110 protein-coding genes, 1 tRNA gene, 1 other RNA gene and 1 riboswitch (1 of these 113 only partly in view) are annotated in these 110,309 nt (G+C 67.4%); of the genes, 59 read left to right on the top strand and 53 right to left on the bottom strand.

The features are described from left to right. Nucleotides 1-63: 63 nt before the first annotated feature. The gene (locus CFB47_RS14680; RefSeq protein ID WP_010090898.1) at nucleotides 64-258 is read right to left on the bottom strand and encodes a Trm112 family protein; all 195 of its coding nucleotides are present in this window, start codon (nucleotides 256-258) and stop codon (nucleotides 64-66) included. Next, complete coding sequence (lpxK, locus tag CFB47_RS14675) at nucleotides 239-1,267, bottom strand: tetraacyldisaccharide 4'-kinase (protein ID WP_089456804.1); 1,029 nt, start codon at nucleotides 1,265-1,267, stop codon at nucleotides 239-241. Before lpxK ends, CFB47_RS14680 begins: the two co-directional genes overlap by 20 nt. A 450-nt stretch (nucleotides 1,268-1,717) precedes the next feature. Between lpxK and xseA the strand changes: the two genes are divergently transcribed. Both xseA and sodB read left to right on the top strand, forming a co-directional pair. Further along, nucleotides 1,718-3,100, top strand: coding sequence for an exodeoxyribonuclease VII large subunit (xseA, locus tag CFB47_RS14670; protein WP_089461541.1), 1,383 nt, complete (start codon nucleotides 1,718-1,720; stop codon nucleotides 3,098-3,100). A gap of 227 nt (nucleotides 3,101-3,327) precedes the next feature. Continuing rightward, nucleotides 3,328-3,906, top strand: coding sequence for a superoxide dismutase [Fe] (sodB, locus tag CFB47_RS14665; RefSeq protein ID WP_089440866.1), 579 nt, complete (start codon nucleotides 3,328-3,330; stop codon nucleotides 3,904-3,906). 104 nt (nucleotides 3,907-4,010) lie between these two features. Here the strand turns inward: sodB and chrA are convergent, their stop codons facing one another. Together chrA and CFB47_RS14655 are read right to left on the bottom strand one after the other, a co-directional pair. After that, complete coding sequence (gene chrA, locus CFB47_RS14660) at nucleotides 4,011-5,222, bottom strand: chromate efflux transporter (RefSeq protein ID WP_089461540.1); 1,212 nt, start codon at nucleotides 5,220-5,222, stop codon at nucleotides 4,011-4,013. 86 nt (nucleotides 5,223-5,308) lie between these two features. After that, nucleotides 5,309-6,016, bottom strand: a complete 708-nt coding sequence (locus CFB47_RS14655; protein WP_089461539.1) for a Crp/Fnr family transcriptional regulator — start codon at nucleotides 6,014-6,016, stop codon at nucleotides 5,309-5,311. A gap of 81 nt (nucleotides 6,017-6,097) precedes the next feature. Between CFB47_RS14655 and CFB47_RS14650 the strand changes: the two genes are divergently transcribed. From CFB47_RS14650 to CFB47_RS14640, 3 genes are all read left to right on the top strand, one after another. After that, nucleotides 6,098-6,622 carry a DUF962 domain-containing protein gene (locus CFB47_RS14650; RefSeq protein WP_089456801.1) on the top strand — a complete coding sequence of 175 codons (525 nt, stop codon included), beginning with the start codon at nucleotides 6,098-6,100 and terminating at the stop codon, nucleotides 6,620-6,622. Continuing rightward, on the top strand, nucleotides 6,615-7,661 hold the full coding sequence (locus CFB47_RS14645) for a 2-dehydropantoate 2-reductase (protein ID WP_089461538.1): 1,047 nt from the start codon (nucleotides 6,615-6,617) through the stop codon (nucleotides 7,659-7,661). The genes CFB47_RS14650 and CFB47_RS14645 overlap by 8 nt, the downstream gene beginning before the upstream one ends. A gap of 101 nt (nucleotides 7,662-7,762) precedes the next feature. After that, complete coding sequence (locus CFB47_RS14640) at nucleotides 7,763-8,368, top strand: class I SAM-dependent methyltransferase (RefSeq protein WP_089461537.1); 606 nt, start codon at nucleotides 7,763-7,765, stop codon at nucleotides 8,366-8,368. A gap of 18 nt (nucleotides 8,369-8,386) precedes the next feature. Here the strand turns inward: CFB47_RS14640 and CFB47_RS14635 are convergent, their stop codons facing one another. Then, nucleotides 8,387-9,661 carry an EAL domain-containing protein gene (locus CFB47_RS14635; protein ID WP_089461536.1) on the bottom strand — a complete coding sequence of 425 codons (1,275 nt, stop codon included), beginning with the start codon at nucleotides 9,659-9,661 and terminating at the stop codon, nucleotides 8,387-8,389. Nucleotides 9,662-9,853: 192 nt separating this feature from the next. Then, the gene (mdtD, locus tag CFB47_RS14630; RefSeq protein ID WP_089461535.1) at nucleotides 9,854-11,290 is read right to left on the bottom strand and encodes a multidrug transporter subunit MdtD; all 1,437 of its coding nucleotides are present in this window, start codon (nucleotides 11,288-11,290) and stop codon (nucleotides 9,854-9,856) included. Nucleotides 11,291-11,510: 220 nt separating this feature from the next. Here mdtD and CFB47_RS14625 point away from each other — a divergent pair, with 220 nt between their 5' ends. After that, nucleotides 11,511-11,834 carry a DUF2917 domain-containing protein gene (locus CFB47_RS14625; RefSeq protein ID WP_089456796.1) on the top strand — a complete coding sequence of 108 codons (324 nt, stop codon included), beginning with the start codon at nucleotides 11,511-11,513 and terminating at the stop codon, nucleotides 11,832-11,834. Nucleotides 11,835-12,291: 457 nt separating this feature from the next. Continuing rightward, nucleotides 12,292-13,683, top strand: a complete 1,392-nt coding sequence (locus tag CFB47_RS14620; protein WP_089461534.1) for a CoA transferase — start codon at nucleotides 12,292-12,294, stop codon at nucleotides 13,681-13,683. A 28-nt stretch (nucleotides 13,684-13,711) separates the two neighbouring features. On the opposite strand, the gene CFB47_RS14615 is transcribed toward CFB47_RS14620, so the two are convergent. After that, complete coding sequence (locus CFB47_RS14615) at nucleotides 13,712-14,458, bottom strand: GntR family transcriptional regulator (protein ID WP_089440857.1); 747 nt, start codon at nucleotides 14,456-14,458, stop codon at nucleotides 13,712-13,714. A gap of 166 nt (nucleotides 14,459-14,624) precedes the next feature. Here CFB47_RS14615 and CFB47_RS14610 point away from each other — a divergent pair, with 166 nt between their 5' ends. Beyond that, nucleotides 14,625-15,470, top strand: a complete 846-nt coding sequence (locus CFB47_RS14610) for an aldo/keto reductase (protein ID WP_089461533.1) — start codon at nucleotides 14,625-14,627, stop codon at nucleotides 15,468-15,470. A 60-nt stretch (nucleotides 15,471-15,530) separates the two neighbouring features. After that, nucleotides 15,531-16,874, top strand: coding sequence for a hypothetical protein (locus CFB47_RS42125; protein ID WP_179258951.1), 1,344 nt, complete (start codon nucleotides 15,531-15,533; stop codon nucleotides 16,872-16,874). A 478-nt stretch (nucleotides 16,875-17,352) separates the two neighbouring features. Here the strand turns inward: CFB47_RS42125 and CFB47_RS14590 are convergent, their stop codons facing one another. From CFB47_RS14590 to CFB47_RS14570, 5 genes are all read right to left on the bottom strand, one after another. Then, nucleotides 17,353-18,363 carry a HoxN/HupN/NixA family nickel/cobalt transporter gene (locus tag CFB47_RS14590; protein ID WP_179250035.1) on the bottom strand — a complete coding sequence of 337 codons (1,011 nt, stop codon included), beginning with the start codon at nucleotides 18,361-18,363 and terminating at the stop codon, nucleotides 17,353-17,355. Between the two features lie 161 nt (nucleotides 18,364-18,524). After that, on the bottom strand, nucleotides 18,525-20,636 hold the full coding sequence (fusA, locus tag CFB47_RS14585; RefSeq protein WP_089440853.1) for an elongation factor G: 2,112 nt from the start codon (nucleotides 20,634-20,636) through the stop codon (nucleotides 18,525-18,527). Between the two features lie 217 nt (nucleotides 20,637-20,853). After that, entirely contained in the window at nucleotides 20,854-21,354 is a 501-nt protein-coding gene (locus CFB47_RS14580) for a DUF192 domain-containing protein (protein WP_089456792.1), read from the bottom strand. Between the two features lie 163 nt (nucleotides 21,355-21,517). Continuing rightward, complete coding sequence (locus CFB47_RS14575; RefSeq protein ID WP_011352970.1) at nucleotides 21,518-21,733, bottom strand: hypothetical protein; 216 nt, start codon at nucleotides 21,731-21,733, stop codon at nucleotides 21,518-21,520. A gap of 281 nt (nucleotides 21,734-22,014) precedes the next feature. Beyond that, nucleotides 22,015-22,593: a pseudouridine synthase gene (locus CFB47_RS14570; protein ID WP_046544582.1), complete on the bottom strand. Its 579-nt coding sequence runs from the start codon at nucleotides 22,591-22,593 to the stop codon at nucleotides 22,015-22,017. A gap of 277 nt (nucleotides 22,594-22,870) precedes the next feature. Here CFB47_RS14570 and icd point away from each other — a divergent pair, with 277 nt between their 5' ends. Beyond that, on the top strand, nucleotides 22,871-24,127 hold the full coding sequence (gene icd, locus CFB47_RS14560; RefSeq protein ID WP_006478026.1) for an NADP-dependent isocitrate dehydrogenase: 1,257 nt from the start codon (nucleotides 22,871-22,873) through the stop codon (nucleotides 24,125-24,127). A gap of 282 nt (nucleotides 24,128-24,409) precedes the next feature. Next, nucleotides 24,410-26,638, top strand: a complete 2,229-nt coding sequence (locus CFB47_RS14555; protein WP_089461531.1) for an NADP-dependent isocitrate dehydrogenase — start codon at nucleotides 24,410-24,412, stop codon at nucleotides 26,636-26,638. Between the two features lie 123 nt (nucleotides 26,639-26,761). Here CFB47_RS14555 and CFB47_RS14550 read toward each other — a convergent pair whose 3' ends face one another. Next, nucleotides 26,762-26,986 carry a hypothetical protein gene (locus tag CFB47_RS14550; protein ID WP_006490888.1) on the bottom strand — a complete coding sequence of 75 codons (225 nt, stop codon included), beginning with the start codon at nucleotides 26,984-26,986 and terminating at the stop codon, nucleotides 26,762-26,764. 671 nt (nucleotides 26,987-27,657) lie between these two features. On the opposite strand from CFB47_RS14550, the gene CFB47_RS14545 reads away from it, so the two are divergent. After that, nucleotides 27,658-29,265, top strand: coding sequence for a multicopper oxidase family protein (locus CFB47_RS14545; protein ID WP_089461817.1), 1,608 nt, complete (start codon nucleotides 27,658-27,660; stop codon nucleotides 29,263-29,265). Nucleotides 29,266-29,449: 184 nt separating this feature from the next. On the opposite strand, the gene CFB47_RS14540 is transcribed toward CFB47_RS14545, so the two are convergent. Continuing rightward, the gene (locus CFB47_RS14540; protein WP_006478030.1) at nucleotides 29,450-29,653 is read right to left on the bottom strand and encodes a cold-shock protein; all 204 of its coding nucleotides are present in this window, start codon (nucleotides 29,651-29,653) and stop codon (nucleotides 29,450-29,452) included. A 545-nt stretch (nucleotides 29,654-30,198) separates the two neighbouring features. Here CFB47_RS14540 and clpS point away from each other — a divergent pair. From clpS to CFB47_RS14515, 4 genes are all read left to right on the top strand, one after another. Further along, on the top strand, nucleotides 30,199-30,513 hold the full coding sequence (gene clpS / locus CFB47_RS14530) for an ATP-dependent Clp protease adapter ClpS (protein ID WP_006398529.1): 315 nt from the start codon (nucleotides 30,199-30,201) through the stop codon (nucleotides 30,511-30,513). Beyond that, nucleotides 30,510-32,810: an ATP-dependent Clp protease ATP-binding subunit ClpA gene (gene clpA, locus CFB47_RS14525; protein ID WP_089440849.1), complete on the top strand. Its 2,301-nt coding sequence runs from the start codon at nucleotides 30,510-30,512 to the stop codon at nucleotides 32,808-32,810. The genes clpS and clpA overlap by 4 nt, the downstream gene beginning before the upstream one ends. Nucleotides 32,811-32,914: 104 nt before the next feature. Continuing rightward, nucleotides 32,915-34,294, top strand: a complete 1,380-nt coding sequence (locus tag CFB47_RS14520) for an amino acid permease (protein ID WP_089461816.1) — start codon at nucleotides 32,915-32,917, stop codon at nucleotides 34,292-34,294. Nucleotides 34,295-34,431: 137 nt separating this feature from the next. Next, nucleotides 34,432-35,202 (top strand): hypothetical protein, encoded by a 771-nt coding sequence (locus CFB47_RS14515; RefSeq protein ID WP_089440848.1) that lies wholly within the window; start codon nucleotides 34,432-34,434, stop codon nucleotides 35,200-35,202. 52 nt (nucleotides 35,203-35,254) lie between these two features. Here the strand turns inward: CFB47_RS14515 and dut are convergent, their stop codons facing one another. From dut to CFB47_RS14490, 5 genes are all read right to left on the bottom strand, one after another. Then, nucleotides 35,255-35,701, bottom strand: a complete 447-nt coding sequence (gene dut / locus CFB47_RS14510) for a dUTP diphosphatase (protein ID WP_089461530.1) — start codon at nucleotides 35,699-35,701, stop codon at nucleotides 35,255-35,257. 55 nt (nucleotides 35,702-35,756) lie between these two features. Then, entirely contained in the window at nucleotides 35,757-36,968 is a 1,212-nt protein-coding gene (gene coaBC, locus CFB47_RS14505) for a bifunctional phosphopantothenoylcysteine decarboxylase/phosphopantothenate--cysteine ligase CoaBC (protein ID WP_089461529.1), read from the bottom strand. A 67-nt stretch (nucleotides 36,969-37,035) separates the two neighbouring features. Next, the gene (lspA, locus tag CFB47_RS14500) at nucleotides 37,036-37,536 is read right to left on the bottom strand and encodes a signal peptidase II (protein WP_039368190.1); all 501 of its coding nucleotides are present in this window, start codon (nucleotides 37,534-37,536) and stop codon (nucleotides 37,036-37,038) included. A 2-nt stretch (nucleotides 37,537-37,538) separates the two neighbouring features. Continuing rightward, on the bottom strand, nucleotides 37,539-40,376 hold the full coding sequence (ileS, locus tag CFB47_RS14495) for an isoleucine--tRNA ligase (protein ID WP_089456788.1): 2,838 nt from the start codon (nucleotides 40,374-40,376) through the stop codon (nucleotides 37,539-37,541). Nucleotides 40,377-40,480: 104 nt separating this feature from the next. Next, a complete protein-coding gene (locus CFB47_RS14490; protein WP_089440845.1) occupies nucleotides 40,481-41,473 on the bottom strand; it encodes a bifunctional riboflavin kinase/FAD synthetase in 993 nt (330 codons plus the stop codon). Between the two features lie 122 nt (nucleotides 41,474-41,595). Between CFB47_RS14490 and purN the strand changes: the two genes are divergently transcribed. The 6 genes from purN (at nucleotide 41,596) to nadC (ending at nucleotide 48,675) form a co-directional block, all read left to right on the top strand. After that, a complete protein-coding gene (gene purN, locus CFB47_RS14485) occupies nucleotides 41,596-42,258 on the top strand; it encodes a phosphoribosylglycinamide formyltransferase (RefSeq protein WP_089456787.1) in 663 nt (220 codons plus the stop codon). Next, complete coding sequence (locus tag CFB47_RS14480; protein WP_089461528.1) at nucleotides 42,255-43,520, top strand: RsmB/NOP family class I SAM-dependent RNA methyltransferase; 1,266 nt, start codon at nucleotides 42,255-42,257, stop codon at nucleotides 43,518-43,520. Before purN ends, CFB47_RS14480 begins: the two co-directional genes overlap by 4 nt. Before the next feature lie 18 nt (nucleotides 43,521-43,538). Continuing rightward, complete coding sequence (locus CFB47_RS14475; protein ID WP_089461527.1) at nucleotides 43,539-44,903, top strand: mechanosensitive ion channel family protein; 1,365 nt, start codon at nucleotides 43,539-43,541, stop codon at nucleotides 44,901-44,903. 221 nt (nucleotides 44,904-45,124) lie between these two features. Continuing rightward, nucleotides 45,125-46,318, top strand: coding sequence for an acyl-CoA desaturase (locus tag CFB47_RS14470; RefSeq protein ID WP_089426146.1), 1,194 nt, complete (start codon nucleotides 45,125-45,127; stop codon nucleotides 46,316-46,318). 255 nt (nucleotides 46,319-46,573) lie between these two features. Further along, a complete protein-coding gene (gene nadA, locus CFB47_RS14465; protein WP_071334971.1) occupies nucleotides 46,574-47,710 on the top strand; it encodes a quinolinate synthase NadA in 1,137 nt (378 codons plus the stop codon). Beyond that, nucleotides 47,710-48,675: a carboxylating nicotinate-nucleotide diphosphorylase gene (nadC, locus tag CFB47_RS14460; protein WP_256946693.1), complete on the top strand. Its 966-nt coding sequence runs from the start codon at nucleotides 47,710-47,712 to the stop codon at nucleotides 48,673-48,675. The genes nadA and nadC overlap by 1 nt, the downstream gene beginning before the upstream one ends. Before the next feature lie 91 nt (nucleotides 48,676-48,766). On the opposite strand, the gene nadB is transcribed toward nadC, so the two are convergent. From nadB to radC, 4 genes are all read right to left on the bottom strand, one after another. Further along, the gene (gene nadB, locus CFB47_RS14455) at nucleotides 48,767-50,353 is read right to left on the bottom strand and encodes an L-aspartate oxidase (RefSeq protein ID WP_089461526.1); all 1,587 of its coding nucleotides are present in this window, start codon (nucleotides 50,351-50,353) and stop codon (nucleotides 48,767-48,769) included. A 160-nt stretch (nucleotides 50,354-50,513) separates the two neighbouring features. Further along, complete coding sequence (rpmG, locus tag CFB47_RS14450; protein ID WP_006478046.1) at nucleotides 50,514-50,681, bottom strand: 50S ribosomal protein L33; 168 nt, start codon at nucleotides 50,679-50,681, stop codon at nucleotides 50,514-50,516. A gap of 17 nt (nucleotides 50,682-50,698) precedes the next feature. Next, complete coding sequence (rpmB, locus tag CFB47_RS14445; protein WP_004186391.1) at nucleotides 50,699-50,932, bottom strand: 50S ribosomal protein L28; 234 nt, start codon at nucleotides 50,930-50,932, stop codon at nucleotides 50,699-50,701. Nucleotides 50,933-51,169: 237 nt separating this feature from the next. Beyond that, nucleotides 51,170-51,943 (bottom strand): DNA repair protein RadC, encoded by a 774-nt coding sequence (gene radC / locus CFB47_RS14440; protein WP_089461525.1) that lies wholly within the window; start codon nucleotides 51,941-51,943, stop codon nucleotides 51,170-51,172. A 136-nt stretch (nucleotides 51,944-52,079) separates the two neighbouring features. On the opposite strand from radC, the gene CFB47_RS14435 reads away from it, so the two are divergent. The 8 genes from CFB47_RS14435 to CFB47_RS14400 all read left to right on the top strand — a co-directional run bounded on the left by CFB47_RS14435 (nucleotide 52,080) and on the right by CFB47_RS14400 (nucleotide 59,278). After that, nucleotides 52,080-52,535: a peptidylprolyl isomerase gene (locus CFB47_RS14435; protein WP_046544593.1), complete on the top strand. Its 456-nt coding sequence runs from the start codon at nucleotides 52,080-52,082 to the stop codon at nucleotides 52,533-52,535. Nucleotides 52,536-52,537: 2 nt separating this feature from the next. Continuing rightward, nucleotides 52,538-53,518, top strand: coding sequence for a 4-hydroxy-3-methylbut-2-enyl diphosphate reductase (ispH, locus tag CFB47_RS14430; protein WP_006488968.1), 981 nt, complete (start codon nucleotides 52,538-52,540; stop codon nucleotides 53,516-53,518). A 269-nt stretch (nucleotides 53,519-53,787) separates the two neighbouring features. Further along, complete coding sequence (locus CFB47_RS14425; protein ID WP_089461524.1) at nucleotides 53,788-54,465, top strand: amino acid-binding protein; 678 nt, start codon at nucleotides 53,788-53,790, stop codon at nucleotides 54,463-54,465. Between the two features lie 211 nt (nucleotides 54,466-54,676). Then, nucleotides 54,677-55,627 carry a branched-chain amino acid ABC transporter permease gene (locus CFB47_RS14420; RefSeq protein ID WP_006488946.1) on the top strand — a complete coding sequence of 317 codons (951 nt, stop codon included), beginning with the start codon at nucleotides 54,677-54,679 and terminating at the stop codon, nucleotides 55,625-55,627. A gap of 18 nt (nucleotides 55,628-55,645) precedes the next feature. Continuing rightward, on the top strand, nucleotides 55,646-56,815 hold the full coding sequence (locus tag CFB47_RS14415) for an ABC transporter ATP-binding protein (RefSeq protein WP_089440838.1): 1,170 nt from the start codon (nucleotides 55,646-55,648) through the stop codon (nucleotides 56,813-56,815). Between the two features lie 24 nt (nucleotides 56,816-56,839). After that, entirely contained in the window at nucleotides 56,840-57,616 is a 777-nt protein-coding gene (locus tag CFB47_RS14410; RefSeq protein WP_021160760.1) for an ABC transporter ATP-binding protein, read from the top strand. Then, complete coding sequence (locus CFB47_RS14405; protein WP_089426143.1) at nucleotides 57,616-58,332, top strand: ABC transporter ATP-binding protein; 717 nt, start codon at nucleotides 57,616-57,618, stop codon at nucleotides 58,330-58,332. Before CFB47_RS14410 ends, CFB47_RS14405 begins: the two co-directional genes overlap by 1 nt. A 274-nt stretch (nucleotides 58,333-58,606) precedes the next feature. Next, nucleotides 58,607-59,278: a DUF2278 family protein gene (locus tag CFB47_RS14400; RefSeq protein ID WP_089461523.1), complete on the top strand. Its 672-nt coding sequence runs from the start codon at nucleotides 58,607-58,609 to the stop codon at nucleotides 59,276-59,278. 24 nt (nucleotides 59,279-59,302) lie between these two features. Here the strand turns inward: CFB47_RS14400 and CFB47_RS14395 are convergent, their stop codons facing one another. The 3 genes from CFB47_RS14395 to CFB47_RS14380 all read right to left on the bottom strand — a co-directional run bounded on the left by CFB47_RS14395 (nucleotide 59,303) and on the right by CFB47_RS14380 (nucleotide 62,282). Further along, nucleotides 59,303-59,758 (bottom strand): GNAT family acetyltransferase, encoded by a 456-nt coding sequence (locus CFB47_RS14395; RefSeq protein ID WP_089461522.1) that lies wholly within the window; start codon nucleotides 59,756-59,758, stop codon nucleotides 59,303-59,305. A gap of 13 nt (nucleotides 59,759-59,771) precedes the next feature. Continuing rightward, on the bottom strand, nucleotides 59,772-60,956 hold the full coding sequence (locus CFB47_RS14390; protein ID WP_069248649.1) for an acetylornithine transaminase: 1,185 nt from the start codon (nucleotides 60,954-60,956) through the stop codon (nucleotides 59,772-59,774). A gap of 294 nt (nucleotides 60,957-61,250) precedes the next feature. After that, complete coding sequence (locus CFB47_RS14380) at nucleotides 61,251-62,282, bottom strand: CDP-6-deoxy-delta-3,4-glucoseen reductase (protein ID WP_089456780.1); 1,032 nt, start codon at nucleotides 62,280-62,282, stop codon at nucleotides 61,251-61,253. A gap of 107 nt (nucleotides 62,283-62,389) precedes the next feature. Here CFB47_RS14380 and CFB47_RS14375 point away from each other — a divergent pair, with 107 nt between their 5' ends. Beyond that, on the top strand, nucleotides 62,390-63,427 hold the full coding sequence (locus CFB47_RS14375) for an NAD-dependent epimerase/dehydratase family protein (protein ID WP_089461520.1): 1,038 nt from the start codon (nucleotides 62,390-62,392) through the stop codon (nucleotides 63,425-63,427). Here CFB47_RS14375 and CFB47_RS14370 read toward each other — a convergent pair. Both CFB47_RS14370 and CFB47_RS14365 read right to left on the bottom strand, forming a co-directional pair. Continuing rightward, on the bottom strand, nucleotides 63,410-63,595 hold the full coding sequence (locus tag CFB47_RS14370; RefSeq protein ID WP_011352938.1) for a hypothetical protein: 186 nt from the start codon (nucleotides 63,593-63,595) through the stop codon (nucleotides 63,410-63,412). The genes CFB47_RS14375 and CFB47_RS14370 overlap by 18 nt on opposite strands. Before the next feature lie 105 nt (nucleotides 63,596-63,700). Then, nucleotides 63,701-64,417, bottom strand: a complete 717-nt coding sequence (locus tag CFB47_RS14365) for a pseudouridine synthase (protein ID WP_089456778.1) — start codon at nucleotides 64,415-64,417, stop codon at nucleotides 63,701-63,703. Nucleotides 64,418-64,531: 114 nt separating this feature from the next. Here CFB47_RS14365 and copC point away from each other — a divergent pair, with 114 nt between their 5' ends. The 4 genes from copC (at nucleotide 64,532) to CFB47_RS14345 (ending at nucleotide 67,526) form a co-directional block, all read left to right on the top strand. Further along, nucleotides 64,532-64,906 carry a copper homeostasis periplasmic binding protein CopC gene (copC, locus tag CFB47_RS14360; protein ID WP_089461519.1) on the top strand — a complete coding sequence of 125 codons (375 nt, stop codon included), beginning with the start codon at nucleotides 64,532-64,534 and terminating at the stop codon, nucleotides 64,904-64,906. Nucleotides 64,907-64,969: 63 nt separating this feature from the next. Further along, complete coding sequence (locus tag CFB47_RS14355) at nucleotides 64,970-65,470, top strand: DinB family protein (protein WP_089440832.1); 501 nt, start codon at nucleotides 64,970-64,972, stop codon at nucleotides 65,468-65,470. Between the two features lie 186 nt (nucleotides 65,471-65,656). Continuing rightward, nucleotides 65,657-66,430, top strand: a complete 774-nt coding sequence (locus CFB47_RS14350; protein WP_039368119.1) for an SDR family oxidoreductase — start codon at nucleotides 65,657-65,659, stop codon at nucleotides 66,428-66,430. Between the two features lie 166 nt (nucleotides 66,431-66,596). After that, nucleotides 66,597-67,526: a LysR family transcriptional regulator gene (locus CFB47_RS14345; protein ID WP_089461518.1), complete on the top strand. Its 930-nt coding sequence runs from the start codon at nucleotides 66,597-66,599 to the stop codon at nucleotides 67,524-67,526. Nucleotides 67,527-67,565: 39 nt separating this feature from the next. Here the strand turns inward: CFB47_RS14345 and CFB47_RS14340 are convergent, their stop codons facing one another. Further along, nucleotides 67,566-68,462, bottom strand: coding sequence for a LysR family transcriptional regulator (locus CFB47_RS14340; protein WP_089461517.1), 897 nt, complete (start codon nucleotides 68,460-68,462; stop codon nucleotides 67,566-67,568). 106 nt (nucleotides 68,463-68,568) lie between these two features. On the opposite strand from CFB47_RS14340, the gene CFB47_RS14335 reads away from it, so the two are divergent. Then, nucleotides 68,569-69,474, top strand: a complete 906-nt coding sequence (locus CFB47_RS14335) for an alpha/beta fold hydrolase (RefSeq protein WP_089461516.1) — start codon at nucleotides 68,569-68,571, stop codon at nucleotides 69,472-69,474. 15 nt (nucleotides 69,475-69,489) lie between these two features. Here the strand turns inward: CFB47_RS14335 and CFB47_RS42120 are convergent, their stop codons facing one another. Then, nucleotides 69,490-69,735, bottom strand: a complete 246-nt coding sequence (locus tag CFB47_RS42120; protein ID WP_089461515.1) for a hypothetical protein — start codon at nucleotides 69,733-69,735, stop codon at nucleotides 69,490-69,492. 40 nt (nucleotides 69,736-69,775) lie between these two features. Beyond that, nucleotides 69,776-70,513, bottom strand: a complete 738-nt coding sequence (locus tag CFB47_RS14325; protein ID WP_089461514.1) for an SDR family oxidoreductase — start codon at nucleotides 70,511-70,513, stop codon at nucleotides 69,776-69,778. A gap of 117 nt (nucleotides 70,514-70,630) precedes the next feature. Here CFB47_RS14325 and CFB47_RS14320 point away from each other — a divergent pair, with 117 nt between their 5' ends. After that, the gene (locus CFB47_RS14320; RefSeq protein ID WP_089461513.1) at nucleotides 70,631-71,533 is read left to right on the top strand and encodes a LysR family transcriptional regulator; all 903 of its coding nucleotides are present in this window, start codon (nucleotides 70,631-70,633) and stop codon (nucleotides 71,531-71,533) included. 44 nt (nucleotides 71,534-71,577) lie between these two features. Here CFB47_RS14320 and CFB47_RS41180 read toward each other — a convergent pair whose 3' ends face one another. The 4 genes from CFB47_RS41180 to CFB47_RS14305 form a co-directional block, all read right to left on the bottom strand. Then, nucleotides 71,578-71,745: a hypothetical protein gene (locus tag CFB47_RS41180; protein WP_179243653.1), complete on the bottom strand. Its 168-nt coding sequence runs from the start codon at nucleotides 71,743-71,745 to the stop codon at nucleotides 71,578-71,580. Nucleotides 71,746-71,891: 146 nt separating this feature from the next. After that, nucleotides 71,892-71,976, bottom strand: a tRNA-Leu gene (locus CFB47_RS14315). Between the two features lie 96 nt (nucleotides 71,977-72,072). Continuing rightward, nucleotides 72,073-73,230 (bottom strand): ABC transporter substrate-binding protein, encoded by a 1,158-nt coding sequence (locus CFB47_RS14310; RefSeq protein ID WP_089456772.1) that lies wholly within the window; start codon nucleotides 73,228-73,230, stop codon nucleotides 72,073-72,075. Between the two features lie 64 nt (nucleotides 73,231-73,294). Then, nucleotides 73,295-74,236 carry a CysB family HTH-type transcriptional regulator gene (locus CFB47_RS14305; protein ID WP_027785173.1) on the bottom strand — a complete coding sequence of 314 codons (942 nt, stop codon included), beginning with the start codon at nucleotides 74,234-74,236 and terminating at the stop codon, nucleotides 73,295-73,297. A 216-nt stretch (nucleotides 74,237-74,452) separates the two neighbouring features. Between CFB47_RS14305 and CFB47_RS14300 the strand changes: the two genes are divergently transcribed. The 6 genes from CFB47_RS14300 to cobA all read left to right on the top strand — a co-directional run bounded on the left by CFB47_RS14300 (nucleotide 74,453) and on the right by cobA (nucleotide 80,647). Next, a complete protein-coding gene (locus CFB47_RS14300; protein ID WP_089461512.1) occupies nucleotides 74,453-76,132 on the top strand; it encodes a nitrite/sulfite reductase in 1,680 nt (559 codons plus the stop codon). A 25-nt stretch (nucleotides 76,133-76,157) separates the two neighbouring features. Then, nucleotides 76,158-76,700 (top strand): DUF934 domain-containing protein, encoded by a 543-nt coding sequence (locus tag CFB47_RS14295; protein ID WP_089461511.1) that lies wholly within the window; start codon nucleotides 76,158-76,160, stop codon nucleotides 76,698-76,700. After that, a complete protein-coding gene (locus CFB47_RS14290; protein WP_089456769.1) occupies nucleotides 76,697-77,449 on the top strand; it encodes a phosphoadenylyl-sulfate reductase in 753 nt (250 codons plus the stop codon). The genes CFB47_RS14295 and CFB47_RS14290 overlap by 4 nt, the downstream gene beginning before the upstream one ends. 76 nt (nucleotides 77,450-77,525) lie before the next feature. Then, a complete protein-coding gene (gene cysD / locus CFB47_RS14285) occupies nucleotides 77,526-78,488 on the top strand; it encodes a sulfate adenylyltransferase subunit CysD (protein WP_006478076.1) in 963 nt (320 codons plus the stop codon). Nucleotides 78,489-78,510: 22 nt separating this feature from the next. After that, the gene (locus CFB47_RS14280; protein WP_089440822.1) at nucleotides 78,511-79,827 is read left to right on the top strand and encodes a sulfate adenylyltransferase subunit 1; all 1,317 of its coding nucleotides are present in this window, start codon (nucleotides 78,511-78,513) and stop codon (nucleotides 79,825-79,827) included. Nucleotides 79,828-79,897: 70 nt separating this feature from the next. Continuing rightward, entirely contained in the window at nucleotides 79,898-80,647 is a 750-nt protein-coding gene (gene cobA / locus CFB47_RS14275) for a uroporphyrinogen-III C-methyltransferase (RefSeq protein WP_089440821.1), read from the top strand. An 81-nt stretch (nucleotides 80,648-80,728) separates the two neighbouring features. Here cobA and CFB47_RS14270 read toward each other — a convergent pair whose 3' ends face one another. From CFB47_RS14270 to lptF, 3 genes are read right to left on the bottom strand one after another with little or no spacing between them, the layout of a single operon-like run. Next, a complete protein-coding gene (locus CFB47_RS14270) occupies nucleotides 80,729-81,112 on the bottom strand; it encodes a sirohydrochlorin chelatase (RefSeq protein WP_089440820.1) in 384 nt (127 codons plus the stop codon). A gap of 27 nt (nucleotides 81,113-81,139) precedes the next feature. After that, nucleotides 81,140-82,288, bottom strand: a complete 1,149-nt coding sequence (gene lptG, locus CFB47_RS14265) for an LPS export ABC transporter permease LptG (protein ID WP_089440819.1) — start codon at nucleotides 82,286-82,288, stop codon at nucleotides 81,140-81,142. A 3-nt stretch (nucleotides 82,289-82,291) separates the two neighbouring features. Next, nucleotides 82,292-83,383, bottom strand: a complete 1,092-nt coding sequence (lptF, locus tag CFB47_RS14260) for an LPS export ABC transporter permease LptF (protein ID WP_089426121.1) — start codon at nucleotides 83,381-83,383, stop codon at nucleotides 82,292-82,294. Between the two features lie 122 nt (nucleotides 83,384-83,505). On the opposite strand from lptF, the gene CFB47_RS14255 reads away from it, so the two are divergent. The 3 genes from CFB47_RS14255 to CFB47_RS14245 are packed head-to-tail and all read left to right on the top strand — an operon-like array spanning nucleotide 83,506 to nucleotide 86,258. Next, complete coding sequence (locus CFB47_RS14255) at nucleotides 83,506-85,017, top strand: leucyl aminopeptidase (protein ID WP_089440818.1); 1,512 nt, start codon at nucleotides 83,506-83,508, stop codon at nucleotides 85,015-85,017. Nucleotides 85,018-85,051: 34 nt separating this feature from the next. Continuing rightward, the gene (locus tag CFB47_RS14250; protein WP_043189863.1) at nucleotides 85,052-85,468 is read left to right on the top strand and encodes a DNA polymerase III subunit chi; all 417 of its coding nucleotides are present in this window, start codon (nucleotides 85,052-85,054) and stop codon (nucleotides 85,466-85,468) included. 25 nt (nucleotides 85,469-85,493) lie between these two features. Then, on the top strand, nucleotides 85,494-86,258 hold the full coding sequence (locus CFB47_RS14245) for a DUF2486 family protein (protein WP_089461510.1): 765 nt from the start codon (nucleotides 85,494-85,496) through the stop codon (nucleotides 86,256-86,258). Between the two features lie 142 nt (nucleotides 86,259-86,400). Here the strand turns inward: CFB47_RS14245 and CFB47_RS14240 are convergent, their stop codons facing one another. Together CFB47_RS14240 and ilvD are read right to left on the bottom strand one after the other, a co-directional pair. Continuing rightward, a complete protein-coding gene (locus CFB47_RS14240) occupies nucleotides 86,401-86,727 on the bottom strand; it encodes a c-type cytochrome (protein WP_089426118.1) in 327 nt (108 codons plus the stop codon). Between the two features lie 127 nt (nucleotides 86,728-86,854). Continuing rightward, the gene (ilvD, locus tag CFB47_RS14235; protein ID WP_089461509.1) at nucleotides 86,855-88,528 is read right to left on the bottom strand and encodes a dihydroxy-acid dehydratase; all 1,674 of its coding nucleotides are present in this window, start codon (nucleotides 88,526-88,528) and stop codon (nucleotides 86,855-86,857) included. Between the two features lie 135 nt (nucleotides 88,529-88,663). Here ilvD and CFB47_RS14230 point away from each other — a divergent pair, with 135 nt between their 5' ends. Together CFB47_RS14230 and lgt are read left to right on the top strand one after the other, a co-directional pair. Continuing rightward, nucleotides 88,664-89,578 (top strand): LysR substrate-binding domain-containing protein, encoded by a 915-nt coding sequence (locus tag CFB47_RS14230; RefSeq protein ID WP_089461508.1) that lies wholly within the window; start codon nucleotides 88,664-88,666, stop codon nucleotides 89,576-89,578. Nucleotides 89,579-89,667: 89 nt separating this feature from the next. Next, nucleotides 89,668-90,558: a prolipoprotein diacylglyceryl transferase gene (lgt, locus tag CFB47_RS14225; RefSeq protein WP_089440814.1), complete on the top strand. Its 891-nt coding sequence runs from the start codon at nucleotides 89,668-89,670 to the stop codon at nucleotides 90,556-90,558. Nucleotides 90,559-90,669: 111 nt separating this feature from the next. Here the strand turns inward: lgt and CFB47_RS14220 are convergent, their stop codons facing one another. From CFB47_RS14220 to CFB47_RS14200, 5 genes are all read right to left on the bottom strand, one after another. After that, the gene (locus tag CFB47_RS14220; RefSeq protein WP_089426114.1) at nucleotides 90,670-91,410 is read right to left on the bottom strand and encodes an SIMPL domain-containing protein; all 741 of its coding nucleotides are present in this window, start codon (nucleotides 91,408-91,410) and stop codon (nucleotides 90,670-90,672) included. A gap of 181 nt (nucleotides 91,411-91,591) precedes the next feature. After that, the gene (locus tag CFB47_RS14215) at nucleotides 91,592-92,053 is read right to left on the bottom strand and encodes an EVE domain-containing protein (protein WP_006478090.1); all 462 of its coding nucleotides are present in this window, start codon (nucleotides 92,051-92,053) and stop codon (nucleotides 91,592-91,594) included. Nucleotides 92,054-92,124: 71 nt separating this feature from the next. Next, a non-coding RNA gene (gene ssrS, locus CFB47_RS14210) (6S RNA) lies at nucleotides 92,125-92,306 on the bottom strand. Between the two features lie 81 nt (nucleotides 92,307-92,387). After that, nucleotides 92,388-92,702 (bottom strand): cell division protein ZapA, encoded by a 315-nt coding sequence (locus CFB47_RS14205; RefSeq protein ID WP_011352906.1) that lies wholly within the window; start codon nucleotides 92,700-92,702, stop codon nucleotides 92,388-92,390. Continuing rightward, a complete protein-coding gene (locus CFB47_RS14200; protein WP_089440812.1) occupies nucleotides 92,699-93,049 on the bottom strand; it encodes an ATPase in 351 nt (116 codons plus the stop codon). The genes CFB47_RS14205 and CFB47_RS14200 overlap by 4 nt, the downstream gene beginning before the upstream one ends. Before the next feature lie 154 nt (nucleotides 93,050-93,203). Continuing rightward, a riboswitch (cobalamin riboswitch) is annotated at nucleotides 93,204-93,455 on the top strand. A 41-nt stretch (nucleotides 93,456-93,496) separates the two neighbouring features. Between CFB47_RS14200 and CFB47_RS14195 the strand changes: the two genes are divergently transcribed. Genes CFB47_RS14195 through cobC form a run of 5 tightly spaced genes read left to right on the top strand, consistent with a single transcriptional unit; the run spans nucleotide 93,497 to nucleotide 97,867 of the window. Continuing rightward, nucleotides 93,497-94,612, top strand: a complete 1,116-nt coding sequence (locus tag CFB47_RS14195) for an iron ABC transporter permease (RefSeq protein WP_089456763.1) — start codon at nucleotides 93,497-93,499, stop codon at nucleotides 94,610-94,612. Next, nucleotides 94,609-95,424: an ABC transporter ATP-binding protein gene (locus CFB47_RS14190; protein ID WP_089461507.1), complete on the top strand. Its 816-nt coding sequence runs from the start codon at nucleotides 94,609-94,611 to the stop codon at nucleotides 95,422-95,424. The genes CFB47_RS14195 and CFB47_RS14190 overlap by 4 nt, the downstream gene beginning before the upstream one ends. Before the next feature lie 52 nt (nucleotides 95,425-95,476). After that, nucleotides 95,477-96,532: a nicotinate-nucleotide--dimethylbenzimidazole phosphoribosyltransferase gene (gene cobT / locus CFB47_RS14185; RefSeq protein WP_089461814.1), complete on the top strand. Its 1,056-nt coding sequence runs from the start codon at nucleotides 95,477-95,479 to the stop codon at nucleotides 96,530-96,532. After that, a complete protein-coding gene (locus CFB47_RS14180) occupies nucleotides 96,522-97,298 on the top strand; it encodes an adenosylcobinamide-GDP ribazoletransferase (RefSeq protein WP_089461506.1) in 777 nt (258 codons plus the stop codon). The genes cobT and CFB47_RS14180 overlap by 11 nt, the downstream gene beginning before the upstream one ends. Beyond that, nucleotides 97,283-97,867, top strand: a complete 585-nt coding sequence (gene cobC / locus CFB47_RS14175; RefSeq protein WP_089461505.1) for an alpha-ribazole phosphatase — start codon at nucleotides 97,283-97,285, stop codon at nucleotides 97,865-97,867. Before CFB47_RS14180 ends, cobC begins: the two co-directional genes overlap by 16 nt. Nucleotides 97,868-97,956: 89 nt before the next feature. Here the strand turns inward: cobC and CFB47_RS14170 are convergent, their stop codons facing one another. From CFB47_RS14170 to cobU, 4 genes are read right to left on the bottom strand one after another with little or no spacing between them, the layout of a single operon-like run. After that, nucleotides 97,957-98,874: a cobalamin-binding protein gene (locus CFB47_RS14170; protein ID WP_089461504.1), complete on the bottom strand. Its 918-nt coding sequence runs from the start codon at nucleotides 98,872-98,874 to the stop codon at nucleotides 97,957-97,959. After that, nucleotides 98,871-99,890 (bottom strand): threonine-phosphate decarboxylase CobD, encoded by a 1,020-nt coding sequence (cobD, locus tag CFB47_RS14165; protein ID WP_089461503.1) that lies wholly within the window; start codon nucleotides 99,888-99,890, stop codon nucleotides 98,871-98,873. The genes CFB47_RS14170 and cobD overlap by 4 nt, the downstream gene beginning before the upstream one ends. Beyond that, nucleotides 99,883-100,827 carry an adenosylcobinamide-phosphate synthase CbiB gene (cbiB, locus tag CFB47_RS14160; RefSeq protein WP_089440804.1) on the bottom strand — a complete coding sequence of 315 codons (945 nt, stop codon included), beginning with the start codon at nucleotides 100,825-100,827 and terminating at the stop codon, nucleotides 99,883-99,885. Before cbiB ends, cobD begins: the two co-directional genes overlap by 8 nt. After that, the gene (gene cobU / locus CFB47_RS14155) at nucleotides 100,821-101,375 is read right to left on the bottom strand and encodes a bifunctional adenosylcobinamide kinase/adenosylcobinamide-phosphate guanylyltransferase (protein WP_089461502.1); all 555 of its coding nucleotides are present in this window, start codon (nucleotides 101,373-101,375) and stop codon (nucleotides 100,821-100,823) included. The genes cbiB and cobU overlap by 7 nt, the downstream gene beginning before the upstream one ends. A 74-nt stretch (nucleotides 101,376-101,449) precedes the next feature. Between cobU and CFB47_RS14150 the strand changes: the two genes are divergently transcribed. The 4 genes from CFB47_RS14150 to CFB47_RS14140 all read left to right on the top strand — a co-directional run bounded on the left by CFB47_RS14150 (nucleotide 101,450) and on the right by CFB47_RS14140 (nucleotide 104,550). After that, a complete protein-coding gene (locus CFB47_RS14150; protein ID WP_089461501.1) occupies nucleotides 101,450-102,958 on the top strand; it encodes a cobyric acid synthase in 1,509 nt (502 codons plus the stop codon). An 82-nt stretch (nucleotides 102,959-103,040) separates the two neighbouring features. Next, nucleotides 103,041-103,181: a hypothetical protein gene (locus CFB47_RS41175; RefSeq protein WP_179250032.1), complete on the top strand. Its 141-nt coding sequence runs from the start codon at nucleotides 103,041-103,043 to the stop codon at nucleotides 103,179-103,181. Between the two features lie 150 nt (nucleotides 103,182-103,331). After that, nucleotides 103,332-103,745, top strand: a complete 414-nt coding sequence (locus CFB47_RS14145) for a DoxX family protein (protein WP_089440801.1) — start codon at nucleotides 103,332-103,334, stop codon at nucleotides 103,743-103,745. Nucleotides 103,746-103,881: 136 nt separating this feature from the next. Beyond that, nucleotides 103,882-104,550 (top strand): ParA family protein, encoded by a 669-nt coding sequence (locus CFB47_RS14140; protein ID WP_089440800.1) that lies wholly within the window; start codon nucleotides 103,882-103,884, stop codon nucleotides 104,548-104,550. Between the two features lie 126 nt (nucleotides 104,551-104,676). Here CFB47_RS14140 and panD read toward each other — a convergent pair whose 3' ends face one another. The 4 genes from panD to CFB47_RS14120 form a co-directional block, all read right to left on the bottom strand. Then, nucleotides 104,677-105,063 (bottom strand): aspartate 1-decarboxylase, encoded by a 387-nt coding sequence (panD, locus tag CFB47_RS14135; protein ID WP_011352892.1) that lies wholly within the window; start codon nucleotides 105,061-105,063, stop codon nucleotides 104,677-104,679. Between the two features lie 42 nt (nucleotides 105,064-105,105). Continuing rightward, nucleotides 105,106-105,945, bottom strand: a complete 840-nt coding sequence (gene panC / locus CFB47_RS14130) for a pantoate--beta-alanine ligase (protein ID WP_089461500.1) — start codon at nucleotides 105,943-105,945, stop codon at nucleotides 105,106-105,108. Between the two features lie 265 nt (nucleotides 105,946-106,210). Then, on the bottom strand, nucleotides 106,211-107,083 hold the full coding sequence (locus CFB47_RS14125; RefSeq protein WP_021164248.1) for a ScpA family protein: 873 nt from the start codon (nucleotides 107,081-107,083) through the stop codon (nucleotides 106,211-106,213). A gap of 4 nt (nucleotides 107,084-107,087) precedes the next feature. Further along, a complete protein-coding gene (locus tag CFB47_RS14120) occupies nucleotides 107,088-107,276 on the bottom strand; it encodes a DUF3460 family protein (protein WP_089426099.1) in 189 nt (62 codons plus the stop codon). A 248-nt stretch (nucleotides 107,277-107,524) separates the two neighbouring features. On the opposite strand from CFB47_RS14120, the gene CFB47_RS14115 reads away from it, so the two are divergent. After that, nucleotides 107,525-109,339, top strand: a complete 1,815-nt coding sequence (locus CFB47_RS14115; RefSeq protein WP_089461499.1) for an autotransporter assembly complex family protein — start codon at nucleotides 107,525-107,527, stop codon at nucleotides 109,337-109,339. Nucleotides 109,340-109,367: 28 nt separating this feature from the next. Beyond that, nucleotides 109,368-110,309, top strand: partial view of a translocation/assembly module TamB domain-containing protein gene (locus tag CFB47_RS14110; RefSeq protein ID WP_089461498.1) — the beginning only. The gene runs 3,132 nt beyond the window's last position; 942 of the gene's 4,074 nt are visible here — the first part of the coding sequence; its start codon is at nucleotides 109,368-109,370; its stop codon lies beyond the right edge, outside the window.

Raw genomic sequence — 110,309 nt, 5'->3', positions numbered from 1 at the left:
CGCCCGGCGGGTTCTCGGCGCCCTTGCCGCGGACACGCCGCGGCAAGGGCCGGGTCGGGCGGCTTAGCGGCCGGCCGGGTCGACCGGCGTGCCTTCGACGGTCTGGCGCGCTTCGTCGACCAGCATCACGGGGATGCCGTCGCGGATCGGGTAGGCGAGCTTGTCCGCGTTGCAGATCAGCTCCTGCGCGGCACGGTCATAGTGGAGCGGGCCTTTGCAGATAGGGCACACAAGGATTTCAAGCAGGCGAGCGTCCACGGAGTTTCTCCACAACGAGGGCAATGAGGCGAGGGTCGAGCGCGGCTTCGACGGGGACCACCCACAGTCGGGCGTCGCGCCAGGAAGCGCCCAATTTTACTGCATCCTTCTCGGTGATCAGGATCGCATCGACGGCGTCGTCGACGAACGGATTGTCGGCGAACGCGTAGTGGTCGGGCAGCGCGCGCGTCGCGGGCGCGAGACCGGCCGCGCGCAGCGTCGCGAAGAAGCGTTCCGGCGCGCCGATGCCGGCCGCGGCGAGCACGCGCTCGTTCGCGAATTGCGACAGCGGGCGGCGCAGCGCGGGCTGGTCGAGGTGCCACGCGGCGCCCGGCGTGAGCGCGAGCGAATAGGTGTCGGGCCACGGCGGCAGCGCGCCGCTGTACGGATCGTTGACGAGCGTGGCGTCGCGGTGCCGCGACAGCGGCTCGCGCAACGGCCCGGCCGGCAGCAGGAAGCCGTTGCCGCCGAGCCGGTGGTCGAACACGACGAGCTCGACCGTGCGTGCGAGGCGGTAGTGCTGCAGGCCGTCGTCGCTGACGATCACGTCGACGTCCGGATGCGCGGCGCGCAGCGCCTGTGCGGCCGCGACGCGATCCGGGCAGACCCAGACGGGCGCACCGGTGCGGCGGGCGATCAGGAGCGGTTCGTCGCCGCCCACGCTGGCGCGCGACGCGGGCGTGACGGCGGTCGGCGCCTTCACGTTCGCGCCGTAGCCGCGCGACACGATGCCGGGCGTGAAGCCGGCCGCGCGCAACGCGTCGACGAGTGCGATCACGGTCGGCGTCTTGCCGGTGCCGCCGACGGTCACGTTGCCGACCACGACGACGGGCACGCCGACGTCGACCGGCTTCTTCCAGCCTTGCGCGTAGGCGGTGCGCCGCAATGCCGCGCACAGGCCGAACACGCACGCGAACGGCGTGAGCGCCCACGCGAGCGCGCCGCGGCGCTGCCATTCGCGCGTCAGGCGGGCTTCGAGCCGGGCGAGCGGGCCGTCCGGCGCGCTCATCGGGCCGGGCGCGGCAGGTCGTGCGCCGCGGCGTGGGACGGATTCGTCAAGGCGGATTCTCCGTTGGGCGGCGCATGCCGCGGGGTCTGCGGAAGGCGGCACTCTAGCGCGCCGCGCCCGGGCGCGGCAAGCGCGACCGGCCGCCGCGGCCTGCGGGGCCGGATCGCGGCGGCTTGTGGATAACTCTGTGAAGAACTCCCTGCTCGATGGCGTCAAACGCCCGCCGGGTGGGCTTCGAATCGGATGAGAATCATTCAGAAAGATTTAAAAATATATAAATATCAATGGGTTAGGGGGAATCGTCTGGATTTTTCAGCGGTTTTCGCGCGTTTCAGGCCGATGATTGCCAAAGTGTGGACACCTTCCGAACGTCACGGCGCATGCGCCCGGCGCTGGACGTCGCGTGCGTGTCGGACTATCGTGTCGCCGCCAGCATTCATTCGACCGTCCATGCCTTCCGACTCTCCATTTGCCGCACCGGGCGCGACCCGCGGCGGCGACGAAGTGATTCCCGTTTCGGCGCTCAATCGCGCGATTTCGACGATGCTCGAGCGCTCGTTTCCGCTGCTGTGGATTTCGGGCGAAGTGTCGAATTTCACGCGCGCCGCGAGCGGCCACTGGTATTTCTCGATCAAGGACCAGCAGGCGCAGATGCGCTGCGTGATGTTCCGCGGTCGCGCGCAGTACGCGGAGTTCACGCCGCGCGAAGGTGACCGGATCGAGGTGCGCGCGGTCGTCACGATGTACGAGCCGCGCGGCGAAGTGCAGCTCAACGTCGAGGCGGTGCGGCGCACCGGGCAGGGGCGCCTGTACGAGGCGTTCCTGCGGCTGAAGGCGCAGCTCGAGAGCGAGGGACTGTTCGCGCCCGAGCGCAAGCGGCCGCTGCCGGCCCATCCGCGCGCGATCGGTATCGTCACGTCGCTGCAGGCGGCAGCGCTGCGCGACGTGCTGACCACGCTCGCGCGCCGTGCGCCGCACGTTCCGGTGATCGTCTATCCGGCACCCGTGCAGGGCGCCGGGTCCGCCGAAAAGCTCGTCGCGGCCGTCGAGACCGCGAATGCGCGCCGCGAGGTCGACGTGCTGCTGGTCTGTCGCGGCGGCGGCTCGATCGAGGATCTGTGGTCGTTCAACGACGAGGCGCTGGCGCGTGCGATCGCGGCGAGCGAACTGCCGGTCGTCAGCGGCGTCGGGCACGAAACCGATTTCACGATCGCGGACTTCGCGGCCGACGTGCGCGCGCCGACGCCGACTGGCGCGGCCGAACTCGCGAGCCCGCAGCGCGCGCTGCTGCTGCGCGAGGTCGGCGAGCGCCAGCGCGCGCTCGCGCGCGGCATGGAGCGCCGGCTGGAGCAGCGCGCGCAGCAGCTCGACTGGCTCGCGCGCCGGCTGGTGAGCCCGGCGGAGCGGCTGCAGCGGCAGCGCACGCACGTCGAGCAGCTCGCGGTGCGGCTCGCGTCGGCGGCGTCGCGGCCGGTGCGCGACGCGCGCGCGCGGTTCGCGCTCGCGCAGCTGCGCTGGCAGCGCGCACGGCCTGATCCGTCGCAGGCGCGCCAGGCGCTCGCGGGGCTGTCGCAGCGTCTTGCGCTGGCCTTGCAGCGCCGTCACGAACGCGACACGGCTCGCGTGTCAGCCTGTGCGGCACGGCTCGAGGTGCTGAGCCCGCAGCGCACGCTCGAGCGCGGCTATGCAGCGCTGATCGATGCGCAGACGGGCCGTGCGGTGCGCACGCCGAACGCGCTGAAGCCGCAGCGCCGCCTGACCGTGCATCTCGCGGAAGGCTCGGCCGACGTGTCGATCGCCGACGTGCAGCCGCGGCTGACCGATACGATCTGACGTAACGGGGGCAAGCGGCGCGAAGGTTGTTGCAACGGACGCATCGTGCACGGGAACGGATGCTGCTCATCGTCGGGTTCGTCCTGCCGGACGTTGCGCAAACATCGCTTTTCCGCATACCGCGGATAAATGGCCCGTGAGTTTGCGGGGTTATTCGTCCTCGCCTACAATCGGACGCTCGGCAGCATCCAACACAGCCTCCCTACATACTCAACGAAGGAATCGCCATGGCTCATACGCTCCCGCCGCTCCCGTACGCTGAAGACGCACTCGCGCCGACCATCTCGAAAGAGACGATCGAGTACCACTACGGCAAGCACCATCAGGCTTATGTGACGAACCTGAACAATCTGATCCCGGGCACGGAATTCGAAAACCTGTCGCTGGAAGAGATCGTGAAGAAGTCGTCGGGCGGCATCTTCAACAACGCCGCGCAAATCTGGAACCACACGTTCTTCTGGAACAGCCTGTCGCCGAACGGCGGCGGCGCACCGACGGGCGCGCTGGGCGACGCGATCAACGCCAAGTGGGGTTCGTACGACGCATTCAAGGAAGCGTTCACGAAGGCCGCAGTCGGCACGTTCGGCTCGGGCTGGGCATGGCTCGTGAAGAAGGCTGACGGTTCGCTCGACATCGTGTCGACGAGCAACGCAGCAACGCCGCTGACGACCGCCGACAAGGCACTGCTGACGATCGACGTGTGGGAACACGCGTACTACATCGACTACCGCAACGCACGTCCGAAGTTCGTCGAAGCGTTCTGGAACATCGTGAACTGGGACTTCGCAGCGAAGAACTTCGCGTAAGGTCCGGCACCTGCGCGCCGCTACGGCGCGCGGCATCCAGCAAAAAGCCCTCGAAACGAGGGCTTTTTGTTTTTGACGCGGTGGAACGTGCCGCGCGTACCGGGTCAGGCCAGAAGGCCGAGCCCCCAGCCGAGCGCGGCGCTCGCGATCACGACGGCCCACGGCGGTACACGCCAGAACACCAGTGCGACGAATGCGACGAGCGCGGCGGCCAGATCGCGCGGCGCCACGATCGTGTCGGTCCAGACCGGGTGATAGAGCGCGGCGACCAGCAGCCCGACGACGGCTGCGTTCACGCCCGCGAGCGCGGCCTGCATGCGCGTGCTGCGGCGCAGGCGTTCCCAGAACGGCGCGGTGCCGGCCACTAGCAGGAACGACGGCGCGAAGATCGACACCAGCGCGATCGTGCCGCCGAGCCAGCCGTTCGGCGCGTTGTGCAGCGACGCGCCGAGGAATGCCGAGAACGTGAACAGCGGCCCCGGCACGGCCTGCGCGACGCCATATCCGGCCAGGAACGCCGCATCGCCGACCCAGCCGGGCGCGACCACGGCCGCCTGCAGCAGCGGCAGCACCACGTGCCCGCCGCCGAACACGAGCGCGCCCGTGCGGAAGAACGCATCGACGACGGCAAGCGTATCGGAGCGCAGCGTACGGGCCGCGAACGGCAGGGCGACGAGAAGCACCGCGAACAGCGCGAGCCACAGCACGCCTGCGCGAGGCGACACGTGCAGCGGCAGTGGATCATGCGCGCCACGCGACGGTTGCGGCAGCAGCACGAGGCCGGCCAACCCGGCCGCGACGATCACCGCAACCTGGGTCCACGCGGCCGGTGCGAGCAACGCGACGCAGGCGGCCGCGGCCATCAGCGTGACGCGGCGGGCATCCGGGCACAGCGTGCGCGCCATGCCCCACACGGCTTGCGCGATCACGGCGACCGACACGATGCGCAGCCCGTGCAGCGCGCCGGCTTCGATCGGCGCGCCTGTTGCATGCACGCCGAGCGCGAACAGCATCATCAGCAGCGCCGATGGCAGCGTGAAGCCGAGCCACGCGGCGAACATGCCCGCGTAGCCGGCGCGCGCGAGGCCGATCGCCATCCCGACCTGGCTGCTCGCGGGCCCCGGCAGGAACTGGCACAGCCCGACGAGATCCGCATACGTGCGCTCGGTGAGCCAGCCGCGCCGCGTGACGAATTCGGTGCGGAAGTAGCCGAGATGCGCGACCGGGCCGCCGAACGACGTGAGGCCGAGCCGCAGGAACGCGATGAACACAGGCCACGGATGGCGGGAGGGAGCGGAGACGGTTGACGTGCTCAAGGCGGTGCGGGCGGATGAACGGACGAGCCGCCACGATAGCGCAACGCGGTGACGGCGGGGAGGTCGCGTGGCGGCGGTGCCGAACCTCAGCGCAGGCCGTCGGGCAACCCGCTCGCGCGCCGCAGCGCATCGACGTCGACGAGCTCGATCTCGCCGACGTGCAGCCGCACGACGCCGTCGGCCTGCAGCGCCTTCAGCAACTGGTTGGTGGTCTGCCGCGTCAGCGACAGCATCGCCGCGAGCTTTTCCTGCGACAGCCGGATGCGGGTGCGGCCGGCGCTGATCCCGCCGTAGCCGTCGGCGATCATCAGCAGCCGGGCGGCGAGCCGCTGCGCGGCCGGCATCACGCTCATCGATTCGACGGTCAGGAAGCTCAGGCGCAGTTTCTGCGCCATCAGCAGCGCGAAGTGCCGCCAGTATTGCGGCGTCGTATCTAGGATCGCGAGCAGCGCGGCCTGCGGGACGTGCAGCAGCAGCGCGTCGTCGAGCGCGATCGCGTCGTGCGTGCGCGGCTGGCCGTCGAACAGCGCGATTTCGCCGAACCAGGTGACGGGCTCGGCCACCGTCAGCAGCGCTTCCTTGCCCTGCGGGTCGACCGCACCTATCGTGAGTGAACCGGCCAGTACCGCGTACAGCCCGCACGGCGGGTCGCCGCGCCGGAACAGCGCATGGCCGGCCGGCAGCCGGCGCAGCGCCGCGCGGGCGAGCAGGTCCGCGCGCAACGCGGGCGGCAGCGCGGCGAACCACGGGTTCGCTTCGATCTGCGGCAGGTACGGGGCGAGCGAAGAGGGCATGGGCACGCGATGTCGGGTAGCTGACAGAGGTTCTCGGGCGTGACGCGCATCATAGCGGTCAACCATGGACCAGGAGACGCGATGAAGACACTCGAAGACCATCTTGCCCAGTATGCGGCCTACCACCGCGACGCGCGCAACATCGCGACGCATCTGGTCGGCATTCCGATGATCGTGTTCGCGGTCGAGGTGCTGCTGTCGCGGCCGGCGCTCGGGATGCTGGCCGGCATCGCGCTGTCGCCGGCGCTGCTGCTGGCCGTCGCGTTCGCGGTGTTCTACCTGCGTCTCGACCTGCGGTTCGGGATCGTGATGACCGCGCTGTTCGCGCTCGGCCTGTGGGCCGCACAGGCCCTCGCGTTGCTGCCGACCGCGCAATGGCTCGCGATCGGCATCGGTGCGTTCGTCGTCGGCTGGATCGTGCAGTTCGTCGGACACTGGTTCGAGGGGCGCAAGCCCGCATTCGTCGACGATCTGGTCGGCCTGATGGTCGGGCCGCTGTTCGTCGTTGCCGAGGTCGCGTTCTTCGCGGGGCTGCGCGGCGACGTGCGCCGCGAAGTCGAGCGGCGGGCCGGCCCCGTGCACGGCGGCGCGCATTCGCATGTCTGACGCACCGGCGTGCGTGGTCGGCGCGGGCGCTGTCGGTTGCTATCTCGGTGGACGGCTGGCGGCGGCCGGCGCGAACGTGACGCTCGTCGGCCGCGCGCGGATCGGTGACGCGATTCATCGGCACGGGCTGACGCTGACCGACCGGCGTGGCTACCGCGCGACGCTCGCGCCGGCCGATGTCGTGTTCGAGACCGATCCGGCGGCTGCGGCCGCCGCGCGGCTCGTGCTCGTGGCGGTGAAAGCGGCCGCGACGCGCGAGGCCGCGGCGCAGCTTGCCGGCGTGCTGCGGCCCGGCACGGTCGTGATCAGTTTCCAGAACGGCCTGCACAACGCCGACGTGCTGCGCGAAGCGCTACCGCAAGCCACCGTGCTGGCCGGCATGGTGCCGTTCAACGTGATCGAGCGCACGCCCGGTGCGTTTCACCAGGGTTCGGCCGGCGCGCTGGCGGCCGAAGCCTCCCCCACGCTGACGCCGTTCGCCGATGCATTCGCGCGTGCCGGGCTGCCGCTCGCGCTGCACCGCGACATGCGGGCCGTGCAATGGGCAAAGCTGCTGCTCAACCTGAACAACGCGGTCAACGCGCTCGCGAACCTGCCGCTGCGCGACGAACTCGCGCAACGCGCGTACCGGCGCTGTGTTGCGCTTGCGCAGCGCGAAGCACTGCACTGGCTGGCGCGGGCCGCGATCCGGCCCGCGCGGCTGACACCGTTGCCGGCCGGGTGGCTCCCGGCCGTGCTCGACTTGCCCGATCCGGCGTTTCGCGTGCTTGGCGGCCGGATGCTCGCGATCGACCCGCTCGCGCGTTCGTCGATGTCCGACGATCTCGCGGCGGGGCGGGCGACCGAAGTCGAGTGGATCAACGGCGAGGTCGTGCGGCTGGCCGCGCACTTCGGCGGGCAGGCGCCCGTCAATGCGCGACTGTGCGCGCTCGTGCACGACGCGGAACGCGCGGCGGCGCGCCCGGCCTGGCGCGGCGATGCGCTGTGGACCGAGCTGACCGTGCAAGCGCCGCGCGCGGGCGACGTGCGAGCTGCGTAGGGGTTGCACGACTCGCCGCATGGGCGTGCGTGACGCCGCACGGCGTGTGCAACGGCTAAGATGCGGAGTGCGTCATACGACGCCTATGCGGAGCCGTCACCATGGTGGATCGTCCGACTCTCGATGCCTACGACGCCCATGCCGCGCAATACGCGCAGGACTGGCTCGACCAGGCTGCGCCCGACGACATGTACGCGCTGCTGGAGCAGCATTTCTCGCCGGGGCTGACCGCGGACGTCGGCTGCGGGGCCGGGCGCGATACGGCCTGGCTCGCGTCGCGCGGCTTCGACGTGCGCGGCTATGACGCGAGCGCCGCGCTGCTCGACGAGGCGCGGCGTCGCCACCCGGATCTCACCTTCGAGCAGGCCGCGCTGCCGGCGCTGGCCGGCGTGCCGTCCGGCGCGTTTCGCAACGTACTGTGCGAAACGGTCGTCATGCATCTCGAACAGGCGGAGGCGGCCGCTGCCGCCGCGCGGCTGGCCGAGTTGCTGATGCCCGGCGGCACGTTGTACATGAGCTGGCGGGTGGCCGGAAACGGCGCGTTGCGCGACGAGCGCGGCCGCCTCTATACGCCGCTCGATTCGGCGCGGATGCGGGCGGCGCTCGGCGCCGGCACGCAAGTGATCGACGAGCACGAGGTCGTCAGCGCCTCGTCCGGCAAGCGCGTGCACCGGCTGATCGTACGCAAGGCTGCCGCGGCCGCCTGAGCGCGGCGCGGGGCACGCTCATTCGCGGTTGAGTGCCGCTTCCCAGTTGATGTCGACGCAGAGCACCTGCATGCCGGTCGCGACCGGCGCGGCGATCGACGCGGTCACGCACAGGTGCGCCTCGTTGATCGACAGGTAGGGCGCCGTCAGGTGCACGCGTCCCGGCGCGCGCATTGCGTCGATGAAGTACGGGCGGCGTTCCCAGCTTGCCCCTTCGGAATGCAGCAGCGGCCGGAAGCGCTTCGCGCGCTGCGAGACGCTGCCGCGCGCGAGCACGTTGTCGCCGATCTGGCGCCCCGATGCGTCGAGCAGGAAGCAGCGTGCGGTCTCGGGCAGCCCGAGCACGGCTGCGGCCGCGTCGGTCAGCGTTTCTCCCGCGACGAGCTTCCGGCTCGCTTCCTCGAGCGCCGCGACGTACGGCGCGAGCCGTTCCGCCTGCGTGCGCTCGCGTTTCGCGACGCGTAGCCGCAACGCGGCCGACAGCGTATCCATGCAGCCCGCGGCGGCCTGCGGCTGCACCGGTTCGACGCTCGGCCCCGCGAAGTACTGACCCTGCACGAAATCGACGTCGCACTCCAGTGCGATCAGCGCGTCGCGTTCGGTCGCGAGCCCGCCCATCAGCACGAGCTGACCGGATTCGTGCAGCAACGACACCAGCCCCGGCAGCACGCGTTCGAGATGTGAGTGCTCGCTCGCCTGCGCGAGGATGCCGCGGTCGAGCGTGACGATGTCGGGATGCAGGTGCCACACGCGGTCGATATTCGAATGCTTCGCGCCGAACCCGACGAGCGCGATCAGGAAGCCGGCCTTGCGCAGCCCGTCGACGATCGCCGCGTAGCGCGGCGTCTCGCCGCCCGCCTGTTCGGGCACCTCGAGCACGACGCGATGCGGCGGCAGCCCGAGCGCCTTCAGGTTCGCGAGCATTGCGTCGCTGTAGACGGTGTCCATCAGCGCGGCCGGGTGCAGGCTCAGGAAGAGCCATTCGTCGTGGCTGTCGAAGGCGTGGAAGTTGCCGAGATGCAGCGATTCGGCGAGCCGGCCGAGCTCAAGCAGGTCACCGCGCCGCGCCGCCTGCGTGAACACCTCGTGCGACGCCACCTGGCGGCTTTCCTCGTCGTGCGCACGCAACGACGCGTGATAGCCGATCGCGCGGCGGTGCGACACCGAGAAAACGGGCTGGAACACGCTGAACACGGTGTAGCCGCCGTACAGCACGGTGCGCCGGTTCCCGTCGTCGCCCGCGACGGGGCGGGGCGGCTGAAAGCCGGGGGGATCGATTTCGATCATGCTCATGATGTCGGCCGAAGGAGGACTGCCAGTTTACCTAGAGAATAGGCGAGCAAGAAGCGTGCACGGCATCGTACCCCGTGCGGCGGCGCGTCGCGGCCAAGCTCCGCGGGGCATTACCGGTGTTTCAGATGCGCCTCGCAGGGCCGCGCTGCACCGTGATGGTGCGCGCCGACCCGGTTCGGCGCGCACCCCGCATCACGCGCGCTCGGACGGGTCGGTCTTGCGCGCGGTGCTGCGGATCTCGGGCGCGAGCTGCGCGAAGATCCACGCGGAAGCCGCCGTGATGATCCCGACGCAGATGAACGTCGCATGGAACGCCGGCAGCGTGTTGCTCGGCGTCACGGTGCGCAGCATGCCCGTGAACGTGGCGAGCAGCGCGCCTGCGACCGTGACGCCGAGGCTCATCGACAGCATCTGCACGAGCGAGAACAGGCTGTTGCCGCTGCTCGCGCCGCCCGTGCCGAGATCCTTCAGCGTCAGCGTGTTCATCGCGGTGAACTGCATCGAGTTGAAGCCGCCGAACAGCGCGAGATGCACGACCTTCACCCAGACGGGCACCGTGTCGCGCATCAGCGCGAAGCTCGCCATCATCACGCCGACCATGATCGTGTTCGCGAGCAGCACCTTGCGGTAGCCGTGCCGCGTGATCAGGCGCGTGATGATCCGCTTCGAGAACATCCCGGCGGCGGCCACCGGCAGCATCATCAGCCCGGCCTCGAACGCCGAGTAGCCGAGACTCACCTGCAGCAGCAGCGGGATCAGGTACGGCATCGCGCCACTGCCGATTCGCGCGAACAGGTTGCCGAGCAGCCCGACGCTGAAGGTATGGATCCGGAACAGCTCCAATGAAAAGATCGGGTGCGGCGCGCGCACCGCATACAGCCCGTACGCGACGAAGCACGCGAGGCTCAGGATCAGCAGCACGAGCACGGCCGCGTGCTGCATCCCGAGATCGGCGAGCCCGTCGAGCGACAGCGAGATCGCGACCATGCCGATCGTCAGCAGCAGGTAGCCCTTCAGGTCGAAGCGGCCGACGGCCGGGTTGCGCGAGTCGGGCATCGAATAGAAGGTCGCGATGCAGCCCGCGACGCCGACCGGCACGTTGATCAGGAAGATCCAGTGCCACGACGCGATCTTCACGAGCCAGCCGCCGAGCGTCGGCCCGATCAGCGGGCCGATCAGGCCGGGAATCGCGACGAACGACAGCGCGGCCAGGTAGCGCTCGGCCGGAAAGGTACGCAGCACCGCGAGCCGTCCGACCGGCAGCAGCATCGCGCCGCCGACCCCCTGCACGACGCGGAACGCGACGAGCTGAGTCAGCGTATGCGCATTCGCGCACAGCAGCGAGCCGAGCGAGAACACCAGGATCGCGCTGAAGAACACGCGCCGCGTGCCGAAGGTATCGGCGAGCCAGCCCGAGACCGGGATCATCACCGCCATCGTCAGCGAGTACGCGATCACGACCGACTGCATCCGCAGCGGCGATTCGCCGAGGCTCGCGGCCATCGACGGCAGCGCCGTGTTCACGATGGTCGCATCGAGCGTCTGCATGAAGAAGCCCGTTGCGACGAGCCAGAGCATCACGGTGAGATTCTTTTCGCCGGGGGCGGCGGCAGGCGGACGCTGGAACATGGGGGCGGGAGGGTGGCGCGGGACAGCCGACATTGTAGGGAAAGCCGTCGCGTCGTGCCGGTTCGGCGCAAGGACGGCGCGAAGTCCGCCGACAGGCGCCTCCCGTCCCTGTCGATCGGCCAGTACAGTTCGGCCAAAAGTGTCTGCAGCCGTATCTGTCCGTGTGCTGCCACTGTCCGAAATACTGATGCCATCGGATCCGTGCGACCAGGAGGCTGCCATGCGCGAACTGCGACTTTATGTGATCGATGGCGACGAGCCGGCCGGTCGGTGGCGGATCGTCGATCGCACCTCGCTGGAGGTGGCCGACGGCGAGGTCTGGGTGACGATCGAGGGCTTGCCCGATGATCACTGGCTTGGCGCCGGGGCTGCGCTGATGCTGACGCCCGGCATGCGCGTATGGGTCAGCGCGGGGTCGCAGGGTGCGACGTTCGCGTTCGGTCCGCTCGAAGTGCCGGCAAGGCGAGCCGCGCAGGCGTGGTGGAGGCCGCTCGTCGCGTGGCGAGGCGGCCGGCGCCATGCGGCCGTATCGCTGCCGACTTAACGCGCCCGGCGCGGGATCAGCGTTCGGTCCGGGCAGTGTTCGAGCGCATGCGTGATCCAGCCGGCCGTGTGGTCATGCGACGATCTGCGATCTGCATGATCCGCGAGTCCGGCTCTGGTACGTCCCGGTCGAGCGAGCATTCGCCGCTCGCGCGGGAGCGTTTCGCGTCGGCACGGCAGCATGCGGGCAGCCGCACTCGATTCGCGTGAGGGTCGCGGTACCCGGTTGCGCGATCCGGTAGTGAGCGCAGCAGGTCGCGGTTCACACATGCAGGGGTTCACGCCGGTATCGAGGATACCGGCAGGTTTCCTGCGCACTGGAAGGTGTGAGGTCGGCCGTTTCCGCCGGAACGCAGGGAATACGACCGTGCGTGATGTGCGGATTCACGCAATCAGGATTGCTCGCGACTGCCGCCGATCCTAGACTCGATGTTGTCTTCTTCACCGCCCATTCCGCCATGACCCCCGAACTTGCTTTGGCGTATCTGTGGCGGCTCGCACACGGCGACCCCGGCGCGCTCGCCCGCGCGACCGTAACGGGGCAGGACCCGACGTTGCCTTCGACCTTCCGGGTCGGCACGCTGGCCGCGGCGACGATCGCGGCAGCCGGGCTCGCGGCGGCCGAATGCCACCGGCTTCGCACGGGCGTCGCGCAATCCGTCGACGTATCGGTGCGCGATGCACTCATCGCCTTCCGCAGCGAACGCTACCTGCGCGTGGACGAGGGTCCGCCGCCGGAGTTGCGTCATCCGGTGACGGGCTTCTTCGAGACGGGCGACGGACGCTGGATCCAGCTGCACGCTAACTTCCCGCATCACCTGAGCGGCATTCTCGACGTACTCGGCTGCGGCGCGCAGCGGGACGATGTCGCCGCGGCGATCCGCACGTGGGACGGTGCGGCACTCGATACCGCGCTGGCCGACGCCGGGCTGTGCGCCGCATTGATCAGAACACCTGACGAGTGGGCGTCGCTCGAGCAAGCGCGCGCGATCGCGTCGCTGCCGCTGTTCGAGATCGAGCGGATCGGCGATGCGCCGCTCGAGCGGATCGGTCGCGGCGAAGCCGGCCAGCCGCTCACGGGTGTGCGCGTGCTCGATCTCACGCGCATCATCGCGGGGCCGGTCGCGGGCCGCACGCTGGCGTCACATGGCGCGCAGACGCTGCTCGTCAACGGCCCGCACCTGCCGAACATCGCGCCGCTCGTGATCGACAACGGGCGCGGCAAGCGTTCGACGTGGATCGACCTGCGCGATGCGGCCGGTGTCGATACGCTGCACGCGCTCGTGCGCGATGCGGACGTGTTCCTGCAGTCGTACCGCCCCGGCGCGCTCGCGGCCCGCGGATTCGCGCTGCACGCGTTGGCGGAGCGGAGGCCCGGCATCGTGTACGTGTCGATCTCGGCGTACGGACATGCGGGGCCGTGGGCGCAGCGGCGCGGCTTCGATAGCCTCGTGCAGTCGGCGAGCGGGATCGCGTGGCAGGAGCAGCAGGCCGCGCACGCGGACGCGCCGCGCCACCTGCCGTGCCAGGCGCTCGATCACGCAACGGGGTATCTCGCGGCGTTCGGTGCGATGATCGCGCTCGCGCGGCGGGCGAGCGAAGGCGGAAGCTGGCACGTGCGGCTGTCGCTCGCGCAGACGGGACGCTGGCTGCAGTCGTTCGGCAACGTGCCGGATGGCCTGCGTGCGCCCGATCTCGCGGCCGCCGACGTGCGCGACCGGCTCGACCGCGTCGCATCGCCGTTCGGCATGCTCGATACCGTGCGACCGGCCGAGCGCCTGTCGGCCACGCCGCCGGCGTTCGAGCGGCCGCCCGTGCCGCCCGGCACCGACGTCGCGCGCTGGCTGTAAGCGGTAAGCGGTGGCCGCGCGGTCGGCGTTACTTGCGCAGCTCGACGACGAAGTCGTAGTAATCGTTGCGGCAGTAGGTATCGGTCAGTTCGATCGCGCGCTGGTCCGACGTATAGCCGATCCGCGTGATCAGCAGCAGCGCGTCGTGCGGCGCGATGCCCATCTGTTCGGCGATTTCGTCGGTCGCATTGACCGCGCGGAAATGCTGCAGCGCGCGCACGATCGGCGTGCCGCGCGCTTCGAGATAGCTGTACAGCGAACCGCCGATCGCCTGCGGATCGGGAATCAGCGTCGCGGGGAACGTCGAGTTCTCGACGGCCATCACGATGCCGTCGGCGAGGCGCAGGCGTTTCAGGCGTGTAACGGATGCAGCCGGCGACAGTCCGAGCTGGATCACTTCGTCGCGGTTCGCCGGCTGAATTTCGCGTGCGAGCCATTGCGAACTCGGCTTGAAGCCGCGGCGCTCGAGCATTTCGCTGAAGCTCGACAGTCGCGACAGCGGATCCTCGTAGCGCGGCTGGATGAAGTTGCCGGCGCCCTGCGTGCGGCGAATCAGGCCCTGCTCGACGAGCAGCGCGATCGCCTTGCGTGCGGTGATGCGCGACACGCCGAGCGCATCGGACAGCACGCGCTCGGAGGGCAATGCCTCGCCGGCTGTCCAGCGGTTGTCGTGGATCGCGTCGCCGAGCTTGCGGGCGAGCTGCAGGTACAGCGGCGTGTCGTTGTCCGGGTCGGGGCGCAGGTCCTGCCACCGGTCGTCCGTGGGTGCCTTCATGGAATGGGTATCGATCAGGTTGCGGCCATTCTAAGTCATCATGCGGTGCCGTTATAGCCGGTTTTTGCCGTGCAATAGGCCGTCGTCCTGCCGATTGACTACACTGACACGTCGTATTCCATGCTTCGGCCGCGCTGCGCGGCCACGAACCCGCAACGAGGAACGCATGACAGACACGATCGCCACGGTCGTCCTGCCGGACGGCGAGACGATTCCGAAGCTCGGTCAGGGCACCTGGGAAATGGGTGAGCGGCCGGCCCGCCGAGCGGACGAGATCGCCGCGCTGCGCGAAGGCATCGAACTCGGGATGACGCTGGTCGATACGGCCGAGATGTACGGCGACGGCGCGACCGAGGAGCTGGTCGGCGAAGCACTCGCGGGTTTGCGCGACGACGTGTTCCTCGTCAGCAAGGTCTATCCGCACCATGCGAGCCGGCGCGGCGTCGTTGCCGCGTGCGATGCGAGCCTCAAGCGCCTGCGCACCGATCGTCTCGATCTGTACCTGCTGCACTGGCGCGGCTCGGTGCCGCTCGAGGAGACGGTCGAGGGCTTCGAGGCGCTGCAGCGCGCCGGCAAGATTCGTCGCTGGGGCGTGAGCAACTTCGATACGGCCGATATGGAGGAACTCGTCGACGACGCGGGCGGCGGTGCCTGCGCGACCAACCAGATCCTCTACAACATCGCGCGGCGCGGCCCGGAATTCGACCTGCTGCCCTGGCTCGCCGATCACCGGATGCCGGCGATGGCGTACAGCCCGGTCGACCATGGGCGGCTGTCGAAACGTTCGCCGCTCGACGAGATCGCGCGGCTGCGCGGCGTGTCGGTGATGCGCGTCGCGCTGGCATGGGTGCTCGCGCAGCCGGGTGTATTCGCGATCCCGAAGGCATCGAGGATCGAGCACGTGCGCGACAATCGCGCCGCGCTCGATTTCGTCTTCAGCGATGACGAGCGCGCGCAGCTTGACGCGTATTTCCGTCCGCCGCGCAGCAAGCGCGCGCTCGAGATGCTCTGACGGCATCCGGTCAGGCAACGTGTCCGGTCAGTGGTTGCCGCCGGACGAGCCGCCGTTGCCGTGACCGCCGCCATTGCCGTTGCCGGTACCGTGGCCATTGCCGACACCGTTGGGCCCGCCATTGCCGGCGCCACCGCTGCCGTTGCCATTGCCGTTGCCGCCGCCATCGCCGTGGCCACCGTTGCCTTCGCCGTTGCCCGAGCCGCCGTTGCCACCGCCATTGCCTTGACCACCGTTGCCATGGCCGCCACTGTCGCCGTGGCCACCGCCGTTGCCGTGGCCACCGCCGTCGCCATGGCCGCCACCGTCGCCGTGGCCACCACCGTCGCCGTGACCACCGCCGTCGCCGTGGCCACCACCGTTGCCGTGGCCACCGCCGTCGCCGTGACCACCACCGTCGCCGTGACCACCGCCGTTGCCGTGGCCACCGCCGTCGCCATGGCCGCCACCGTCGCCGTGGCCACCACCGTCGCCGTGACCACCGCCGTCGCCATGACCGCCGCCGTCGCCGCCACCACCGTTGCCATGGCCACCACCGTCGCCGTGGCCACCGCCGTCGCCGTGGCCACCGCCGTCGCCATGGCCACCACCGTTGCCGTGGCCGCCACCGTCGCCGTGACCACCGCCGTCGCCGTGACCGCCACCGTTGCCATGGCCGCCACCGTCGCCGTGACCTCCACCATCGCCATGGCCACCACCGTCGCCGTGACCACCACCGTTGCCATGGCCACCACCGTCGCCGTGACCACCACCGTCGCCGTGACCACCACCGTCGCCGTGACCACCACCGTCGCCGTGACCACCGCCGTTGCCGTGGCCACCGCCGTCGCCATGGCCGCCACCGTCGCCGTGGCCACCGCCGTCGCCGTGACCACCGCCGTCGCCATGGCCGCCACCATCGCCGTGACCTCCACCGTCGCCATGGCCACCGCCGTCGCCGTGGCCACCACCATCGCCGTGACCACCGCCGTCACCATCGCCACCGCCTCCGTGTCCGCCATGGCCTCCGCCGCCGGAAGTGCCGCCGCCCGAAGTGCCGCCACCCGAAGTACCGCCACCCGAAGTACCACCACCCGAAGTACCACCACCCGAAGTACCACCACCCGAAGTACCACCACCCGAAGTGCCGCCACCACCGGAACTACCGTTACCACCGTTGCCGGACGAGTTGCCTCCGCGACCCGTGCCGCTCGTCCCGCCGGACGTTCCGCCTGTCGTTCCACCGACACCTGCAGGTCCGACGGCACCGTTGCCGTTATTTCCCCCGCCACCGTTGCCGCTGCCACTACCGTTGGCCGGCCCAGGGCTGCCGCTACCATTGCTGCTCGGGCCGGCCCCGTTCCCGCCGATACCATGACCGGCATAGACCTGCACCGCACACCCAGCCGGATTGGCTGCGCATGACGTAGCGTCCGCGACCAGCGTCATGATGGTGTCCGCGCCGGCGTTCGCGCCGGGCGCGGAATCAGGCGTGGTGGTTTGTGCGACGGCATACGAGCAGCAGCACGCAAACGCGGCCGCGGCCAGCAAGGTCGCACGAGGGCACCGTCCCGCCGGACGGGACGGTTGTTTCGTCTTATGCATGATGGCCTCCCCTTGCGCGCGACGCCTCGTTGCCGCGCGGCTAGCTACGTGTAGTGCAGGGAGCCATAAAAGATTCGTTATCCTATCGGTGACCGATTGCCTTGGGGCCGGCGCTTGACGCCAGCCGCGAACGCGGATCGGCACGCGGGCCCGCCGTGCGAATCCCTATGTGCGAGATTCGTGCCATCGGCCGCTTGTGCCCGTCGCGCAAGGCGCGTGCGGACACGCGACGCACGCACGCAGCGTCGTCGGGGGGATTTTGTTTCCGGAATGAAACGTCCGGGCGTTCGCGCGTGGCTCAGCGGGCCGGCGCATCGGCCGCGCGCTGCCAGCGGTGGAACAGGATCGACGCGATCCAGCACACGAGGAACAGCGCGACGATGCCGTAGCCGATCGAGCCGAAGCGTTCGCCGAGCGCATCGAGCGTGTCGCGCACGGGGCCCGTCAGCGCCAGCTTGTCGGCCAGCAGGCCGGCTGCCTCGATTCCGCCGATCGCTAGTGCGACGGCCGCCGACACGAACGTGATGCTCGCGTTGTAGAGCAGCTTGCGCTGCGGATCGTCCATCGCCCAGCCGTACGCATGAATCATCAGCACGTTGTCGGTCGAGTCGATCAGCGTCATGCCGGCGGTGAAAAGCGCGGGAAACAGCATGACCGTATAGACCGGCAGCCCCTGGCTTGCCTGCGCGGCGGCGATCGCGAGCAGGCCGATTTCGGTTGCAGTATCGAAACCGAGCCCGAACAGCACGCCGACCGGATACATGTGCCAGCTCTTCGACACGAACCGGAACAGCGGACGCAGCAGCCGGGACACGAGCCCGGCAGGGCGGTGCACATGCGCGGCATCGTGTGCATGCCCGTGCGTGCCGCGATAACGCCGCCACACGTCGCGCAGGATCATCAGGTTCACGCACGCGAGCACGAGCAGGAAGGTGGCCGACACCGCCGTGCCGATCGTGCCGCCGATCTCGCGGAATGCGTCGAACCGGTCGCGCAGCGCGAACGCGGTCAGCGCGATGCCGAGCGTCGCGGCGATCACGATCGTCGAATGGCCGAGCGAGAAGAACAGGCCGACGCTCACCGGACGCTGGCCGTCCTGCATCAGCTTGCGCGTGGCAACGTCGATCGCGGCGATGTGATCGGCGTCGACTGCATGGCGCAGCCCGAGCCCGTACGCGATCGCCGCGGTGCCGAGTAGCAGCGGATGGTCGCGCAGCACCGCGAGCGCCCACAGCCACACGGCGACGTTCGCGGCGATCAGGCCGGCGTAGAGCATCAGCAGGCGGCGCAGGGCAGGGGTGGGCGGCATCGGGCGGGTTCCATCTGACGAATCGCGGTCCATTGTGGCATGTGAAAAAAATGCCGGCGATCAAAAAGCCGCAATCGCGGCAGCGAGCGCCGAATGAAAAAAGGCCCGTCCGGAACCGGACGGGCCTTGCCTGCAAGCAGCAGCGCTTGAGCGCGCCGCGCTTACTTCACTTTCGCGCTGATCACGCCTTCCGACACGTTGGCCGGCGTTTCCGCGTAGTGCTTGAACTCCATCGTGTACGTCGCGCGGCCCTGCGTGGCCGAACGCAGCGACGTCGAATAGCCGAACATCTCCGCGAGCGGCACTTCGGCGCGCACGAGCTTGCCGCCGCCGCCCGCGATGTCCTCCATCCCCTGCACGATGCCACGCCGGCTCGACAGGTCGCCCATCACGTTGCCCATGAAATCCTCGGGCGTCTCGACCTCGACGGCCATCATCGGCTCGAGCAGCACGGGCTTCGCGCGGCGCATCGCTTCCTTGAACGCCATCGAGCCGGCCATCCGGAACGCGTTTTCGTTCGAGTCGACGTCGTGGTACGAGCCGAACGTCAGGTGAACCTTCACGTCGACGACCGGGTAGCCCGCGAGCACGCCGCTCTTCAGCGTCTCGGTGATGCCCTTGTCGACGGCCGGGATGAATTCGCGCGGAATCACGCCGCCCTTGATCTCGTCGAGGAACTCGTAGCCCTTGCCGGGGTTCGGCTCGAGCGTGATCACCGCGTGGCCGTACTGGCCGCGACCACCCGACTGCTTGACGAACTTGCCCTCGACGTCGGACGCCGTCGTGCGCACCGTCTCGCGATACGCGACCTGCGGCTTGCCGACCGTCGCCTCGACGCCGAATTCGCGCTTCATCCGGTCGACCAGGATTTCGAGGTGAAGCTCGCCCATCCCCGAGATGATCGTCTGGCCGGATTCTTCGTCGGTCTGCACGCGGAACGACGGATCTTCCTGCGCGAGGCGGTTCAGCGCCAGGCCCATCTTTTCCTGGTCGGCCTTCGTCTTCGGCTCGACGGCCTGCGAGATCACCGGCTCCGGGAATTCCATCTTCTCGAGGATGATCGGCTTCGCCGGATCGCACAGCGTGTCGCCGGTGGTCGCTTCCTTCAGGCCGACGGCCGCCGCGATGTCGCCTGCGCGCACTTCCTTGATTTCCTTGCGCTCGTTCGCGTGCATCTGCAGGATCCGGCCGAGCCGTTCCTTCTTGTCCTTGGTCGCGTTGAGCACGGTGTCGCCCGATTCGACCACACCCGAATACACGCGGAAGAAGATCAGCTGGCCGACGAACGGGTCGGTCATGATCTTGAACGCGAGCGACGAGAACGGCTCGTCATCGCTCGGATGGCGTTCCGCCGGCTTTTCCGGATCGGCGAAGTCGTGGCCGAGGATGGCCGGCACGTCGACCGGCGACGGCAGGTAGTCGATCACCGCGTCGAGCATCGCCTGCACGCCCTTGTTCTTGAACGCGCTGCCGCACAGCATCGGCACGATCTCGTTCGCGATCGTGCGCTTGCGCAGCGCGGCCTTGATCTCGTCCTCGGTCAGCGATTCATGGTCGTGCAGGTACTTCTCGAGCAGTTCCTCGCTCGCTTCCGCCGCGGCCTCGACCATCTTTTCGCGCCATTCGTGCGCGAGCTCGACGAGGTTTGCCGGGATGTCCTCGTACGAGAACTTCACGCCCTGGCTTTCGTCGTCCCACACGATCGCCTTCATCTTCACGAGATCGACGACGCCCTGGAAATGATCTTCCGCGCCGATCGGAATCTGGATCGGCACGGCGACGCCTTTCAGGCGCTCGCCGATCTGCTTCTGCACGCGGAAGAAATCGGCGCCGATGCGGTCCATCTTGTTGACGAACGCGATGCGCGGCACCTTGTACTTGTTGGCCTGGCGCCAGACGGTCTCGGACTGCGGCTGCACGCCGCCGACCGAGTCGTAGACCATGCACGCGCCGTCGAGCACGCGCATCGAGCGCTCGACTTCAATAGTGAAGTCGACGTGGCCCGGGGTGTCGATGATGTTGATCCGGTGCTCGGGATAGTTGCCGGCCATGCCCTTCCAGAAGGCCGTGGTCGCGGCCGACGTGATCGTGATGCCGCGTTCCTGCTCCTGCTCCATCCAGTCCATCGTGGCCGCGCCGTCGTGCACTTCACCGATCTTGTGGCTCACGCCGGTGTAAAACAGGATGCGCTCGGTCGTCGTGGTTTTGCCGGCATCGATGTGAGCGCTGATCCCGATATTGCGATAGCGCTCGATGGGGGTTTTGCGGGGCACGTGAACCTCCTTAGGTTCGGATGTAAGCGGGCCGACAGTGGCGGCCCGGGCTGGTCAAGCGAGACTTAAAGCATAGCGCTTGCGCGTGGCTTTTGCAGATGCGGCCGGCAGCGGCGGAATCAAGCCGGGCGCCACCGCCGGCGGGCGAAAAAAAAGCCGGCGCGCAACGGGCGGCCGGCTTCGGTCGGTGCGCGGCACGGCGCCGCGGCAACGGCCGTTACGGGGCCTTCGGCAGGCCTTCGAGCTTCATGCCGGGCTTGATGCCCTTCGCCGCGAACCAGCCCTTGCTCATTTCGAGCGCATAGACGCCGTTGTTGCGCGGGCAGTGGTTGTCGGTCGTCTCGGCCTTCATCTCGTCGATGTCGGTGATCGTGCCGTCCGCGCGGATGAACGCGATCGACAGCGGGATCAGCGTGTTCTTCATCCAGAAGCAATGCACTGCGTTCTCGTTGAACACGAACAGCATGCCTTCGTTCGGCGCGAGCTGCGAACGGTACATCAGCCCCTGTTCGCGGTCGGGGTCGTTCGCGGCGACGGCCGCGTCGATCACGTACATGCCGGCGCGCAGCTTCACGCGCGGGAATTCGCTCGGCTGCTTGGCGCCGGGCGGCACTTGCGCGCTGGCGGCCTGCATGCCGAACGCCATGACGGCGAGCGCGGCGGGAAACACGGCGGCGCGCGCAAGGCGGCCGAGCGACGAGCGCAGGGAGAATTGCACAGCAAGGCTCCTATCTGGAAAACGAGACCCGCATGGTACGCGATGCGTGTCGTCGGGCACAAAAAGAAAAAGGCAGATCGCCTTGCGGTGATCTGCCTTTCAACGCCGTAAGAACGGCAAGACTGCGTGTTCTTGACTGCGTTATTTATTACAGCAAGCTTACTTAGTTCGAAGCAGCTGCCGGTGCTGCTGCGTCGCTCGCTGCAGCCTTCTTCGATGCCTTGTGGTGCTTCTTGGCTGCGTGGTGCTTCTTGGCAGCGTGCTTAGCCGGTGCCGAAGCAGCTTCAGCAGCAGCCGGAGCAGCTTCCGGAGCCGATGCTTGTGCGAAAGCAGCCGTTGCGAAGAGACCAGCGACCAGAGCAGCGATCAGTTTGTTCATGTTGTGTTCCTCAGCTTTAGTTAATTAACCAAATGACCCGGCAATAGGAGTCATGTCGTCTAACGGTGCCATCCACCTTTCGGTTGACAGACGCTTCGAGAAATTTCTCATTGCGCTGCGGGCGCCGAATCGTATTCGATAAAAACGTCGCTTTCGTGACGCAAACACGGGTTCGGCTGCCAATGCCGGATAGCTAAGGTTGGCATCTGCGTGATTTAACGCGCGATCTTCGCAGCCGGTTGACGAAAAAGATGACGAAAAATTCGCCCGTCCCGAATTCGTCATCCGGCGGGCGCGAAACCCTCCCACGGTGCGCGCGGCGGCAGGGCGATTGTTTCTCCCGGTGCAATGCCGAGCGCGAATATATCCAGTGCGCCGATGCCGACGCGCACCAGGCGCAACGTCGGGAAGCCGACGGCCGCCGTCATCCTGCGTACCTGCCGGTTCTTGCCCTCGGTGATCGCAAGCTCGATCCACGTCGTCGGGATCGCGGCACGGTAGCGGATCGGCGGATTGCGCGGCCACAGCGTGTCGGGCGGTTCGATGAACTCGGCGCGGCACGGGCGCGTCACGTAGTCGCCGAGGTCGACGCCGCGCGCGAGCGCCTTCAGGTCGGCGGGGCCGGGCGCGCCCTCGACCTGCGCCCAGTAGCGCTTGACGAGCTTGTGGCGCGGCTCGGCGATGCGCGCCTGCAGCGCGCCGTCGTCGGTGAGCAGCAGCAGCCCCTCGCTGTCCGCGTCCAGCCGGCCGGCCGCGTAGACGCCGGGCGTTTTGACCCAGTCGCCGAGCGACGGGCGCGTCTCGTGCGCGGAAAACTGGCAAATCGTGCCGAACGGCTTGTTGAGGGCGATCAGGTTCATGGCGGGGCGTCCGCCCGGCGCGCCGCGGGAAGCGGGGGCGGGCGGTCTATGGCAAATGGCGGAATCTTAATGCATAATACGGAACGGCAAGTCCTCTGTCTTATATAAGACATAAGTGGGGTCTTGATACGCAGTGCCGCGCTTCATGCCGAAGTGCCCGGTTGGGGCGCTAGAATAGCGGCTCGCTGTTGCCGTCACGGGGTGGCCATGCCGCGCCCCCGCCGCGCGCGCAGCTTCGACCAGCATTACCTGCTCAGCCACGTCACTGGAGTCGATCATGCCGTATCAGCACATCAAGGTTCCGGAAGGCGGTGACAAGATCACCGTCAACAAGGACTTCTCGCTCAACGTTTCCGATCAGCCGATCATTCCCTATATCGAAGGCGACGGTACGGGCTTCGATATCACGCCGGTCATGATCAAGGTTGTCGACGCGGCGGTCGCGCATGCGTACAAGGGCAAGCGCAAGATCCACTGGATGGAGATTTTCGCGGGCGAGAAGGCGACGAAGGTGTACGGCCCGGACGTGTGGCTCCCGGACGAAACGCTGCAGGTGCTGAAGGAATACGTGGTATCGATCAAGGGGCCGCTCACGACCCCGGTCGGCGGCGGCATCCGTTCGCTGAACGTCGCGCTGCGCCAGGAACTCGACCTGTACGTGTGCCTGCGCCCGGTGCAGTACTTCAAGGGCGTGCCGTCGCCGGTGCGCGAGCCGCAAAAGATCGACATGGTGATCTTCCGCGAGAACTCGGAAGACATCTACGCGGGCATCGAATGGGCCGCGGGCTCCGAGCAGGCGAAGAAGGTGATCAAGTTCCTGCAGGACGAGATGGGCGTGAAGAAGATCCGCTTCCCGGAAACCTCGGGGATCGGCGTCAAGCCCGTGTCGACCGAAGGCACCGAGCGTCTCGTGCGCAAGGCAATCCAGTATGCGATCGACAACGATCGCAAGTCGGTCACGCTGGTGCACAAGGGCAACATCATGAAGTTCACGGAAGGCCTGTTCCGTGACGCCGGCTACGCGCTCGCGCAGAAGGAATTCGGCGGCGAGCTGATCGACGGCGGCCCGTGGATGCGCGTGAAGAACCCGAAGACGGGCAACGAGATCGTGATCAAGGATTCGATCGCCGATGCGTTCCTGCAGCAGATCCTGCTGCGTCCGGCCGAATACGACGTGATCGCCACGCTGAACCTGAACGGCGACTACATCTCCGACGCGCTGGCCGCGCAGGTCGGCGGCATCGGGATCGCGCCGGGCGCGAACCTGTCTGATTCGGTCGCGATGTTCGAAGCGACGCACGGCACCGCACCGAAGTACGCAGGCAAGGATTACGTGAACCCCGGCTCCGAGATCCTGTCGGCGGAAATGATGCTGCGCCACCTCGGCTGGACGGAAGCGGCCGACACGATCATCGCCGCGATGGAGAAGTCGATCCTGCAGAAGCGCGTCACGTACGACTTCGCGCGCCTGATGGAAGGTGCGACGCAGGTGTCGTGCTCGGGCTTCGGCGAAGTGCTGATCGAGAACATGTAAGACCCCTTCCGGGGTGGGCCGGCAGGTTGCCGGCCGCCCCGGCGCCTACTGCCGGCGCCGGAGCGTTTCGTGGATGGCAGGTTTGTTGGCAGGGCGGTCCGGCATGCGGGCCGCGGCGCCGCGATGCGGCCCGGAGCCCCTGCAAGGTAGAACATGACGGCCCTCGCAACACCACCGCCCGGCTGAGCCGGCGCGCCCCTTTCGCGACCGACCCGGTCGCTCCCCGCCGGTTACCCGCCGGCGCTCCCTGTTCAACAATCACGTAGCAATGCTTTGACCACCATGTCCACTTCGCCCAAGATCATCTACACCCTCACCGACGAAGCGCCCGCGCTCGCGACCTATTCGCTGCTGCCGATCGTCAAGGCCTTCACGCGCTCGTCCGGCGTCGCCGTCGAAACGCGCGACATCTCGCTCGCCGGCCGCATCATCGCCGCATTCGCGGACGTCCTGCCGCCCGAGCAGAAGGGTTCCGACGATCTGGCCGAACTGGGCCAGCTCACGCTGAAGCCGGAAGCGAACATCATCAAGCTGCCGAACATCAGCGCATCGGTGCCGCAGCTGAAGGCCGCGATCGCCGAACTGCAGGCGCAGGGCTACAAGCTGCCGGCCTACCCGGAAGATCCGTCGACGGACGAAGAGAAGGCGGTCAAGGCCCGCTACGACAAGATCAAGGGCAGCGCGGTGAACCCGGTGCTGCGCGAAGGCAACTCCGACCGTCGCGCGCCGCTGTCGGTCAAGAACTACGCACGCAAGCATCCGCACAAGATGGGTGCGTGGAAGGCCACGTCGAAGGCCCACGTCGCGCACATGACCGAAGGCGACTTCTACGGCAGCGAGAAGTCGGCGCTGATCGCCGATGCCGGCAGCGTGAAGATCGAACTCACGACGACCGACGGCGCGAAGAAGGCGCTGAAGGAAAAGACGGCCGTGAAGGCCGGTGAAGTCATCGACGCATCGGTGATGAGCCGCAATGCGCTGCGCAGCTTCATCGAAGCGCAGATCGCCGACGCCAAGGCGCAGGACGTGCTGTTCTCGGTGCATCTGAAAGCGACCATGATGAAGGTCTCCGACCCGATCCTGTTCGGCCACTTCGTGTCGGTGTTCTACCGCGACGCGCTCGCGAAGCACGCGGACGTGCTGGCGCAGGTCGGCTTCAACCCGAACAACGGCATCGGCGACCTGTACGCGCGCCTGAAGGACCTGCCGGCCGACACGCGCGAAGCGATCGAAGCCGACGTCAAGGCCGAATACGCAGTGCGTCCGCGCCTGGCGATGGTCAACTCGGACAAGGGCATCACGAACCTGCACGTGCCGAGCGACGTGATCGTCGACGCATCGATGCCGGCGATGATCCGCGATTCGGGCGGCATGTGGGGCCCGGACGGCCAGCTGTACGACGCGAAGGCCGTGATTCCGGACCGCTGCTACGCCGGTGTCTACCAGGCCGTGATCGAGGACTGCAAGCAGCATGGCGCGTTCGATCCGGTCACGATGGGCAGCGTGCCGAACGTCGGCCTGATGGCGCAGGCGGCTGAAGAATACGGTTCGCACGACAAGACGTTCCAGATCCCGGCGGACGGCGTCGTGCGCGTCACCGACGAAGCGGGCAACGTGCTGCTCGAGCATGCCGTGGAAGCGGGCGACATCTGGCGCATGTGCCAGACGAAGGACGCACCGGTGCAGGACTGGGTCAAGCTCGCGGTCAACCGCGCACGCGCGACCGGCGCACCGGCCGTGTTCTGGCTCGATCCGGCTCGCGCACACGACGCGCAGATCATCGCGAAGGTCGAGCGTTACCTGAAGGATCACGACACGAACGGCCTCGACATCCGCATCATGACGCCGGTCGAAGCCACGCGTTTCTCGCTCGAGCGCATCCGCGCGGGCAAGGACACGATCTCGGTCACCGGCAACGTGCTGCGCGACTACCTGACCGACCTGTTCCCGATCATGGAACTCGGCACCAGCGCGAAGATGCTGTCGATCGTGCCGCTGATGGCCGGCGGCGGGATGTTCGAAACGGGTGCGGGCGGTTCCGCGCCGAAGCACGTGCAGCAGTTCGTCGAGGAAGGCTTCCTGCGCTGGGATTCGCTCGGCGAATTCCTCGCGCTGGCCGCGTCGCTCGAACACCTCGGCAACGCGTACCAGAACCCGAAGGCGCTCGTGCTCGCGAAGACGCTCGACCAGGCGACCGGCAAGTTCCTGGACGAGAACAAGTCGCCGGCGCGCAAGGTCGGCGGCCTCGACAACCGCGGCAGCCACTTCTACCTGTGCCTGTACTGGGCGCAGGCGCTGGCCGAGCAGACCGAGGACGCGGCGCTGAAGGCACAGTTCGAAGGCGTGGCGAAGGCGCTGTCCGACAGCGAAGCGCGCATCCTGGAAGAACTGGCGGCCGCGCAGGGCAAGGCGCAGGCCATCGGCGGCTACTACCGTCCGAACGTCGACCTGACGAGCCAGGCCATGCGCCCGAGCGCGACGCTGAACGGCATCGTCGACGCGGTCGCCTGACGCAGGCCGCGCGATCGCGCGGGCCGATGCGCATGCCGGCGTGGCGGGCATTGCTGCCTGCCACCGGCTACAAAAGAAAAACGCCCCGGACGCCCGGGGCGTTTTTCGTTGCTGGCGTGTCATTCAGACGTGAACGATTTCCCATTCGGCGATTTCGTGCGGCACTTCGAGCGTTGCCGTGTCCAGCTCGGACAGTTGCTCGCAGTCGCCGCGGGAGATGTGGTCGGCTGCCACTTCGGGGCACGAGAATGCGCCGAGCAGGGCGTTGCCGAACGTCGCTTCCCAGCCGCCGTTACCCGGCAGGATGTAGAACGACCCGAGCGCTGAACCAAAGCGAAATCCCTTCATTTCCGTTCTCCCTTTCTGATCACAAGCGATTCTGGTGTGCCGCCTGCCGGCTTGACCGGCTGTGGCCCGACTGGCTGCTTGCGCCCGGTTCCGTATCGAACGTCGTGGCGAAGCGTCAGTGCATGGAACAAAGTCTACGTCCGCGGCCCGCTCGGATGGTGCATGTAGAACGGCTTCACTAAACAAAATTTCTCTTTTAAAAACAAGTAATTATTTTCATCATTTTGTATTGCGGAACGTTTTTCGCCATCGCGAAACGGGGATTTTGTGCCCTGCACCACGAATTTTTATAACGCAGAGACTTGTTCCGCATCGTGAAATATTGGCGGGTGTGCGGATCGGCGAAGTGGCCGGCGCCGTGGTGGGGCCGAACGGCAGGGGGCGAGGCGACCGCCGGGGAACTGCCAGAGCCAGGGTTGAAGGGCGCTTCGGCCGTGAGCGAAGCGCCGTGCATCGTCGATCGATGATGCGGGCCGATGCGTGCCATTCGGGTGCGGCGTGGTCGAACCCTGCGGCGTATCGCCGCCCGGCCGGCTGCGGCGCGTCTCGATTTGGCCCTACGGTTATGATGACGCGGGCATCAGGATTTGCGTCGCGCATCGGCGCTTCGGCCGGCCGGCGCGGGCGTCGCGGCGGCCGCGCGACCCAGCATGGATAACGAGGAACAATTGATGATACGGAGAACCTTCCTGTCGCGCGCCGTCGGTGTCGCAGCCGCGTCGCTGTTCGCGCGCGCCGCGTGGGCGCAGCATGCAGGTCACGCCGGCATGGCCGGCATGGACTCGATGGACGACATGTCGGGCATGTCGGGCATGTCAGGGATGGCGGAGCACGGGCAGCACGGCAAGTCCGCACCGGCTGCGCTCGCAGCCGCCGACGCGCTGCCGGCCGGCGCGCCGCTCGCGGCGCTGCGCACGCTCGCGAACGAAAGTCGCGAGCCCGGCATGTTCCGGGCCACGCTGGTGGCGCAGCCCGTGGCGCGCTCGATGCTGCACGGTGCACGGCCGACCACGTTCTGGCAGTTCGGGGCGGGCACGCAGGGCCCCGTCGTCGGTCCGCTGATCGACGTGCGCGAGGGCGACACGGTCGAGATCAAGTTCGTGAACAAGCTGCCGCAGCCGTCGACCATCCACTGGCACGGCCTGCCGGTGCCGCCCGACCAGGACGGCAATCCTTCCGATCCGGTCGCGCCCGGCGCGTCGCGCGTGTACCGCTTCACGTTGCCGAAGGGGAGTGCCGGCACCTACTGGTACCACCCGCATCCGCACATGATGACGGCCGAACAGGTCTTCCGCGGGCTCGCCGGTCCGTTCGTCGTGCGCGCCGTGGACGATCCGCTGGCGGGCTGGCCCGAGCGCAACCTGTTCGTGTCGGACCTGAAGCTTGCGCGCGACGGCACGATTGCACCAAACGACATGATGGACTGGATGAACGGTCGCGAGGGCCAGTTCGTGCTGGTCAATGGCGCGCGCCGGCCGCGGATCGATGTCGCGGGCGACGAGCGCTGGCGCGTGTGGAACGCGTGCAGCGCGCGCTATTTGCGCGTCGCGTTCGACGACGGCCGCGCGTTCGAGCATGCAGGCACCGACGGCGGCCTGTTCGACGCGCCGCGCCGCGTCACGTCGCTGTTGATCGCGCCGGGCGAACGGGCGGAGCTGCTGGTCCGCGCCGGCGACCGGGCGTCGCGCGCCGTGCTGCAGGCGGCCGAATACGACCGCCGCAAGATGTCGATGTCGCACGATGACGGGCACGGCAGCCTGCCGCCCGATCCGGCGCTGGCGCTGGCCGACGTCGCATTCGCGCCGGCCGCCGCACGCGCGCTGCCGGCGACCCTGCGCGCGGTGCCGTCGCTCGGCGAACCGGTCGCGCACAAGACGGTCGCGTTCGGCGAGGAGATGGACATGGACGCGATGATGAAGGGGGCCGCGCACGGCCGTCCGGCGGGCATGCGCTTCACGATCAACGGCGACACCTACGCGCCGCATCGCGCGACGCTGACGAGCCGCCGTGGCGACGTCGAGCGCTGGACGATCCGCAACGGCACCGACATGGATCACCCGTTCCACCTGCATGGCACGCAGTTCCAGGTAATCGAGCGCGAGTCGGGCGGTTCGCGCACGAGCGAACCGTTCCGTGCATGGCGCGATACGGTGAACGTGCGCAGCGGCGAAACCGTGACGATTCTCGTCACGCAAGACATGCCCGGTGAGCGCATGTTTCATTGTCACATTCTCGAACACGAGGATCTCGGCATGATGGGCACGCTGAAGGTCGTGTAACGAGGTGGTGATTATGTTTCACGCGCCGGATGAGTATCGGATCTGCGCGCGTGACAAGACAATGTGTGTTCAATTATCGGGATTGAACGAAAAGGCCGGCCAATCGATTATCGATTGGCCGGCCTCAAATAAAGAAACCCGGCGCAAACCATGCGCCGGGTTTCTTCGTCTGATATCCGGTGCCTTATGCGGCCTGGATGTTCGACGCTTGCTTGCCCTTCGGTCCTTGAACGACGTCAAAGCTCACCTTCTGGCCTTCCTTCAGCGTCTTGAAGCCATTCATGGTGATAGCCGAGAAGTGCGCAAACAGATCCTCACCGCCCTCGTCGGGAGTGATGAAACCGAAGCCCTTCGCGTCGTTGAACCACTTAACGATACCAGTTGCCATTTCCTACTTCCCCTGTCACACAGTCGCTGCTACTTACCACGAGCACGCTCGAAAAGCTAAACGACCGGAAAACACAGCCGTTCCCCCCTCACAAGCTCACCTTCGGCCTCTTTCATTTTGCCAACCGGCAAATTGAAAAAAGTGCCAGCTTGATTGTTGGCGCTCTTTATTGGAGTGTCAAGTGGAATTTTTAGACGTTTAGAGGGACGTTGTAAAGAACCCATTTTCAGGGTTTTTCCGGCTTTGCTTAGCAGCACGCGGCCAAGCGCGCGGTCTTGAAAAGCCGCATAATCGGCTCATATACCAGGCTCGAGTGACACGCGTTCGAGTCGTCCCGGCTTGTGGGATACTGGATGCGGACACGACGTTCCGGTGCGGTTCCCCTGACGGTTCGTGTTCCGCGCCACGCGTGAAAGCCGGCACCGCAGCCGGCTTTCGTATGGCACGAAGAAGATCGCGTGTTCCGGGATTCCGGGGAGGGCGCCGGCCGGTCGGTCGGGTAATGGCAGGATTGCGGGCCTGTCCGAGTTGTTTAGAATGGGTGTATGGCGATTATCCCGGACAAGCAGGACAGCACCGTCCTGGAACGCAAGCAGCAGAAGCTCAAGCCGCCTTCGATGTACAAGGTGGTGCTGCTGAACGACGACTTCACGCCGATGGAATTCGTCGTGATGGTGGTCCAGGAGTATTTCAAGAAGGATCGCGAGACGGCCACTCAGATCATGCTGAAGGTCCATCGTGAAGGGCGAGGGGTTTGTGGGGTCTATACGCGGGACATCGCGTCGACCAAGGTTGAGCAAGTCGTTACCCATGCGCGGCAGGCCGGGCATCCGCTGCAGTGCGTGATGGAGGAAGCATGATTGCCCAGGAATTGGAAGTCAGCCTGCACATGGCGTTCATGGAAGCACGCCAGGCGCGCCATGAGTTCATCACGGTCGAGCATTTGCTGCTGGCCCTGCTGGATAATCCGACGGCAGCCGAGGTGTTGCGCGCGTGCGCGGCAAACATTGAGGACTTGCGGCAGAACCTGCGCAATTTCATCCACGACAACACACCTACCGTCCCGGGTACCGACGATGTCGATACCCAGCCGACGCTCGGTTTCCAGCGCGTGATCCAGCGCGCGATCATGCACGTCCAGTCGACGTCGAACGGCAAGAAGGAAGTAACCGGCGCGAACGTGCTGGTCGCGATCTTCGGCGAGAAGGATTCGCATGCCGTGTACTACCTGCAGCAGCAGGGCGTCACGCGCCTCGACGTCGTGAACTTCATTTCGCACGGCATCGCGAAGACGAACAGCGGCGAAGCCGCGAAGTCGTCCGACGCGAATGCGGAAAGCGAAGACGCGAATGCGCAGAAGGAAACGCCGCTCGCGCAATTCACGCAGAACCTGAACCAGATGGCGAAGGACGGCCGCATCGATCCGCTGATCGGTCGCGAGCCCGAGGTCGAGCGCGTGGTCCAGGTGCTGTGCCGCCGCCGCAAGAACAATCCGCTGCTCGTCGGCGAGGCCGGCGTCGGCAAGACCGCGATCGCGGAAGGGCTCGCCTATCGCATCACGCGCGGCGAAGTGCCGGACATCCTCGCGAACGCGCAGGTCTACTCGCTCGACATGGGCGCGTTGCTCGCGGGCACCAAGTACCGCGGCGACTTCGAGCAACGGCTGAAGACGGTGCTGAAGGAACTGAAGGAGCGTCCGCACGCGATCCTCTTCATCGACGAGATCCACACGCTGATCGGCGCGGGCGCCGCGTCGGGCGGCACGCTCGATGCGTCGAACCTGCTGAAGCCGGCGCTGTCGTCGGGCGTGCTCAAGTGCATCGGCGCGACCACGTTCACCGAATATCGCGGCATCTTCGAGAAGGACGCGGCGCTGTCGCGGCGCTTCCAGAAGGTCGACGTGACGGAGCCGAGCGTCGAGCAGACGGTCGCGATCCTGCGTGGGCTGAAGTCGCGCTTCGAGGAGCATCACGGCGTCAAGTATTCGTCGGGTGCGCTGTCGGCCGCGGCCGAACTGTCGGCGCGCTTCATCACCGACCGTCACCTGCCGGACAAGGCGATCGACGTGATCGACGAAGCGGGCGCGGCCCAGCGCATCCTGCCGAAGTCGAAGCAGAAGAAGACGATCGGCAAGAGCGAGATCGAGGAAATCATCTCGAAGATCGCGCGCGTGCCGCCGCAGAGCGTGTCGCAGGACGATCGCAGCAAGCTGCAGACGCTCGACCGCGACCTGAAGAGCGTCGTGTTCGGCCAGGATCCGGCGATCGACGCACTGGCTGCCTCGATCAAGATGGCGCGCGCGGGCCTCGGCAAGATGGACAAACCGATCGGCGCGTTCCTGTTCTCCGGCCCGACGGGCGTCGGCAAGACCGAAGTGGCGCGCCAGCTCGCGTTCACGCTCGGTATCGAGCTGATCCGCTTCGACATGTCGGAATACATGGAGCGTCACGCGGTGAGCCGCCTGATCGGCGCGCCGCCGGGCTATGTCGGGTTCGACCAGGGCGGCCTGCTGACCGAAGCCGTCACGAAGAAGCCGCACTGCGTGCTGCTGCTCGACGAAATCGAGAAGGCGCATCCGGACATCTTCAACGTGCTGCTGCAGGTGATGGACCACGGCACGCTGACGGACAACAACGGCCGCAAGGCGGATTTCCGCAACGTCATCATCATCATGACGACCAACGCGGGCGCCGAGTCGATGCAGAAGGCGACCATCGGCTTCACGACGCGCCGTGAAACGGGCGACGAGATGACCGACATCAAGCGTCTGTTCACGCCGGAGTTCCGCAACCGCCTGGATGCGATCATCAGCTTCCGCTCGCTCGATGAGGAAATCATCATGCGCGTGGTCGACAAGTTCCTGATCCAGCTCGAGGAACAGCTGCACGAGAAGAAGGTCGACGCGCTCTTCACCGACGCGTTGCGCAAGCATCTCGCGAAGCACGGCTTCGACCCGCTGATGGGCGCGCGGCCGATGCAGCGGCTGATCCAGGACACGATCCGCCGTGCGCTGGCCGACGAACTGCTGTTCGGCAAGCTGCTGAACGGCGGTCACGTGACGGTCGACGTCGACGAAGGCGACAAGGTGCAGTTGTCGTTCGACAAGCTCGGGAACCCGCCGCACAAGCCGAACGAAGAGGCGGTCGAAGTCGAGTAAGCGATAATCGGGTAGTTCATGCGAACGGCGCGGGATGTTTTCCGCGCCGTTTCGTTTTATCTGGCGCCGGCGGCGCGATGGTGGTGCAGGGGAGTGGCAACGCAGTGACACAACAACAACGGACGTTCGACGACATCGTCGCGCGCGAACAGGGTTTGCGCCATGCGCTGACGTCTGGGCAGATGGCGATGATCGCGATCGGCGGCGCGATCGGCACGGGGCTGTTCCTCGGCAGCGGGTTCGCGATCGGGCTCGCCGGCCCGAGCGTGCTGGTCTCGTATGCGATCGGCGCGCTGATCGCGCTGCTGCTGATGGGCGCGCTCGCGGAAATGACGGTCGCCCACCCGACGGCCGGCTCGTTCGGCGCATATGCCGAGCACTATGTCGGCCCGCTGGCGGGTTTCCTGGTGCGCTATGCGTACTGGTTCGCGGTCGTGTTCGCGATCGGCACCGAGATCAGCGCGATCGCCGTGTTCATGAAGTACTGGTTCCCGGCCGTGCCCGGCTGGTACTGGGTGATCGGCTTCTCCGCGCTGCTGATCGCCGTGAACCTCGCGAGCGTCACGCTGTACGGCACGGTCGAATACGCGTTCTCGCTGCTGAAGATCGCGGCGATCGTCGTGTTCATCGTGCTCGGCGCCTATCTCGTGTGGTCGGCGCCGGCCGCATCGGGCGTCGGTTTCGCGAACTACACCGCGCACGGCGGCTTCATGCCGAAGGGGCCGTGGGGCACCTGGGTCGCGGTGATCGTCGCGATCTTCAGCTATATGAGCATCGAAGCCGTCGCCATCGCGGCCGGCGAGGCGCGCGATCCGCAGCACGCAGTCACGCGCGCGTTCCGCTCGACCGTGTTCCGGCTCGTGCTGTTCTACCTGCTGACGCTGTCGCTGATGCTCGCGATCGTCCCATGGACGCAGGCCGGCACCGACGAAAGCCCGTTCGTGAAGGTGATGGCCGCGACTCATGTGCCGTACGCGGCAGGCGTGATCAACTTCGTGTTGTTGATCGCGGCGCTGTCGGCGATGAATAGCCAGCTTTACGTGACGACGCGGATGATGTTCAGCCTGTCGCGCGCGCGGCTCGCGCCCGCGGTGTTCGGCCGGCTCGGTACGAACAGCGTGCCGCGCGCGGCGTTGTGGATCTCGACGAGCGGCGTCGCGGTAGCGGCCGTGCTGGTCGCGCTGGCGCCCGACACCGCGTTCACCGTGATGATGGCGATCGCGATGTTCGGCGCCCTGTTCACGTGGCTGATGATCTTCGTCACGCACCTGCGCTTCCGTTCGCAGTATCGAGGCCCCGCGCTCGCGTTCCGGATGTGGGGGCACCCGTTCGGCAGCCTGCTCGGCGCGGGGCTCGTCGCGGCAATCCTGTTCACGACCGCGTTCACGCGCGAATTCCGGATGACGATGGTGGTCGGTGTCGTGTTCGTCGTGCTGCTCACGCTCGCGTATGCGCTGCATTACCGCCACCAGCACGCGCGTTGAGGGGCGCGGCGCGGCCCGCACACGCCGATTTCCTGTTCGCTAAGGTTGCGTTAAGCCCGCGGCGATTAAATTCGATCCTGTCTGCAAGGCCGGCCGGCATGCGCCGGCTTGCCGCTTTCCTGCAAAAAGGGGTTCGAATGAATAAACTTCCCGAAATCACGCTCGCGTTCTGGATCATGAAGATCTGCGCGACGACGCTCGGCGAAACCGGTGGCGACCTGCTGTCGATGACGCTGAACGTCGGCTACGCGGTGAGCTCCATCCTGCTGTTCGGCTTCTTTCTCGTGACGCTGGGCGCGCAGCTCAGGACGACCCGCTATCGCCCGGCGATCTACTGGGCCGTGATCGTTGCGACGAGCACGGCCGGCACGACGATGTCCGACTTCATGGACCGCACGCTCGGCCTCGGCTATGCGGCCGGCTCGTCGATCCTGGTCGCGATCCTGCTGGCGATCTTCGCCGTGTGGCGCCTGAGCGGCGAATCGCTGTCGGTCGACCTGATCCGCACGCGCAAGGTCGAGCTGCTGTACTGGATCGCGATTTTGTTCTCGAACACGCTCGGCACGGCGCTCGGCGACTTTCTCGCGGACAGCTCGGGGCTCGGTTTCGGTGGCGGCGCGCTGCTGATCGGCGGGCTGCTCGCGGTGATCGTGCTGGCGCACTATTTCACGCGGATCTCCGGCGTGCTGCTGTTCTGGGCCGCGTTCGTGCTCACGCGCCCGTTCGGCGCGACGGTCGGCGACCTGTTGACGAAGCCGGTGGCGAAGGGCGGCCTCGCGCTGGGCACGATCGGCTCGTCGGCCGTGCTGCTCGGCGTGCTGGTCGCGATGGTGATCTACGCGATCGTGGCTCAATCGCGGCAGCGCGACCTGGCGCCCGCGCGGATCGCGCAAGCCGTCGAGGAATGACGGCGAAGGAATGGAAAAAGGGGCCGCGAGGCCCCTTTTTTCGCTGCGTCGTTCAGTGACGGCCGGTGCTGCCGAAGCCGCCCTCGCCACGATCGCTTTGCGCGAAGTCGTCGACGATGTTGAACTGCGCCTGCACGACCGGCACGATCACGAGCTGGGCGAGCCGCTCGAACGGATTCAGCACGAACTCGGTCTGGCCGCGGTTCCACGTCGAGACCATCAGCTGGCCCTGGTAGTCGGAATCGATCAGGCCGACGAGGTTGCCGAGCACGATGCCGTGCTTGTGGCCGAGGCCCGAGCGCGGCAGGATCAGCGCCGCGTAGCCGGGATCGGCGAGATGGATCGCGAGGCCGGTCGGCACGAGCGTCGTCTCGCCCGGCTGCAGCGTGACCGGTGCATCGAGGCACGCACGCAGGTCGAGGCCCGCGCTGCCGGTGGTTGCGTAGGCGGGCAGGTAGTCGCGCATGCGCGCGTCGAGGATCTTCAGGTCGAGGTTCATGCGGTCGTCGGATGAGTCGGGAAGGGCGCGGCGGTAATGGCCGCCGCGCGGGAGATCAGATCAGGCGGTTGTCGGGCAGGCGCTTCGCGATTTCCGCGACGAGCGTGTGCGCGAGTTCGTCCTTCGGTGCGCGCGGCAGGCGCGTGAGACCGGCGGCCTCGAACAGCACGACTTCGTTGTCGTCGCGACCGAACGTGAGCGGGCCGAGGTTGCCGACCAGCAGCGGCACGTTCTTGCGCTTGCGCTTCTCGTCGCCGTGCACGTCGAGGTCGCCGCTTTCGGCCGCGAAGCCGACGCAGAACGGCGGATCGGGCAGCGCCGCGACCGACGCGAGGATGTCCGGGTTCTCGACGAACGCGAGCGCGGGCACCTTGTGGTCGGCCGTCTTCTTCATCTTGTGCTCGGCCGGCTGGGCAACGCGCCAGTCGGCGACTGCAGCCACCGCGATGAAGATGTCGGCATCCGCAACGGCATGCATGACCGCGTCGTACATCTGCTGCGCCGTCTGCACGTCCTGGCGATAGACGCCCCACGGCGTGTCGAGCGCCACCGGCCCCGCGACGAGATGCACGTCGGCGCCGGCCTGCTGCGCGGCGCGCGCGAGCGCGAAGCCCATCTTGCCGCTCGAGCGGTTCGTGAGGCCGCGCACCGGGTCGAGCGGTTCGAACGTCGGGCCGGCCGTGATCAGCACGCGCCGGTGCGCGAGCACCTTCGCCGCGAAGTGCGCGACGATCGCTTCATAGATCGCTTCGGGCTCGAGCATGCGGCCGTCGCCGACTTCGCCGCACGCCTGCGCGCCCGAATCCGGGCCGAGTACCGACACGCCGTCTGCGCGCAGCTGCGCGGCGTTGCGCTGCGTGGCCGGGTTTTGCCACATCTGGCGGTTCATCGCGGGAACGACGAGCAGCGGGCAATCGCGCGCGACGCACAGCGTCGACAGCAGATCGTCCGCGAATCCGTGCGCGAGCTTCGCGAGGAAGTCCGTCGACGCGGGCGCGATCACGATCGCATCGGCTTCGCGCGACAGGTCGATGTGCGCCATGTTGTTGTCGACGCGCGAGTCCCACTGGCTCGTGTAGACGGGCCGGCCCGACAGCGCCTGCATCGTGACGGGCGTGATGAACTGGGTGGCGGCTTCGGTCATCGCGACCTGCACGGTCGCGCCGGCCTTCACGAGCAGCCGCGTAAGCTCGGCGATCTTGTAGCAGGCGATGCCGCCGGTCAGGCCGAGAACGAGGTGTTTTCCTGCGAGTTCTGCGTGTGCCAACTCAGGCCTCCAAGGGTCAAACGGAACGGCCGGCGCGAAGCCGGCCGTCGACGCCGAGTATGCGCGCTTAGCGCGAGCCGCGCACGCGACGCAGTTCGTCGTAGATCAGCAGCACCGCGCCGACCGTGATCGCGGAATCGGCGAGGTTGAACGCAGGGAAGTGCCAGGCGCCGAGATGGAAATCGAGGAAGTCGATCACGTGGCCGTAGACGAGCCGGTCGATCACGTTGCCGAGTGCACCGCCGAGGATCATCGCGAGCGACAGGCTGAACAGCCGCTGCTGGCCGTGACGCTTCAGCAGGAAGCAGATCACGAGCGTCGCGCCGATGCCGAGCGCGGTGAACGCCCAGCGCTGCCAGCCGCCCGCGGTCGACAGGAAGCCGAACGCGGCGCCGCGGTTGTACACCAGCACGAGGTTGAAGAACGACGTTAGCTCGTGCTGCGCGCCGTACGCGAACGTCTTCAGGATCGCGATCTTCGACAGCTGGTCGAACAGGATCACGATCAGCGAAATGCCGAGCCAGGGCGCAAGCGCGCCGCTGGCCGGTTTCGACAGGGTCTTCGCCATGGTTAAGCAGCGCTCCGGATTTCGCCGTTTTCGAACAGGTTGGAGAAGCAGCGGCCGCACAGCGTCGGATGATCGGCATGCGCGCCGACATCTTCACGGTAGTGCCAGCAGCGCTCGCACTTCTGGTACGTCGACGCAGCCACGTCGACGCTTTCCAGTGCTTCGTCGTCGACCTTGACGACCGTCGCCGCCGACGTGATCAGCACGAACTTCAGATCGTCACCGAGGCTCGTGAGCGCGTCGTAGCGTGCGCCGCTCGCGTGCACCGCGACTTCGGCCTGCAGCGACGAACCGATGCGGTTCGCGGTGCGTGCCTCCTCGAGCGCCTTCGTCACGTTGCCGCGCACCTCGCGCAGCAGCGCCCACTTCTCGATCAGCGCGGCCGAGCCGTCGACTTCCGGATACGCGTAGTAGGTTTCCGTGAAGATCGTGTCGCTGGCCGGCTGGAACACCTTCCACGCTTCTTCCGCCGTGAACGACAGGAACGGTGCGAGCACGCGCAGCAGGCCGTGCGTCAGGTGGTACAGCGCCGTCTGCGCCGAGCGGCGAGCACGCGAGTCGGCCGCGCTCGTGTACAGGCGGTCCTTCAGCACGTCGAGGTAGAAGCCGCCGAGATCTTCCGAGCAGTACGTCTGCAGCTTCGCGACGACCGGGTGGAATTCGTACTTCTCGTAGTGGCCGAGCAGCTCAGTCTGAAGCTGCTGCGAGAACGCGACCGCATAGCGGTCGATCTCGAGCCATTCGTCGACCGGCACGGCATGCTGCGCGAAGTCGAAGTCCGACAGGTTCGCGAGCAGGAAGCGCAGCGTGTTGCGGATGCGGCGATAGCCTTCGGTCACGCGCTTCAGGATTTCCTCGGAGATCGCGAGCTCGCCCGAGTAGTCGGTCGACGCGATCCACAGGCGGATGATTTCCGCGCCGAGACGGTTCGCGACTTCGTGCGGGTCGATGCCGTTGCCGAGCGACTTGCTCATCTTGCGGCCTTCGCCGTCGACCGTGAAGCCGTGCGTGAGCAGGCCCTTGTACGGCGCGCGGCCGTCGATCATCGACGCCGTGAGCAGCGACGAGTGGAACCAGCCGCGGTGCTGGTCCGAGCCTTCGAGGTAGAGGTCGGCCGGGAACTGCAGCTGATCCTTGTGCGAGCCGCGCAGCACGTGCCAGTGCGTCGTGCCCGAATCGAACCACACGTCGAGCGTGTCGCGGTTCTTTTCGTACAGGTTGGCGTCGTCGCCGATCAGCTCGCGCGGGTCGAGCGTCTGCCACGCCTCGATACCCGACTGCTCGACGCGTTTCGCGACTTCCTCGAGCAGTTCGAGCGTGCGCGGATGCAGCTCGCCGGTTTCCTTGTGCACGAAGAACGCCATCGGCACGCCCCACTGGCGCTGGCGCGACAGCGTCCAGTCAGGACGGTTCGCGATCATGCTGAACAGGCGCTGCTTGCCCCACGACGGGTAGAACGCGGTCGCGTCGATGCCTTCGAGCGCGGTTTCGCGCAGCGTCTTGCCGCCGTCGCGCGGCGTCACGTCCATGCCGGCGAACCACTGCGACGTCGCGCGGTAGATGATCGCCGTCTTGTGGCGCCAGCAGTGCATGTAGCTGTGCTTGTAGTGCTCGCTGCGCAGCAGCGAGCCGGCCGCGTTCAGCGCGTCGACGACCTTCGGGTTTGCGTCCCAGATCGACAGGCCGCCGAACAGCGGCAGCGATTCGATGTAGCGGCCGTCGCCCATCACCGGGTTGATGATGTCCGAGTCGGTCATCCCGTGCGCCTTGCAGGACACGAAGTCCTCGATACCGTACGCGGGCGACGAGTGCACGACGCCGGTACCCGTGTCGGTCGTCACGTAGTCGCCGAGGTACACGGGTGCGGTGCGCTTGTAGCCGGGGTGAGCCGACGCGAGCGGGTGGTGGAAGCGCAGGCCCGCGAGCTTCACGCCCGGCGCGGTCGCCACGACGCGGCCCGTCAGCTTGAAGTCGGTCATGCAGGCTTCGACGCGCTCTTGCGCGATGATCAGCAGCCCTCGCTCGGTGTCGACCAGTGCGTAGACGATTTCCGGATGGAGGTTCAGCGCCTGGTTCGCGGGGATCGTCCACGGCGTGGTGGTCCAGATCACGATGCCGCCTTCGGCGCGCGGCAGCGCCGGCAGGCCGAACGCCTGCGCGGTCTTTTCCGGTTCCGCGAACGCGAACATCACGTCGATCGTCGGATCAGTGCGGTCCTTGTACTCGACTTCCGCTTCCGCGAGCGCCGAGCCGCAGTCGAAGCACCAGTTCACCGGCTTCAGCCCGCGATACACGTAGCCCTTCTCGATGATCTTGCCGAGCGCGCGGAGCTCTTCCGCCTCGTTCACGAAGTTCATCGTCTTGTACGGGTTGGCCCAATCACCGAGCACGCCCAGACGCTTGAAGCCGACCTTCTGCTTCTCGATCTGCTCGGTCGCGTACGTGCGCGCCTTGCTCATCACTTCGGCCGCCGGCAGCGACTTGCCGAACTGCTTCTCGATCTGGATTTCGATCGGCATCCCGTGGCAATCCCAGCCCGGCACGTACGGCGCGTCGAAGCCGGCCATGTTGCGCGACTTGACGACGATGTCCTTCAGGATCTTGTTGACGGCGTGGCCGAGGTGGATGTCGCCGTTCGCATACGGCGGGCCGTCGTGCAGGATGAACTTCGGCCGGCCGGCGCTGGCCGCGCGGATCTTCTCGTAGATGCCGCGCTCTTCCCATTCCTTGACCCACTGCGGCTCGCGCTTGGGCAGGTCGCCGCGCATCGGGAACGGCGTGTCGAGCAGGTTGACCGGATACTTGGCCTGCGGTTTCGAATCGGCTTTCTTGTTGCTCATGATGGAATCGCTATCTCAATCTCGGGGGACGCGCGAGCGTCGTGAATCGGGGATGCGCGCGACTGGGCGGCGCGAGGGTGCGGCGCGGGGCGCCGCCGTCCGGATCAGCTAATTCGGTCGGTGGCCGACGTCGCGAAGCCCGTGGCGCGGCTGCCCGGCGCACGGTCGCGCTCGATGAAGTACGCACGCGCATTCGCGACGTCGAGTGCGATCGCGCGCGACAGCGTCTCGAGATCGTCGAATTTCGCCTCGTCGCGCAGCTTCTTCAGGAATTCGACGCGGATGAGCTTGCCATAGGCATCGCCGTGCCAGTCGAGCAGGTGAACTTCGAGCAGCACGCGGCCCGAATCGTCGACGGTCGGGCGCAGGCCGAGGCTCGCGACGCCCGGCAGCGGGGCGGGACCGAGGCCGTGCACCTGCACGACGAAGATGCCCGCGAGCGCCGGCCGCTTGTGTGCGATCGGCAGGTTCAGCGTCGGGAAGCCGAGGTCGCGGCCGAGCTTCAGCCCGTGCGCGACGTGGCCGCTGATCGCATAGCCATGGCCGAGCGCCTGCGCGGCCGCATCGAGATCGCCGGCCGTGAGCGCGGCGCGCACGCCCGAACTCGAGATGCGCGTGCCGTCGCTGCCGGCCACCGTACCCATCTGCTCGACCTCGAAGCCGTACTGCGCACCGGCTGCCTGCAGCGTGTCGAAGGTGCCCGCGCGTTTCGCGCCGTAGCAGAAATCGTCGCCGACCATCATCCAGCGCGTGTGCAGCCCGTTCACCAGCGTGCGTTCGACGAACGCCTGCGGCGACTGGCTCGCGAACGTGTGGTTGAAATGCTCGACGACCACGCGGTCGACGCCGTGATCGCGCAGCGCCTCGAGCTTGTCGCGCAGCATCGCGATGCGCGGCGGTGCGCCGGCCGGGTTGAAGAATTCGCGCGGGTGCGGTTCGAACGTCATCACGCACACGGGCAGGCCGCGCGCGTCCGCTGCCGCGCGCACGCGCGCGAGCAGGGCCTGGTGGCCGCGATGGACACCGTCGAAGTTGCCGATCGTCAGCGCGCACGGGGCGCGGCTCTCGGCGTTGGGCAGGCCGCGGAAGACTTTCACGATAGCGGATGCAGCGTCGGGGAATGGGCGGTGGGATGCCGCAAAGCAAAAGATTATAAACGTTCGGGCGCGCGGGCGGCCGAGAAGGGGGGAAACGCGGGGGCGAATGGTAAAATTCGCGGATGAAAAAACTCGTGATCCTGATTTCCGGTCGCGGCAGCAACATGGAGGCCATCGTCCGCGCGTGCGCGCAGGAACGCTGGCCGGCCGAGATTGCGGCCGTGATCGCCAACCGGCCCGACGCGGCCGGCCTGGCATTTGCCGCGTCGCACGGGGTGGCGACGGCGGTGGTCGACCACCGGTCGTTCGACGGCCGCGACAGCTTCGATGCGGCGCTCGCCGCCGAGATCGACCGATTCGCGCCCGATCTCGTGGTCCTCGCCGGCTTCATGCGCATTCTCACGCCCACATTCGTCAGACGATACGAAGGCCGGCTGCTGAACATCCATCCGTCACTGCTGCCGAGCTTCAAGGGCATCCACACGCACCAGCAGGCGCTCGACGCGGGGGTCGCGCTGCATGGCGCGAGCGTGCATTTCGTGATTCCCGAGCTCGACAGCGGCGCGATCGTCGCGCAGGGCGCGGTGCCCGTGCGCGCGGGCGACGACGCGGCCGCGCTCGCGCAGCGTGTGCTGACGGTCGAGCATGTGCTGTATCCGCGCGCGGTGCGCTGGTTCATCGAGGGGCGTCTGCGCCTCGAGAACGGCCGTGCAGTGGTGGCGCCGGAAGAGGCGCGCTGGATTTTCGCGGATCAACCGCATACCGAAACGAGTGAGGGCGTATGAAACTGCACGGATTCCTGATCGGCCAGACCGAGACTTTGTTGGCCGAGGTGCTGAAGTTCGCCGGCCCCGCCGACGCGACGACGAGCCGGTTCTTCCGCGCGCATCCGAAGCTCGGGCATGCCGAGCGCGGCGTGATCGCCGAGGCCGTGTTCGCGGTGCTGCGCCGCAAGATGGAGTTTTCGCATCTCGCCGAGAGCGGCACGGGCACGCCCGCGCGGCGCCTCACGCTGCTCGGCCTGATGCAGACGGCCGGCCGCAATGCGCTGAAGCCGTTCCTGTCCGACACCGAGGCCGCATGGCTCGAGCACGTGTCGAAGATCGATCCGGCGAGCCTGCCGGTGCGCATCCGCACGAACCTGCCCGACTGGATCCACCAGGCCTTGTCGGCCCGGTTCGACGCCGACGAGCTCGCGCAGCTCGCGGCCGCGTTGAACTACCCGGCGCCGCTCGACCTGCGCGCCAACGTGCAGAAGGCCACCCGTGACCAGGTCATCGACGGGCTGCGCGCGGAAGGCATCGATGCGGGCGCGACGCCGTTTTCCCCGTTCGGCGTGCGCGTGGTCGGCAAGCCGGCGCTGACGCGCCTGAGGCTGTTCGAGGAAGGCGCGATCGAGGTGCAGGACGAAGGCAGCCAACTGCTGTGTTCGCTGGTCGCGCCGCGCCGCGGCGAGATGGTCGTCGATTTCTGCGCGGGGGCGGGCGGCAAGACGCTCGCGCTGGGCGCGATGATGCGCTCGACCGGGCGCCTCTACGCGTTCGACGTGTCGGAGAAGCGCCTGGCGAAGCTGAAGCCGCGCCTCGCGCGCAGCGGGCTGTCGAACGTGAACCCCGTGCTGATCGACAGCGAACACGATGCGAAGATCAAGCGGCTCGCCGGCAAGATCGACCGCGTGCTGGTCGATGCGCCGTGCAGCGGCCTCGGCACGCTGCGCCGCAACCCGGACCTGAAGTGGCGCCAGACGCGCACAGCGATCGACGAGCTGACGCCGAAGCAGGCGTCGATCCTCGCGAGCGCCGCGCGCCTGGTGAAGAAGGGCGGCCGGCTCGTCTACGCGACCTGCAGCGTGCTCGACGCCGAGAACGAACGCATCGTCGAACAGTTCCTGGCCGACCATCCCGACTTCGTGCTGGTACCGGCGCAGAAGGTGCTGGACGACCAGCGCATCGAGCTCGAGACGGGCGACTACCTGTCGCTGTGGCCGCATCGCCACGCGACCGACGGCTTCTTCGCCGCGGTGCTCGAACGGCGCGCGGCGCAGTAACGGCGGGCTGGACGGACGATGGAGAATCTGCAGAGCCGCCTGCTGTCGCACCGGCTGGCATTGGTCATCCGCGATTTCCACCAGCCGGTGATGATCTGGCAGGCGGCGATCCTCATCGGCGCGCTGTGCTTCGCATGGGTGGCTGCGCGCTTCGTGCACGGCCGGATCGACGCGCGCCGCCGGGCGGCCGGACGTGCGCCCGGCGCGGGTGCGCAAAGCCTGAAGCGCGCGTTGTTCCCGCTGTTCGGCAGCGTATTCGTGGGCGGTGCGCAGCTCGCGTTCGACCCGTTCATGTCGACGTCGCTGCTGTCGCTCGCGCTCGTGCCGTTGTTCGGCATCGGGCTGATCTACGTGCTGTTCTTCTTTGCGCGGCGCGTGTTCGCGCGCGACGGCCACACGCATGCATGGCTGTCGATCGTCGAGAAGATCGTGTCGACCGTCGTGTGGGCCGCGATGGTGTTGACCGTGCTCGGCATCCAGCGTGACGTGCTCGGCTGGCTCGACAGCGTGCAGTTCCGGGTCGCCAATGCACATCTCACGCTGCTGTCGGTGATCTCCGGCGCGCTGTGGGTGTGCGTGACGCTGATGGTCGCGATGTGGCTCGGCTCGGTGCTCGAGGATCGCCTCACGCGCGCGAGCACGCTCGACGCGAACCTGAAGGTCGTGCTGTCGCGGATCGGCCGCGCGCTGCTCGTGTTCGCGGCGATCCTGATCGGGCTGTCGCTGGTCGGCATCGACGTGACCGTGCTCGGCGTGTTCGGCGGCGCGGTGGGTGTCGGCCTCGGTTTCGGGCTGCAGAAGATCGCCAGCAACTACGTGTCGGGCTTCATCATCCTGCTCGACCGCTCGCTGCGGCTCGGCGACGCGATCAGCGTCGGCGGCTTGCAGGGCGTGGTCACGCAGATCCGCACGCGCTACACGGTCGTGCGCGGCCTCGACGGCAACGAGACGCTGATCCCGAACGAAAAGCTGATCACCGACGTCGTGCAGAACCAGTCGTCGTACCTGACGCGCGGCTACGCGAAGGTCGCCGTGCAGGTCGCATACACGAGCGACGTCGAGCACGCGCTCACGCTGCTCGCCGAGGCGGCCAAGGGTGTGCCGCGCGTGCTGGTGGAGCCTGCTCCGACCCCGTATCTGGTGAGTTTCGGGGCGGACGGGATCGACCTGGAGCTCGGTTTCTGGATCGAGGATTCGGCGAAAGGCACGTCCGGCGTGCGTTCGAGCGTGAACCGGAACATCTGGCGCCTGTTCAGCGAGCACGGGATTTCGATTCCGTTCCCGCAGCGCGAAGTGCGCGTCGTCGGGGTGCCCGACGCCTTTTCCGCCACGGGCGTGACGGCCGGCAACGGCGCCGTGGACGGGCACGCACCGGCGGCATGACGGGCGCCGGTCTGCAATCGTATCGACCCCGCGGCCGGAACCGGATCGCGGGCCTTTCCCAGTCCGCCCATGGACTGGGTTTGTTGCGTCATGGCAAGAAAATGTTCATTTTTTACAAAGACTTGGAACGGTTGAAGTAAAATTCTGGTCTACACGCGGTATGCTTTCATTTTTCTGACGCTCGGCGCGTGCCGACGTCGCTCTCATCACAGGTAACTGCCTTGTTGAATTCCCTGCTCGATTTTCTTTCCCACGGGCTCCTGCATTTTTCGTGGTGGCAGGTCGCGCTGTTCGCGCTCGCCGTCACGCACGTCACGATCATCGGCGTGACGGTCTACCTGCACCGCTGCCAGGCGCACCGCGCGCTTGAGCTGCATCCGATCGCGAGCCACTTCTTCCGCCTCTGGCTGTGGATGACGACCGGCATGCTGACCGGCCAGTGGGCCGCGATTCACCGCAAGCACCACGCGAAGTGCGAGACCGAGGAAGATCCGCACAGCCCGCAGACGCGCGGCATCTGGAAGGTGTTCCTCGAAGGCGCCGAGCTGTATCGCGCGGAAGCGAAGAACGAAGAGACGATGCGCAAGTTCGGTCACGGCACGCCGAGCGACTGGGTCGAGCGCAATGTCTATTCGAAGTACCCGATTCTCGGCATCAGCCTGATGATGGTGATCGACGTCGCGCTGTTCGGCGTGATCGGCCTGACCGTGTGGGCCGTGCAGATGGTCTGGATTCCGTTCTGGGCGGCTGGCGTCGTCAACGGCTTCGGTCACTTCTGGGGCTATCGCAACTTCAACTCGGCCGACGCGAGCACGAACCTGTTCCCGTGGGGCATCGTGATCGGCGGCGAAGAACTGCACAACAACCACCACACGTTCGCGACGTCGGCGAAGCTGTCGAACAAGTGGTACGAGTTCGACATCGGCTGGATGTACATCCGCATCATGTCGGCGTTCGGTCTCGCGAAGGTGAAGAAGGTCGCGCCCACGCCGCGCCTGAACAAGCCGAAGACGGTGCTCGACCAGGAGACGCTGCAGGCCGTGCTGTCGAACCGCTACGAAGTGATGGCGCGCTACGGCAAGGCCGTGAAGCGTGCGTACCGCCAGGAGCTTGCGCACCTGAAGGAAATCGGCGGCGAGAAGTACCAAATGATGCGCGGCGCGCGCAAGTGGTTCCACAAGGACGCCGACGGCCTCGACGAGCCGCAGAAGAAGCTGCTGCCGGAAATCTTCGCGAACAGCCAGAAGCTGCAAACGTACTTCCAGCTGCGCCAGGATCTTGCCGCGATCTGGGATCGTTCGACGGCATCGCGCGAACAGCTTCTCGCGCAATTGCAGGATTGGTGCCATCGCGCAGAACAAAGCGGCATCAAGGCGCTGCAGGAATTTGCGACGCGCCTGCGCCGCTACGCCTGATTCGAAATCGATTAGAATCTAAGGACGTCAAAAACCCCGCGTTGGCGGGGTTTTTTATTTGGTCCGCCGGTTTTTGAATGGTGATTGGCAGGGCCGGATTGGTATGAGGCTTGGGGCAACGGGGAAGTGTTGCTCCGGGGCGAACGCAGGGGATGGGATCGGAGTGGGCGCTAAGGCACTAACTCTGATCGACCGCGAAGCATGGGATCAGAGTAAGCGCTAAAGCGCTAACGCTGGTCGACAGGAGATATGGAGATGCAATCGACGATCAAACCCGTCGAGTACGACCGGCCCGTTGCAGCAGGGACCGTATGCGGCGTGGGGCAGGCCTGGGCCAAGGTGCCCGATGCACCGTCCGCCGAAGAGCGGGCCGCGCTGAAAGCGCGCATCAAGGCATTGCTCGTGCGCGAAAAGGCCGTGCTGGTCGCGCACTACTACGTCGACGCCGAGTTGCAGGAACTCGCCGACGAAACCGGCGGCTGTGTCGCCGATTCGCTCGAAATGGCCCGCTTCGGCCGTGACCACGACGCGCAGACGCTGGTCGTCGCCGGCGTGCGCTTCATGGGCGAAACCGCGAAGATCCTGAGCCCGAACAAACGCATCCTGATGCCCGATCTCGACGCGACTTGCTCGCTCGACCTCGGCTGCCCCGTCGACGAATTCTCGGCGTTCTGCGATGCGCATCCCGACCGCACCGTCGTCGTCTACGCGAATACCAGCGCCGCCGTGAAGGCGCGCGCGGACTGGATGGTCACGTCGTCGATCGGCCTTGAGATCGTGGCTGACCTGCACGCACGTGGCGAGAAGATCATCTGGGCGCCGGATCGCCATCTCGGCAGCTACATCCAGAAGAAAACCGGCGCGGACATGCTGCTGTGGCAAGGCTCGTGCCTCGTTCACGACGAATTCAAGGGTATCGAGCTCGACCTGCTGCGCGCCGAGTATCCGGACGCGAAGGTGCTCGTCCACCCGGAATCGCCGGAAAACGTCGTCGCGCAGGCCGATGTGGTCGGCTCGACCACGCAACTGATCGACGCGGCGGTCAAGCTCGACGCAACGCACTTCATCGTCGCGACCGATCTCGGCATCCTGCACAAGATGCAGCTTGCGGCGCCCGGCAAGACCTTCATCGCCGCACCGACGGCCGGCAACAGCGCCACCTGCAAGAGCTGCGCGCACTGCCCGTGGATGGCGATGAACGGCCTCGCGAACCTCGCCGACGTGCTCGAACGCGGCCACAACGAGATCTTCGTCGATCCCGCGATCGGCGAGCGCGCACGCCTGCCGATCGACCGGATGCTCGATTTCGCAGCCGCGCACAAGAAGCGCGTGCAGGCGAGCGGCGATCTGCAGCGCGATCAGCAATTGTTTGCGAACGTGGGGGCTGCGTAATGAATAGCCCCCACGCTCACATTCGTTCGCTGGCCCCCGAGGGGGCGGCCACCTTCCTTGGGGGCGGCCCGGCGGAAGGCGGCGCGAACTCCGCAGTATCCCCGCTGTTCAACATCGTCCGCGAGCAGTACGGCGCGGCATTCGACGATGCGATCGCGCGCAACGTGGCCGATGCGATCGCGGAAGACGTCGGCACCGGCGACCAGACCGGGCGGCTCGTACCGGCCGGCGGACGTCGCCGTGCACGCATCATCGTGCGCGAGGAAGCCGTGCTGTGCGGCGTGCCGTGGTTCGAGGCCGTGATTGCCCAGATCGATCCGGCGATCGTCGTGCAGTGGCGTTATCGCGAAGGCGATCGTATGTCGCCCGATTCGACCGTCTGCGAACTCGAAGGGCCGGCGCGCGCGCTGCTGACGGCGGAGCGCAACGGGCTGAACTTCCTGCAATTGCTGTCGGGCGTCGCGACCGCGACGCGTCGTTACGTCGATCGCGTCGAAGGCACGCGCGCGAAGATCCTCGATACGCGCAAGACGCTGCCGGGCCTGCGGCTCGCGCAAAAGTATGCGGTGCGCGTCGGCGGCGGCGAGAACCAGCGTCTCGCGCTGTATGACGGCATCCTGATCAAGGAAAACCACATCGCGGCGGCAGGCGGTGTCGGCGAGGCGCTCGACGCGGCGTTCGCGCTGGACTCGGGCGTGCCCGTGCAGGTCGAAGTCGAGACGCTTGCACAACTCGATACGGCGCTCGCACATCGCGCGCAGTCGGTGCTGCTCGACAACTTCACGCTCGACATGATGCGTGAAGCGGTGCGCGTGGCGAACGGCAAGGCCGTGCTCGAAGTGTCGGGCGGCGTCAATTTCGATACGGTGCGTGCGTTTGCGGAAACGGGGGTCGACCGTATCTCCATCGGCGCGCTGACGAAGGACGTGCGCGCGACGGACTATTCGATGCGGATCGTCGACTGACCGAACGCGTTCGATCAGACAAAAAAGCCGTTGGCGCGCAAACGCCAACGGCTTTTTTCCTGTGCGGCCGCAGCCGGGAAGGGCGTACCGCTCAGCGACGTGCGCGCGGCGTGAGCACGCTCGGCAGCGCCTTCGGCAGCGAGTTCGGCCAGTCGCGGCTGTAGTGCAGCCCGCGGCTTTCGCGGCGCGAGTGCGCGCTCTTCACGATCAGCGTCGCCACGTCGACGAGGTTGCGCAGTTCGAGCAGGTCGCGCGTCACGCGGAAGTTCGCGTAGTACTCCTGGATCTCGTCGCGCAGCAGCGACAGCCGGTGCTTCGCGCGTTCGAGGCGCTTGTCGGTGCGCACGATGCCGACGTAGTTCCACATCAGGCGGCGCAGCTCGTCCCAGTTGTGCGCAACGACGACTTCCTCGTCCGCATCCGACACGCGGCTTTCGTCCCACGCGGGCAGCGCGGCCGGCGTTTCGGCATCGAAGCCCGCAGCTTCGATCGCCTCGGCCGCCGCGCGGCCGATCACGAGGCATTCGAGCAGCGAGTTGCTCGCGAGCCGGTTCGCGCCGTGAAGCCCCGTGTACGACGTTTCGCCGACCGCATACAGGCCCGCGAGATCGGTGCGCCCGGCGAGGTCGGTGACGACGCCGCCGCACGTGTAGTGCGCGGCCGGCACGACCGGAATCGGCTCTTTCGCGATGTCGATGCCGAATTCGAGGCAGCGCGCGTGGATCGTCGGGAAGTGTTCGCGCAGGAACGCTTCCGGCTGGTGGCTGATGTCGAGATACACGCAGTCGATCCCGCGCTTCTTGATCTCGAAGTCGATCGCGCGCGCGACGATGTCGCGTGGCGCGAGTTCCGCGCGCGGATCGTGCGCGGGCATGAAGCGCGTGCCGTCGGGCAGCTTCAGCAGGCCGCCTTCGCCGCGTACGGCTTCGGAAATCAGGAACGATTTCGCATACGGATGGAACAGGCAGGTCGGGTGGAACTGGATGAATTCCATGTTCGACACGCGGCAACCTGCGCGCCACGCCATCGCGATGCCGTCGCCGGTCGCGGTGTCGGGGTTCGTCGTGTACAGGTAGACCTTGCCGGCGCCGCCCGTGGCGAGCACCGTATGCGGCGCCTCGATCGTGATCGTGCGGTCGTTGTCGACGTCGAGCGCGTACAGGCCGTGACAGCGGCGGCCGGGCAGGCCGAGCCGATCCGACGTGATCAGGTCGATCGCGTGGTGGTTTTCGAAGAACGTGATGTTCGGATGCTGACGTGCACGCGCCGACAGCGTGGCGAGCACCGCATGGCCGGTCGCGTCGGCCGCGTGGATGATCCGGCGGTGGCTATGGCCGCCTTCACGCGTGAGGTGGAAGCCGAGCTCGGCCGCGTCGTCCTTCGTGAACGGCACGCCCTGCGAGATCAGCCATTCGATCGCTTCGCGGCCGTGTTCGACGATATAGCGCGTCGCGCCTTCGTCGCACAAGCCGCCACCGGCAACCAGCGTGTCGTCGACGTGGTTCTCGATGCTGTCCGCCGAATCGAGGACTGCGGCGATGCCGCCTTGCGCGTTATCGCTCGCGCCCTCCATCATCGACCGTTTCGCGATCAGCGCGACACGTCGCGTGCTGGCCAGGTTGAGTGCGACCGACAGCCCTGCCAGGCCGCTGCCGACGATCGCCACGTCGAATTTCATGCTGCATCTCCATCGTTACGCTTTTGATCTTGTGCGTTCCGGCAGCCGTGGCCGCGGAAAGGGGAGAGCATACCGCGTCGCGCCGGAGCGTGCGCGCAAAACAAAAAGCCCCGCATGTGCGGGGCTTTTCGGTCGCCGTCAGGCTAGCAGAAACCGGAGATTACTTGATCTTGGTTTCTTTGTATTCCACATGCTTGCGGACGACGGGATCGAACTTCTTGATCGCCATCTTTTCCGGCATGTTGCGCTTGTTCTTCGTGGTCGTGTAGAAGTGACCCGTACCAGCGGTCGACTCAAGCTTGATCTTGTCGCGTGCGCCTTTTGCCATGATTGTGCTCCTTGGGCTTAGGCTTCGCCGCGTGCGCGCAGGTCAGCGAGCACGGAATCGATGCCGTTCTTGTCGATCAGGCGCAGGCCGGCGTTCGAGACGCGCAGGCGCACCCAGCGGTTTTCGCTCTCTACCCAGAACCGGCGGTTTTGCAGGTTCGGCAGGAAGCGGCGCTTCGTCTTGTTGTTGGCGTGGGAAACGTTGTTGCCGCTCATCGGCGCTTTCCCAGTTACTTGGCATACGCGTGCCATGAGAGCACTCCTAATACGCTAAATTCGGGGTTCGATCGCCGATGAAGGTTCCATCGTACCGCCACGTGATCCATGGCTGCACTCAGAACGCCGAAGCCCTTACAGACAAGGCCCTTCGATGGCTAGAACTGGTTGGAAAAAAGACAGACGGCGATTCTAGCAGAAAAAGTTCAGAAAAATCAAACCTAATTTCGCATCGCCGTTGCGGCGCCGTTGGGCGGGCCGCAACCGCACAGTCTACATCCAACCGGCCCGCGCGAACGAAAAAGTATCACCCGTGCCGATCACGACGTGATCGAGCAGCCTGACATCGACGAGCGCGAGCGCGTCGTGCAGCACGCGGGTCAGGCGGCGATCTTCCGCGCTCGGCTGCACGGCGCCCGACGGATGGTTGTGGGCGACGATCAGTGCCGCGGCGTTGTATGCCATCGCGCGGCGCACGATCTCGCGCGGGTAGACCGCCATGCGCGTCAGCGAGCCGCGCGTGATTTCCTCCATGTCGATCAGGCCGTGGCGCGCGTCGAGGTAGACCGCGGCGAACACTTCGTACGGACGCGCGCCGATCTTCAGCCGCAGATAGTCCTCGACCGCGCGGGGTGAGTCGATCGGCATCTTCTCGTGCGCTTTCTCCTTGAGCATGCGACGCGCGATCTCGATGACAGCAACCAGCCGCGCGGCGCGCGCGGGGCCGATGCCGGGGTGCGCCTCGAAATCGCCGGTGGTTGCCTCGAGCAGTCCGTGCAACGACTTGAACTGCTTGACCAGTGCGCGGGCGGTGGTGAACACATCGTGCCCGGGCTTGCCCGTGCCGAGCAGCAGGGCGACCAGTTCGTCGTCGGTGAGCGCCGCCGGCCCGCGCTCCAGCAATCGCTCGCGTGGCCGCTCGGGCCGCCAGCCGCGCAGGCGGTGCTTGCGCCGGTGGATCGGGATGACGCGGCCGGGCGGATCGGCCGGCAGATCGGCGCTGTCGCGGCATTCGGCGGGCGGCAAGGCTGGGCAGGGTGACAGCATGCTTGAAACTCCATTGGCGGCGGGGCAGTGTGCGCGACGTCGTCGCACTTTCCGCCTTGCGCGCTCAGGTGACTTACAATATTGGTTTTGCGCCGGGCCTTTCGGCCGTATCGGGCGCCGACTGAACGAGTAATTCATGAGCCTCATCGATCTATCCGAAGTGAAGCCCGGTTCCCACGTCACACTGCATTACCGGCTGGCACTCGCCGACGGCGCCGATATCGTCAACACCTTCACCGACAAGCCGGCCACGCTGCTGCTCGGCGCGGGGCAACTGGCGCCGTCGCTGGAACAGATTCTGATCGGCCTCAGGGTCGGCGACCACTCGACTTTTCAGCTAGCCCCCGAACAGGGGTTCGGTCCCCGGAATCCCGACATGCTCCAGCGCGTGACGCTGTCGACGCTGCGCGAGAACGGGATGGTCGGCGACGATTTCACGCCGGGCGAACTGATCGAGTTCAACGCGCCGGACGGCGGCCGATACGCCGGGGTGCTGAAGGAAGTCAGCGAAACCTCGGCACTGTTCGACTTCAATCATCCGCTCGCGGGCCAAGCGCTCACGTTCGAAGTGAAAATCATCGGAATCCTGTAATCATGAGCACCACCGATACGCTGTCCGGGCAGACCGTCGCCGCCGATGCCGAAATCCTGCTGGCCCAGCCGCGCGGTTTCTGCGCGGGCGTCGATCGCGCGATCGAGATCGTCGAGCGCGCCATCGCGATGCACGGTGCGCCGATCTACGTCCGTCACGAGATCGTCCACAACAAGTACGTGGTCGAGGATCTGAAGAAGAAAGGCGCGATCTTCGTCGAGGAACTCGAGGAAGTGCCGGCCGGCAATACCGTGATCTTCAGCGCGCACGGCGTGTCGAAGGCCGTGCGCGACGAGGCCGACGTGCGCGGGTTGCGCATTTACGACGCAACCTGCCCGCTCGTCACGAAGGTGCACGTCGAAGTGGCGAAGATGCGCCAGGACGGCGTCGACATCGTCATGATCGGGCACAAGGGCCATCCGGAAGTCGAAGGCACGATGGGGCAGGTCGAGCGCGGCATGCATCTCGTCGAGAGCGTCGAGGACGTGCAGAAGCTCGAGCTCGCCGATCCCGAACGCATCGCGCTCGTCACGCAGACGACGCTGTCCGTCGACGACGCGGCCGAGATCATCGGCGCGCTGAAGGCGAAGTATCCGAAGATCCGCGAGCCGAAGAAGCAGGACATCTGCTACGCGACGCAGAACCGCCAGGATGCCGTGAAGTTCATGGCGCCGCAGTGCGATGTCGTGATCGTCGTCGGCAGCCCGAACAGCTCGAATTCGAGCCGCCTGCGTGAAGTGGCCGAGAAGCGCGGCGTGGCCGCCTACATGGTCGATGCGCCCGACCAGATCGATCCGGCATGGGTCGCGGGCAAGCGCCGCATCGGCGTGACGGCCGGCGCGTCGGCCCCCGAAGTGCTCGCCCAGGCCGTGATCGCACGGCTGCGCGAACTCGGTGTGCGCAATGTGCGCGCGCTCGACGGCATCGAGGAAAACGTGTCGTTTCCGCTGCCGCGCGGGTTGAACCTGCCGCCCGCCGCCTGATTGCCGCATTGCACCCGCGGAACACCGAAGCGCGCCTGACGGCGCGCTTTTTTTTGCCTGTCGAATTCGCAATCGCAACCAATATTCGGATCAATGGTGCAACCGGGTTGCTCTGCGTGCTTTCAAGCGTCTCTCAAAATTGGTTGCAATGCAGGAAAACCCCATCGAATCAGGATTATTGGCGTCCTATAAATGGAGTTACAATGCGCCCGTTTTCAGGCCTGAATGGCTTTGAAATCGGATTTTGGCAAGGCGCGGGAGACCACTCAATGCATGTGAAGTTGGCTTACGCCATGTCCGTCGCCGCACCGGTTGCAATGCTTGCCGGCTGCAGCAAAAAGAGCGACGACGAGGCGGGGAGGGAGGCTGCGGTGTTCGCGGCACCGCCGGCCAGCGGCGTGCGCGTCGCCGGAACCGGTCGTGCGGCACCCTTTGCGGGCCGCATCGCGCAATTGGGCAAGGACAAGGAAAACGGGGCACGTTTGGCGATCGAGGAAATCAACGCGCTTGGCCTGGCGAACGGCCAGGCAGCGGGCACGCAGGGTGCAGCACAGCAGGCCGCCGGTCGTGGCGTGACAGCGACCGTGCGCGCCGATCGACGCAGGCCGGCCCGGGTGCCCGGCGATGCGGGCAGCGTGCCGATGTCGCCGGTCCCCTTTCATTTCGATTCGACGAAACAGCGCGTTGCCGCGAGCAATGATGTCGCGGCGCGCGGTCTGGTTCGTACGATGGATTCCGACGTAGTCCTGACGAATGTCGGGCGCGGCGTTCGCGGTGCCTTGCGAGGCAGCGCGGCACGGAATCCGATCCGCCCGGGTGCGGGGCTCGCCTCGCACCGGACGGGAAAAGGCACGGATGCCGGGCAACCGGACGATGGCCGTCTCGGCATGCTGCCCTACGACTTCAAGGAGGCCACGAACACCGTCCTCGATGTCGTGACGATTTAGCGACGGGACTCATGACGGCACCGGAACAGTGCGGTGCCGTTTTTGTATCCGCTCCGGCGGCAGGTCCGGCCGTACAGGCCGGGCGGCGCGCGCCGGGACGATCCACCCTTACCGGTATCGACTAGTACCCGCAGTGTCGCCGAGAAGGCGCGATTCCTCGCTTACCCGCGGGGCGCAACGTCCTCCGGCAGCACGGGCCAAGGAGCTTTAAATGGATATTTTCGTCCAGCAGGTTCTCAACGGGCTGGTGCTCGGCAGTGTCTACGCCATCATCGCGTTGGGCTACACGATGGTGTACGGCATTCTCGGCATCATCAACTTCGCGCACGGCGACGTGCTGATGATCGGCGCGATGGTCGCCCTGTCGGCCATCACCGTGCTGCAGAACCATTTCCCCGGACTCGGCAACGTCGCGACGCTGACGATCGGCCTGGGCATCGCCGCAGTCGTCTGTGCATTCGTCGGCTTCACGATCGAACGGGTCGCCTACCGGCCGCTGCGTCGCGCACCGCGCCTCGCCCCGCTGATCACCGCGATCGGCGTGTCGATCCTGCTGCAGACCGCCGCGATGATCATCTGGTCGCGCAACCCGCTGCCGTTCCCGCAATTGCTGCCGACCGATCCGATCAACGTGATCAAGGCCACCGACACGACGCCCGGCGCCGTGATCTCGGTGACTGAAATCGTGATCATCGCGGTGGCGTTCATCGTAATGGGCGGCCTGCTGCTGCTCGTGCACAAGACCAAGCTCGGCCGCGCGATGCGCGCGATCGCCGAAAGCCCGAACACCGCGAGCCTGATGGGCGTGAACCCAAACTTCGTGATCTCCGCGACGTTCATGATCGGCTCCGCGCTCGCCGCGCTGGCCGGCGTGATGATCGCATCCGAATACGGCAACGTGCACTTCTACATGGGCTTCATCCCCGGCATGAAGGCATTCACGGCCGCGGTGCTGGGCGGGATCGGCAACCTCGGCGGTGCGATGGTCGGCGGCGTGCTGCTCGGCCTGATCGAGCAGCTCGGGGCCGGCTACATCGGCAACCTCACGGGCGGCGTATTCGGCAGTAACTACCAGGACGTGTTCGCCTTCATCGTGCTGATCATCGTGCTGGTGTTCCGTCCGTCCGGCCTGCTGGGCGAACGTGTCGCGGATCGCGCGTAACGGAAGGGAGCAAACAACATGACATCCATTCAACCGATCGAATCCTCGACGTCGCTCGTCGAAGAGCGCAACACCACCAAGACGGTCATCATCGGCCTCCTGACCGCGGTCTTCGTGATCGCGGCGCCGATCATCATCGGCTCGGCCGGCGGCAACTACTGGGTCCGCGTGCTCGACTTCGCGATGCTGTACGTGATGCTCGCGCTGGGCCTGAACGTGGTGGTCGGCTTCGCCGGCCTGCTCGACCTGGGTTACATCGCGTTCTACGCGGTGGGTGCGTACACGGCGGCATTGTTGAGCTCGCCGCACCTGAGCTCGCAATTCGAGTGGATCGCGGCGCTCGCGCCGAACGGGCTGCACATCCCGTTCCTGATCATCGTGCCGATCGCGATGGCGCTGGCGGCGACCTTCGGGATCCTGCTCGGCGCGCCGACGCTGCGCCTGCGCGGCGACTACCTGGCGATCGTGACGCTCGGCTTCGGTGAAATCGTCCGGATCTTCATGAACAACCTCGACCGTCCGGTGAACATCACCAACGGCCCGAAGGGGATCACGGGCATCGATCCGGTGCACATCGGCGACTTCAGCCTCGCGCAGACGCACTCGCTGTTCGGGATCCAGCTGCCGTCGGTCTACATGTACTACTACCTGTTCGTGCTCTGCTCGCTGCTGGTGATCTGGGTGTGTACGCGCCTGCAGCACTCGCGTATCGGCCGCGCATGGGCGGCGATCCGCGAAGACGAGATCGCGGCGAAGGCGATGGGCATCAACACCCGCAACGTGAAGCTGCTCGCGTTCGCGATGGGTGCGTCGTTCGGCGGCCTGTCGGGTGCGATGTTCGGTTCGTTCCAGGGCTTCGTGTCGCCGGAATCGTTCACGTTCTGGGAATCGATCGTCGTGCTGGCCTGCGTGGTGCTCGGCGGCATGGGCCACATCCCGGGCGTGATCCTGGGCGCGGTGCTGCTCGCGATCTTCCCGGAATTCCTGCGCTCGACGATGAGCCCGCTGCAGCACGCGCTGTTCGGCCACGACGTCGTCGATACGGAAGTGATCCGTCAGGCGCTGTACGGCCTCGCGATGGTGGTCATCATGCTGTATCGCTCGGAAGGCCTGTGGCCCGCGCCGAAGCATGAGGACAAGATCGCGAAACTGGCGAAGCGCAACAGCAAGAAGCCGGTTCGTGCTTAATCGACGGACACTGGGGATATACACATGAGCGACAAACAAATCCGACTGTCCGTCAAAGGCGTGAACAAGCGCTTCGGTGGCCTGCAGGCGCTGTCCGACGTCGGCCTCGAAATCAAGGAAGGCGAGATCTACGGCCTGATCGGCCCGAACGGCGCCGGCAAGACGACGTTCTTCAACGTGATCACGGGCCTCTACACGCCGGACTCCGGCGAGTTCAAGCTCGACGGCTCGGAATACAAGCCGACCGCGGTGCATCAGGTCGCGAAGACGGGCATCGCGCGCACGTTCCAGAACATCCGCCTGTTCGGCGGGATGACGGCGCTCGAGAACGTGATGGTGGGCCGCCACGTGCGCACCAAGCACGGGCTGCTCGGCGCGGTGTTCCAGACGCCGGCCGAACGCCAGGAAGAGCGCGAGATCAAGGAACGCGCGATCGAGCTGCTCGAATACGTCGGCGTGCTGCAGTACGCGGACTACACGTCGCGCAACCTGTCGTACGGCCACCAGCGCCGTCTCGAGATCGCGCGCGCACTGGCCACCGACCCGAAGCTGCTCGCGCTCGACGAGCCGGCGGCCGGGATGAACGCGACCGAGAAGGTCGAACTCACGCGCCTGCTCGACAAGATCCGCTCGGACGGCCGCACGATTCTCCTGATCGAGCACGACGTGAAGCTCGTGATGGGGCTGTGCAACCGGATGACGGTGCTCGATTACGGCAAGGTGATCGCCGAGGGTCTGCCGCAGGACGTGCAGAAGAATCCGAAGGTGATTGAGGCATATCTCGGCGCAGGGGTGCACTGATGGCAGCGGCAATGTTGAAAATCAAGGGCTTGCAGGTCAACTACGGCGGCATCCAGGCCGTCAAGGGCGTTGACATGGAAGTCCGTCAGGGCGAGCTCGTGACGCTGATCGGCGCGAACGGCGCGGGCAAGACCACGACGATGAAGGCGATCACGGGTCTGAAGGCGTATTCGGCCGGCGACATCGAGTACGAGGGCAAGTCGATCAAGGGCATCCCGACGCACGAGCTGCTCAAGCGCGGCCTCGCGATGGTGCCGGAAGGCCGCGGGATCTTCGCGCGGATGTCGATCGTCGAGAACATGCAGATGGGCGCGTACCTGCGCAACGACGGCGAGCAGATCAAGAAGGACGTCGACCGCATGTTCGGCTTCTTCCCGCGCCTGAAGGAGCGTGCGACGCAGCTCGCGGGCACGCTGTCGGGCGGCGAGCAGCAGATGCTGGCGATGTCGCGCGCGATCCTGTCGAAGCCGAAGCTGCTGCTGCTCGACGAGCCGTCGATGGGCCTGTCGCCGATCATGGTCGAGAAGATCTTCGAAGTGGTGCGTGAAATCTCGAAGGAGGGCATCACGGTGCTGCTGGTCGAGCAGAACGCGCGCCTCGCGCTGCAGGCGGCCGACCGTGGTTACGTGATGGATTCGGGCACGGTCACGATGGAAGGCGATGCGAAGCAGATGCTCGACGACCCGAAGGTGCGGGCTGCGTACCTGGGTGAATGAGTGAGTGAATGAGCGGGCCCGGTGGCGCGCGACGGCAGATGCCGGCCGCGTCGCACACGGGCTTTCGAAAGGCTGTCACGGGATGCCGTGACAGCCTTTTTTTTCGTGTCATGCGATTCCGGTCGAACTTGTGTGGGCGGGCGCGACTCCATTCGACTGTTGCGCCGCGCACGCGGCGCGGGAACGATGGGGGCGGCCGCTCGTTGCCGGTCGCCTGCAAACCGACACATGGGCCGTGTAGCATCGGCGGCCCGTCGGCACACGGAGAGCGCGCATGAGTCTGGACTACGGTTTCGTGAAGGCGAAGGTGACATCGGTGGCGAAGCTGAAGGGCTCGCCGCATGGCAGCGAGATCCAGTACCACATCCACCTGACGCTGGCGTTGCCCGGCGGCGACTGGGACGTCGCGATCAACGTCGGCACCAACGACGCGGACGACCTGCTGAACTACAAGCTCGTCTACGATTTCCACCACCCGATCACGCAGACGCTCGCGGCCGCGGCCGAAGGCTATACGGACCTGACGGGGCAGGCAGCGTTGCCCGCGCTCGACTACCTGCGCAGCGACATCCTGAACGAAACGGGCGCATGGCGCCCGAGCGCCGTGATGGACGGCACGGAGAATCAGGAGCCGATCCCGTCGCTGCTGCGGCTGGTGAACGCCGCGCAGTCGCAGGGGCTCGACGTCGTCGTGTTCGGCCGCACGTATTCGCAAGGCAACGGCATCCACGACACGCACATGAACCAGGGGTCGACCGGCTCGAACTACCTGCACCGCGCGGGCGACGACCACAACGATCACAACGACATCTGGCAGGACGGCGCGCTGATCGTGCGCGTGAGCGAGTCGCAGTGGGCCGCGTATTTCGCCGCGTTCGAGCAGCAGGCCGTGCCGACCGACGCGCTCGGCAATCCGCTGCCGGGCGCGGGGCCGATCACGCGTTGACGTAGCGGGCTGCCGGCCTCTGCTTCACGCGGCCGGCAGTGTCTTGCCGAACGAGATGCGTTCCTCGACACGATAGCCGAGCGCCGCGTAGAAGCGGCATGCATCGTCGTTGCCGGGCAGCACCTGCAGGTTGATCTTCAGGCAGCCGCGCGCGGCGAGCGCGCGTTCCGCGTGCGCGATCAGTGCGCGGCCGATGCCGAGCCGGCGTGCGTCGTTCGATACGCCGAACGAGTAGAGCCAGCCGCGATGCCCGTCGAAACCCGCCATCAGCGTGCCGACCACGCGTGCGCGGCTGATCGCGACGAAGAACAGTTCCGGCTGCGTCGCGAGCTTCAGCTCGATCGATCGCAGCGGATCGCGGTGCGGCGGCGCATCCGCGTCTTCGTACTGCGGGAACGCGTCGCGCCATACCGCGAGCACGGCATCGGTGTCGGCGCGTTCGAACGGGCGGACTGCGACAGCATCGGCGGCGGCATCCATCGCGGTGGTCTCCTTAGAGCGTGTCGAGGACCGACCGCAGCATCGCCATCATCTGGTCGATTTCCTCGGTCGTCACGTTCAGTGCGGGCATGAAGCGCAGCAGGTTCGGCCGCGCGGCGTTCAGCAGCAGGCCGTCGGGCTGCATGTCGCGCGCCTTCTCGACGATCTGCGGGCCGATGTCCTTGCCGAGCAGCAGCGCGCGCAGCAGGCCTTCGCCGCGTTCGCCTTCGAAGCCGCGCTCTTCCGACAGCTCGAGCAGCTTGCGCTTCAGGTATTCGCTGCGCGCGCGCACACCTTCGAGGAAGCCCGGTGCGACGAGCTGCGAGATCACCGAATAGCCGACCGCCGTCATCAGCGGGTTGCCGTTGTACGTGCCGCCCTGGTCGCCGGCCTCGAACACCGCGAACTCGGCCTTCGACAGCAGCGCGCCGAGCGGGGCGCCGCCGCCGATGCCTTTCGCGAGCGTCATGACGTCCGGCTCGATGCCGGACAGCTCGTACGCGAACAGCGTGCCTGCGCGGCCGCAGCCGCTTTGCACTTCGTCGACGATCAGCAGCAGGTCGTGCTGCTTCGTCAGCGCGCGCAGCGCCTGCATGAATTCACGCGTGGCCGGAATCACGCCGCCTTCGCCCTGGATCGGCTCGAGCATCACGGCGACGGTCTTGTCGGTGATCAGCTTCTCGACCGAGTTGATGTCGTTCAGCTCGGCCTTCGGGAAGCCCGGCACTTGCGGCGCGTAGATCGTGTCCCAGCCCGGCTTGCCGCTGGCCGACATCGTCGCGAGCGTGCGGCCGTGGAAGCTGTGGTCGAACGTGATGATCTCGTACGCGCCGTTCTTGAACTTGCGGCCCCACTTGCGCGCGAGCTTGATCGCGCCTTCGTTCGCTTCCGCGCCGCTGTTCGTGAAGAACACCTTGTCGAACACGCTGTGCTGCGTGAGCAGGCCCGCGAGCTTCGCCATCGGTTCGTTGTAGAACGCGGGCGACGGGTTCAGCAGCTTTTCCGCCTGCGTCTTCAGCGCGTCGACGATGCCTTCGTTGCAATGGCCGAGGCTGTTGACGGCCCAGCCCTGGATGAAGTCCAGATAGCGCTTGCCCGTGTGATCGTAGAGCCACGAACCCTTGCCGTGCGTAAACACGATGTCGGGGCGGTTCGTGATGTACATCAGCGAGTCGATCGGATAATCGTTCAGGGGCATGGCAGCAGACTCCAGCGGACGTTGAAAGGGAAACAGGCAATAAAAAAGCCACGGAAGGCCGTGGCTGGTGGGTCGAACAGCTTGTGCGTAACCGGTGAAGCAGTGTGGGGGGTTACGCGCGAGTCCGTGACGAGCCTGCGGCATCCGGGCGGAGCGGCGAGCGGCGACGTCGAAGGGCGGACAGGAAGCAGTTCATGTGCGCAAGCATAAGGCATCCCGCGCGTCACTGTAAACCGCCGCGATGCCACGGATGTGACATCGCGGCGCGCAGTGCCGCACGCGGGTGCGCGGGCCTCAGACCGGATGCGCGAGATCGGCGGCGCTCGTGAACGAGTCCGCGTAGAACTCCTCGGCCGGCAGCGCGTGGTGCTGCGTGAAGTCGCGCTGCGCGGATTCGACCATCACCGGCGCGCCGCATGCGTACACCTGGTAGCCCGACAGGTCGGGCAGATCCTCGATCACCGCGCGATGGACGAAGCCGGTGCGGCCCGTCCACTGATCGCCGGCGTCCGGCTCGGAGAGCACCGGCACGTACTTGAAGTTCGGGATCTCGCGTGCCCACTGCTCGGCCAGTTCGCCGAGGTAGATGTCCTTCTTGCGGCGTGCGCCCCAGTAGAGCGTCATCGGGCGCGTGATGCCCGTGTGCTTCACGTGCTCGATGATCGCCTTGATCGGCGCGAAGCCGGTGCCCGATGCGAGCAGCACGATCGGCTTGTCGGAATCCTCGCGCAGGAAGAACGTGCCGAGCGGGCCTTCGAAGCGCAGGATGTCGCGCTCCTTCATCGCGCCGAACACGTGGTCGGTGAACTTGCCGCCCGGCATGTGGCGGATGTGCAGCTCGACCGGGCCTTCCTCGTGCGGTGCGCTCGCCATCGAGTAGCTGCGGCGCGAGCCGTCCTTCAGGATGAACTCGACGTACTGGCCCGCGAGATACTGCAGGCGTTCGTTGGCGGGGAGCTGCAGCTTCACGACCATCACGTCGTCGGCCTTGCGCTCGAGCGCGGCGATCCGGCACGGCAGCTTCTTGACCTGCACGCCGTCGACGCCGGCGATTTCACGCACGTCGATTTCGAGATCGCACTGCGCCTTCGAGCAGCACAGCAGCGCGAGGCCGCGGGTGCGCTCGTCGTTGGACAGTGCCGATGCGGCGTGCGGGCCCTGTTCGATCTGGCCCGACACGATCTGGCCCTTGCAGGAGCCGCACGCGCCGTTCTTGCAGCCGTACGGCAGATGGACGTTCTGGCGCAGCGCGGCCGCCAGCACGGTTTCATCCGACTCGACCTGGAATTGCCGGCCGCTTTGCTTGAGAGTGACGTTGAATGCCATAGAACCAAACTAGAACAAAATGGGGGGACCGTGCATGTCGGGCACGGCAGCTACAATGCAAACCCGTTGCGCGTCGCGCAACGGTGGCTACTGATTTCGCAACCAACATGATCGCGACTCGAATCCTGCGCCGGCCGCGCGCACTGATCGTCGGCTGCGGCGACGTCGGCATGCGCTGCGTCGCGCAATGGCGCGACACGCGCCGCAACCTGCGGATCTTCGCGCTGACGAGCCATCCGGCCCGTCGCGACGAACTGCGCGCCGCGGGCGCAACACCGATCGTCGGCGACCTCGATCGCCGGGCGACGCTTGGCCGCCTCGCGGGTCTTGCCCGCACGATCCTGCATCTCGCACCGCCGCAGTCCGATGGCCGCGACGACCGGCGCACGCGTGCGCTGATCGCCGCAACGACCGTGCCTGCGCGACGGCCGCCGGTGCCGCCGGCCTCGGCGGTCGGCCGGCTCCGAACGCTGCGCACCGCGGCCCGACAGGCCGGCGCGCCCGTTCGGGCAGCGCGTATTGTACCCGACGGCCTTCGTGCGCCGAGGCTCGTCTACGCCAGTACGACGGGCGTTTACGGCGATTGCGGCGGCGCACGTATCGACGAGACGCAGCCGCTGCGCCCCGCGAATCCGCGCGCATTTCGCCGCGTGTCGGCCGAGCGGCAGTTGCGTGCGGCGACGGTGCGCGGCGTGCTGTCCGCGCGCGTCGTGCGGATTCCCGGGATCTACGCGGCCAACCGTCTGCCGGTCGCGCGGCTCGAGCGCGGCACGCCGGCGCTCGAACCGGCCGACGACGTCTACACGAACCACATCCACGCGGACGATCTCGCGGCGATCCTGCGCCGCGCGGCCGAACGCGGCAAGCCGGCGCGCGCTGTACACGCGTCGGACGACAGCGAACTGCGGATGGGGGAGTATTTCGACCGGGTCGCGCAGGCGCTCGGCCTGCCGAGGCCGCCACGCGTCAGCCGCGCGGACGCCGAGCGTCAGCTCGAACCGACACTGCTGTCGTTCATGCGCGAGTCGCGGCGCCTGTCCAACGCACGGCTCAAGGCCGAATTGTGCGTGACGTTGCGCTATCCGACCGTAGACGATTTCCTTCAAACGCTCGCGCCGGGCAGCGCGTCAGGTGAGCGCCGGTAACGCCTCGATCAGCAGGAAGCACAGCAACGCGCCGATCAGCGCGCCAATCAGGTTCGGATGATATTTGTGCTTCATGTGCATCGCGGCCAGCAGCCCGCCGATCACGATGACACCGATGACCGCGAACGCGATCATCACGTACGACAGTTCGAAAGTATGGTTGTTCATGACGTCTCCCCTGCATCGCTGCTCGTACAGCTTGTGATTTCAGTATAGCGGGGGAACACGCGGCAGAGATGCGGTCGGACGTCGAACGGTCGTGCGGATTTTCCCTTACAGGGTTTTGACGGTATTGCGCAGCGCCGCAAGGTCGGCGTCGTCGAGCCAGCGCCACGCGCCGGGCGCGAGGTCGCCCGGCAGCGTGAAGCCGCCGATGCTTTCGCGATGCAGCGCTTCGACGCGATTGCTCGCCGCCGCGACCATCCGTTTGACCTGGTGATACTTGCCTTCCAGAACGGTCAGCGCCAGTGCGTGCGGGGCGCGCGCGTCGGCGGCGACCGCCGCGATCGGCTTCGGCTCGCCGTGCAACTGCACGCCGGTGCGCAGCGTGTCGAGCTGCGTGTCGTCGAGCGGGTGGCGCACGGTCGCCACGTAGGTCTTCGGTACCTTGCGTTTCGGCGACGTGTACGCGTGCACGAACTGGCCGTCGTCGGACAGCAGCAGCAGGCCCGTCGTGTCCTGGTCGAGACGCCCGACGCACTGCACGCCGCGCGCGACGAGCGGCGCAGGCAGCAGGCTGAATACGCTCGCGTGGTGTTGCGGGTCGCGCGAACACTCGTAGCCGGCCGGCTTGTTGAGTGCGAGATAGGCGCGTGCGTGGAACGGCCACGCCGTATCGTCGACCGAGAACACGAGGCCGTCGGTATCGAACGCGGCGTCGGGGTCGGTCGCGCGGGCCCCCGCCACGGTGACGCGGCCCGCTTCGATCAGGCCGCGGCACTGGCGGCGCGAGCCGAAGCCCTGGGTGTAGAGAATGCTTTCGAGATCCATAGCGCGCGCATTCTATCAAGCGATGGCGCGCGACCGGCATGAACGCGCATGCGCTGGTAAGCTGCCGGTACGCCGCGCGGGGCGCGGCGCCCGTTCATTTTTCACGGAAAGCACATGCCTTTTGCTTCGTTCCCGTTCGGCCGCTACGCCGCGGCCGTCATCGTTGCCGCGACCGTCTCGTCGGCCGCGTTCGCGCACGCGCACCTCGCGAAGAGCGATCCGGCGGCGGGCGCGTCGGTGGCTGCCGCACCGGCCGCCGTCACGATCGACTTCACCGAGCCGCTGGAGCCGGCGTTCAGCTCGATCGTCGTCGTCGACGGCGACGGCAAGACGGTGTCGGACGGCCGTGCGCGCATCGACGCGTCGAATCGCAAGCGGATGTCGGTGCCGCTCACGGCGGTCGGCACCGGCGCCTATACGGTGAAATGGGTGGCCGTCGCGACCGACGGGCACCGCACGCAGGGCGCGTACGGCTTCAGCGTGAAGTGACGCAACGGCGACGGCAGGCCCGTGCCAGGGTTGCCGTCGCGCCTATCCGACAGGGAGTCCCGCATGAATCCGACGACGCTCGACGCACTCGCCGATTTCCCCCGTCAGCTCGAAGCGCATTTCGCGGCCGTGCCCGACGGCTACGCGCGCTGGACGCCCGATGACTGGGCCGGGATCCCGAGCGAGCATTTCTCGCCGCTCGGGCAGCTCTGCCACGTACGCGACATCGAGATCGACGGCTATCACGTGCGGCTGCGGCGGATGCTCGACGAAGACCGGCCGCTGCTCGTGTCGATCGACGGCGACGCGCTCGCGATCGAGCGCCGCTACAACGACGCGTACGCGTCCGACGTGCTCGCGGCGATCCGCGAAGCGCGGCGCGAGACGCTGGACCTCGTGTCGCGTCTCACGCCCGAACAGCTCGCGCGCACCGGGGAATTCGAAGGCTACGGGTCGCTGACCGTGCGCGGACTCGTCCACTACCTGTGCAGCCACGACCAGCAGCACCTGGCCGGCATGCAGTGGCTGCTCGGCAAGATCGACGCGGCGTTGTACGCGCGTTGAGCGGGCGCCGGGACGGGCGCCACTCGATCGAGGACAGATTCAGGCGCGGTTGTCGGTGCGGCAGGCTGCACTGCCGCGCTTCGATTGGATCGTTTTTCTGGATAATCCATCCAGCCGTGCCCGGCTGACCGGTGCGTCGCGCATGCCTACACTCCTAGCTTCGTTCAACGAAAAAAGGAGTCAGCCGTGGCAACTCATACGCTCGCAGACAAGGTCGTCCTGATCGCAGGTGGCGCAAAGAATCTCGGCGGTCTGATCGCGCGGGATCTGGCGAGCCACGGCGCGAAGGCCGTGGCGATTCACTACAACAGCGCCGCGTCGCAGGCGCAGGCCGAGGAGACGGCCGCCGCGGTGCGTGCGGCCGGCGCGGAAGCGGCCACGTTCCAGGGCGACCTGACGACGGCCGCCGCGGTCGAGAAGCTGTTCGACGACGCGAAGCAGCGCTTCGGCAAGATCGACATCGCGATCAACACGGTCGGCAAGGTGCTGAAGAAGCCGTTCACCGAGATCAGCGAGGCCGAGTACGACGAGATGTTCGCGGTCAACAGCAAGTCGGCGTTCTTCTTCATCAAGGAAGCGGGGCGGCACCTCGAGGATCACGGCAAGCTCGTCACGCTCGTGACGTCGCTGCTCGGCGCGTTCACGCCGTTCTATGCGGCGTACGAAGGATCGAAGGCGCCGGTCGAGCATTTCACGCGCGCGGCATCGAAGGAGTACGGTGCGCGCGGGATCTCGGTGACGGCCGTCGGGCCGGGCCCGATGGACACGCCGTTCTTCTACCCGGCCGAGGGCGCCGATGCGGTCGCGTACCACAAGACGGCGGCCGCGCTGTCGCCGTTCAGCAAGACGGGCCTGACCGACATCGAGGACGTCGTGCCGTTCATCCGCCATCTCGTCACCGACGGCTGGTGGATCACGGGCCAGACGATCCTGATCAACGGCGGCTACACGACCAAGTAACCGGCCCGGCAACGGGCCGCGCGGCGCACCGCAATGGCGCGTTTGCGTGGACAATGGACGGGCGCGCAGCCTCGTGGCTGCGTGCCCGTTTTCTCTGTGCCGCCGGACCCGGCCGCGATGCGCGACGGCTGGCGGTGGCGTTCGTCCGAACCTACGTTCCCTGCCGATGGACAAGCTGGATCAGGTCAGAATCTTCCTGCAGGTTGCCGAGATGGGCAGCTTCATCAAGGCCGCGCATGCGCTCGACGTGCCGCGCGCGACCGTGTCGGCGGCCGTCCAGCAACTGGAGACGGCGCTCGGCACGCGCCTCTTGCACCGCACGACACGCCAGGTGCAGCTGACCGCCGACGGCGCGCTGCTGCTCGAACGCGGCCGGCGCCTGCTCGCGGAGGCCGACGAACTCGACCGCCTGTTCCGCCGCCGCGACCGCGACGTGATCGGCCGGCTGAACGTCGACGTGCCGAGCCGGATCGCGCGCCGCATGGTGGCGCCCGCGCTGCCGTCGCTGTTTCACCGTTATCCGAAGCTGCAACTGTCGCTCGGCTCGACCGATCGTTCGATCGACCTGGTGCAGGAGGGCGTCGACTGCGCGATTCGCGTCGGGCGGCTTGCCGACAGCAGCCTCGTCGTGCGGCCGCTCGGACAGTTCACGCTGATCAACTGCGCGAGTCCCGACTACCTGCGCGAATGCGGCGTGCCCGAGCATCCGGATGCGCTCGCGCACGGACACTGGGCGATCGGCTATGCGTCGCCGACGACCGGGCGCGAACTCGACTGGGAATACTGCACGGACGGCCAGCGATACACACGCATGCTGCCGAGCCGGGTGATCGTCAACAATGCCGAAACCTATATCGCCAGCTGCATCGCCGGGATGGGGCTGATCCAGATTCCGCGCTTCGACGTCCAGCATCTGCTCGACAGCGGCGCACTCGTCGACGTGATGCCCGGCCACCGCGCCGCACCGATGGACGTGTCGGCCGTGTACCCGCACCGGCGCCATCGTTCGCGCCGGCTCAACGCCTTCATCGAATGGTTCGGGGAACTGATGGAGAGCGCGCTGACGCATGGCAGGGAGGGGGCGGAGGGCGACTGACCGGCACGGCCGGTTGTGCTGCGTGCCGTCGTGCCTGTTTCAGCCGGGCAGCGCCGCGAACTGCCGGTTGCGCCCGGTTTCCCGCACAGCGTCGATCAACGCCGCACCGGCGCCGTCCGGTTTCGCCGCGAACGCGTAGAAACGCGCGGCCGGGAGCGCCGGCAGGCCGTCCTGCGGGCCGCATTCGCGCAGGCCGTCGCGCAACTGGCTGCGCGCCAGCGCGGTGACCGCGAAGCCCGCGAGCGCGGCCGACACGCAGCCGGCCATGCTGCTGCTCTCGAACAGCACGCGGAACGGCCGCAGCGCAGCGGCGAGTGCCGCGACGGCGGCTTCGCGATAGACGCATGGCTGCGGAAACAGCGCGAGCGGCACGTCGCCGCCGGCGTCGAGCGTGCGATCCGACGCGAACGCCCACACGAGCGGTTCTTCCCACAGCAGTTCGCCCGGCGTGTCGACCTGCCGGCATTGCTTGCCGAACACGACGTCGAGCCGGCCGAGTGTTTGCTCGCGCAGCAGCGACGCGGTGATCCCGACCCTCAGCTCGATCGACGTGCGCGGGTGGCGGTCGCGAAACGTGCGCAGCACGTGCGGCAGCCACGCACCAGCAAAATCCTCCGATGCGCCGACCCGCAGCGGCCCGTGCGCCGGCGCGCCGCGCAGCCTCGCGCGCACTTCGCGCTCCATGTCGACGATGTTGCGTGCATAGGCGTACAGCGTGTCGCCGGCCGGCGTGAGCGCGATGCGACGGGTGGTGCGCGCGAGCAGCACCGTGCCGGCTGCCTGTTCGAGCCGCTTGATGTGGCCGCTGACGGCGGACGGCGTCAACGCGAGCCGCTCCGCGGCCGGCGCGAACCCGCGGCTGTCGACGACTTCGAGGAAGGTGCGCAGCAGCGTGATGTCGAGCGACGTCGACGCGGGATCGGTCAGCGGTTCCATGGATCAATTCAACGTGATACTCGAAGAATGAATCATGATACTCCGTGAATCGTGATGAAATGCCGGCCTACCATCGTGCACTCGGATCGACCCAACGGAGTGCACGATGACGACCTATGCGCATGCGACGACCGCGTCGCTCGACGTTGCCTACCTCGAATGGAATCCGCGCGGCGAGCGCGTGGTCGTGCTGCTGCACGGCTGGCCGGACAGCCCGGTCGGCTGGGAGGCGGTTGCGGCGAGGCTCGCCGCGCACGGCTGCCGCGTGCTCGCGCCCGCGCTGCGCGGTTTTGCCCCGACCCGCTTTCGCGATGCATCCGTGCCGCGCAGCGGCCAGCTCGCGGCGCTCGGGCGCGACCTGCTCGACTTCGTCGATGCGCTCGGCCTCGAGCGGCCCGTGCTGGTCGGGCACGACTGGGGTGCGCGGGCGGCCGCGAACGCGTGCGGGCTGCGTGAAGGTGCCGCATCGCATCTCGTGATGCTGTCGGTCGGGTACGGCACCAACGATCCCGGGCAGCCGCTGTCGCTGCAGCAGGCGCGCAACTACTGGTATCACTGGTTCATGGCGACGCCGCGTGGCGAGCAGGCGTTGCGCGATGATCGCCGCGCGTTTGCCCGCCTGATGTGGGACACGTGGTCGCCGCCGGGCTGGTATCGCGACAGCGATTTCGACGCGGCCGCCGCCGCGTTCGACGGGCCCGACTGGATCGACGTCGTCCTGCATTCGTACCGGAATCGATGGGGATTCGCACCGGGCACGCCGGCCTATGCCGACGACGATGCGCGGCTGAATCCCGCACCGGTGCTGGCGCTGCCGACGCTCGTACTGCACGGCGGCGCGGACACCTGCAATCATCCGGACAGCTCGGCCGGCCGCGAGCGGTTCTTTGCAGGGCGCTACGCGCGCCAGGTGCTGGACGGTGTCGGCCACTTTCCGCAGCGCGAGGCGCCAGCGGCGGTCGCCGATGCGATCCTCGGCTTCTGCGAGCCAGGCCGAGGCGCGCCGGCGTGACCGGCGCGCGGTGGATCAGCCGCCGACGCGGGCCGCGAGCAGGTCAGCGAGGCCGATGTTCCTGAACATCTCGCGGCGAATGCGATCGCCGACGCGGAACCCTTCCTCCGCACCGTCCTGCGACGGATCGACGAACACGCGGTACGGGCGCTTGCCGGCCGGGGCGGCGACGCGTACGGTATGGCCGGCGCGGGCGAGCGCCTGGGCCGTCAGCAGGCCGAAGCAGCTGGACGCGCCCGTGACGAGAATGACTTCCTTCATGATCGCTCTCCGCTAAGCGGTGGGCGTGGCAGGCGGCCGGTCAGCACATGCCGCCGTTGGCGCGCAGGACCTGGCCGTTGACCCACGCGCCGTCGGGGCCGGCGAGGAAGGCGACGACACGCGCGATGTCGTCGGGCTGGCCGAGCCGCTCGAGCGGATTCAGCTTCGCGAGCCGATCGACGAGTTCGGCGCTCTTGCCCTGCAGGAACAACTCGGTCGCGACCGGTCCCGGCGCGACGGCGTTCACGCTGATGCCGCGGCCGCGCATCTCCTGCGCGAGCACCTGCGTCAGGCTTTCGACCGCCGCCTTGCTGGCGACGTACACACCGTAAGTCGGCATGCGCATGCCGATCACGCTGGTCGACAGGTTGATGATGCGTCCGCCGTCGCGCACCCGCCTGGCCGCTTCGCGGCAGACGTTGAACGTGCCTTTCACGTTGATGGTGATCGTTTCGTCGAAGAGCGCATCGTCGCAGTCGGCGATGGTCGCCAGCTTCATCACGCCCGCGGAGTTGACCACCACATCCAGACCGCCGAATGCTTGTTGTGCGGCGTCGAACAGCGCGGCCACGGCCGCCGGATCGGCGACGTTCGCCTGCACCGCGATAGCATGGCCGCCGCCGGCGACGATCGCGTCGACCACTTCCTGCGCGGGGCCGGCGCCGCCCGCATAGTTCACGACGACCCTGAAACCGTCGCGGGCGAGACGGCGGGCGATTTCCGCACCGATGCCGCGCGACGAGCCCGTGACGAGGGCGACCTGTTCCGATGTGCTCATGTCCTGCTCCTTGGTTCGTGAGTGCCGTGCGATCCGGCGACAGGACTAATGTAGGCTTCCTCGATTAATAAAAATAATGAATAATGATCAGATCAAGAATGACTAAAAGTATGTCTCATGACATTCGACAGCAGGCTGTTGAGCGGGATCGGCGTGCTCTCGGCGGTGATCGAGGCCGGCACCTTCGCGCGCGCCGGCGAGGCGATGGGGTTGACGCAGCCGGCGGTGAGCCGTGCCGTCGCCCGGCTGGAGGAGCGCGTCGGCATCCGGATCTTCAACCGCACGGCCCGTGCGATCACGCTGACCGACGAAGGGCGGCGCTTCTATGAAGCGGTCGCGCCGCTGCTGGCCGGCATCGAGGACGCGGCGATCGACGCCGGCCAGTCGAAGGCGCGTGTCAGGGGGCGGCTGCGCGTCAACGTCGACGCGACGTTCGGCCACTACGTGCTGGCGCCGAAGATGGCCGAGTTTCTCGACCGCTTTCCCGACCTGTCCGTCGAAATCAGCGTGCGTGACCGGATGGGCGACCTCGTCGCCGACGGTTTCGACGTGGCGGTGCGGTTCGGCATTCCCGAGCCTTCGTCATACCGTGCGCGGCTGCTGCTGGAAACGCGCGTGCTGACCTGCGCGTCGGCGGCCTATGTCGCGCGTCACGGCGAACCGCGGCACCCGCGGGATCTCGCGAACGGGCATCGCTGCGTGCTGATCCGCGATCCGGTGACGGGGCGGCCGTTCGAATGGGCGTTTCATCGCGGCAAGGAGGTGGTGCCGTTCGATGCCGCCGGCCGGCTGATGGTCAACGATACGGGCATGCTGCTCGGCGCGTGCCTGGGCGGCGCGGGAATTGCCCAACTGCTGGAACTCTATGCGCGCGACATCCTTGCCGACGGGCGGCTGGTGCTGCTGCTGCCGGAATGGGCGGACGAGACGTTTCCGCTCTACGCATATCACCACGCGTCCAATCTCGTTTCCGCGAAGGTGCGCGTGTTTCTCGACTTCGTGCGGGCGTTGATGGCCTGAGCCTGAACTCGGCTCGACGTGCCGACGATGGCCTTCCCGTCGATTCATTCGGTGCGATGCGGAATGCTGTCCGGGAACGGATAGGGCGCGTGCGGGCCCGGCCAGTCGGGCACCGGCGGCGCGGTCAGGATGTCGCAGCCGGCCAGCATGATCGACAGCACCAGGGCGAGCGCGCGGCGGCAGAGCGGAGATGAAATCGGGCGCATGGACATGGCGAGCCTCCGTGCCGCGCATCCTCATGACGCTTGGACTGTTGCACGGGGGCACGCGTTGCGGTGCGCGACAAAAACAAAAAACCCGCGAAGCGGCGAGCTTGCGCGGGTTTCGGAAGGCGCAGCGCTTCACGCTGCGAGAATGCTGGTGCCCAGGGCCGGAATCGAACCGGCACGCCTTGCGGCGGGGGATTTTGAGTCCCCTGCGTCTACCAATTTCACCACCTGGGCTTGATCCTGGCCGCGCATGCGATGGTGCGCGGCGAAACGCGGATTATGTCCGAAATCCTGCCGTCGGGCAAGCTGCCCGGTTGCGGGCCGCCCAAGTCACTGACTCAGGTAGACGAACCGGCCCTGCTTGACGATCCCCATCACGCTCGCACGCTGGTCGAGTCCCACATGGTCCTTGTCGCTCGTGTTGACGACCCCGTTCGGCACGACCAGCTCGTGCGCGTGTTCCAGCTCGCGCCGCAGCGCCGCGCGGAACGCGGGCGTGCCGGGCTGCGCGGCCTTCAGCGCGCGGCCGACCGCGTCGGCGAGGCGCGGGTAGACGCCCGCCGCGTCGCCCGCGAACTGTGTGACCGTGCCGGCGCCGTACTTCGCTTCGTACGCGTCGACGAACGCGAGCGCGGCCTTGCGGGCCGGATGATCGGCCGGCAGCGTGCGCGCGACGACCACCGGCTGGGTCGGGAACAGCGTCCCGTCGACGTCCTTGCCGCCCAGCTTGATGAATTCCGGTGTCGCGATCCCGTGTGTTTGGTAGACCGGGCCCTTGTAGCCGCGCTCGATCAGCGTGCGCTGCGGCAGCACGGCCGGCGTGCCCGAGCCCGCGATCAGGATCGCGTCGGGTTTCGCCGCGATCAGCTTCAGCGCCTGGCCCGTGACGCTCGCGTCGGTACGGTTGAAGCGCTCGGTCGCGACCACGCGGATCTTGCGCAGGTCCGCGAAGCGTGTGAACTCGTTCAGCCAGCTGTCGCCGTAGCTGTCCGCGAAGCCGATGAAGCCGACCGTCTTCACGCCGTGGTTCGCCATATAGCGCGTCATCACGTCGGCCATCGCGCGGTCGCTCTGCGCCATCTTGAACGCCCAGGTCCGCGCGCCTTCCTGCGGCTCGACGATCGCGCCGGAGCCGACCAGCGTGATCATCGGCGTCTGCCCGGCGGCCACCGCATCGAGCGCCGCGAGCGCGGCCGGCGTGATGTTCGGCCCGACCACGACGTCGACATGATCCTCGTCGACCAGCTTGCGGATGTTGCGCACCGCGGTGCCCGGGTCGGACGCATCGTCGAGCACCGTCACCTGCACGGGCTGCCCTGCGATCGTCTTCGGCCACATCAGGATCGCGTTCTTGCTCGTGATGCCGATCGCGGCGGCCGGGCCGGTCGACGACAGGTCGACGCCGACCTTCAGGTCTGCATGCGCGGCGGCGCAGGCCAGTACGAGGGCGCCGGCAGTGGCGCGGCGCAACAGGGCGGGAAGCGTCATGCGGAATTCTCCGTCGGACAGCAAAAAGGGGCGCGATGTGCGCCCCCGTGTTTATACACGCCGCTCAGAGTTCGTACGATTCGGATTCGCCCTTGAGCGCCTGCTCGATCAGCTTGCGGTTCAGCGTCGGCGACAGCAGTTCGACCAGCGTATACACATAGCTGCGCAGGTAGGCGCCCTGCTTGAGCGCGACGCGCGTCACGTTGCTGCCGAACAGGTGGCCGACCGGGATCAGCCGCAGGCCGCGGTCGCGCTCGGGATTGAACGCGATGTCGGCCATGATGCCGACGCCGAGGCCGAGCTCGACGTAGGTCTTGATCACGTCGGCGTCGATCGCCTCGAGCACGATGTCCGGCGACAGCCCGCGCAGCGCGAACGCATGGTTGATCTTCTTGCGGCCCGCGAACGCGTCGTCGTACGTGATCAGCGGGTACTGCGCGAGATCGTCGAGCGTGACCGGCTTGCGCTCGAGCAGCGGATGGTCGGCCGGCACGACGGCCGCGTGGTGCCACTGGAAGCAGGGCAGCGACACGAGTTCCTTGTAGTCGGAGATCGCCTCGGTCGCGATCGCGAGATCGGCCTGGTCGTGGATCACCATCTCGGCCACCTGCGTCGGGCTGCCCTGCAGGATTGACAGGTGGACCTTCGGGAAGCGCTTCTTGAACTCGGCGATCGCGGCCGGCAACGAGTAGCGGGCCTGCGTGTGGGTCGCGGCGATGGTCAGGTTGCCCTGATCCTGCGCGGCATAATCCTTCCCGACCCTTTTGAGGCTTTCAACCTCCTGGAGAATCCGCTCGACCGACGCGAGGATGATCCGGCCCGGCTCGGTGAGCGAGCGCACGCGCTTGCCGTGCCGCGTGAAGATCTCGACGCCCAGCTCGTCCTCGAGCTCGATGATCGCCTTCGATACCCCCGGTTGCGACGTGTAGAGCGCCTTGGCGGCCTCGGTGAGGTTGAAATTCTGCCGGACGGCCTCGCGCACGAAGCGAAATTGGTGCAGGTTCATTTATAACCCTTCCGCATATCAACAGAATTTTTTAGTCGTTTGAAATATAAGGCGAGTTTATTACGATTCACCGGAGTTTTTCAAATATGGATATCTGTTTTCGTCATTAGCAATCCAGCCGGGCAGCGGAAGGCCGGCGATAGCGGCGGAACGGAGATTCGGGCGCGACGTGGCTAGGACGTCGCGCGGTCACCACGAAAACCCTGGGGTCCCCGAATGTATCAGTACGACCAATACGACCAGACGATCGTCGACGAGCGTGTCGCGCAGTACCGCGATCAGGTGCGCCGCCGGCTGTCGGGCGAGTTGAGCGAAGACGAGTTCCGTCCGCTGCGCCTGCAGAACGGCCTGTACATGCAGCGCCACGCGTACATGCACCGCATCGCGATTCCGTACGGCAACCTGCGCAGCGACCAACTCCGGATGCTGGCGCGCATTGCCCGCGAACACGACCGCGGCTACGGTCACTTCTCGACCCGCTCGAACATCCAGTTCAACTGGATCAAGCTGGAAGAAACGCCCGAGATCCTCGCGAAGCTCGCGTCGGTGCAGATGCACGGCATCCAGACGTCGGGCAACTGCATCCGTAACATCACGGCCGACCAGTTCGCCGGCGTCGCGCAGGACGAAGAAATCGATCCGCGTCCGTGGTCGGAAATCCTGCGTCAGTGGTCGACGTTCCATCCCGAATTCGCCTGGCTGCCGCGCAAGTTCAAGATCGCGGTGTCGGGCTCGAAGGACGACCGTGCGGCCGTGCAGATCCACGACCTCGGCGTGTACCTGAAGAAGAACGCGCAGGGCGAAGTGGTCGCGAGCATCCTCGCGGGCGGCGGCCTCGGCCGTACGCCGATCGTCGGCGCGGTGATCAAGGAAGACCTGCCGTGGCAGCACCTGCTCACCTATTGCGAAGCCGTGCTGCGCGTGTACAACCGTTACGGCCGCCGCGACAACCTGTACAAGGCGCGCATCAAGATCCTCGTGAAGGCGTTGTCGCCCGCGAAGTTCGCGCAGCAGGTCGAGGAAGAGTGGCAGCACCTGAAGGATGGCCCGTCGACGCTCACGCAGGCGGAAGTCGACCGCGTGTCGCAGTACTTCCAGCCGCCCGTCTACGAGAAGCTGCCCGATACCGACGCATCGTTCGAACAGCACCTGCTCGAGAACAAGGCGTTCGCGCGCTGGGTCGAGCGTAACGTCGCCCTGCACAAGGTGGCCGGGTATGCCGCCGTCACGCTGTCGCTGAAGGATCACCGTGTCGCGCCGGGTGACGCGACCGACCAGCAGATGGAGCTGGTGGCCGACTGGGCCGACGCGTACTCGTTCGGCGAGCTGCGCGTGTCGCACGAGCAGAACCTGATTCTCGCGAACGTGAAGAAGCGCGACCTGTTCGCCCTGTGGGAAAAGGCGAAGGCAGCCGGTTTCGCGACGCCGAACATCGGCCTGCTGACCGACATCATCGCGTGCCCGGGCGGCGACTTCTGCTCGCTCGCGAACGCGAAGTCGATCCCGATCGCGCTGGCGATCCAGCAGCGCTTCGACGATCTCGACTATGTGTACGACCTCGGCGACCTGTCGCTGAACATTTCCGGTTGCATGAACTCGTGCGGTCACCACCACGTCGGCAACATCGGCATCCTCGGCGTCGACAAGGACGGCGCCGAGTGGTACCAGGTGTCGCTCGGCGGCGAGCAGGGCACGGGCCGGAACGGCGCGCGCCTCGGCCGCGTGATCGGGCCGTCGTTCTCGGCGGAAGAAGTGCCCGACGTGATCGCGAAGCTGATCGACACGTTCGTCGAATCGCGCGTCGACGGCGAGCGCTTCGTCGACACGTACGACCGCATCGGCATCGCGCCGTTCAAGGAGCGCGTGTATGCGGCGCGCCAGGCAGTGAACGCGTAACCAACCGGGTAGAAGGAATTAGCAGATGGCTTCGATTATCAAGAACCGCGCAGTGATCGACGATGCATGGCAGGTCGTGCGCGCGGCGGAAGACGGTGCACTGCCCGCGGTCGACGCGTTGCCGGCCGGCAAGGTGCTGGTGCCGTTCGCGTTGTGGCAGGCCGAGCGCGCGGCGCTCGTCGCCGCGAAGACGAAGGACGAGCTCGGCGTGTGGCTCGCACCGGACGGCGAGCCGGCCGATCTCGTGGCCGATTTCGGCGCGATTTCGCTGATCGCGGTCGATTTCCCGCGCTTCGCGGACGGTCGCGGCTACAGCATCGCGCGCCTGCTTCGCGAGCGCCACGGCTGGACGGGTGAACTGCGCGCGATCGGCGACGTGCTGCGCGACCAGTTGCTGTACATGTCGCGTTGCGGCTTCGACGCCTACGCGGTGCGTGCCGACAAGGACATCCACGACGCGCTGAATGCGTTCACGGAATTCACGCAGCGTTACCAGGGCGCGTTCGACCAGCCCGAACCGCTGTTCCGCCGCCGCGCCGCGGCGGCACAAGCGAAGGTGAACGCATGAGCACCGCGACCGCCACCGCGCTGACGCCGGAACTCGCCGCGAAGGTCGAGCGCCTCGATGCGCTGCTCGCGCAGATCGGTGCCCGTCACGAGAAGGTGAAGTTCGCGAGCAGCCTCGCGGCGGAAGACATGCTGCTGACGCATGCGATCCTGTCGAAGGGCGTGCGGATCGGCATCTTCTCGCTGAACACGGGCCGCCTGCACGCGGAAACGCTCGGCATGATCGACCGTGTGCGCGAGCGCTACGGCTACGAGATCGAGCAGTTCCATCCGCAGCAGGACGCGGTCGACCAGTATGTCGCGGAGCACGGCCTGAATGCGTTCTACGAGAGCGTCGAGCTGCGCAAGTCGTGCTGCCACATCCGCAAGGTCGAGCCGTTGAATCGCGCGCTCGCCGACGTCGACGCATGGGTCACCGGCCAGCGTCGCGAGCAGTCGGTCACGCGTGCCGAGCTGCACGAGGAAGAACAGGACGAAGCGCGCGGGATCGCGAAGTACAACCCGCTCGCCGACTGGACGGAAAGCGACGTGTGGGCGTACCTTAACGCGTTTGACGTGCCGGTGAATCCGCTGCATGCACGCGGCTACCCGAGCATCGGCTGCGAGCCGTGTACGCGGGCGATCCGTCCCGGCGAGGACAGCCGCGCGGGCCGTTGGTGGTGGGAGTCGCGCGATACGAAGGAATGCGGCTTGCACATCACGACGATCACGCCGATTCCCGCGGACGCCGCTGCCGGCGCCACGCACTGAAAGCCTGACAAGAAACTGAATATTGCGCCGCCTGCGACAGCGGGCGGCACGAACCCAGAAGAGAAGGACTGAAATCATGAGCACGACGCTCGAGCAATCCGCCTTTGCCCCGCCCACCGGTGCCGACAGCCGCATGGGCCACCTCGACTGGCTCGAAGCCGAGTCGATCCACATCCTGCGCGAACTGGTCGCCGAATGCAGCAAGCCGGCGCTGTTGTTCTCGGGCGGCAAGGATTCGGTCGTCGTGCTGCATCTGGCGCTGAAGGCATTCGGCCTCGGCGCGAACCGCAAGACGACGCTGCCGTTCCCGCTCGTGCACATCGATACGGGCCACAACTACGAAGAAGTGATCGACTTCCGCGATCGCCGCGCGCAAGAGCTCGGCGCCGAGCTGGTCGTCGGCCACGTCGAGGATTCGATCAAGCGCGGCACGGTCGTGCTGCGCCGCGAAACCGATTCGCGCAATGCCGCGCAGGCCGTCACGCTGCTCGAGACGATCGAGCAGCATGGCTATACGGCGCTGATCGGCGGCGCGCGCCGCGACGAAGAGAAGGCGCGTGCGAAGGAGCGCATCTTCTCGTTCCGCGACGAATTCGGCCAATGGGATCCGAAGGCGCAGCGCCCGGAACTGTGGAGCCTGTACAACGCCCGCCTGCACAAGGGCGAGCACCTGCGCGTGTTCCCGATCTCGAACTGGACCGAGCTCGACGTGTGGCAGTACATCGCGCGCGAGAACCTCGAACTGCCGTCGATCTATTACGCGCACCAGCGCGAGATCGTGCGCCGCAACGGGCTGCTCGTGCCCGTCACGCCGCTCACGCCGATGCGTGACGGCGAGACGAGCGAGCTCGCGCAGGTGCGCTTCCGCACCGTCGGCGACATCTCCTGCACGTGCCCGGTCGAGAGCGACGCGGACGACGTCGAGAAGATCATCGCCGAGACGGCGGTGACCGAGATCACCGAGCGCGGCGCGACCCGGATGGACGACCAGGCCTCCGAAGCCGCGATGGAACAGCGCAAGAAGCAAGGTTATTTCTGAAGCACACGAGGACATTCACATCATGAGCATCATCGAGAACACCGAAGACCTCGGCGTGCTGCGCTTCATTACCGCAGGCAGCGTCGACGACGGCAAGAGCACGCTGATCGGCCGCCTGCTGTACGACAGCAAGGCCGTGCTGTCCGACCAGCTGTCCGCGCTGTCGCGTGCGAAGAACAAGCGCACGGTCGGCGACGAGCTCGACCTCGCGCTGCTGACCGACGGCCTCGAAGCCGAGCGCGAGCAGGGCATCACGATCGACGTCGCGTACCGCTACTTCGCGACCGCGAAGCGCAAGTTCATCATCGCCGATACGCCGGGCCACGAGCAGTACACGCGCAACATGGTGACGGGCGCATCGACCGCGCACGCGGCGATCGTGTTGATCGACGCGACGCGCATCACGGTCGAGAACGGTGTCGTGCAACTCCTGCCGCAGACCAAGCGCCACAGCGCGATCGTCAAGCTGCTCGGGCTGCAGCACGTGATCGTCGCGATCAACAAGATGGACCTGGTCGACTACAGCGAAGCGCGCTTCAACGAGATCCGCGACGCATACGTCACGCTCGCGAAGCAGCTCGGCCTGAACGACGTGCGCTTCGTGCCGGTGTCGGCGCTGAAGGGCGACAACATCGTCGGCGCGAGCGAGCGCATGCCGTGGTACGCGGGCGAACCGCTGCTCGACGTGCTCGAATCGCTGCCGGTCGAGACGCAGGCGCATGACGCGCTGCGCTTCCCGGTGCAGTGGGTCGCGCGCCAGGACGGCAGCTCGGCGGACGATTTCCGCGGCTACATGGGCCGGATCGAGTCGGGCGAAGTGAAGGTCGGCGACGAGATCGTCGTGCTGCCGTCGAACCGCACGGCGACGGTCGCCGAGATCGTCGCGCCGGTGCCGGGCGGCACCGCGTCCGTGCCGCACGCATTCGCGGGCCAGACCGTGACGATCCGCCTCGCGGAAGACGTCGACGTGTCGCGCGGCGACATGTTCGTCACGTCCGGCGAGCCGGTCGAGCCGGCGAAGAAGCTCGAAGCCGATCTGTGCTGGTTCGACGAGACGCCGCTGTCGCCGCAGCGCAAATACCTGCTGAAGCAGACCACCAGCACTGTGTTCGCGAAGATCGGCGGCGTCAAGCAGGTGCTCGACGTGCACACGCTGTCGCACGCGACCGACCGTCACGATCTGAAGATGAACGACATCGGCCGCGTCGCGCTGACGCTGCAGAAGCCGATCGTATGCGACACGTACGACGCGCATCCGGGTACCGGTGCGTTCGTGCTGATCGACGAGGCGACGCATCACACGGTCGCCGCAGGGATGATCCGGGCGTTCTCGGCATGACCGGGCAACCGCGCCGCTTCGCGGCGGCGCGGGCCGGAGCCGACGCCCGCTGGAAGGCGAAGCGACAAACATGGGCAAGGTGTATCTGATCGGAGCAGGGCCGGGCGCGGCCGACCTCATCACGGTGCGCGGCGCGCGGCTGCTCGAGCAGGCGGACGTCGTGCTGCACGACGCGCTCGTCGAGCCCGCGATGCTCGACTACGCGCCGAATGCGCGCCGGATCGCCGTCGGCAAGCGCTGCGGGCAGCGCTCGACCGCGCAGCACTTCATCAACAAGCAGATCGTCGATGCGGCACGCGAGCACGCGTGCGTCGTGCGGCTGAAGGGCGGCGACCCGATGCTGTTCGGTCGCGCCGAAGAGGAGATGCGCGCGCTGGAAGCGGCCGGCATCGACTACGAGGTCGTGCCGGGCATCACCGCGGCGCTGGCCGGCGCGGCGACGCTGAAGCGTTCGCTGACGTTGCGCGGCGTGTCGCGCAGCGTCGCGTTTGCGACGCACAGCCGCGCGCCGGGCAGCGACGAGATTCGCGAAGCCGCGCGCGCCGATTCGATCGTCTATTACATGGGCCGCGACAGCGCGCCCGGCATCGCGCAGGAACTGATCGACGCGGGCCGTGCGCCGGCGACGCCGGTGGCGATCGTCGAGGCGTGCAGCACCGCGCGCGAACGCACGCTGACGCTGACGCTCGGGCAGATGGCGGCGGGCGACGCGCAGGCGTGGCTCGATCCCGCGGAACCGAGCCTGCTGATGATCGGCGATGCGTTTGCCGAGCGCGCCGGGCAGGCGAAAGCGGGCGATGCGCTGCGAAATGCGGCCTGAGCGGAATCCGGCTGGAGTCCCAAATGAAAAAAGCGCTGGCGGAAGCCGGCGCTTTTTCTTTGCGGGCCGTGACGGCGTGATTTACGCGTCGTCGCCGATCTGGCCGATGCAGTAGCGCGCGATCGCGTCGAGCACGCCGTCGTCTTCGCCGACGGCCGTCGCGCAGCGGATCTCGACACCCGGATGCACGGCGCGGCACGCGTCGACGAGTTGCGGCAGGTCGCGGCGGACATGGCCGCCCTGGCCGAAGAACACGGGCACCACGGTGATGTGCGTGCAGCCGGCCGCGACCTGCTCGGCGACCGCGTCACCGAGCGACGGCGTCATCAGTTCGAGGAACGCGAGCGACACATGCGCGGCGGGGGAGGGGGCGCCGCGCAGCCGCGCGGCGAGCCGTTCGAACGGCTCGGCCCAGCGCGGGTCACGCGCGCCGTGGCCGAACAGGATGATGCCGTGCGAACTCATGTCGAACCCTCCATCGTGACGCGGCGCTCAGTGCCGGTCGACCCACTTGAGCGCGAACAGGCCGAGCGCGAGATAGATCAGGCCCGGCGTCGCCGCGGTGAGCGGCGCGGGCCACGTGTTCAGCGTGCCGATGTGCGAGAACAGCGTGTTGAGGAGCTGGAAGCTCATGCCGAGCATGATGCCGCCGAACACCTTCACGCCGACCACGCCCGCACGCGTGTGCAGGTACGCGAACGGCAGCGACAGCACGAGCATCACGAACACCGCGAATGGATACAGCAGCTTGCGCCACAGGGCGATGTCGTAGCGCTGCGTGTCCTGCTGGTTCTCGCGCAAATGCTGGATGTAGCGGAACAGGTTGATGATCGACATGCGATCCGGCGACACGAGCAGCACCGACAGGATCTGCGGCGTCAGGTCCGAGCGCAACCGGTATTCGGGCAGCGATACCTGCTGCGACCGGTACACGGGGTTCAGCGCGTCGGCCGGCTGGCCCGCGATCGGCTTGATCGGCGTCAGCTCGGTTTCGTTGACGCCCTTCAGCAGCCAGTGGCCGGGCGGTTCGTAGCGGCCCGTCTGCGCGATCCGCACGTTGCGCAGCTGGAATTTAGAATCGAATTCGTAGATGCGCACGTTGCTGATCGTCGAGTCGGGCGACAGGCTGCCGACGTTGACGAAACGCGTGACCTGCTCGCCGTTCTCACGGGCCGCGAGCGTGTCCTTCACCCACACGCCCGACTGGAAGTTCGACGACACCGATGCACCGAGCGCCTGCAGCCGCACGCGTTCGGACAGCTGGTCGGCGTACGGGCCGACGAATTCGCCGATCAGGTAGGTGACGATCACGAGCGGCACGCCGATCTTCAGCAGCGAGCGCAGCGCCTGGTTGGTCGCGAGGCCCGACACGCGGAAGATCGTGAATTCCGAGTTCGCGGCCATCTGCGCGAACACGTAGATCGCGCTGATCAGCGCGGCGACCGGGATGATTTCGTAGAAGCGCGACGGGGTCTGCAGCGCGACGCGCAGCACTGCGTAGCCGAACTTGTAGTTGCCGTGCCCGACCGAGTTCAGTTCGCTGATCAGGTCGAAGAAGAAGAACAGGCCCGAGAACGCGAACAGGATGAAGACGAACGTGACGTAGATCTGTCGCGCGAAGTACTTTTCATAGAGCCGCATCGATCATGCTCCCGAGCGGCCGAACAGCGCGCGTGTAAACAGCGGACGATTGCGCACGCGCAACCAGAAGATGAACGCGACGATCGCCGCGACGACCAGATGCAGGCCGACGAGACCGACGCCGAACGACATCTTCCCCTGCTCGATCTGCGACTGCACCACGTTCAGCAGGTTCGAGTACGTGAGGTAGATCAGCACGGCCATCACGAGGTTGATCGTGCGGCTGCGGCGCGGGTTCTGGTACGACAGCGGAATGCCGAGCACCATCAGGTTGATCGCGATCAGCGGCAGCCCGGCGCGCCACGCGAATTCCGCGAGGTTGTCGTTCGTCGGGTTGCGCAGCAGGTCCGGGGTCGGCGTGCTGTTGGTGGTCTGCACGTTGGTGACCGGGGTGCTCGTGATCTTCACGCCGTAGCGCTCGAACTCCATGATCTTGAAGTTCGGCTGGCCGGGCGTGCCGTCGTAGCGGCGGCCGTCCTCCAGGACGACGAAGCGGCTGCCGTCTCGCGTTTCCGTGTGCCCCGTCTGCGACACGACCACGTTGACCTTGCCGTTCTCGGTCGAGGTCACGAACACGTTCTGCACCTTGCTCTGGTCGGGCGTCATCTTCTCGATGAAGAACACGCGGTGGTTCGACGCCGATTCGCGGAACTGGCCCGGCGCGAGCAGCGAGATCTCGTCGCGCTGCTGGAAGCGCGCCTTGATCATCTTGCTTTGCTGGTTCGACCACGGCCAGCCGACGAACGCGAAGAAGGCGATCAGCAGGATGATCGGCGTGGCGAACACGCCGATCGGCTTGATGAGGCGCGTGAGGCTCACGCCGGACGCGAGCCACACGACCATTTCGGAGTCCCGGTACCACCGGGTCAGCACGAACAGGATCGACACGAACAGCGTGACGACGAGCATCACGGCGAGGTAGCCGATCACGGTGAGGCCGATCAGCACGAGGACGTCCCGCGGATCGATTTCACCGGACGCGGCGTAGCCGACGATGCGGATCATCATCGTCGTGAGCATGATCGTGAGCAGCACCATGAACACGGCGCCAGCCGTATACGCAAGCTCGCGCTGGAGGGAGCGTTCGAAGATCATTCTTGATGAGAAGAGGGCGGGAGGCTGCGCACGCGTGGTGGAGCGCTCGCGCCGCCACGGGAAAAATAGCGGATAATTGCGGCTTTCATCCTTAGCCCAGATTTTATCCGAGGACAAGCGCGATGGACTTTAGCATAAAAGGCTGTGATTGGAGCAAAGGCGAGGCGAAGGGGTTCCTGACCGGGAAGTCCGACTGCATCGTGCTCGGCATCTTCGAGGCGCAGACCCTGTCGGGCGCGGCGCTCGATATCGACACGGCCACCAAGGGGCTGATTTCGCGCGTGATCAAGGCCGGCGACATGGACGGCAAGCGCGGCAAGACGCTGTTCCTGCACGAAGTGTCGGGCATCGGCGCGTCGCGCGTGCTGCTCGTCGGCCTCGGCAAGCAGGATGCTTTCAATCAGAAAGCCTATAACGATGCCGTGACGGCCGCATGGCGCGCGCTGCTGGCGACCAAGGTCGTCCAGGTCACGTTCACGCTCGCGCAACTGCCGGTCGACGAGCGCAGCTCCGACTGGGGCGTGCGCGCGGCAATCCTCGCGCTGCGCAACGAGACCTACCGCTTCACGCAGATGAAGAGCAAGCCGGAGCCGGCGTCGCACACGCTCAAGCGTGTCGTGTTCAGCGTCGATCCGTCCGACGAAAAGGCCGCGAAGGTCGCGGTCAAGCAGGCCGTCGCGCTCGCGAACGGGATGGATCTCACCCGCGACCTCGGCAACCTGCCGGGCAACGTCTGCACGCCGACCTACCTCGGCAACACCGCGAAGAAGATCGCGAAGGATTGGGGCCTGAAGGCGGAAGTGCTCGGCCTCAAGCAGATCCAGGCGCTGAAGATGGGCTCGTTCCTGTCGGTCGCGCGCGCGTCGGTCGAGCCGCCGCAGTTCATCGTGCTGCACTACCAGGGCGCCGCCGCGAAGGCCGCGCCGGTCGTGCTGGTCGGCAAGGGCATCACGTTCGACACGGGCGGCATCTCGCTGAAGCCGGGCGAGGGCATGGACGAGATGAAGTACGACATGTGCGGCGCGGGTTCCGTGCTGGGCACGATGCGTGCGGTCGCCGAGATGGGCCTGAAGATCAACGTCGTCGCGATCGTGCCGACCTGCGAGAACATGCCGGGCGGCAACGCGACGAAGCCGGGCGACATCGTCACCAGCATGAAGGGCCTGACGATCGAGGTGCTGAACACGGACGCCGAAGGCCGTCTGATCCTGTGCGACGCGCTCACGTATGCCGAGCGCTTCAAGCCGGCTGCGGTGATCGACGTTGCCACGCTGACGGGCGCGTGCGTGATCGCGCTGGGCGGCCACAACAGCGGCCTGTTCTCGACGAACGACGCGCTCGCGGGCGAGCTGCTCGACGCATCGCGCGAAGCGAACGACCCGGCATGGCGCATGCCGCTCGACGACGAGTACCAGGATCAGCTGAAGTCGAACTTCGCGGATCTCGCGAACATCGGCGGGCGCCCGGCCGGCGCCGTGACGGCCGCGTGCTTCCTGTCGCGCTTCACCGAGAGCTATCCGTGGGCCCACCTCGACATCGCGGGCACCGCATGGAAGGGGGGTGCGGCGAAGGGTGCGACGGGCCGTCCGGTGCCGCTGCTCGCGCAGTTCCTGATCGACCGCGCCGGCCAGTGATGGCGGTGTTGACGACGCTGCGGGTACGCGGGCAATGACGCGGATCGATTTCCACTCGAACGTCGGCGATTCGCTCGCGTACGCGTGCCGGCTGCTGCGCAAGGCCTACCTGGCCGGGCAGCCGGTCGTCGTGCTCGCCGAGCCCGCGCGCCTGCGCGCGCTCGACGAGCGGCTCTGGACGTTCTCGCCGCTCGATTTCATCCCGCATTGCGGCGTCGACAGCGAGCACGCAGCCGGCACGCCGATCGTGCTGGCCGCGGATCTCGACCGTGCGCCGCATCATCACGTGCTGCTGAACCTCGGCGCGGCCGTGCCCGCGCAGTTCGCCCGCTTCGAGCGCCTGCTCGAAGTGGTCGGCAATGCGCCGGACGAGCTGGCCGCAGGCCGCGACCGCTACCGGTTCTACCGCGACCGCGGCTACGCGCTGAACAACTACAAGCAGGGCGGCTAGCCGCAACCGTCAACGGAGTGTTCCCGTGACCGAAGCCGATTCATCCTCGATCCCGACGCTGACCGACGTGCTGGTGCCGGGCAAGCCGGTGCCGGCGCGCTCGCCCGCGCCCGACGCGCCGCAGCCGGCCGCCCGCACGGCGATTCCGGTGCTCACCGACGTGGTCGCGCCGCCCGCCGCAGATGCGGCGCCGGCCGATTCCATCCAAAGTGAACGTGACCCCGATTCCGTCGTGGTCGAACGCGTGCCGACGCCGCACGTGCCGGCGGTCGAACTGCCGGGCGACGTGGCGACGGCTGCCGCGGCAGCGATGGGCGAGACCGATGCGCCGGCCGAACCCGGCGCCGCGGAGCACGTGGTCGCCGAAGATTCGGCGGCCATGCGTGCGCCGCTGCAATCGTCGCTGGCCGATAGCGATGCGCCGCAACATGCGTTCGCTGCGGTGGCGCATGAGTCAGTGGGGCACGCCCGTGAAGCCCACATGCCGGAGGCCGTCGTACCAGTCGCTGCGCTGCAGCCTGAAGTGCCGGCTGCCGCAGCCGGGCTGACGCCGGAAGATGCGCAGCACATCGCCGAGCGCCTGCGCAATCGCCTGACGAACTATCTGACCGGGGAAGGGCGCGACGCGATCGAAGCCCGCTGTCGCGATGCGCTGCATGAGCACTCGGCCTGGCTGGTCGGCCAGATCACGCGCGAAGTGGCGCTGGCGCTGGAAACCGAGGTGATGGGCTGGGTCCGCGACGCGGTCGACGAAGAGATCGCACGACGCCGCGCCGGTCATTCCGGCTAAACAACGGGCGTTTCGCTGAAAAGCGGGGTGCGATTCCAGTAAAGGCCGGTGGAGCTACCTGTGGGTTACTTCACGGGTGAGTCGGGCATGTCCGCCAGTCGGCGGAATCCGGCAGGTTGGCTAGTCGGCCCGGGCGTCCGGGTCAGCGCACCGACAGCACCCATTGCGCGAGCGTGTGGGCTTCGCTGTTCGTCAGTTGCGTATTGGCGGGCATCGGCACGCCGCCCCATACGCCGACGCTGCCTTTCACGATCGACTGGGCAAGGTAATCGACCGCGTCGCCGCGCGGCGCATACTTGCCGGCGATGTCGTGGAACGACGGGCCCATCAGCGGCTTGCCGATCGCGTGGCAGGCCATGCAGTTCTTGCGCTGAGCGAGCGCGAGCCCGTCGGCCTGGTCGGCGCGCGCCGCTGCCCCGCTGCCGATCAGCAGTGTGGCGAGCAGGACGCGCAATATCGAGTGTTTCATGCGGTTCTCCGCCGGCGGGGACGGCCGGCTACATGGTCCGCGCATTATAGAAGCAAAGGGAAAGCGCGTTTTGCGCGTTCCCCCGGCGGCCATGTTTATCGGGGTCGCATGTCTCGACGTGCCCGGATCAACCCGTGACGGCGCCCTGGTTCGCCGGGCGGGCGAGCGCCGCGAATTTCGCGAGCACGCCGCGCGTGTAGCGGGGCGCCGGCTGTTGCCATGCGGCGCGACGGCGCGCGAGTTCCGCGTCGTCGACGTTCAGTTGCAGCAGCAGTTGGTGCGCGTCGATCGTGATCGAGTCGCCTTCTTGCACGAGCGCGATCGTGCCGCCGACGAACGCCTCGGGCGCGACGTGGCCGACCACCATCCCCCAGGTCCCGCCCGAGAAGCGGCCGTCGGTGATGAAGCCGACCGATTCGCCGAGCCCCTTGCCGATGATCGCCGACGTCGGCGCGAGCATTTCCGGCATGCCGGGGCCGCCCTTCGGGCCGAGGTAGCGCAGCACGAGGATGTCGCCGGCGCGAATCCGGTCGCCGAGAATCGCATCCATCGCGCTCTGCTCGTCGTCGAACACGCGTGCCGGGCCCGTGATCACCGGGTTCTTCAGGCCGGTGATCTTCGCGACCGCGCCGTCTTCCGCGAGATTGCCCTTCAGGATGGCGAGATGGCCTTCCTTGTACAGCGCGCGGTTGATCGGGAAGATCACGTCCTGGTCCGCGCGCGGCACGCTCGGCACGTCCTTCAGTTCGTCGGCGAGCGTGCGGCCGGTGATCGTCGTGCAGTCGCCGTGCAGCAGCCCCGCGTCGAGCAGGATCTTCAGCACCTGCGGAATCCCGCCGGCCCGGTGCAGGTCGGTCGCGACGTACTTCCCCGACGGCTTCAGGTCGCAGATCACGGGCACGCGCTTGCGGATGCGCTCGAAGTCCTCGATCGTCCAGTCGACCTCGGCCGCATGCGCGATCGCGAGGTAGTGCAGCACCGCATTGGTCGAGCCGCCCGTCGCCATGATCACCGACACCGCGTTCTCGATCGACGCCTTCGTGATGATGTCGCGCGGCTTCAGGTCGCGCTTCACGGCTTCGACGAGCACACGCGCCGATTCGGCAGCCGAATCGACCTTCTCCTGGTCGGGGTTCGCCATCGTCGACGAGTACAGCAGCGACATCCCGAGCGCCTCGAACGACGAGCTCATCGTGTTCGCGGTGTACATTCCGCCGCACGACCCCGACGTCGGGCAGGCGTTCTGCTCGACGCCTTCGAAATCCTCCTGCGACATCCGGCCCGCGGTGAACTCGCCGACCGCCTCGAACGACGACACGATCGTCAGGTCCCGGCCTTTCCAGTTGCCGGGGCGGATCGTGCCGCCATACACGTAGATGCCCGGCACGTTCAGGCGCGCGAGCGCGATCATCCCGCCCGGCATGTTCTTGTCGCACCCGCCGACGACCACCACGCCGTCCATCCATTGCCCCTGCACGCAGGTCTCGATGCAGTCGGCGATCACCTCGCGCGACACGAGCGAGTACTTCATGCCTTCGGTGCCCATCGACATGCCGTCCGAAATCGTCGGCGTGCCGAAGATCTGCGGGTTCGCATCGGCCGCCTTCACGGCCGCGACGGCCGCGTCCGACAGGCGCTGCAGGCCGGAATTGCACGGCGTGATCGTCGAATGGCCGTTCGCGATGCCGATCATTGGCTTGTCGAAATCGTCCTTCTGGTAGCCGAGTGCGTAATACATCGAGCGGTTCGGCGAGCGGGCCACGCCTTGCGTGATGTGCTTCGAGCGACGGTTGTAAGCCATGGGGGACTCCATCGTTGTCGGGGCAACGCCGTCGAGCGGCGCGCCGGTTCGGATCAATCAAGCATGGAGTGTCCGGATTGGGATGTCCAATATATTATTTGTCGCTTATTAAGTCGTTCTTCGAATGAGAAAGCCATGGCCGATCCGACTCCCGACCTGCGCCAGTGGCGCTATTTCGTGACCGTCGCCGACGAGCGCCATTTCGGCCGCGCGGCCGAACGCCTGTCGATGACGCAGCCGCCGCTGTCGCAGGCGATCCGTGCGCTCGAGGATGCGCTCGGCGTCGCGCTGTTCGCGCGCACCAAGCGCTCGGTCGCGCTGACGGCGGTCGGGGCGGCGCTGCTGCCGGACGTGCGCCGGCTGCTTGCAGCGGCCGATGCGTTGCCGCCGCTGGCGCGACGGCTCGCGCGCGGCGAGGCCGGCTCGCTGTCGCTCGCGTTCGTGTCGACCGCCGATTACGGGCTGCTGCCCGCGCTGCTGCGGGCGTTCGGCGCGCGCTATCCACAGGTGCGGCTGCAACTCACTGAGGCGACGAGCGACGTGCAGATCGACGAGCTCGTCGCGGGCCGCATCGACGCGGGGCTCGTCATTCCGCCCGTGCCGCCGCGCCACGCGGCCGGGCTGTCGTACCTGCCCGTCATGCGCGAGCCGCTGGTGGTGGCGATGCCGGCCGCGGCGAGCGAGGCGCCGGAAGACGGGCCCGTTCGTCTCGCCGAGGTTGCCGCGTTGCCGCTCGTGATCTTTCCGCGTCGTCTGGCGCCCGGCTTTTATGACATCATTACGGGCTGCTACGGCGCGGCGGGGGCAACGCCGCACATCGGCCAGGAGGCGATCCAGATGCAGACGATCGTCAGCCTCGTGTCGGCCGGCATGGGCGTCGCACTGGTGCCGCAATCGCTGCGTAACCTGCGGCGCACCGGCGTGGTCTACCGGCCGCTTGCCGATCACGCGCCGGTCGTCGAGACCGGCCTCGTGTGGCGCACCGGTGACGTGAGCCCCGTGCTGGCCGGCTTCATCGACGTCGTGCGCGCGCAGGGCCTCGCCACCTGACGTGAACGATGACGCGCCGGTGCCGTCCAACGCGCGGTGCGGCGCGTTTGCGACGGCCGTACCGCATTCGAAAACTTCTTCGCTAACCCATGATCATTCACCCGAATTTCGACCCCGTTGCGATCCATCTCGGGCCGCTGGCCGTGCGCTGGTACGGGCTCATGTATCTCGTCGGCTTCATCGCGGCGATCGTCGTCGGCCGGATCCGGCTGAAGCTGCCGCACGTCGCGGCGCAGGGCTGGACCGCGAAGGACATCGACGACATGATGTTCTACGGCGTGCTCGGCACCGTGCTCGGCGGCCGGCTCGGCTATGTGCTGTTCTACAAGGCCGATTTCTACTTCTCGCATCCGCTCGACGTATTCAAGGTGTGGGAAGGCGGCATGTCGTTTCACGGCGGCTTCCTCGGCGTGACGCTCGCGATGATGCTGTTCGCGTGGCAGCGCAAGCGCCACTGGCTGCAGGTCACCGACTTCGTCGCGCCGATGGTGCCGACGGGGCTTGCGGCCGGCCGGCTCGGCAACTTCATCAACGGTGAGCTGTGGGGCCGCGTGACCGATCCTTCGGCACCGTGGGCGATGCTGTTCCCGGGCGCGATGCGCGACGATGCGGCATGGTTGCCGAAGCATCCGGAGCTCGTCGAGAAGTGGCATCTTGCCGACGTGTTCATGCAATACCAGATGCTGCCGCGCCATCCTTCGCAGCTCTATGAAATCGCGCTCGAAGGCATCGCGCTGTTCTTCGCGCTGTTCTTCTTCGCGCGCAAGTCGCGGCCGATGGGCGCCGTGTCCGCGCTGTTCCTGATCGGCTACGGCCTCGCGCGCTTCACGGTCGAGTTCGCGCGCGAGCCCGACGACTTCCTCGGCCTGCTCGCGCTCGGCCTGTCGATGGGGCAGTGGCTGTCGTTGCCGATGATCCTTGCGGGCGTCGCGCTGATGGTCTGGGCGTATCGCCGCCGCGCGGCAAATGCCGCTGCGTGATGCGATGCCGATGCACGTGCGATCGGCGCGTGCATCGATACCCTGCAGGTCAACGCAAAACGCCGGCCCTCGGGCCGGCGTTTTTCATTTCGGACTGCCGTGCGCTGCGCGTTACTTCATCTGCACGGAGCCGTTGACGGTGACCGACACGGTGGCCTTGCCGCCTTCGACTGCGATCGGTGCGCTCATCTTCGCGCTGTCCATCGGCGCCGCGGCCATCGCCATCATGCGCGGGTACGGCTGTACGTTGCGGCCGCCGCCGACGTTCACGTCGCGGATCGTGTAGCTGCCGTAACCGAATGCCTTCGCGGCTTCGTCGGCGCGGGCGCGGAACGACTTGATCGCTTCGGTCGTCAGCTTCTGCTCAGCCGCGCGCTGCGCTTCGGGCGACAGCGAGAACTCGACGTTCGCGACCTGCATCAGGTTCGACAACTGGCCTGCAAGCTTCGACGCGGCAGCGAAATCGCGCGATTCGAGCGCGACTTCAGTACGACCGCGCCATGCGGAGATCTTGCCGTCACGATCGGTGCTCGGGTACACGGAGAAGGCGCCTGTGTGGGCGGTGACGCCCGATACGCCCTTCGCCTGCGACAGCGCCGCATCGGCGCGCTGGTTCAATTGCGCGGTGAGGCTGCCCGGGTCCTTCGCTTGCTGCTCGTAGAACAGCGTGATGTGGATGATGTCCTGCGGCACGTCCGCGCTGGCCTGCGACGACAGCGACAGCACGCCTGCCGGCTCCGGAAAGTGCGGGTTCGCGGTTTGCGCGTGCGCGGCGGTCGACGCGAGCGTCAGCGCGGCGGGAACGGCGGCGGCAAGGGCGAGCGACAGCGCGAGTGCGGATTTCTTGGTCATTGTTGGACTCCTGGTGCGAGGGCGTGCACGCGGGTTGCGCGTGCACGACGCGGGCGTACCGCGCGACGAAAAAAACGACAGCCGGCCGGATCGGCCGACAGCGGTTGCTTAGGCCGCGCGAAAGTGCCGCGAGTTCCTTTGCGGCAGTGCATCCTGACCAGATTTGACCTTTGGCGTGCGCCTACTTCATCAGCTTTTCGGTGATGAAGCGCCATTCGGCGCGCGTGACCGGCGTGATCGACAGCCGGTTGCCGCGCGCGAGCACGCGCATGTCGGCGAGTTCGTCGTGTTCGCGCAGCGCCGCGAGCGGCACGAGCGGCGATTTTTTCACGAAGCGCACGTCGACGAGCAGCCAGCGCGGTGCTTCCTGAGTCGACTTCGGGTCGTAATAGGGGCTTTTCGGATCGAACTGCGTGGGGTCGGGGTAGGGCGTCGAGGATACTTCGGCGAGGCCCGCGATGCCCGGCTCGGGGCAGCTCGAGTGATAGAACAGCACGCCGTCGCCGATCTTCATCGTGTCGCGCATGAAATTGCGCGCCTGATAATTGCGCACGCCGGTCCACGGCAGCGAGCGCTGCGGTGCGTTGGCGAGATCGTCGATGCTTGCCTCGTCCGGTTCGGACTTCATCAGCCAGTATTGCATGGATCGTGATCGACGCAGAAAGAGGCTGCTACAAAAGAAAACGGCACCGGGCTTCGCCCGATGCCGTTGGATAGGCCCCCGCCTTGGCCGCTAGGCCGGCATCCTGAACCTGAGGTTCAGAATTGGTCGCAGTTAGCAGCACTTCGGGTACATCAGACAGAGTGACGCGCGCGCCCGTGCTACAAATTTCCGCAACCGTGCACATGGCATTGGTTCAAGGAATATATGACCTTGGCGAACCAGGCAGGGAAGCTGACTGAGCTGTGATTCGATGCGCCAATTTGACCACCGTTGATCGCCGAGATCAAGGGGAATCGACGCATCGGTTAAAACGTTACTGCGTCTCGTGCTGTGCGAGCACCGCGCCGAGCTGTTCGTTCATCTGGTGCATTGTACGACGGATTTCCTCCGCGGGAAATGCTTCACCGTGCCGCACGCTCGTTTGCAGCCGCAGCAATTCGGATGCGAGCGACAGCGCCGCCATCACGGCAATGCGATCGGTGCCGCGTACCGAGCTGTTCGAGCGGATTTTCGACATTTCGGCGTCGACGCGCGCGACCGCTTCGAGCAGCGCCGCTTCGGTCTCGGCCGAGCAGGCGAGCCGATAGGCCTGACCGAGAATCGAGACTTCGATCTGCTTGGTGCTCATGCATGTTCTCCATGGCTGGCCGCGTCATCGCCATCCGTACGCGCCTGCGCATCCAGCAGGTCGAGCTGGTTGTCGGCTTGCTCCGCATTTTTCGAGCGCGGCAGCTTTTCGAGAATCGCGTTCAGTTTCACCTGGGCGTCGTCGATCTTTGCCGACAGCGTGTCACGCTCGGCCGCAAGTGCATTGCGTTCATCGCGCAGTTGCGCGAGTTCCGCGCGGACAGCGTCCGCATCCGCGCGCAATTGCGCGACCTGCTCCTCGAGCGCGAGCCGTTCCGAGTGATAGCGCTTGTTCAGCGAAATCAGACGGCCAATATTTTGAGATAAGGTTTCGAGTTCGTTGAGCATTTGCTGCGTCCTCTAAAGACCCAGCATTTTAGCGCGGAATAACGCGCAATCCGACATCTGTAACGTTTCCAGTCGTAACACCCCTGCTTCTTGCCTCGAATCAGCGCGTCCCGTGTGTGTCCGGACGCTTCCTTGACGCTCGCGCGACCCGCTCCTAAACTGGCGCCGCCTCGGTGCTCGCGCGTGGAACGCGCGGTTAAACGGGAAGCAGGGCGCGGGCGCCGGAAGCCCGCCAACCTGCGCTGCCCCCGCAACGGTAAGCGGCCGCGTCTCGTGACGCAGGCCGGCTCGGGCGCGTTTCGCGTGCAGCTCCTGCATGCGGACGCGGGCCACTGCGCGTCATCGCGCGGGAAGGCGAGCCGGACCGCCGCCAGCCCGGATACCGGCCGAGACGGGGAGCCCGCACGGGCTTCGTGACGCGCGGCCTGCGGGGAAGCGGGGCGCGCAATGCTTCACGGAATCTTCTTCGATGCTGACCCCAATCGTCCGCGCGGCGCTCACGTCACGACCGGCCCGCTGCCGCCAGCGGATGCGCCGCACGTCGTGTGCGGCGCCGTGCGCGGCATGAGCGCCGCGCGCGCCAGCGCGATCTGGGCCGCGCTGGCCGCGGCGGTCGCGCTGCTGTTCGTCGCATCGCTGTCGATCGGCAGCGTGCCGATGTCGCCATGGCAGGCGCTCGCGTCGCTCGTGCCGCATGGCGGCGACGCGCTGTTCGCCGATATCGTCCGCACGCTGCGCCTGCCGCGCGCGCTCGCCGGCTTCGCATGCGGCGCGCTGCTCGCGCTGGCCGGTGCACTGCTGCAGGTGCTGTTGCGCAATCCGCTCGCGGAGCCGTACGTGCTCGGCGTGTCGGGTGGCGCGGCCGGCTTCGCGCTCGTCGCGATGATCGCGGGCGGCGCGTGGTGGCTCGTCGATGCGTCGGCGTTCGCCGGCTCGCTCGTGTCGGTCGCGCTCGTGCTTGGTCTCGCGCGCCGCGAGCTGGGGCGCGGCGATTCGCGCGACGCGTCACCGCGTTTGCTGCTCACGGGCGTCGTGATCGCGGCCGGGTGGGGCGCGCTCGTCACGCTGCTGCTGTCGCTCGCACCCGATGCCCGGCTGCGCGGGATCATCTTCTGGCTGACCGGCGACCTGAACGGCGTGACCGCGCCGTGGTTCGCGTGGGGGGCGCTGTTACTGGCCGCCTGCGTCGCGTTGCCGGCCGCGCCGCAACTGAACGTGCTGCTGCGCGGCGACGCGACCGCGCTCGCACTCGGCGTGCCCGTTGCGCGCCTGCGCGTGCGGATCTATCTCGTCGCGTCGCTGGCCGCCGCGGCTGCCGTGACGACGGCCGGCACGATCGGCTTCGTCGGCCTCGTCGTGCCGCATGCGCTGCGGCTCGCCTTCGGCAACGACCAGCGCATGCTGCTGCCCGCCGCGATGCTCGCGGGCGGCGGCGGCGTGATGGCGGCCGACCTGCTCGCCCGCACAGTGATCGCGCCTGCGCAACTGCCGGTCGGCGTGATGACCGCGCTGATCGGCGTGCCGGTGTTCCTGTGGATGTTGTTGAGGAGGCCGATGCGATGACGGGGGCCGCACTGCACGCCACGGCCGGCGACATGAACTACGCGGCCGTTGGCCTGACGCTGAAGGCCGGCGCGCGTACGCTGCTCGACGGCTTCACCCAGGTGTTTCGTCCCGGCGAGATCTGGTGCGTCGCCGGACCGAACGGCGCGGGCAAGACGACGCTGCTCGCGACCCTCGCGGGGCTGCAGCTGCCGGCCGGCGGACACGTCGAGATCGACGGCCGGCCGCTCGTCGCATGGCGACCCGAGCAGCTCGCGCAGCGCCGCGCGCTGATGCCGCAGCAACTGCACGACGCATTCAGCGCGACCGTGTTCGACACGGTGCTGCTCAACCGCTTTCCGTATCTCGGCGGCTGGGGCTGGGAGCGCGATGGCGACCACGCGGCTGCGCGCGACGCGCTGGCGACGTTCGATCTCACGGCGCTCGCGTCGCGTGACGTGCTGTCGCTGTCGGGGGGCGAGCGGCAGCGCGTCGCGCTGGCCGCGACGTTGTGCCAGGATGCGCCGTCGATGCTGCTCGACGAGCCGCTCGCGCATCTCGACCTGCATCACCAGATCGATTGCCTGACCGCGCTGGCCGCATGGCTCGACGCGGGCCCGCGCACGGTGCTGTTCTCGTGCCATGATCTGAATCTCGCGCGGCGTTTCGCGACACATGCGCTGTTGCTCGACGGCCGCGGCCACGCGTGGGCCGGCCCCGTACACGACGTGCTGACGCCCGAGCGCGCGAGCGACGCGTTCGGTTATCCGCTCGTGCTGATCCGCGAGAACCGCCGCGATGCGCTGCTGCCGGCGTGGCCCGAGCGACAATGACCTTTTCTTTTCCGATGCGCGGCGCACACCGCGCCAACGACACGGCTTTTCGATGACGACCCCGACCCCCTTCCCGCCTGCGATCGCGCCGCTCGACGAGGTGCTGCGCAAGCGCCTGCAGCACGTGATCGACCACAAGACCAAGCCGCCCGGCAGCCTCGGCCAGCTCGAGGCGATCGCGCTGCAGATCGGCCTGATCCAGCACACCGAGCGGCCGGTCGTGCAGCGCCCCGTGATGATCGTATTTGCCGGCGATCACGGGATTGCCGCCGAGGGCGTGAGTCCTTATCCGCAAGCAGTGACCGCGCAGATGGTCGCGAACTTCCTCGCCGGCGGCGCGGCGATCAACGCGTTCTCGGGCGTGGCGCAAAGCACGCTCGAGATCGTCGATGCGGGGGTTGCGTCGCCGCTGCCGCTGTCCGACCGGCTCGTGTCGCTGCCGGTCGCGCGCGGGACGCGCAACTTCGCGGCAGAGCCGGCGATGACGCGCGACGAGGCGATGACGGCGCTCGCGGCCGGCGCGGCGCGCGTGCGCCTGCATGCGTCGCTCGGCACGAACGTGATCGGCTTCGGCGAGATGGGGATCGCGAACACGTCGTCGGCCGCGTGCCTGATGAGCCGCCTGCTCGGCGTGCCGATCGACGCGTGCGTCGGGCGCGGCACGGGCCTCGACGACCAGGGCCTCGCGCACAAGCGCGCGGTGCTCGGCCGTGCGCTCGTCAAGCACTCGCACGCGATCGCGCCGCTCGACGTGCTCGCGACGTTCGGCGGCTTCGAGATCGCGATGATGACGGGCGCGTATCTCGCGGCCGCGAGCGCGCGGATGACGATCCTCGTCGACGGCTTCATCGCGACGGCCGCGCTGCTCGTCGCCGAGCGCATCGCGCCCGGCGTGCGCGACTACTGCGTGTTCTCGCATACGTCGCACGAGGCCGGGCACCGGCGCATGCTCGAGCATTTCGGCGCGAAGCCGCTGCTCGCGCTGGACCTGCGGCTCGGCGAAGGCACGGGCGCCGCACTCGCGCTGCCGCTCGTGCGGGCGGCGGCCGCCTTCCTCACGGAGATGGCGAGCTTCGAGTCCGCCGGCGTCGACAATCGTGACGCCTGATCGCGCGCGCGGCCTGCGGGCCGAACTGCGCTACTTCTTCGTCGCGCTCGGCTATTTCACGCGCGTGCCCGTGCCGCGCGCGATCGGCTACGCGGCCGGCGATCTCGACCAGGCCGCGCGCTATTTCCCGCTCGTCGGCGCATGTGTCGGCGCGTGGGGTGCGCTCGTCTATCTCGCCGCGCTGCGCGTGCTGCCGCCGTCGATCGCGGTCGGGTTGTCGATGGCCGCAACGCTGCTCGCCACGGGCGCCTTTCACGAGGACGGCCTGGCCGACAGCTGCGATGCGTTCGGCGGCGGCTACACGCGCGACGACGTGCTGCGCATCATGCACGACTCGCGGATCGGCACGTTCGGCGCGGTCGCGCTCGTGATCTCGCTCGGCGTGAAATGGCAGGCGCTTGCGTCCATGCTGCCGTTGCGTGCCGCGTGGACGATGATCGCCGCGCACGCGGCGAGCCGCGCGGCGGCGGTGAGCCTGCTGATGACGCTCGATTACGTGCGGCCCGAAGGCAAGGCGAAGCCGGTCGCGCAACGGATGGGTGCACGCGCGGCGTGCGTCGCGGCGCTGTTCGGATTGCCCTGGCTGTTCTGGCCGGACTGGCGCATGGGTGTCGCCGCATGCGTCGCGCTCGTGCTCGTGCGCGCGTGGGCCGCCCGCTATTTCGTGAAGCGGATCGGCGGCTATACGGGCGACTGTCTCGGCTTCACGCAGCAACTGTGCGAACTGGCGATCTATCTCGTGGTGCTCGGATGGACGTCGTCCTGATCCGTCATCCGGCCGTCGGCATCGAGCCGGGCATCTGCTACGGACGCAGCGACGTGCCGCTCGCCACGCCGGCCGAGGCCGGGGCGACGGCGGTGCGTACGCATCTGTCTGCTATCGGCGCGCCGCTTCCCGAACAGGTCTGGACGAGCCCGCTGATGCGCTGCGCGTCGGTTGCCGAACGGCTCGCGCAGGCATGCGACGTGCCGCTGCGGCGCGACGCGGACTGGCAGGAAATGGATTTCGGCGCGTGGGAAATGCGGCGCTGGGACGATATCGATCGCGCGGCGCTCGATGCGTGGGCGGCCGACCTGATGCATGCGTGCGCGCATGGCGGCGAAAGCGTTGCACGGTTTGCCGCGCGGGTCGCGCGACGCGCCGACGCGGTGGCGCAGTTCGACCGGCCGCAGTGGGTCGTCACGCATGCGGGCGTGATCCGTGCGTTTGCATCGCATGTATTGCGCGTGCCGCTCGACACATTGCTGTCGCGACCCGTACCGACAGGGGGTGTCGTCTGGCTGCGCGCGGATGCTGCCGCGCGAACGTGGGACGTGATGCACTGGGACGAATAGCCACGCTGGCCACTGCGTGTGAACGACGCAGCGCGCGGTCAATTCGTCTCAGGCATCTGGCACGCGATGAACGCGCAAGTCACCGGAAATCAGCGTGCCGCCCGCCGCGCACGCGCGGCATCGAGATCCTCGCACAGTGCGGCCGCGCCCTGCGCGATCCGCGGCGACGGCCGCGTCAGCAGATCGCCGTCGATCGCGAACAGGTTGTTGCGTGCCACAGCCGTCAGTGCGGGCCACGTGCGCCAGCGTGCCAGGCTCGGCAGCGGTTCGTCGGAGCGCGTCGTACCCGTGCTGGTCGTCGCGATCGCCTCTGGATTCGCCGCGAGCACGGCCTCGTCGGTGACGGTCGGCACGAGCGGCTTGAGTGACGCGAACACGTTGCGGCCGCCGCACAGTTCGATCACGTCGTTGATCAGGTGCGTACCATTGAGCGTCATCAGCGGCCGATCCCAGACCTGGAAGAACATCGTGACGGGCGCTCGTGCCGAGTAACGCGTGCGCAGTGCCGCGATGTCGCGCGTATAGGCGGCCGCGGCCGCATCGGCAGCCGGTTGCGTACCGAGCAGCGTGCCGAGCCGGCGCAGCGACGACGCTACGTCGTCGAGATGCTTCGGTTCGCTGAAGAACAGCGGGATGTGCAGCGCGCGCAGCGCGTCGGTCTGCCGCTCGGCATTGCCGTGCCGCCAGACGACGATCAGGTCGGGCTTCAGCGCGGCGATCCGCTCGAGATCGAGTGCCTTGTTGTCGCCGACGCGAGGTATCGCTTGCGCGGCGGGCGGATAGTCGCTGTACGTGACGGTGCCGACGAGCTTCGCGCCGCCGCCGGCCGCGTAGACGAGTTCGGTCGCATGCGGCGCGAGACTGATCACGCGCTGCGCGGGTGCCGGCAGCGTGACGGTATTGCCGGCGTCGTCGCGTGTCGTGACATCGGCGTGGACGCGTGGCGCGTAAGCGAATGCAGCCAATAGCGCGATTGGCGCGAGCCGCTGAAACATGCGTGAATTCATGCGGATTCCCGTTGCAGCGTCGGCACGCAGTGCGCGAGCGCGTCGCCGAGGCGCTGCCATTCCGTTTCGCTGCCCGGCAAGCCGACGCGTACGCTCGACGGGGACGGGAAGTGCCGCGTCCAGACCCCGCGTGCGGCGAGTGCCGCATGCAGTGCCCCGGCGCGCGGGTCGTCGGTCCAGCTGAAGAGCGGCGTCGCCCGAACCGCGAAGCCATGCGCGCGCAGCAACGCGGCCAGCCGCTCGCCGTCGGCCGCGAGCCGTTCGCGTGCGGCGGCCTGCCATGCGCGGTCGGCGAACGCCGCGGCGACCGCGTGGCGGGCGGGGCCGCTGACCGTCCATGCGCCGAGCAGGTCGCGCAGCGCGACGATCCGGTCAGGACAGGCGAGCACGAAGCCTGCGCGGATGCCGGCGAGCCCGAAGAACTTGCCGACCGAACGCAGCACGATGAGCCCGGGACGATCGACGTGCGGCGCGAGCGAGCGCGTCGCGCCCGTATCGGCGAATGCCTCGTCGACGATCAGCGTGCCGCCGCGCGCGGCCAGTTGCGCGTGCCAATCGAGCAGGCGCTCGGCCGGCACGAACTCGGCGGTCGGATTGTTCGGATTCCCGACGATGACGTGACGCAACGTCGCAGGCAGCGTATCCGTGTCGATGTCGAGCGCGACGACGCGATGGCCGTGGCGCGCGAAGGCGGGCGCGTATTCGCCGTACGCGAGCGCCGCGACGCCGGCGTCGCCGGCCGGCAGCAACGCGGGCAATGCGCGGATCGCGGCCTGGCTGCCGGCAACCGGCAGCACGTGTGCGGGATCGGGCGCGTGGTAGTACGGCGCGGCGCAGGCAGCGAGGCCGTCGCCGTCGTCGGGCAGCCGGCGCCACGCGTCGGCCGGGACGGGCGGCACCGGGTAGCCGACCGGATTGATGCCGGTCGACAGGTCGAGCCACACGTCGTACGGAATGCCATGGCGGCGCGCGGCTTCGTGCAGGTTGCCGCCGTGTGCGATGCGGGTGTCAGACATGATGGGTGGCCATGGCGAGTGCGCCGCTCGCGACCAGCAGCGCGAGCCACAGGGCGAGCGTGCGCGTGACGAGCGACAGCGCGGCGACGATGTGGGCGGCGGTCGCCGTTGCGCCGGTGCCGAGCGCGGGACGGTCTTCGATCTCGCCGTGATAGACGGCCGGGCCGCCGAGCTGCACGTTCAGGCTGCCGGCGCCGGCAGCCATCACCGGTCCCGCGTTCGGGCTGTCCCAGTGGCGCGCCTGCGTGCGCCAGCAGCGCCATGCGGCGGCCGTGTCGCCGAGCAGTGCGTAGCTCGCGGCCGTGAGGCGAGCGGGAATCCAGTTCAGCGCGTCGTCGAGGCGCGCGGCGGCCCAGCCGAAGGTCAGGAAGCGCGGCGTGCGGTAGCCCCACATCGCGTCGAGCGTGTTCGCGAGCCGGAACAGCAGCGCGCCGGGGCCGCCTGCGACGACGAACCAGAACAGCGCGCCGAAGATCGCGTCGTTGCCGTTCTCGAGCGCGGATTCGACGGCCGCGCGCGACAGCGCGCCTTCGTCCGCGTCGCTCGTGTCGCGCGACACGATGCGCGCGGTCAGCGCGCGGGCGGCGCCGAGATCATGCCGCAGCAACGCGGCAGCGATCGGCGCGACGTGGTCGGCGAGGCTTTTCGCGCCGAGCGCGAACCACAGCAGCGCGATATGCAGCGCGGCCGCGAGCGGCCACGGCAGCACGGTCGTGAGCCAGGCGGCGATGGCGACCGGCGGCACGACCGCCGCGGCCCACGCGGCGACGCCGACCACGCGGCCGCGCCGGCCCGTGTTCAGCGCGCCTTCGATGCGCGCGGCGAGGCGGCCGAACGCGACGAGCGGGTGCCAGCCGGCCGGTTCGCCGATCGCGCGGTCGACGATCGCGGCCGCGACCGCGAACATCGCGACGACGGGCAGCGACAGCATCAGCATGACGGTGCTCCCGTCTTGAGGTCGAGCGGCAGCCCGGCGACGAGCAGCGTCACGCGTGTCGCGAGCGCGGCGACGCGCTGGTTCAGGCGCCCGAGTTCGTCGACGTAGCGGCGCGTGACCGATCCGAGCGGCACGACGCCGAGCCCGATTTCGTTACTGACGACGATCACCTTCGCGCGCGCGCCGCACAACGCGTGCTCGAGCCGCTCGACCTGCGTCGCGTACTGCGCATCGTCGAGCGGTTCACCTTCGGCGGGACACAGCAGGTTCGTAAGCCACAGCGTCAGGCAGTCGACGAGCAGGCACGCGTGCGGATCGTCGAGCCGTGCGAGCGTGCCGGCGAGATCGACGGGCGCGTCGGCGAAACCCCAGTCGGCCGGCCGGCGCGCGCGATGGTGCGCGATGCGCTCCGCGAACTCGGCATCGGCGGCGGTCGCGGTCGCGATGTAGGTGACGGGGAGGCCGCTGTCGGCGGCGAGCCGCTCGGCATGCGCGCTCTTGCCCGAGCGCGCGCCGCCGAGGACGAAGGTGAGGTCGTGCGGAATCATCGCGTGATTGTAACGGCGCGGGCAGGGCGGCGCGGGGGATAATGCGGCCTTTGCTTCGCGACGACCTTTACACGATGAATGCACCCGAGCCGCGGCCGCGCGGCACGCTGATGATCCAGGGCACGACGTCCGACGCGGGCAAGAGCACGCTGGTTGCCGGCCTGTGCCGGCTCGCACGCCGCGCCGGCACGCGCGTGGCGCCCTTCAAGCCGCAGAACATGGCGCTCAACAGCGCGGTGACGGCCGACGGTGGCGAGATCGGCCGCGCGCAGGCGCTACAGGCGCTGGCCGCGGGTGTCGCGCCGCATACGGATTTCAATCCCGTGCTGCTGAAGCCGACGAGCGATCGCGGCGCCCAGGTGATCATTCACGGCAAGGCACGCACGAACCTCAATGCGCGTGCGTATCACGACTACAAGCCGGTCGCGTTCGACGCGGTGCTCGAGTCGTACGCGCGCCTGCGCGCCGGCTACGACACGGTGATCGTCGAAGGCGCGGGCAGCCCGGCCGAGATCAACCTGCGCGACGGCGACATCGCGAACATGGGTTTCGCCGAACGTGTCGACTGCCCGGTCGTGCTGGTCGCCGACATCGACCGCGGCGGCGTGTTCGCGCATCTGGTCGGCACGCTTGCGTGCCTGTCGGACAGCGAGCGTGCGCGCGTGCGCGGCTTCGTGATCAACCGCTTCCGCGGCGATTTCAAGCTGCTCGAACCGGGGCTCGACTGGCTGCGCGCGCAGACGGGCAAGCCCGTGTTCGGCGTGCTGCCGTACCTGCACGGGCTGCTGCTCGACGCCGAGGACATGCTGCCCGCCCAGGCGCGCAGCGCCGCCGCACGGGGCGGCGCCGGCGTGCTGCGCGTCGTCGTGCCGGCGCTGCCGCGGATCAGCAACCATACCGATTTCGATCCGCTGCGCGCGCATCCTCAGGTCGAATTCACGTACTGGAAGAGCGGCCCCGTACCGGACGCCGACCTGTTGATCCTGCCCGGTTCGAAGAGCGTGCAGCGCGATCTCGCGTGGCTGCGCGACGCGGGCTGGGACGCGCTGATCCGTCGCCACCTGCGCTACGGCGGCAAGGTGATCGGCATCTGCGGCGGGATGCAGATGCTCGGCCGCACGCTCGACGATCCGCTCGGCCTCGAAGGCGTGCCGGGCAGCGTGCCGGGGCTCGGGCTGCTCGATTTCGACACGACGCTGCAGCCCGACAAGACACTGAAGAACGTGACGGGACATCTCGCGCTGCCGGGCGCAGCCGCGGTGCGCGGCTACGAGATCCACATGGGCGATACGCACGGGCCCGCGCTCGCGTCGCCCGCGCTGGCGCTGGCGCTGGCCGCCGACGCCGCGCGGGACGGCACGCGCCCCGACGGCGCGGTGTCCGACGACGACCAGATCCTCGCGACCTACGTGCACGGGCTGTTCGATTCGCCTGACGCCTGCACGGCGCTGCTCGCGTGGGCCGGGCTCGACGGCGCGGAGCGCATCGACTATCCGGCGCTGCGCGAGGCATCGCTCGAACGGCTGGCCGACACGTTCGCGAACCATCTCGACCTCGACGCGCTGTACGCCGAGTTTCGTTGATGCGAGGCCCGCCCGTGCTCGCTTTTTGCGCCGGATCGCGTACAACACAGAAGGGCGGAGGTCCGCCTGGAGGAGTGCGACGATGAAGGCTCGATGGTGGTGGAGCGCGCTGCTCGCGGCGCTGCTGGGCGCGTCGGCGGTGGCGCACGCGTGCGATTCGTCCGCACCGGGCGGCAGCCAGTCCGGTTCCGGCGACGCCACACAAGGCAAGAGCGGTTACTGAAGCAGGGTTGCGGGGCATGATCGGTCATGCCCCTTTTTATGTCCCGATTAACTCCATATAGGAATCAATTAAAGCGAATTGGCGTGTTTATCGGTTGAATTGATTCGAATAGAGTGCAGTCCATTCACACCACTCACGAAGGAATTCGCCATGAACCCCAATCGCCTCAACGATTTCGCCGCGACCCTGCTGCGCGTCGCGCTCGGCGTGCTCTACCTCGCACACGTCGCGCAGAAGGTGTTCGTCTTCACGCTGCCCGGCACCGCGCAGTTCTTTGCGTCGATCGGCCTGCCGGGCTGGCTCGCGTACCTGACGACGTTCGTCGAACTGGCCGGCGGCCTGGCGCTGCTCGCGGGTTTCCGTGTGCGCGTCGCCGCACTCGTGCTGCTGCCGTTCATGCTCGGCGCAACCGCGACGCATCTGCCGAACGGCTGGAGCTTCGCGTCACCGCACGGCGGCTGGGAATATCCGGCGTTCTGGGCCGTCACGCTCGCCGTACAGGCGTTGCTGGGCGGCGGCGCGTTCGCGCTCGGCGCACGGGAGGCCGCGGTTCAGCGTGGGTAACGGGTAAGTAATCCTGCCCGGGGCGGCGCAACCCGTTCCGGTGACACCCCGTTTGCCGATATCATCGCTCCCTGTATCCGCAATCGAGCGGCGCCTGCCAGGCGGCGGGCGCCGCGCGGCTTTTTCGGGGGAATTCATGACGGTGATCGTGGTGGCGAATCCGAAGGGCGGCGTGGGGAAGAGCACGCTGTCCACCAATCTTGCCGGCTATTTCGCGGCGCAGGGCGCGTGGGTCGCGCTCGCCGACCTGGACCGGCAGCAGTCCGCGCATGCGTGGCTCGACCTGCGGCCGGCCGGATTGCCGCCGATCGAGGCATGGGAACTCGACCCGGACGCGCCGACGAAGCCGCCGCGCGGCCTCGAATATGCGGTGATCGATACGCCGGCCGGCCTGCACGGCAACCGGCTCAACGTCGCGCTGCAACTGGCCGACAAGGTGATCGTGCCGCTGCAGCCGTCGATGTTCGATATCCTGGCCACGCAGCAGTTTCTGGAGCGCCTCGCCGGCGAGAAGGCCGTGCGCAAGGGTAGCGTCGAGGTCGGGATCGTCGGGATGCGGGTCGATGCGCGCACGCGCTCGTCCGACCAGCTTCACCGCTTCGTCGAAGGGCTCGGCCTGCCGGTGCTCGGCTACGTGCGCGACACGCAGAACTACGTGCAGATCGCCGCGCACGGCCTGACGCTGTGGGACGTCGCGAAGAGCCGCGTCGAGAAGGATCTCGAACAGTGGCGGCCGATCGTCGAATGGGCCGAACGCCGGGCGCCGAAGGCAGAGAAGCCGGAGAAGGCCGCCAAGGCGTCCTGATCGCGCGGCCGCCGGGGCGGCGCACGATGAAAAGAGAAAGGGCCGGATGCCGTCGAATACGGCATCCGGCCCTTCGACCACAAGCGGCACCGCCGTGCCCGCGCGCGACGGCACGCGTGCAGGTGGTCAGGTCCAGTTCTGCGTCGGCACGTGATCGCGGTGGCCCTTGATCTTGTTGCCGTCGTCCATGAACACGAGCTTCGGCTTCCAGCCGGCCTGCAGCTCGGCTTCGTCGACCATCGCGAAGGCCGCGATGATCACGAGGTCGCCGAGTTGCGCGCGACGCGCGGCCGAGCCGTTCAGCGAGATCATCCCGCTGCCGCGCTCACCCTTGATCGCGTAAGTCGAGAAACGCTCGCCGTTGTTGATGTTCCAGATGTCGATCCGTTCGTTCTCGATGATGCCCGATGCTTCGAGCAGGTCTTCGTCGATCGCGCACGAGCCTTCGTAGTGCAGCTCGCAGTGCGTGACGGCCGCACGGTGGATCTTCGATTTGAGCATGTGGCGCTGCATGGTGTCTCCGTGATGCGTGAGAGGCGCGGGCGGGGCGGCCCGTCAGATTTCCAGGTTGTCGATAAGGCGCGTTGCGCCGAGCTTCGCGGCGGCGACGACGACGAGCGGTTCGCCGGCTTCGAGCTGGGCTGCGTCCGGCGCGATCAGGTTCGCGCGGCGGCGGATCGAGATGTAGTCGGGCGCCCAGCCGCGGCCGGCCAGATGCGCGCGGGCCAGGTCCTCGAGCTTGCCGAGGTCGCGCTCGCCGCCGAGCACGCTTTCGCGGATGCGCTGCAGCGTCTTCGCGAGTTCGGGCGCTTCGCTGCGCTCGTCGGCCGACAGGTAGCGATTGCGCGACGACAGCGCGAGGCCGTCCTCGTCGCGTACGGTTTCGGCGGCGACGATGTCGACCGGCAGCGCGAGCTGTTGGCACATGCGGCGCACGATCATCAACTGCTGGTAGTCCTTCTTGCCGAACACGGCGACGCGCGGCTGCACGCAGGCCATCAGCTTCGCCACGACCGTGCACACGCCGGTGAAGAAGCCGGGCCGGAATTCCCCTTCGAGGATCCCGCCGAGATCGTCCGGCGGCAGCACGCGGTATTCCTGCGGTTCCGGGTACATGTCGCGCTCGGTCGGCGCGAACAGCACGTAGACGTTTTCCTTCTGCAGCTTCTCGATATCGTCCTGCAGCGTGCGCGGATACTTGTCGAAATCCTCGTTCGGGCCGAATTGCAGCCGGTTGACGAAGATGCTCGCCACGACCGGGTCGCCGTGCTGGCGCGCGAGGCGCATCAGCGACAGGTGCCCTTCGTGCAGGTTGCCCATCGTCGGCACGAACGCCGTGCGGTTCTGGCCGCGCAGCTGGTCGCGCAGTTCATGGATCGAGCTGATGACTTTCATGATCGGGTAGCGGGTTCCTCGCGCTGGCGCGCGTTGGCGCCGCAGCAGCGGCGTCGGGGTCGAAGCGGAGAACGCCGGCGCGCGGGCGGCGCATCAGGCGTCGGCGGATTGTAGAGGATTTGGCCGCCAAACGCATCGAAAAAAGAACGATCGTTCACTTTTTAGTCGGGCGTGCCGGCAACCGCTCGCGCGGCCGAGCCGGACTGCGGCGTAGCAGCGAGCGTGCGGGGATGAACCGGGAGAACGGGAGAGGCGGGCGCGGGGGTTACGCGGGCAGGTACGCGAGACGCACGTAGATCGGCGCGAACGGCTCGGCCTGCGTGATTTCGAGGAGCGATTCGCGCGCGAGTTCGAGCATCGCGATGAAATTCACGACGACGACCGGTACGCCGCGCGACGTGTCGAACAGCTCGGCGAACTCCATGAAGCGTGCGTTCTGCAGCCGGCGCAGGATCAGGCTCATGTGCTCGCGCACCGACAGCTCCTCGCGCGAGATCTTGTGGTGCTGGACGAGCTTCGCGCGCTTGAGCACGTCGGCCCATGCGGCGCGCAGGTCGTCCGAATTCACGTCGGGGAAGCGCGGCGTGACGCTCTGCTCGATGTAGACCTCGGCGCGCAGGAAGTCGCGGCCGAGCTGCGGCAACTGGTCGAGCCGCTGCGCGGCGAGCTTCATCTGCTCGTATTCGAGCAGGCGGCGCACGAGTTCGGCGCGCGGATCCTCGGCTTCCTCGCCGGTGTCGGCCTTCTTGACCGGCAGCAGCATCCGCGACTTGATCTCGATCAGCATCGCGGCCATCAGCAGGTACTCGGCCGCCAGCTCCAGGTTCGACGTGCGGATCTGGTCGACGTAGCCCAGGTATTGCGCGGTGACCTGCGCCATCGGGATGTCGAGCACGTTGAAGTTCTGCTTGCGGATCAGGTAGAGCAGCAGGTCGAGCGGGCCTTCGAAGGTCTCGAGGAAGACCTCGAGCGCATCGGGCGGGATGTAGAGATCCTGCGGCAGCTTGAAGAGCGGCTCGCCGTACAGGCGAGCGAATGCCGCGACACCGTCGACCGTGTCGGGCGTCGAATCGGCGCCCGCGGGCGCGGCGATCGCGTCGTCCTGGCGGGCGGCGCTGGCCTCGTCGGCGGCGCTCACGTCGTCAGAAGTTCTGGTAGTAGACGTACGGCGTTTGCTTCACGCGCGATTCCTGCTGCTCGGCACGCTCTTCGAGGTCGATCGGCTGCTTGTCCCACAGCAGGGAGCGGCCCTTGCGCTGCTCGTCCTCGAGCGTCGGCTTCTGCTGCTTGAGCTGGTTCAGGAACTGCGTGACATCGGACTGGTACGGCATGGCTGGGTTTTCCGTTTCGGGCGGCGCACGATGCGCCGGATTCACGATGGCGGGATTTTACCGCATCGCGGGAACGGCCGGCGTCAATCGCACGTCGAATCCGCTGGCCGGTACCGGCGGACATCGTGCGGCGGCCCTTGCGGTGCCTTGGCACTCTTTCACAATCGTTTGGCGGCGACGTCGGCGCCCTGTGGTCAAATACAGGGTTTTCCACGAAACCGTAACACTCCGAGACGGCGAGGTCATATTTGGCGGGGCAGTCGAACCAGCAAGCACATACGGCACATGACGCGGTCCCGCGCGGGGAACGCAATCGCGCCGGCGTCGCGGCCCGCGCCGCGCGGGCGGCCCTCGCGGGTTGCCTGGCCGCGTGCTTCGCGCTGCCGGCCCACGCGAAGTACGACGTCGACATCGACGCGCCGCGTTCGATCCGCAAGCTCCTGAAGACGCATCTCGATATCGCGCGCTTCGCGAAGCGCGACGACATCAGCGACGACCAGTTCGACTTCCTCGTGACCGCCACGCCGCAGCAGGTGCGCGACCTCACCGCGACGGCCGGCTATTTCTCGCCGGTCGTGCGCACCGATGTGCGCACGCGCGACGGCAAGCGCGACGTGCGCATCGCGGTCGATCCCGGCAAGCAGACGATCGTGTCGAGCGTCGACCTGACGTTCAAGGGGCCCATCGACACCGAGGATCCGAAGCAGGAAGCCGCGACCCGTTTCGCGTTCTCGCTGAAGCCGGGCGATCCGTTCACGCAGTCCGACTGGGACGGCGCGAAGGGCGCGGCGCTCAGGCAACTGCAGTCGCGCCGCTATCTCGGCGGGAAGATCGCGTCGTCCGAAGCGCGCATCGACCCGCGCACGCAGCGCGCGATGCTCGCGGTCACGTTCGACAGCGGCCCGACGTTCACGATCGGCAAGGTCGACGTCGACGGCGTGCGGCGCTATCCGGAAAGGATCGTCACGAACGTCAACCCGCTGTCGGAAGGCGAGATCTACGACGTGCAGCGGATCACCGAACTGCAGCGTCAGTTGCAGAACACGCCGTATTACGCGAGCGTCGCGATCGACGTCGGCGACGATACGGCGAAGCCCGAGCGCACGCCCGTGCACGTGAAGGTCAGCGAGTTTCCGTACAACAACATCCGCGGCGGCGTCGGCTTTGCCACCGATACCGGGCCGCACGTGCAGGGCTCCTATACGTATCTCGACACGTTCGGCGCCGCGTGGCCGCTGACCGTGTCGGGCCGGCTCGACCAGATCCAGCAATACGGGCAGGTCCAGCTGTCGATGCCGCCGGGCGAGAAGGGCTGGACCAACAGCGTGCTCGCGTCGTACACGAACACCAACGTGTCGGACACGCGCATCTACAGCGCGCGGGTCGGCGCGCAGCGCACGCGCACCGGCCAGTTCATCGATTATTCGTATTCGCTGATGTACTACCAGGACCGGCTCGACCAGAACGGCGCGGGTCCGACCACGAGCCGCGCGCTCGTGCCGCAATGGGCGTGGACGCGCCGCAACGTCGACGATCCGCTGTTTCCGCGCTCGGGCAACCTGATCCACGCGGAGGCCGGCTTTGCGGTCAAGGGCGTGCTGACCGACCAGTCCTTCATTCGCGGCTACGCGCGCGGCCAGCAGTACCTGCCGATCGGCAAGCGCGACCTGTTCGTGTTCCGCGCGGAACTCGGCGGCGTGTTCACGAGCGGCAGCTCGACCGGTGTGCCGGCGTCGCTGCTGTTCCGCGCGGGCGGTTCGAACTCGGTGCGCGGCTACGGCTACCAGAGCATCGGTAACAGCGTCGACGGTTCCGTGCTGCCGACCAAGTACCTGATGACGGGCACGGCCGAATACCAGCACTGGTTCAACCGCGACTGGGGCGCAGCGACGTTCTTCGACATCGGCACCGCCACCGATGCGTGGGGCGAGCGCGTGTTCTATCCGGGTGTCGGCATCGGCGCGCGCTGGCGCAGCCCCGTCGGCCCGATCAACGTCGACGTCGCGTACGGGTTGCGCAACCATAGCGTGCGCCCGTACCTGACGCTCGGCATCGCTTTCTGACCGTACTGCTTCACCGACGACGAACCGCATGACGAAGGACCCGAACGACACGCCGCCGCCTCACGATCCGGACTCGCCCGACGGCGCGCCCGACACGCCGCCGCGCGCGCCGCGCCGCGGCCGGGCGGTGCGCGTCGTCGCATGGACGCTCGCGACGGTCGTGCTGCTCGTCGTGCTGGCGGTGGGGCTCGTGGTGGGCGCGGTGACGACCGAACGCGGCACGCGGCTTGCGTGGCAACTGGCCGGTCACGTGCTCGGCACGCGGCTCGCGGGCACGCTCGACGGTGGCTCGCTCGCGACCGGCGTGCGGCTGCGCGGCTTCGCGTGGACCAGCCCCGACGGTTCGGGCACCGAGGTCCGCATCGACCGGCTCGACGGCCGCTGGGCCCTGACCCGCGCGCCGTGGCGGCTGTCCATCGCGTACCTTCGCGCCGGCACGATCGACGTGCGGATCGCGCCGGGGCCGTCGACGCCGAGTACGATGCCGCAGGACCTGAGCCTGCCGCTGCAGTTGCGGATCGACGACCTGCGCGTCGATCACCTCGCGATCCACGACGGCGGCTCGACGACGCAGCTCGACCATATCGCGCTGAACGGCCGCAGCGACGGCCGTCACCATGAACTCGTGCTCGACGGCATCGATACGCCGTACGGCACGCTGACCGCACGCGCGAAGCTCGACGGCGTGAAGCCGTTCGCGCTGACGGGTGACGCCACGTATGCCGGCAAGCTGTCCGACGAGCCGGTCGACGCGCGTGCGCGCGTGTCGGGCTCGCTCGAGGCGCTCGTCGCCGAAGTCGACGCAAGCGGGATGAAGCTGAACGGGCGCGCGCACGTCGAGGCCGCACCGTTCGGCGCGGTGCCGCTCACGCGCGCATCGCTCGCGTTCGATCACGTGAACCCGCAGGCGCTCGCGCCCGGCGCGCCGGCCGCCGATCTCGCGGTGCGCGCGGAACTCGCGCCGGTGACC

This window comes from Burkholderia sp. AU27893 (assembly GCF_002223205.1).
Taxonomy (GTDB): Bacteria; Pseudomonadota; Gammaproteobacteria; order Burkholderiales; family Burkholderiaceae; genus Burkholderia.
Note: the sequence above shows the minus strand (reverse complement) of the source record. Positions and strands in the feature narration are given on the sequence as shown.

Excerpts from the sequence above, each read along its gene's own strand:
- CFB47_RS14610 (WP_089461533.1), top strand. The coding sequence starts at position 14,625 with ATGACAGACACGATCGCCACGGTCGTCCTGCCGGACGGCGAGACGATT.
- CFB47_RS14255 (WP_089440818.1), top strand. The coding sequence starts at position 83,506 with ATGGACTTTAGCATAAAAGGCTGTGATTGGAGCAAAGGCGAGGCGAAG.
- CFB47_RS42120 (WP_089461515.1), bottom strand. The coding sequence starts at position 69,735 with ATGAAGGAAGTCATTCTCGTCACGGGCGCGTCCAGCTGCTTCGGCCTG.
- CFB47_RS14425 (WP_089461524.1), top strand. The coding sequence starts at position 53,788 with ATGCATGTGAAGTTGGCTTACGCCATGTCCGTCGCCGCACCGGTTGCA.
- ilvD (WP_089461509.1), bottom strand. The coding sequence starts at position 88,528 with ATGGCTTACAACCGTCGCTCGAAGCACATCACGCAAGGCGTGGCCCGC.
- cobU (WP_089461502.1), bottom strand. The coding sequence starts at position 101,375 with ATGATTCCGCACGACCTCACCTTCGTCCTCGGCGGCGCGCGCTCGGGC.
- CFB47_RS14280 (WP_089440822.1), top strand. The coding sequence starts at position 78,511 with ATGAGCATCATCGAGAACACCGAAGACCTCGGCGTGCTGCGCTTCATT.
- CFB47_RS14170 (WP_089461504.1), bottom strand. The coding sequence starts at position 98,874 with ATGAATTCACGCATGTTTCAGCGGCTCGCGCCAATCGCGCTATTGGCT.
- CFB47_RS14345 (WP_089461518.1), top strand. The coding sequence starts at position 66,597 with ATGGACAAGCTGGATCAGGTCAGAATCTTCCTGCAGGTTGCCGAGATG.
- CFB47_RS14230 (WP_089461508.1), top strand. The coding sequence starts at position 88,664 with ATGGCCGATCCGACTCCCGACCTGCGCCAGTGGCGCTATTTCGTGACC.
- CFB47_RS14590 (WP_179250035.1), bottom strand. The coding sequence starts at position 18,363 with ATGCCGCCCACCCCTGCCCTGCGCCGCCTGCTGATGCTCTACGCCGGC.
- copC (WP_089461519.1), top strand. The coding sequence starts at position 64,532 with ATGCCTTTTGCTTCGTTCCCGTTCGGCCGCTACGCCGCGGCCGTCATC.
- cobT (WP_089461814.1), top strand. The coding sequence starts at position 95,477 with ATGACGACCCCGACCCCCTTCCCGCCTGCGATCGCGCCGCTCGACGAG.
- nadC (WP_256946693.1), top strand. The coding sequence starts at position 47,710 with ATGAATAGCCCCCACGCTCACATTCGTTCGCTGGCCCCCGAGGGGGCG.
- lptF (WP_089426121.1), bottom strand. The coding sequence starts at position 83,383 with ATGATCTTCGAACGCTCCCTCCAGCGCGAGCTTGCGTATACGGCTGGC.
- cbiB (WP_089440804.1), bottom strand. The coding sequence starts at position 100,827 with ATGCTGATGCTGTCGCTGCCCGTCGTCGCGATGTTCGCGGTCGCGGCC.
- CFB47_RS14650 (WP_089456801.1), top strand. The coding sequence starts at position 6,098 with ATGAAGACACTCGAAGACCATCTTGCCCAGTATGCGGCCTACCACCGC.
- CFB47_RS14240 (WP_089426118.1), bottom strand. The coding sequence starts at position 86,727 with ATGAAACACTCGATATTGCGCGTCCTGCTCGCCACACTGCTGATCGGC.
- CFB47_RS14150 (WP_089461501.1), top strand. The coding sequence starts at position 101,450 with ATGAATGCACCCGAGCCGCGGCCGCGCGGCACGCTGATGATCCAGGGC.
- CFB47_RS14655 (WP_089461539.1), bottom strand. The coding sequence starts at position 6,016 with ATGCCCTCTTCGCTCGCCCCGTACCTGCCGCAGATCGAAGCGAACCCG.
- CFB47_RS14515 (WP_089440848.1), top strand. The coding sequence starts at position 34,432 with ATGAATAAACTTCCCGAAATCACGCTCGCGTTCTGGATCATGAAGATC.
- CFB47_RS14220 (WP_089426114.1), bottom strand. The coding sequence starts at position 91,410 with ATGACCAAGAAATCCGCACTCGCGCTGTCGCTCGCCCTTGCCGCCGCC.
- panC (WP_089461500.1), bottom strand. The coding sequence starts at position 105,945 with ATGAAAGTCATCAGCTCGATCCATGAACTGCGCGACCAGCTGCGCGGC.
- nadA (WP_071334971.1), top strand. The coding sequence starts at position 46,574 with ATGCAATCGACGATCAAACCCGTCGAGTACGACCGGCCCGTTGCAGCA.
- CFB47_RS14380 (WP_089456780.1), bottom strand. The coding sequence starts at position 62,282 with ATGGCATTCAACGTCACTCTCAAGCAAAGCGGCCGGCAATTCCAGGTC.
- CFB47_RS14370 (WP_011352938.1), bottom strand. The coding sequence starts at position 63,595 with ATGAACAACCATACTTTCGAACTGTCGTACGTGATGATCGCGTTCGCG.
- CFB47_RS14120 (WP_089426099.1), bottom strand. The coding sequence starts at position 107,276 with ATGCCGTACCAGTCCGATGTCACGCAGTTCCTGAACCAGCTCAAGCAG.
- sodB (WP_089440866.1), top strand. The coding sequence starts at position 3,328 with ATGGCTCATACGCTCCCGCCGCTCCCGTACGCTGAAGACGCACTCGCG.
- clpS (WP_006398529.1), top strand. The coding sequence starts at position 30,199 with ATGGCGATTATCCCGGACAAGCAGGACAGCACCGTCCTGGAACGCAAG.
- radC (WP_089461525.1), bottom strand. The coding sequence starts at position 51,943 with ATGCTGTCACCCTGCCCAGCCTTGCCGCCCGCCGAATGCCGCGACAGC.
- CFB47_RS14290 (WP_089456769.1), top strand. The coding sequence starts at position 76,697 with ATGAGCACCGCGACCGCCACCGCGCTGACGCCGGAACTCGCCGCGAAG.
- CFB47_RS14195 (WP_089456763.1), top strand. The coding sequence starts at position 93,497 with ATGCTTCACGGAATCTTCTTCGATGCTGACCCCAATCGTCCGCGCGGC.
- CFB47_RS14635 (WP_089461536.1), bottom strand. The coding sequence starts at position 9,661 with ATGAGCATGATCGAAATCGATCCCCCCGGCTTTCAGCCGCCCCGCCCC.
- cobD (WP_089461503.1), bottom strand. The coding sequence starts at position 99,890 with ATGTCTGACACCCGCATCGCACACGGCGGCAACCTGCACGAAGCCGCG.
- lspA (WP_039368190.1), bottom strand. The coding sequence starts at position 37,536 with ATGGCGAAGACCCTGTCGAAACCGGCCAGCGGCGCGCTTGCGCCCTGG.
- CFB47_RS41180 (WP_179243653.1), bottom strand. The coding sequence starts at position 71,745 with ATGTCCATGCGCCCGATTTCATCTCCGCTCTGCCGCCGCGCGCTCGCC.
- lptG (WP_089440819.1), bottom strand. The coding sequence starts at position 82,288 with ATGCGGCTCTATGAAAAGTACTTCGCGCGACAGATCTACGTCACGTTC.
- CFB47_RS14575 (WP_011352970.1), bottom strand. The coding sequence starts at position 21,733 with ATGAACAAACTGATCGCTGCTCTGGTCGCTGGTCTCTTCGCAACGGCT.
- CFB47_RS14300 (WP_089461512.1), top strand. The coding sequence starts at position 74,453 with ATGTATCAGTACGACCAATACGACCAGACGATCGTCGACGAGCGTGTC.
- CFB47_RS14335 (WP_089461516.1), top strand. The coding sequence starts at position 68,569 with ATGACGACCTATGCGCATGCGACGACCGCGTCGCTCGACGTTGCCTAC.
- CFB47_RS14395 (WP_089461522.1), bottom strand. The coding sequence starts at position 59,758 with ATGGATGCCGCCGCCGATGCTGTCGCAGTCCGCCCGTTCGAACGCGCC.
- CFB47_RS14305 (WP_027785173.1), bottom strand. The coding sequence starts at position 74,236 with ATGAACCTGCACCAATTTCGCTTCGTGCGCGAGGCCGTCCGGCAGAAT.
- CFB47_RS14620 (WP_089461534.1), top strand. The coding sequence starts at position 12,292 with ATGACCCCCGAACTTGCTTTGGCGTATCTGTGGCGGCTCGCACACGGC.
- CFB47_RS14365 (WP_089456778.1), bottom strand. The coding sequence starts at position 64,417 with ATGGATCTCGAAAGCATTCTCTACACCCAGGGCTTCGGCTCGCGCCGC.
- panD (WP_011352892.1), bottom strand. The coding sequence starts at position 105,063 with ATGCAGCGCCACATGCTCAAATCGAAGATCCACCGTGCGGCCGTCACG.
- CFB47_RS14325 (WP_089461514.1), bottom strand. The coding sequence starts at position 70,513 with ATGAGCACATCGGAACAGGTCGCCCTCGTCACGGGCTCGTCGCGCGGC.
- rpmB (WP_004186391.1), bottom strand. The coding sequence starts at position 50,932 with ATGGCACGCGTATGCCAAGTAACTGGGAAAGCGCCGATGAGCGGCAAC.
- CFB47_RS14250 (WP_043189863.1), top strand. The coding sequence starts at position 85,052 with ATGACGCGGATCGATTTCCACTCGAACGTCGGCGATTCGCTCGCGTAC.
- CFB47_RS14480 (WP_089461528.1), top strand. The coding sequence starts at position 42,255 with ATGAAACTGCACGGATTCCTGATCGGCCAGACCGAGACTTTGTTGGCC.
- CFB47_RS14435 (WP_046544593.1), top strand. The coding sequence starts at position 52,080 with ATGAGCCTCATCGATCTATCCGAAGTGAAGCCCGGTTCCCACGTCACA.
- CFB47_RS14200 (WP_089440812.1), bottom strand. The coding sequence starts at position 93,049 with ATGCTCAACGAACTCGAAACCTTATCTCAAAATATTGGCCGTCTGATT.
- CFB47_RS14615 (WP_089440857.1), bottom strand. The coding sequence starts at position 14,458 with ATGAAGGCACCCACGGACGACCGGTGGCAGGACCTGCGCCCCGACCCG.
- CFB47_RS14405 (WP_089426143.1), top strand. The coding sequence starts at position 57,616 with ATGGCAGCGGCAATGTTGAAAATCAAGGGCTTGCAGGTCAACTACGGC.
- clpA (WP_089440849.1), top strand. The coding sequence starts at position 30,510 with ATGATTGCCCAGGAATTGGAAGTCAGCCTGCACATGGCGTTCATGGAA.
- CFB47_RS14270 (WP_089440820.1), bottom strand. The coding sequence starts at position 81,112 with ATGAGTTCGCACGGCATCATCCTGTTCGGCCACGGCGCGCGTGACCCG.
- dut (WP_089461530.1), bottom strand. The coding sequence starts at position 35,701 with ATGAACCTCGACCTGAAGATCCTCGACGCGCGCATGCGCGACTACCTG.
- CFB47_RS14420 (WP_006488946.1), top strand. The coding sequence starts at position 54,677 with ATGGATATTTTCGTCCAGCAGGTTCTCAACGGGCTGGTGCTCGGCAGT.
- CFB47_RS14640 (WP_089461537.1), top strand. The coding sequence starts at position 7,763 with ATGGTGGATCGTCCGACTCTCGATGCCTACGACGCCCATGCCGCGCAA.
- CFB47_RS14190 (WP_089461507.1), top strand. The coding sequence starts at position 94,609 with ATGACGGGGGCCGCACTGCACGCCACGGCCGGCGACATGAACTACGCG.
- CFB47_RS14555 (WP_089461531.1), top strand. The coding sequence starts at position 24,410 with ATGTCCACTTCGCCCAAGATCATCTACACCCTCACCGACGAAGCGCCC.
- nadB (WP_089461526.1), bottom strand. The coding sequence starts at position 50,353 with ATGAAATTCGACGTGGCGATCGTCGGCAGCGGCCTGGCAGGGCTGTCG.
- lpxK (WP_089456804.1), bottom strand. The coding sequence starts at position 1,267 with ATGAGCGCGCCGGACGGCCCGCTCGCCCGGCTCGAAGCCCGCCTGACG.
- CFB47_RS14645 (WP_089461538.1), top strand. The coding sequence starts at position 6,615 with ATGTCTGACGCACCGGCGTGCGTGGTCGGCGCGGGCGCTGTCGGTTGC.
- xseA (WP_089461541.1), top strand. The coding sequence starts at position 1,718 with ATGCCTTCCGACTCTCCATTTGCCGCACCGGGCGCGACCCGCGGCGGC.
- CFB47_RS14310 (WP_089456772.1), bottom strand. The coding sequence starts at position 73,230 with ATGACGCTTCCCGCCCTGTTGCGCCGCGCCACTGCCGGCGCCCTCGTA.
- lgt (WP_089440814.1), top strand. The coding sequence starts at position 89,668 with ATGATCATTCACCCGAATTTCGACCCCGTTGCGATCCATCTCGGGCCG.
- CFB47_RS14215 (WP_006478090.1), bottom strand. The coding sequence starts at position 92,053 with ATGCAATACTGGCTGATGAAGTCCGAACCGGACGAGGCAAGCATCGAC.
- CFB47_RS14145 (WP_089440801.1), top strand. The coding sequence starts at position 103,332 with ATGAACCCCAATCGCCTCAACGATTTCGCCGCGACCCTGCTGCGCGTC.
- CFB47_RS41175 (WP_179250032.1), top strand. The coding sequence starts at position 103,041 with ATGAAGGCTCGATGGTGGTGGAGCGCGCTGCTCGCGGCGCTGCTGGGC.
- CFB47_RS14410 (WP_021160760.1), top strand. The coding sequence starts at position 56,840 with ATGAGCGACAAACAAATCCGACTGTCCGTCAAAGGCGTGAACAAGCGC.
- CFB47_RS14375 (WP_089461520.1), top strand. The coding sequence starts at position 62,390 with ATGATCGCGACTCGAATCCTGCGCCGGCCGCGCGCACTGATCGTCGGC.
- CFB47_RS14625 (WP_089456796.1), top strand. The coding sequence starts at position 11,511 with ATGCGCGAACTGCGACTTTATGTGATCGATGGCGACGAGCCGGCCGGT.
- icd (WP_006478026.1), top strand. The coding sequence starts at position 22,871 with ATGCCGTATCAGCACATCAAGGTTCCGGAAGGCGGTGACAAGATCACC.
- mdtD (WP_089461535.1), bottom strand. The coding sequence starts at position 11,290 with ATGTTCCAGCGTCCGCCTGCCGCCGCCCCCGGCGAAAAGAATCTCACC.
- CFB47_RS14400 (WP_089461523.1), top strand. The coding sequence starts at position 58,607 with ATGAGTCTGGACTACGGTTTCGTGAAGGCGAAGGTGACATCGGTGGCG.
- CFB47_RS14320 (WP_089461513.1), top strand. The coding sequence starts at position 70,631 with ATGACATTCGACAGCAGGCTGTTGAGCGGGATCGGCGTGCTCTCGGCG.
- CFB47_RS14540 (WP_006478030.1), bottom strand. The coding sequence starts at position 29,653 with ATGGCAACTGGTATCGTTAAGTGGTTCAACGACGCGAAGGGCTTCGGT.
- CFB47_RS14295 (WP_089461511.1), top strand. The coding sequence starts at position 76,158 with ATGGCTTCGATTATCAAGAACCGCGCAGTGATCGACGATGCATGGCAG.
- cobA (WP_089440821.1), top strand. The coding sequence starts at position 79,898 with ATGGGCAAGGTGTATCTGATCGGAGCAGGGCCGGGCGCGGCCGACCTC.
- CFB47_RS14140 (WP_089440800.1), top strand. The coding sequence starts at position 103,882 with ATGACGGTGATCGTGGTGGCGAATCCGAAGGGCGGCGTGGGGAAGAGC.
- CFB47_RS14550 (WP_006490888.1), bottom strand. The coding sequence starts at position 26,986 with ATGAAGGGATTTCGCTTTGGTTCAGCGCTCGGGTCGTTCTACATCCTG.
- CFB47_RS14545 (WP_089461817.1), top strand. The coding sequence starts at position 27,658 with ATGATACGGAGAACCTTCCTGTCGCGCGCCGTCGGTGTCGCAGCCGCG.
- cobC (WP_089461505.1), top strand. The coding sequence starts at position 97,283 with ATGGACGTCGTCCTGATCCGTCATCCGGCCGTCGGCATCGAGCCGGGC.
- cysD (WP_006478076.1), top strand. The coding sequence starts at position 77,526 with ATGAGCACGACGCTCGAGCAATCCGCCTTTGCCCCGCCCACCGGTGCC.
- ileS (WP_089456788.1), bottom strand. The coding sequence starts at position 40,376 with ATGAGCAACAAGAAAGCCGATTCGAAACCGCAGGCCAAGTATCCGGTC.
- purN (WP_089456787.1), top strand. The coding sequence starts at position 41,596 with ATGAAAAAACTCGTGATCCTGATTTCCGGTCGCGGCAGCAACATGGAG.
- CFB47_RS14475 (WP_089461527.1), top strand. The coding sequence starts at position 43,539 with ATGGAGAATCTGCAGAGCCGCCTGCTGTCGCACCGGCTGGCATTGGTC.
- CFB47_RS14355 (WP_089440832.1), top strand. The coding sequence starts at position 64,970 with ATGAATCCGACGACGCTCGACGCACTCGCCGATTTCCCCCGTCAGCTC.
- CFB47_RS14390 (WP_069248649.1), bottom strand. The coding sequence starts at position 60,956 with ATGCCCCTGAACGATTATCCGATCGACTCGCTGATGTACATCACGAAC.
- CFB47_RS14205 (WP_011352906.1), bottom strand. The coding sequence starts at position 92,702 with ATGAGCACCAAGCAGATCGAAGTCTCGATTCTCGGTCAGGCCTATCGG.
- ispH (WP_006488968.1), top strand. The coding sequence starts at position 52,538 with ATGAGCACCACCGATACGCTGTCCGGGCAGACCGTCGCCGCCGATGCC.
- CFB47_RS14570 (WP_046544582.1), bottom strand. The coding sequence starts at position 22,593 with ATGAACCTGATCGCCCTCAACAAGCCGTTCGGCACGATTTGCCAGTTT.
- rpmG (WP_006478046.1), bottom strand. The coding sequence starts at position 50,681 with ATGGCAAAAGGCGCACGCGACAAGATCAAGCTTGAGTCGACCGCTGGT.
- CFB47_RS14415 (WP_089440838.1), top strand. The coding sequence starts at position 55,646 with ATGACATCCATTCAACCGATCGAATCCTCGACGTCGCTCGTCGAAGAG.
- CFB47_RS14340 (WP_089461517.1), bottom strand. The coding sequence starts at position 68,462 with ATGGAACCGCTGACCGATCCCGCGTCGACGTCGCTCGACATCACGCTG.